Annotated in this window: 96 protein-coding genes and 4 pseudogenes (2 of these 100 only partly in view); 44 read left to right on the top strand and 56 right to left on the bottom strand. The window is 71.5% G+C overall.

What is annotated here, in order from left to right:
- On the bottom strand, nucleotides 1–24 hold the 5' portion of the coding sequence (locus CPH93_RS25350; protein ID WP_096214183.1) for a hypothetical protein. Its footprint begins 1899 nt before the window's first position; only the first 24 of its 1923 coding nucleotides appear in the window; its start codon is at nucleotides 22–24; its stop codon lies beyond the left edge, outside the window.
- A gap of 262 nt (nucleotides 25–286) precedes the next feature.
- Here CPH93_RS25350 and CPH93_RS25345 point away from each other — a divergent pair, with 262 nt between their 5' ends.
- The 3 genes from CPH93_RS25345 to CPH93_RS25335 all read left to right on the top strand — a co-directional run bounded on the left by CPH93_RS25345 (nucleotide 287) and on the right by CPH93_RS25335 (nucleotide 3418).
- Nucleotides 287–805 (top strand): DUF4240 domain-containing protein, encoded by a 519-nt coding sequence (locus CPH93_RS25345; protein ID WP_093482808.1) that lies wholly within the window; start codon nucleotides 287–289, stop codon nucleotides 803–805.
- Between the two features lie 81 nt (nucleotides 806–886).
- Complete coding sequence (locus CPH93_RS25340; RefSeq protein WP_096214182.1) at nucleotides 887–1771, top strand: TIGR01777 family oxidoreductase; 885 nt, start codon at nucleotides 887–889, stop codon at nucleotides 1769–1771.
- Nucleotides 1772–2017: 246 nt separating this feature from the next.
- Nucleotides 2018–3418 carry an NAD(P)/FAD-dependent oxidoreductase gene (locus CPH93_RS25335; protein ID WP_096214181.1) on the top strand — a complete coding sequence of 467 codons (1401 nt, stop codon included), beginning with the start codon at nucleotides 2018–2020 and terminating at the stop codon, nucleotides 3416–3418.
- A gap of 13 nt (nucleotides 3419–3431) precedes the next feature.
- On the opposite strand, the gene CPH93_RS25330 is transcribed toward CPH93_RS25335, so the two are convergent.
- On the bottom strand, nucleotides 3432–4883 hold the full coding sequence (locus CPH93_RS25330; RefSeq protein ID WP_093482811.1) for a regulator: 1452 nt from the start codon (nucleotides 4881–4883) through the stop codon (nucleotides 3432–3434).
- Between the two features lie 279 nt (nucleotides 4884–5162).
- On the opposite strand from CPH93_RS25330, the gene lipB reads away from it, so the two are divergent.
- The 4 genes from lipB to CPH93_RS25310 all read left to right on the top strand — a co-directional run bounded on the left by lipB (nucleotide 5163) and on the right by CPH93_RS25310 (nucleotide 8263).
- Nucleotides 5163–5987, top strand: coding sequence for a lipoyl(octanoyl) transferase LipB (gene lipB / locus CPH93_RS25325; RefSeq protein WP_231976956.1), 825 nt, complete (start codon nucleotides 5163–5165; stop codon nucleotides 5985–5987).
- Nucleotides 5988–6149: 162 nt separating this feature from the next.
- Nucleotides 6150–7100: a lipoyl synthase gene (gene lipA / locus CPH93_RS25320; RefSeq protein ID WP_093482813.1), complete on the top strand. Its 951-nt coding sequence runs from the start codon at nucleotides 6150–6152 to the stop codon at nucleotides 7098–7100.
- Between the two features lie 211 nt (nucleotides 7101–7311).
- Nucleotides 7312–7542: an SCO2195 family GlnR-regulated protein gene (locus tag CPH93_RS25315; protein WP_093482814.1), complete on the top strand. Its 231-nt coding sequence runs from the start codon at nucleotides 7312–7314 to the stop codon at nucleotides 7540–7542.
- Between the two features lie 10 nt (nucleotides 7543–7552).
- Nucleotides 7553–8263: a DUF4191 domain-containing protein gene (locus CPH93_RS25310; protein WP_040899413.1), complete on the top strand. Its 711-nt coding sequence runs from the start codon at nucleotides 7553–7555 to the stop codon at nucleotides 8261–8263.
- 266 nt (nucleotides 8264–8529) lie between these two features.
- Here the strand turns inward: CPH93_RS25310 and CPH93_RS25305 are convergent, their stop codons facing one another.
- Nucleotides 8530–8997, bottom strand: a complete 468-nt coding sequence (locus CPH93_RS25305) for an RDD family protein (protein ID WP_173909882.1) — start codon at nucleotides 8995–8997, stop codon at nucleotides 8530–8532.
- 347 nt (nucleotides 8998–9344) lie between these two features.
- Between CPH93_RS25305 and glnA (CPH93_RS25300) the strand changes: the two genes are divergently transcribed.
- A complete protein-coding gene (glnA, locus tag CPH93_RS25300; protein ID WP_093482816.1) occupies nucleotides 9345–10754 on the top strand; it encodes a type I glutamate--ammonia ligase in 1410 nt (469 codons plus the stop codon).
- A gap of 149 nt (nucleotides 10755–10903) precedes the next feature.
- Here glnA (CPH93_RS25300) and CPH93_RS25295 read toward each other — a convergent pair whose 3' ends face one another.
- The 5 genes from CPH93_RS25295 to CPH93_RS35895 form a co-directional block, all read right to left on the bottom strand.
- A complete protein-coding gene (locus tag CPH93_RS25295; protein ID WP_096214179.1) occupies nucleotides 10904–11704 on the bottom strand; it encodes a hypothetical protein in 801 nt (266 codons plus the stop codon).
- Nucleotides 11701–12000 (bottom strand): hypothetical protein, encoded by a 300-nt coding sequence (locus CPH93_RS25290; protein ID WP_197708713.1) that lies wholly within the window; start codon nucleotides 11998–12000, stop codon nucleotides 11701–11703. Before CPH93_RS25290 ends, CPH93_RS25295 begins: the two co-directional genes overlap by 4 nt.
- A 250-nt stretch (nucleotides 12001–12250) precedes the next feature.
- Nucleotides 12251–16552 (bottom strand): WD40 repeat domain-containing protein, encoded by a 4302-nt coding sequence (locus CPH93_RS25285; RefSeq protein ID WP_231976955.1) that lies wholly within the window; start codon nucleotides 16550–16552, stop codon nucleotides 12251–12253.
- Entirely contained in the window at nucleotides 16549–17418 is an 870-nt protein-coding gene (locus tag CPH93_RS25280) for a hypothetical protein (protein ID WP_173909881.1), read from the bottom strand. The genes CPH93_RS25285 and CPH93_RS25280 overlap by 4 nt, the downstream gene beginning before the upstream one ends.
- Nucleotides 17419–18205: 787 nt before the next feature.
- A complete protein-coding gene (locus CPH93_RS35895) occupies nucleotides 18206–18811 on the bottom strand; it encodes a hypothetical protein (RefSeq protein ID WP_159395054.1) in 606 nt (201 codons plus the stop codon).
- 1102 nt (nucleotides 18812–19913) lie between these two features.
- Here CPH93_RS35895 and CPH93_RS35890 point away from each other — a divergent pair.
- On the top strand, nucleotides 19914–20534 hold the full coding sequence (locus tag CPH93_RS35890; RefSeq protein ID WP_159395053.1) for a hypothetical protein: 621 nt from the start codon (nucleotides 19914–19916) through the stop codon (nucleotides 20532–20534).
- A 511-nt stretch (nucleotides 20535–21045) separates the two neighbouring features.
- Here the strand turns inward: CPH93_RS35890 and CPH93_RS25275 are convergent.
- The 4 genes and pseudogenes from CPH93_RS25275 to CPH93_RS25265 form a co-directional block, all read right to left on the bottom strand.
- On the bottom strand, nucleotides 21046–21357 hold the full coding sequence (locus CPH93_RS25275) for a hypothetical protein (RefSeq protein WP_096214178.1): 312 nt from the start codon (nucleotides 21355–21357) through the stop codon (nucleotides 21046–21048).
- Nucleotides 21354–21752: pseudogene (locus tag CPH93_RS36950) on the bottom strand (sigma-70 family RNA polymerase sigma factor); the annotation flags it as partial. The pseudogene CPH93_RS36950 and the gene CPH93_RS25275, both read right to left, overlap by 4 nt.
- Before the next feature lie 108 nt (nucleotides 21753–21860).
- A pseudogene (locus CPH93_RS36945) lies at nucleotides 21861–22157 on the bottom strand (WhiB family transcriptional regulator); the annotation flags it as partial.
- Complete coding sequence (locus CPH93_RS25265) at nucleotides 22141–22380, bottom strand: hypothetical protein (RefSeq protein WP_093482825.1); 240 nt, start codon at nucleotides 22378–22380, stop codon at nucleotides 22141–22143. The gene CPH93_RS25265 and the pseudogene CPH93_RS36945, both read right to left, overlap by 17 nt.
- Nucleotides 22381–22559: 179 nt before the next feature.
- Here CPH93_RS25265 and CPH93_RS25260 point away from each other — a divergent pair, with 179 nt between their 5' ends.
- Nucleotides 22560–23429, top strand: coding sequence for an Fpg/Nei family DNA glycosylase (locus CPH93_RS25260; RefSeq protein ID WP_096214176.1), 870 nt, complete (start codon nucleotides 22560–22562; stop codon nucleotides 23427–23429).
- 39 nt (nucleotides 23430–23468) lie between these two features.
- On the opposite strand, the gene CPH93_RS25255 is transcribed toward CPH93_RS25260, so the two are convergent.
- The gene (locus CPH93_RS25255; protein ID WP_173909880.1) at nucleotides 23469–25283 is read right to left on the bottom strand and encodes a choline/carnitine O-acyltransferase; all 1815 of its coding nucleotides are present in this window, start codon (nucleotides 25281–25283) and stop codon (nucleotides 23469–23471) included.
- Between the two features lie 236 nt (nucleotides 25284–25519).
- Entirely contained in the window at nucleotides 25520–26389 is an 870-nt protein-coding gene (locus CPH93_RS25250; RefSeq protein WP_093482828.1) for a HalD/BesD family halogenase, read from the bottom strand.
- Between the two features lie 353 nt (nucleotides 26390–26742).
- Between CPH93_RS25250 and CPH93_RS25245 the strand changes: the two genes are divergently transcribed.
- Both CPH93_RS25245 and CPH93_RS25240 read left to right on the top strand, forming a co-directional pair.
- Nucleotides 26743–28758, top strand: coding sequence for an NADPH-dependent 2,4-dienoyl-CoA reductase (locus tag CPH93_RS25245; protein ID WP_096214174.1), 2016 nt, complete (start codon nucleotides 26743–26745; stop codon nucleotides 28756–28758).
- A 64-nt stretch (nucleotides 28759–28822) separates the two neighbouring features.
- Entirely contained in the window at nucleotides 28823–29389 is a 567-nt protein-coding gene (locus CPH93_RS25240; RefSeq protein WP_096214173.1) for a PadR family transcriptional regulator, read from the top strand.
- Nucleotides 29390–29469: 80 nt separating this feature from the next.
- On the opposite strand, the gene CPH93_RS25235 is transcribed toward CPH93_RS25240, so the two are convergent.
- Both CPH93_RS25235 and CPH93_RS25230 read right to left on the bottom strand, forming a co-directional pair.
- Nucleotides 29470–29742 (bottom strand): hypothetical protein, encoded by a 273-nt coding sequence (locus tag CPH93_RS25235; protein WP_096214172.1) that lies wholly within the window; start codon nucleotides 29740–29742, stop codon nucleotides 29470–29472.
- 132 nt (nucleotides 29743–29874) lie between these two features.
- Nucleotides 29875–30783: a Gfo/Idh/MocA family protein gene (locus CPH93_RS25230; protein ID WP_096214171.1), complete on the bottom strand. Its 909-nt coding sequence runs from the start codon at nucleotides 30781–30783 to the stop codon at nucleotides 29875–29877.
- Between the two features lie 251 nt (nucleotides 30784–31034).
- Here CPH93_RS25230 and glnII point away from each other — a divergent pair, with 251 nt between their 5' ends.
- The 4 genes from glnII (at nucleotide 31035) to CPH93_RS25210 (ending at nucleotide 34960) form a co-directional block, all read left to right on the top strand.
- Nucleotides 31035–32057, top strand: coding sequence for a glutamine synthetase (gene glnII, locus CPH93_RS25225; RefSeq protein ID WP_093482833.1), 1023 nt, complete (start codon nucleotides 31035–31037; stop codon nucleotides 32055–32057).
- 177 nt (nucleotides 32058–32234) lie between these two features.
- Nucleotides 32235–33152 carry a DUF6891 domain-containing protein gene (locus CPH93_RS25220; protein ID WP_093482834.1) on the top strand — a complete coding sequence of 306 codons (918 nt, stop codon included), beginning with the start codon at nucleotides 32235–32237 and terminating at the stop codon, nucleotides 33150–33152.
- A 1-nt stretch (nucleotide 33153) separates the two neighbouring features.
- Nucleotides 33154–33846, top strand: coding sequence for a rhomboid-like protein (locus tag CPH93_RS25215; RefSeq protein ID WP_096214170.1), 693 nt, complete (start codon nucleotides 33154–33156; stop codon nucleotides 33844–33846).
- Between the two features lie 484 nt (nucleotides 33847–34330).
- Nucleotides 34331–34960, top strand: coding sequence for a winged helix-turn-helix domain-containing protein (locus tag CPH93_RS25210; RefSeq protein ID WP_173909879.1), 630 nt, complete (start codon nucleotides 34331–34333; stop codon nucleotides 34958–34960).
- Here CPH93_RS25210 and CPH93_RS25205 read toward each other — a convergent pair.
- From CPH93_RS25205 to CPH93_RS25195, 3 genes are read right to left on the bottom strand one after another with little or no spacing between them, the layout of a single operon-like run.
- Nucleotides 34936–35736: a DedA family protein gene (locus CPH93_RS25205; RefSeq protein ID WP_096214169.1), complete on the bottom strand. Its 801-nt coding sequence runs from the start codon at nucleotides 35734–35736 to the stop codon at nucleotides 34936–34938. The genes CPH93_RS25210 and CPH93_RS25205 overlap by 25 nt on opposite strands.
- Entirely contained in the window at nucleotides 35729–36655 is a 927-nt protein-coding gene (locus CPH93_RS25200) for a lysophospholipid acyltransferase family protein (protein WP_096214168.1), read from the bottom strand. The genes CPH93_RS25205 and CPH93_RS25200 overlap by 8 nt, the downstream gene beginning before the upstream one ends.
- Nucleotides 36652–37467 carry a GNAT family N-acetyltransferase gene (locus CPH93_RS25195; RefSeq protein WP_093482838.1) on the bottom strand — a complete coding sequence of 272 codons (816 nt, stop codon included), beginning with the start codon at nucleotides 37465–37467 and terminating at the stop codon, nucleotides 36652–36654. Before CPH93_RS25195 ends, CPH93_RS25200 begins: the two co-directional genes overlap by 4 nt.
- 408 nt (nucleotides 37468–37875) lie before the next feature.
- Between CPH93_RS25195 and CPH93_RS25190 the strand changes: the two genes are divergently transcribed.
- The 5 genes from CPH93_RS25190 (at nucleotide 37876) to CPH93_RS25170 (ending at nucleotide 44961) form a co-directional block, all read left to right on the top strand.
- The gene (locus tag CPH93_RS25190; protein WP_443031404.1) at nucleotides 37876–41022 is read left to right on the top strand and encodes an alpha-N-acetylglucosaminidase; all 3147 of its coding nucleotides are present in this window, start codon (nucleotides 37876–37878) and stop codon (nucleotides 41020–41022) included.
- 35 nt (nucleotides 41023–41057) lie between these two features.
- Nucleotides 41058–41288, top strand: coding sequence for a DUF397 domain-containing protein (locus CPH93_RS25185; RefSeq protein ID WP_093482840.1), 231 nt, complete (start codon nucleotides 41058–41060; stop codon nucleotides 41286–41288).
- Between the two features lie 292 nt (nucleotides 41289–41580).
- The gene (locus CPH93_RS25180; RefSeq protein ID WP_096214166.1) at nucleotides 41581–43551 is read left to right on the top strand and encodes a hypothetical protein; all 1971 of its coding nucleotides are present in this window, start codon (nucleotides 41581–41583) and stop codon (nucleotides 43549–43551) included.
- Between the two features lie 145 nt (nucleotides 43552–43696).
- The gene (locus CPH93_RS25175) at nucleotides 43697–44392 is read left to right on the top strand and encodes a TetR/AcrR family transcriptional regulator (protein WP_093482843.1); all 696 of its coding nucleotides are present in this window, start codon (nucleotides 43697–43699) and stop codon (nucleotides 44390–44392) included.
- A gap of 56 nt (nucleotides 44393–44448) precedes the next feature.
- Complete coding sequence (locus CPH93_RS25170; RefSeq protein WP_096214165.1) at nucleotides 44449–44961, top strand: GNAT family N-acetyltransferase; 513 nt, start codon at nucleotides 44449–44451, stop codon at nucleotides 44959–44961.
- Between the two features lie 133 nt (nucleotides 44962–45094).
- Here CPH93_RS25170 and pulA read toward each other — a convergent pair whose 3' ends face one another.
- Complete coding sequence (pulA, locus tag CPH93_RS25165; protein WP_096214164.1) at nucleotides 45095–47737, bottom strand: pullulanase-type alpha-1,6-glucosidase; 2643 nt, start codon at nucleotides 47735–47737, stop codon at nucleotides 45095–45097.
- Nucleotides 47738–48085: 348 nt separating this feature from the next.
- Here pulA and CPH93_RS25160 point away from each other — a divergent pair, with 348 nt between their 5' ends.
- Both CPH93_RS25160 and CPH93_RS25155 read left to right on the top strand, forming a co-directional pair.
- Nucleotides 48086–48568, top strand: a complete 483-nt coding sequence (locus tag CPH93_RS25160) for a hypothetical protein (protein ID WP_159395052.1) — start codon at nucleotides 48086–48088, stop codon at nucleotides 48566–48568.
- 69 nt (nucleotides 48569–48637) lie between these two features.
- Nucleotides 48638–49423 carry a hypothetical protein gene (locus tag CPH93_RS25155; protein ID WP_159395051.1) on the top strand — a complete coding sequence of 262 codons (786 nt, stop codon included), beginning with the start codon at nucleotides 48638–48640 and terminating at the stop codon, nucleotides 49421–49423.
- Nucleotides 49424–49498: 75 nt separating this feature from the next.
- On the opposite strand, the gene CPH93_RS25150 is transcribed toward CPH93_RS25155, so the two are convergent.
- Entirely contained in the window at nucleotides 49499–49972 is a 474-nt protein-coding gene (locus CPH93_RS25150) for a cupin domain-containing protein (RefSeq protein ID WP_159032213.1), read from the bottom strand.
- Between the two features lie 93 nt (nucleotides 49973–50065).
- Here CPH93_RS25150 and CPH93_RS36940 point away from each other — a divergent pair.
- A pseudogene (locus CPH93_RS36940) lies at nucleotides 50066–50218 on the top strand (DUF1801 domain-containing protein); the annotation flags it as partial.
- A 50-nt stretch (nucleotides 50219–50268) separates the two neighbouring features.
- Here the strand turns inward: CPH93_RS36940 and CPH93_RS25145 are convergent.
- From CPH93_RS25145 to CPH93_RS25135, 3 genes and pseudogenes are all read right to left on the bottom strand, one after another.
- The gene (locus CPH93_RS25145; protein ID WP_096214161.1) at nucleotides 50269–50817 is read right to left on the bottom strand and encodes a DUF1062 domain-containing protein; all 549 of its coding nucleotides are present in this window, start codon (nucleotides 50815–50817) and stop codon (nucleotides 50269–50271) included.
- A 211-nt stretch (nucleotides 50818–51028) separates the two neighbouring features.
- Nucleotides 51029–51908, bottom strand: a pseudogene (locus CPH93_RS25140) (IS5 family transposase).
- A gap of 53 nt (nucleotides 51909–51961) precedes the next feature.
- Nucleotides 51962–52426, bottom strand: a complete 465-nt coding sequence (locus tag CPH93_RS25135) for an ATP-binding protein (RefSeq protein WP_096214160.1) — start codon at nucleotides 52424–52426, stop codon at nucleotides 51962–51964.
- Nucleotides 52427–52565: 139 nt separating this feature from the next.
- Here CPH93_RS25135 and CPH93_RS25130 point away from each other — a divergent pair, with 139 nt between their 5' ends.
- Entirely contained in the window at nucleotides 52566–53411 is an 846-nt protein-coding gene (locus CPH93_RS25130) for a helix-turn-helix domain-containing protein (RefSeq protein WP_096214159.1), read from the top strand.
- Nucleotides 53408–53605 carry a DUF397 domain-containing protein gene (locus tag CPH93_RS25125; protein WP_096214158.1) on the top strand — a complete coding sequence of 66 codons (198 nt, stop codon included), beginning with the start codon at nucleotides 53408–53410 and terminating at the stop codon, nucleotides 53603–53605. The genes CPH93_RS25130 and CPH93_RS25125 overlap by 4 nt, the downstream gene beginning before the upstream one ends.
- Nucleotides 53606–53616: 11 nt before the next feature.
- Here the strand turns inward: CPH93_RS25125 and CPH93_RS25120 are convergent, their stop codons facing one another.
- The 6 genes from CPH93_RS25120 to CPH93_RS25095 form a co-directional block, all read right to left on the bottom strand.
- Nucleotides 53617–54627, bottom strand: a complete 1011-nt coding sequence (locus CPH93_RS25120) for a hypothetical protein (RefSeq protein WP_096214157.1) — start codon at nucleotides 54625–54627, stop codon at nucleotides 53617–53619.
- A 316-nt stretch (nucleotides 54628–54943) separates the two neighbouring features.
- Entirely contained in the window at nucleotides 54944–56014 is a 1071-nt protein-coding gene (locus CPH93_RS25115) for a LacI family DNA-binding transcriptional regulator (protein WP_096215588.1), read from the bottom strand.
- Complete coding sequence (locus CPH93_RS25110; RefSeq protein ID WP_096214156.1) at nucleotides 55999–57588, bottom strand: glycoside hydrolase family 13 protein; 1590 nt, start codon at nucleotides 57586–57588, stop codon at nucleotides 55999–56001. Before CPH93_RS25110 ends, CPH93_RS25115 begins: the two co-directional genes overlap by 16 nt.
- Before the next feature lies 1 nt (nucleotide 57589).
- A complete protein-coding gene (locus tag CPH93_RS25105) occupies nucleotides 57590–58483 on the bottom strand; it encodes a sugar ABC transporter permease (protein ID WP_443031403.1) in 894 nt (297 codons plus the stop codon).
- The gene (locus CPH93_RS25100; protein ID WP_391263662.1) at nucleotides 58480–59358 is read right to left on the bottom strand and encodes a carbohydrate ABC transporter permease; all 879 of its coding nucleotides are present in this window, start codon (nucleotides 59356–59358) and stop codon (nucleotides 58480–58482) included. The genes CPH93_RS25105 and CPH93_RS25100 overlap by 4 nt, the downstream gene beginning before the upstream one ends.
- Nucleotides 59359–59411: 53 nt before the next feature.
- Nucleotides 59412–60689 carry an extracellular solute-binding protein gene (locus CPH93_RS25095; RefSeq protein ID WP_093482855.1) on the bottom strand — a complete coding sequence of 426 codons (1278 nt, stop codon included), beginning with the start codon at nucleotides 60687–60689 and terminating at the stop codon, nucleotides 59412–59414.
- Nucleotides 60690–60911: 222 nt separating this feature from the next.
- On the opposite strand from CPH93_RS25095, the gene CPH93_RS25090 reads away from it, so the two are divergent.
- From CPH93_RS25090 to CPH93_RS25080, 3 genes are all read left to right on the top strand, one after another.
- Complete coding sequence (locus CPH93_RS25090; RefSeq protein ID WP_093482856.1) at nucleotides 60912–62582, top strand: glycoside hydrolase family 13 protein; 1671 nt, start codon at nucleotides 60912–60914, stop codon at nucleotides 62580–62582.
- 24 nt (nucleotides 62583–62606) lie between these two features.
- The gene (locus tag CPH93_RS25085) at nucleotides 62607–63656 is read left to right on the top strand and encodes a LacI family DNA-binding transcriptional regulator (protein WP_006606007.1); all 1050 of its coding nucleotides are present in this window, start codon (nucleotides 62607–62609) and stop codon (nucleotides 63654–63656) included.
- A 118-nt stretch (nucleotides 63657–63774) separates the two neighbouring features.
- Nucleotides 63775–64614, top strand: coding sequence for a phosphatase PAP2 family protein (locus CPH93_RS25080; RefSeq protein WP_231976954.1), 840 nt, complete (start codon nucleotides 63775–63777; stop codon nucleotides 64612–64614).
- 118 nt (nucleotides 64615–64732) lie between these two features.
- On the opposite strand, the gene CPH93_RS25075 is transcribed toward CPH93_RS25080, so the two are convergent.
- From CPH93_RS25075 to CPH93_RS25055, 5 genes are all read right to left on the bottom strand, one after another.
- Nucleotides 64733–65080 (bottom strand): hypothetical protein, encoded by a 348-nt coding sequence (locus tag CPH93_RS25075; protein ID WP_096214153.1) that lies wholly within the window; start codon nucleotides 65078–65080, stop codon nucleotides 64733–64735.
- A 20-nt stretch (nucleotides 65081–65100) separates the two neighbouring features.
- Nucleotides 65101–65436, bottom strand: coding sequence for a hypothetical protein (locus CPH93_RS25070; RefSeq protein ID WP_096214152.1), 336 nt, complete (start codon nucleotides 65434–65436; stop codon nucleotides 65101–65103).
- A 922-nt stretch (nucleotides 65437–66358) separates the two neighbouring features.
- A complete protein-coding gene (locus CPH93_RS25065; RefSeq protein ID WP_096214151.1) occupies nucleotides 66359–69385 on the bottom strand; it encodes a bifunctional [glutamine synthetase] adenylyltransferase/[glutamine synthetase]-adenylyl-L-tyrosine phosphorylase in 3027 nt (1008 codons plus the stop codon).
- A 26-nt stretch (nucleotides 69386–69411) separates the two neighbouring features.
- Nucleotides 69412–70773, bottom strand: a complete 1362-nt coding sequence (gene glnA, locus CPH93_RS25060) for a type I glutamate--ammonia ligase (RefSeq protein ID WP_093482860.1) — start codon at nucleotides 70771–70773, stop codon at nucleotides 69412–69414.
- A gap of 374 nt (nucleotides 70774–71147) precedes the next feature.
- Complete coding sequence (locus CPH93_RS25055; protein ID WP_096215587.1) at nucleotides 71148–72038, bottom strand: alpha/beta fold hydrolase; 891 nt, start codon at nucleotides 72036–72038, stop codon at nucleotides 71148–71150.
- A gap of 572 nt (nucleotides 72039–72610) precedes the next feature.
- On the opposite strand from CPH93_RS25055, the gene CPH93_RS25050 reads away from it, so the two are divergent.
- Nucleotides 72611–74254, top strand: coding sequence for a multicopper oxidase family protein (locus CPH93_RS25050; protein WP_096214150.1), 1644 nt, complete (start codon nucleotides 72611–72613; stop codon nucleotides 74252–74254).
- A gap of 65 nt (nucleotides 74255–74319) precedes the next feature.
- Entirely contained in the window at nucleotides 74320–76074 is a 1755-nt protein-coding gene (locus CPH93_RS25045) for an NAD+ synthase (protein ID WP_096214149.1), read from the top strand.
- 55 nt (nucleotides 76075–76129) lie between these two features.
- On the opposite strand, the gene CPH93_RS25040 is transcribed toward CPH93_RS25045, so the two are convergent.
- The 6 genes from CPH93_RS25040 to CPH93_RS25020 all read right to left on the bottom strand — a co-directional run bounded on the left by CPH93_RS25040 (nucleotide 76130) and on the right by CPH93_RS25020 (nucleotide 82951).
- On the bottom strand, nucleotides 76130–77365 hold the full coding sequence (locus CPH93_RS25040; RefSeq protein WP_096214148.1) for an MFS transporter: 1236 nt from the start codon (nucleotides 77363–77365) through the stop codon (nucleotides 76130–76132).
- Between the two features lie 188 nt (nucleotides 77366–77553).
- Nucleotides 77554–78558 (bottom strand): endonuclease/exonuclease/phosphatase family protein, encoded by a 1005-nt coding sequence (locus tag CPH93_RS25035; RefSeq protein WP_443031473.1) that lies wholly within the window; start codon nucleotides 78556–78558, stop codon nucleotides 77554–77556.
- Between the two features lie 326 nt (nucleotides 78559–78884).
- Nucleotides 78885–79676, bottom strand: a complete 792-nt coding sequence (locus tag CPH93_RS25030; protein WP_096214146.1) for a hypothetical protein — start codon at nucleotides 79674–79676, stop codon at nucleotides 78885–78887.
- A gap of 187 nt (nucleotides 79677–79863) precedes the next feature.
- Nucleotides 79864–80454 carry a hypothetical protein gene (locus CPH93_RS35880; protein ID WP_143048035.1) on the bottom strand — a complete coding sequence of 197 codons (591 nt, stop codon included), beginning with the start codon at nucleotides 80452–80454 and terminating at the stop codon, nucleotides 79864–79866.
- A 221-nt stretch (nucleotides 80455–80675) separates the two neighbouring features.
- Nucleotides 80676–81335, bottom strand: a complete 660-nt coding sequence (locus tag CPH93_RS25025) for a TetR/AcrR family transcriptional regulator (RefSeq protein ID WP_093482866.1) — start codon at nucleotides 81333–81335, stop codon at nucleotides 80676–80678.
- The gene (locus tag CPH93_RS25020) at nucleotides 81332–82951 is read right to left on the bottom strand and encodes an MFS transporter (RefSeq protein WP_096214145.1); all 1620 of its coding nucleotides are present in this window, start codon (nucleotides 82949–82951) and stop codon (nucleotides 81332–81334) included. Before CPH93_RS25020 ends, CPH93_RS25025 begins: the two co-directional genes overlap by 4 nt.
- A 192-nt stretch (nucleotides 82952–83143) precedes the next feature.
- Between CPH93_RS25020 and panB the strand changes: the two genes are divergently transcribed.
- The 3 genes from panB to CPH93_RS25005 all read left to right on the top strand — a co-directional run bounded on the left by panB (nucleotide 83144) and on the right by CPH93_RS25005 (nucleotide 86436).
- Nucleotides 83144–84004, top strand: coding sequence for a 3-methyl-2-oxobutanoate hydroxymethyltransferase (panB, locus tag CPH93_RS25015; protein WP_093482868.1), 861 nt, complete (start codon nucleotides 83144–83146; stop codon nucleotides 84002–84004).
- 576 nt (nucleotides 84005–84580) lie between these two features.
- Nucleotides 84581–85609: an ATP-binding cassette domain-containing protein gene (locus CPH93_RS25010; RefSeq protein WP_096214144.1), complete on the top strand. Its 1029-nt coding sequence runs from the start codon at nucleotides 84581–84583 to the stop codon at nucleotides 85607–85609.
- Entirely contained in the window at nucleotides 85606–86436 is an 831-nt protein-coding gene (locus CPH93_RS25005; protein ID WP_096214143.1) for an ABC transporter permease, read from the top strand. Before CPH93_RS25010 ends, CPH93_RS25005 begins: the two co-directional genes overlap by 4 nt.
- A 244-nt stretch (nucleotides 86437–86680) precedes the next feature.
- Here the strand turns inward: CPH93_RS25005 and CPH93_RS25000 are convergent, their stop codons facing one another.
- Entirely contained in the window at nucleotides 86681–90088 is a 3408-nt protein-coding gene (locus tag CPH93_RS25000; protein ID WP_096215586.1) for an AfsR/SARP family transcriptional regulator, read from the bottom strand.
- Nucleotides 90089–90271: 183 nt separating this feature from the next.
- Here CPH93_RS25000 and CPH93_RS24995 point away from each other — a divergent pair, with 183 nt between their 5' ends.
- Nucleotides 90272–91069, top strand: coding sequence for a site-2 protease family protein (locus CPH93_RS24995; protein WP_096214142.1), 798 nt, complete (start codon nucleotides 90272–90274; stop codon nucleotides 91067–91069).
- A gap of 34 nt (nucleotides 91070–91103) precedes the next feature.
- Here the strand turns inward: CPH93_RS24995 and CPH93_RS24990 are convergent, their stop codons facing one another.
- The 7 genes from CPH93_RS24990 to CPH93_RS24960 all read right to left on the bottom strand — a co-directional run bounded on the left by CPH93_RS24990 (nucleotide 91104) and on the right by CPH93_RS24960 (nucleotide 97564).
- On the bottom strand, nucleotides 91104–91319 hold the full coding sequence (locus CPH93_RS24990) for a hypothetical protein (RefSeq protein WP_096214141.1): 216 nt from the start codon (nucleotides 91317–91319) through the stop codon (nucleotides 91104–91106).
- Between the two features lie 195 nt (nucleotides 91320–91514).
- Entirely contained in the window at nucleotides 91515–92246 is a 732-nt protein-coding gene (gene npdG, locus CPH93_RS24985) for an NADPH-dependent F420 reductase (RefSeq protein ID WP_231976953.1), read from the bottom strand.
- Between the two features lie 70 nt (nucleotides 92247–92316).
- Nucleotides 92317–93165 (bottom strand): carbohydrate ABC transporter permease, encoded by an 849-nt coding sequence (locus tag CPH93_RS24980; RefSeq protein WP_006605988.1) that lies wholly within the window; start codon nucleotides 93163–93165, stop codon nucleotides 92317–92319.
- The gene (locus CPH93_RS24975; protein ID WP_093482875.1) at nucleotides 93162–94148 is read right to left on the bottom strand and encodes a carbohydrate ABC transporter permease; all 987 of its coding nucleotides are present in this window, start codon (nucleotides 94146–94148) and stop codon (nucleotides 93162–93164) included. Before CPH93_RS24975 ends, CPH93_RS24980 begins: the two co-directional genes overlap by 4 nt.
- Nucleotides 94145–95476 carry an ABC transporter substrate-binding protein gene (locus CPH93_RS24970; protein WP_096214140.1) on the bottom strand — a complete coding sequence of 444 codons (1332 nt, stop codon included), beginning with the start codon at nucleotides 95474–95476 and terminating at the stop codon, nucleotides 94145–94147. The genes CPH93_RS24975 and CPH93_RS24970 overlap by 4 nt, the downstream gene beginning before the upstream one ends.
- On the bottom strand, nucleotides 95473–96567 hold the full coding sequence (locus CPH93_RS24965; RefSeq protein WP_096214139.1) for a sialidase family protein: 1095 nt from the start codon (nucleotides 96565–96567) through the stop codon (nucleotides 95473–95475). Before CPH93_RS24965 ends, CPH93_RS24970 begins: the two co-directional genes overlap by 4 nt.
- A 313-nt stretch (nucleotides 96568–96880) precedes the next feature.
- Nucleotides 96881–97564, bottom strand: a complete 684-nt coding sequence (locus tag CPH93_RS24960; protein ID WP_096214138.1) for a FadR/GntR family transcriptional regulator — start codon at nucleotides 97562–97564, stop codon at nucleotides 96881–96883.
- A 162-nt stretch (nucleotides 97565–97726) separates the two neighbouring features.
- Here CPH93_RS24960 and CPH93_RS24955 point away from each other — a divergent pair, with 162 nt between their 5' ends.
- From CPH93_RS24955 to CPH93_RS24945, 3 genes are all read left to right on the top strand, one after another.
- Nucleotides 97727–98692 carry a dihydrodipicolinate synthase family protein gene (locus tag CPH93_RS24955; protein ID WP_096214137.1) on the top strand — a complete coding sequence of 322 codons (966 nt, stop codon included), beginning with the start codon at nucleotides 97727–97729 and terminating at the stop codon, nucleotides 98690–98692.
- A gap of 204 nt (nucleotides 98693–98896) precedes the next feature.
- The gene (locus tag CPH93_RS24950) at nucleotides 98897–99526 is read left to right on the top strand and encodes a hypothetical protein (protein WP_096214136.1); all 630 of its coding nucleotides are present in this window, start codon (nucleotides 98897–98899) and stop codon (nucleotides 99524–99526) included.
- 70 nt (nucleotides 99527–99596) lie between these two features.
- The gene (locus tag CPH93_RS24945) at nucleotides 99597–101003 is read left to right on the top strand and encodes an MFS transporter (RefSeq protein ID WP_231976952.1); all 1407 of its coding nucleotides are present in this window, start codon (nucleotides 99597–99599) and stop codon (nucleotides 101001–101003) included.
- A 117-nt stretch (nucleotides 101004–101120) separates the two neighbouring features.
- Here CPH93_RS24945 and CPH93_RS24940 read toward each other — a convergent pair whose 3' ends face one another.
- The gene (locus CPH93_RS24940; protein WP_093482880.1) at nucleotides 101121–101363 is read right to left on the bottom strand and encodes a hypothetical protein; all 243 of its coding nucleotides are present in this window, start codon (nucleotides 101361–101363) and stop codon (nucleotides 101121–101123) included.
- 66 nt (nucleotides 101364–101429) lie between these two features.
- On the opposite strand from CPH93_RS24940, the gene map reads away from it, so the two are divergent.
- Both map and CPH93_RS24930 read left to right on the top strand, forming a co-directional pair.
- The gene (gene map, locus CPH93_RS24935; RefSeq protein ID WP_093482881.1) at nucleotides 101430–102287 is read left to right on the top strand and encodes a type I methionyl aminopeptidase; all 858 of its coding nucleotides are present in this window, start codon (nucleotides 101430–101432) and stop codon (nucleotides 102285–102287) included.
- 158 nt (nucleotides 102288–102445) lie between these two features.
- On the top strand, nucleotides 102446–103144 hold the full coding sequence (locus CPH93_RS24930) for a biliverdin-producing heme oxygenase (protein ID WP_096214135.1): 699 nt from the start codon (nucleotides 102446–102448) through the stop codon (nucleotides 103142–103144).
- Nucleotides 103145–103185: 41 nt separating this feature from the next.
- On the opposite strand, the gene CPH93_RS24925 is transcribed toward CPH93_RS24930, so the two are convergent.
- Entirely contained in the window at nucleotides 103186–103848 is a 663-nt protein-coding gene (locus tag CPH93_RS24925; RefSeq protein WP_096215584.1) for a PhzF family phenazine biosynthesis protein, read from the bottom strand.
- 319 nt (nucleotides 103849–104167) lie between these two features.
- Here CPH93_RS24925 and efeO point away from each other — a divergent pair, with 319 nt between their 5' ends.
- The 4 genes from efeO to CPH93_RS24905 all read left to right on the top strand — a co-directional run bounded on the left by efeO (nucleotide 104168) and on the right by CPH93_RS24905 (nucleotide 108604).
- Nucleotides 104168–105322, top strand: coding sequence for an iron uptake system protein EfeO (efeO, locus tag CPH93_RS24920; protein ID WP_096214134.1), 1155 nt, complete (start codon nucleotides 104168–104170; stop codon nucleotides 105320–105322).
- Between the two features lie 28 nt (nucleotides 105323–105350).
- Nucleotides 105351–106682 carry an iron uptake transporter deferrochelatase/peroxidase subunit gene (gene efeB / locus CPH93_RS24915; protein WP_093482884.1) on the top strand — a complete coding sequence of 444 codons (1332 nt, stop codon included), beginning with the start codon at nucleotides 105351–105353 and terminating at the stop codon, nucleotides 106680–106682.
- 67 nt (nucleotides 106683–106749) lie between these two features.
- Nucleotides 106750–107742 carry an iron uptake transporter permease EfeU gene (efeU, locus tag CPH93_RS24910; protein ID WP_096214133.1) on the top strand — a complete coding sequence of 331 codons (993 nt, stop codon included), beginning with the start codon at nucleotides 106750–106752 and terminating at the stop codon, nucleotides 107740–107742.
- Nucleotides 107693–108604: a hypothetical protein gene (locus tag CPH93_RS24905; protein ID WP_173909877.1), complete on the top strand. Its 912-nt coding sequence runs from the start codon at nucleotides 107693–107695 to the stop codon at nucleotides 108602–108604. Before efeU ends, CPH93_RS24905 begins: the two co-directional genes overlap by 50 nt.
- Before the next feature lie 148 nt (nucleotides 108605–108752).
- Here the strand turns inward: CPH93_RS24905 and CPH93_RS24900 are convergent, their stop codons facing one another.
- The 5 genes from CPH93_RS24900 to CPH93_RS24880 form a co-directional block, all read right to left on the bottom strand.
- On the bottom strand, nucleotides 108753–109499 hold the full coding sequence (locus tag CPH93_RS24900; protein WP_096214132.1) for a bifunctional DNA primase/polymerase: 747 nt from the start codon (nucleotides 109497–109499) through the stop codon (nucleotides 108753–108755).
- Between the two features lie 161 nt (nucleotides 109500–109660).
- Nucleotides 109661–110260 carry a TetR/AcrR family transcriptional regulator gene (locus tag CPH93_RS24895; protein WP_093482888.1) on the bottom strand — a complete coding sequence of 200 codons (600 nt, stop codon included), beginning with the start codon at nucleotides 110258–110260 and terminating at the stop codon, nucleotides 109661–109663.
- Between the two features lie 411 nt (nucleotides 110261–110671).
- The gene (locus CPH93_RS24890; RefSeq protein ID WP_096214131.1) at nucleotides 110672–111631 is read right to left on the bottom strand and encodes a small ribosomal subunit Rsm22 family protein; all 960 of its coding nucleotides are present in this window, start codon (nucleotides 111629–111631) and stop codon (nucleotides 110672–110674) included.
- 40 nt (nucleotides 111632–111671) lie between these two features.
- Complete coding sequence (locus CPH93_RS24885) at nucleotides 111672–112808, bottom strand: serine hydrolase domain-containing protein (protein WP_096214130.1); 1137 nt, start codon at nucleotides 112806–112808, stop codon at nucleotides 111672–111674.
- Nucleotides 112805–113667: the 3' portion of a multidrug effflux MFS transporter gene (locus tag CPH93_RS24880; protein WP_096215583.1), read on the bottom strand. Its footprint extends 454 nt past the window's final position; 863 of the gene's 1317 nt are visible here — the last part of the coding sequence; its start codon lies beyond the right edge, outside the window; the stop codon is at nucleotides 112805–112807. Before CPH93_RS24880 ends, CPH93_RS24885 begins: the two co-directional genes overlap by 4 nt.

The following is a 113667-nucleotide window of genomic DNA, read 5'->3' as shown; positions in this document are numbered from 1 at the left end:
ATCGGCCCGGGTACGTTCGTCCATGGGCATGGCCTGGAACAGCCCTTCGCAAAATGGCGGATATGCCGTCGTGGGTGGTGCACGCCTTCCAACGAGTGATTCTTGGGGCGGTCACCCGAGGGCACACCGGGCGGCGCGGAGCGGGCGCCGGCCCGAACACTCCGTCACCGATCCGAACATCCCGTCACCGCAGCGGACACCGCGTCACCGATCCGGATAACGACCCCGTCGCATCCGGGGTACTCCGCATGCGGCGGGGCCCGCCAGGGCCGATGCTGGAGCGGTGATGGACGAGACGGAGTTCTGGGAACTGATCGACGGTTCCCGCGAGGCGGCCGAGGGCGACCCCGAAGAGCAGGCCGATGCGCTGGTCGAGCGGCTGCTCGGGCTCGATCCGGACGCCGTCGTGGACTTCGCCCGTCACTTCGAGGCGCGCTACAACCGGGCGTACTCCTGGGACCTGTGGGCCGCGGCCACGATCCTGCTGGGCGGCGCCAGCGACGACGCCTTCGACTACTTCCGCTGCTGGCTGATCGGCCAGGGCCGGGAGGTCTTCGAGGGCGCGCTGCACGACCCGGACCAGCTCGCCGAGCTGCTGGACGACTTCGACGAGGCGGTGGACGGCGACGCCGAGGAGCTGGGCTACGCGGCCGACGAGGCGTACGAGCAGATGACCGGCGGGGTGATGCCCGATCTGGCACTGCCGGCGCCGCCCCGTGAACCGCTCGGCGGCTACCTCGACTTCGACGACGACCAGGGCCTGGCGGAGCGCTTCCCCCTCCTCTGGGACCGTTTCCGGTCCTGACGTCCGAGCGGGCGTCCGCCGACGCGGCGGGGGCGGGCCCCGGATGCCGCCGCGGGCCCGTGGCTGCGGCAGTATGGCCCCATGCGGATCGCGATCACCGGCTCGACCGGACTCATCGGCACGGCGCTCGCCCGGTCCCTGCGCGCGGACGGCCATGACGTCGTCCGGATCGTCCGGCGTGCCCCCGGGGCGGCCGACGAGGTGCGCTGGGACCCCAAGCGCCAGGAGGTGGACACGGCTGGGCTGGCCGGCTGCGAGGCGGTCGTCCATCTGGCCGGTGCCGGGGTCGGCGACCACCGCTGGACGAGCGCCTACAAGCAGGAGATCCGCGACAGCCGGGTGCTGGGCACCCGGACCCTCGCCGCGGCACTCGCCGCCATGGACACCCCGCCGCGGGTCTTCGTGTCCGGCAGCGCGATCGGCTACTACGGCGACACCGGAGACCGGCGTACGGACGAGAGCGCACCGGCCGGCCACGGGTTTCTGCCGGAGGTCTGCGTGGCGTGGGAGGACGCCGCGAAGCCGGCCCGGGAGGCGGGCATCCGCACCGTCTTCGCCCGCACCGGTCTGGTCGTGGCCCGCTCGGGCGGCGCCTGGGGCCGGCTCTTCCCCATCTTCCGGCTCGGCCTCGGCGGCCGGTTCGGGGACGGCAGCCAGTACTGGAGCTTCATCTCCCTGGCGGACCACATCGCGGCGCTGCGCCACCTCATCGACACCGGCGACCTGACCGGGCCGGTCAACCTCACGGCGCCGGAACCGGTCACCAACCGCGAGGCGACCGCCGTGATGGGCCATGTCCTGAACCGCCCCACGCTGTGCACCGTTCCGGCGCCGGTGCTGCGCGCCGCCCTCGGTGAGTTCGCCGGCGATGTGCTGGGCAGTCAGCGGGTCGTCCCGCGACGGCTGCTGGACTCGGGGTTCGTCTTCCGCCACCCGCGGATCATCGACGCGATCCGGGCGGCGTAGGCACGGCCGGGGCGGGGCGGGGCGGGACCGGGGCCGGACGGCCGGTCCGCACGACGGCTGCCTGTCGGACCGCGCACCGCCCGCACCACAAGCCATTCTTCGGCCAAGGCTGCACTGCCCTCCAGCCGCCCCCTGTCGCACGAACCGCCCGGTTCCTACCGTCCTCTCACGCACCTCTGGCATCCCCTGAGGCCACAGTGGGCATGACAACGGTGCCGCCATTGGGACCGACCTCGGGAGGGGCATGTGCTGCGCACCGCATCGGCCGTGGACGTCGTCATTGTGGGAGCCGGCCCGGCCGGACTCGCCGCCGCCCGCCATCTGACCGGCGCCGGGGTGTCGGTCGCCGTCCTGGAAGCCTCACCGGAGATCGGCGGCCGGTCCGTCACCGACCATCTCGACGGTTTCCGGCTGGACCACTGCGGCCGGCCGCTGGCCGTCTCCGCCACCGAGCTGCGCCGCACCCCGGGCCTCGGCGAGCTGACGCCGCGTCCGTTCGCGCCCGGCTTGAGCGTCCACAACGGACAACGGGTGCAGCGCATCAGCGCCCCCCGAAGCACCCGAGGCGCACTGTCGGCGGCCCGCGCCCTGGTGCGGGCCGACCGTCGTACGGAGCGCCGGACGGACCGTCAGGCAGCCCGCCAAACGGGCCGTCTCCCCGACCGGCGGGCCGAACAGGACGCGGACCGCCGCACGGTGCGCCGCCTCGACCGCCGCACCGGCCGCGCAGCGCCCTCGTACGCCACTCCCCCCGCCGCCCCCGCCTCGGGCGTCGACCGCCCCATCCGCGACGCGCTGGCGAGCCGCCCGGCCTTCCCGCCCCGCGCCCATGACGCGTTCCTGCGGCCCCTGCTGGGCGCGCTGCTGTGCGATCCGCAGCTGCGCGGCTCCAGCCGGGGCGCCGCGGCCGCGCTGCGCGGCTATGCGGAGGGGCAGCTGTGGCTGCCGGCCGGCGGCGCCTTCGCCGTCCCCGAACTCCTCGCCGCCGCCCTGCCGCCCGGCACGGTCCGTACCTCCGTGCGGGTCACCGCGGTCTCCACAACGGGCGTGCACACCGCCGAGCACGGCCCCGTCCCCTGCCGGGCGGTACTGGTGGCCACCGGCGCCCGCGCTGCGGCCGAGCTGCTGCCGGGGCTGCGGGTGCCCGCCTTCCACCCGGTGACGGTCCTGCACCACACCGCGGCGACGTGCGGGGGCCGTGGTGCGTCCTCCCGCGACACCGCGCTGATCCTGCCGACGGACGGCCCGGTCGCGTACACCTACGCCGCCGGCGCGATCGACCCGTCCCGTACGCCGCCGGGCCGGGCCCTGCTCACCACGGTCGTGCTCGGCGCCGCGGCGGGGCTGCCGCCGGCCGTCCTCGACCGGGCGGTCCGCCCCCAGCTGGACCGCATCCACGGTGCGCAGTCCCGCGAGCTGCTGACGACCCATCACGATCCGTACGCGGTACCGGCGATGCCCGCCCCGCACGACCCGGAGCGCCCGGTGCGGGTGCTCGCCGGCCTCTACGTATGCGGCGATCACCGCGACACCGGCACCCTCCAGGGCGCCCTCAACTCGGGCCGCCGCGCGGCCCGGGCCATCCTCCAGGACTTCGGCCTGCCGGCCCTCACCACCGAACCGGACACCCTGCCCGCGGCGGCCTGACCGGGGCGGCGCCTCAGCCCAGCGCCGCCACCCGCTCGCGGTACCCACGCACCGCCGCCGCGTCCCGGTACGGCTCCAGGCGGCGCTCGAATTCCCTGACGTACTCATGGGCCCGCACGGACCGCATCTCGGAGGCCTGGAGCGCCGCCTCGGCACCGAGCGTGCAGGCCTGCTCCAGCTCGCCCAGGCCCAGCCGCGCGGTCGCCAGCACCACCCGGCAGAAGAGCCGGCTGCGCGCGAAGCCGGCCGCGCGCAGCTGGAGCGAGCGCTCGGCGTGCTGGGAGGCCGCGCGGTACTGCTGGAGGTCGCGGTGGCAGTGCGCCAGTTCGTCGGCGAGCTGTGCCTCGTCGAAGAAGCGCGCCCAGTACGGGGTCTCGTCACCGGGGCGGACGGTCTCCAGCGCCCGCTCGGCGCGGGCCAGCGCCGCCGTGCAGGCCCGGACCTCGCTCAGGACACCGTGACCGCGCGCCTCCGCGGCGTGCAGCAGCGCCTGCACGGCGGGCGGCGCGCTGCTGCCGATGCCCTGCTGGGCGACCCGGGCCAGCTGGACGGCCTCCCTGCCGTGCCCCAGGTAGACGGCCTGCCGGCTCATCGTCACCAGGACGTAGGAACCGTAGGCCCGGTCGCCGGCGGCCTGGGCCAGCCGCAGGGCCTGGACGAAGTACCGCTGGGCCAGTCCGTGGGCGGCGATGTCGTACGAGGTCCAGCCCGCCAGCCGGGTCAGATCGGCGGCGGCGGCGAACAGCCGGCGGCCGGTGGCCTCCCCGTAGCTGCCGCGCAGCATCGGCTCGGCCTCGTGCTCCAGATAGCGGACCAGGGCCTGCCGGGCGTGCCCGCCGCCGTAGGCGTGGTCCAGCGCCCGGAACAGCTCGCCGACCGAGCGCAGCGCCGCGATGTCGCCGGAGGTGACCCGGGAGCCGTGGGTGCGGTCGACCTGTTCGGTGCGGCGCTGCCGCGGCACCGCGGCCCGGCCCTGCAGGGGCACCCGGGCCGGCCCGTCGGCGGCCTCGCCACGGGCGACCCGTTCGTCGGCGCGGCCGATCAGCCAGTCGCGGCTGGGCACCACGAGCCCGGCCGGCGTGAAGGCGATCTTGCGGAGCTCGGCATGGCTGCCGGAGTCCTTGCGCCACAGGCCGCTGACGATGTCCACCGCCTCGCTGGGGGTCGCGGCGAACTCCAGCCCTGCGTACACCGGCGCGCAGGCGTCCAGGCCCAGGTCCTGGGCGGACAGCCGGCGGCCGAGCCGGCGGGTGAACACCTCCGCGATCAGGGCGGGGGTGGTGCCCCGTGGCTGCTGGCCGCGCAGCCAGCGGGTCACCGACGTCTTGTCGTAGCGGAGGTCGAGGCCATGCTCGATGCCGAGCTGATCAACCCGTCTGGCCAGCCCGGCATTGGAGAATCCCGCCTCGGCGATGAGCGCGGCGAGCTGGCGGTTGGGCGTGTGGTGCGGGGGTCGTTCCGTCATCAGCTTTACCGGTCTCCTGCCTTCCGGGCCGCACTGCCGGGTCCGGCGGACCCTGCTCCGGCATTGCTCATCGCCCTTGTGGAACGGCGTGAATGTAACGGCCTTCGGAACCCTGATCACCGCCTGCGCCACGCGTTCATCCGATCGTGTGAGCAGGGGCGAACGGGCCGGACACCGGCCGCCTGCCGGGTCCGGAACGGGCCGCCGTACAGTGGCATGGGCGCAAAGTGGCATCAACGTTGCGGGAAACTGCGACACAGGTTCGAAGAGGAGCTGCCGGTGACTGCGATCTCTCGGGGGGAGACCCCCGCACCCGAGGGGCTGCGCTTTGTGCATCTGGGCTTCGGCGCCGACGCCGTGGAGTACGAAGCGGCATGGCAGGAGCAGCGCCGGGTGCACGCCGCCCGGTTCGCCGACGAGGTGCCCGACACCTGTCTGCTGCTGGAGCACCAGGCCGTCTACACCGCGGGGCGGCGTACGTCCGACGATGAGCGCCCCCTGGACGGGACCCCGGTCGTCGACGTGGACCGCGGCGGGAAGATCACCTGGCACGGCCCCGGCCAGCTGGTGGGCTACCCCATCCAGAAGCTGCCGCGTCCGGTGGACGTCGTGGCCCATGTCCGCCGCCTCGAAGAGGCGCTGATCCGGGTCTGCGCCGAGTTCGGCGTGGAGGGCACCCGGGTCGAGGGCCGCAGCGGCGTGTGGGTTCTGGGCGACACCGTCGGCGCGGCCGAGCAGCGGGCGGCCCTGGGCGGGCTGAACCTCGACTTCGACCCCCGGGTGACGGACGAGCTCTTCGACCCGCGGCTGAACGGTCCCGAGTACGCGCCGTCCAACGCCGGCCAACGCCGTGAGGACCGCAAGCTCGCCGCGATCGGCATCCGCGTCGCCAAGGGCGTCACGATGCACGGCTTCGCGCTGAACGTGAACCCCGACAACACCTCGTTCGACAAGATCGTGCCGTGCGGCATCCGCGATGCCGGCGTCGCCTCGCTGGCCAACGAGCTGGGCCGCGAGGTCACCATCGCCGAGGTGCTGCCCGTCGTCGAGAAGCATCTGCGGGACGTCCTCGAGGGCGCCGAGCTGCTTCCCCGCGCGGTCTGAGCCGACCGATCGGGCAGGTACCTGTCATGCACTCCGGAGACCTCCGGGAATGCCACCCCGCCATACGGGGTTGCCCCGCACGTAAAGACGTGCGAATCAACGGGCGTACCCTGGTGTACGCCGAAGAAACGAATGCTGCGTAAGCAGGAAGGGGCGCCGGTCGTGTCCGCAGTCGCACCCGACGGACGCAAGATGCTGCGCCTGGAGGTCCGGAACAGCCAGACCCCCATCGAGCGCAAGCCCGAGTGGATCAAGACCCGGGCGAAGATGGGTCCCGAGTACAACCACCTCCAGGGCCTGGTCAAGAGCGAGGGCCTGCACACGGTCTGCCAGGAGGCGGGCTGTCCCAACATCTTCGAATGCTGGGAGGACCGCGAGGCCACCTTCCTCATCGGCGGTGACCAGTGCACCCGCCGCTGCGACTTCTGCCAGATCGACACCGGCAAGCCGCAGGAGCTGGACCGCGACGAGCCCCGCCGGGTCGCCGAATCCGTGCAGACCATGGGCCTGAAGTACGCCACGATCACCGGCGTCGCGCGCGACGACCTGGAGGACGGCGGCGCCTGGCTCTACGCCGAGACGGTCCGGCAGATCCACGCCACGATGCCCGGCACCGGCGTCGAGCTGCTGATCCCCGACTTCAACGCGGTCCCCGAGCAGCTCGCCGAGGTCTTCTCCTCCCGCCCGGAGGTGCTGGCCCACAACGTCGAGACGGTCCCGCGGATCTTCAAGCGGATCCGCCCCGGCTTCCGCTACGAGCGCTCGCTGGAGGTCATCTCCAAGTCCCGCGAGGCCGGTCTGGTGACCAAGTCCAACCTCATCCTGGGCATGGGCGAGACCCGCGAGGAGATCAGCCAGGCGCTGCAGGACCTCTACGACGCGGGCTGCGAGCTGATCACGATCACCCAGTACCTGCGCCCGACCGTGCGCCACCACCCCATCGACCGCTGGGTGAAGCCCGCCGAATTCGTGGAGCTCAAGGAAGAGGCCGACGAGATCGGCTACGCCGGTGTCATGTCCGGCCCGCTGGTCCGCTCCTCCTACCGCGCCGGCCGCCTTTACCAGCAGGCCGTCGAGCGGCGCGAGGTCGAGGCGTCCAGTCAGGCGGTTTGAGTTTCCCGGCGCGCCAACTTGTGAAACGTGGCACATGCTGAGGACGCGGCCCGCACTCCCCCAGGACGGGGGGCGTGGGGGCCGCGTCAACGTTTCATAGGTGTTTGACCGGCAGGTCATCCGTTGGTAACACCATTGCGTGACGATGGATGCACGCACCGCTCCCGCACCTACCCCTGCTTCTCCGAACAGATCAGAGGGAGTCACCACCATGCAGGCCGCGCCGCTCCGCGCCACCCCCGCCGCCAGTCCCGCCCTTCCGCTCCCCACGGTCACCGGCGCCCTGCGTGCCGTCGAGGCCGTCCTCCTGCGCGGCGGACAGCGCACCGCCCGTCGTAACGCCTGGACGTCGGTCCTTGAGGACCGCCGCCGCGCCAAGGACCGCCACGAGGCCGAGTACGTACTGGAGGCCGCGGCGACCCGGCGCCCGCACGCCACGTAAACTTCGCTGTATGGCGAGGAAGGCAAACACAGACGGCGCTGCCGGCGCTGAGAACTCCGGGCGACTGAAGCAGATCGCCCTGACCTACAAGATGACCCGTCGGGTCGACTCCAAGGTCGGTCTTGTCGTCGCTGGTGTAGGCATCGTCGTATTCGGCGTTCTCCTTGCCATCGGCTTCGTGATCGGCCACCCCCTCTATGCGGGAATCCTGGGCTTCGTCCTGGCCTTCCTCGCGATGGCGATCGTCTTCGGACGGCGTGCCGAGCGGGCTGCCTTCGGGCAGATGGAAGGCCAGCCCGGTGCGGCGGCGGCCGTGCTGGACAACGTCGGCCGCGGCTGGACGGTCACCCCCGCGGTGGCCATGAACCGCAGCCAGGACGTGGTCCACCGTGCCGTCGGCAAGGCCGGCATCGTGCTGGTCGGCGAGGGCAACCCCAACCGCCTCCGCGGCCTGCTGGCCGCCGAGAAGAAGCGGATGGCGCGCACCGTCGCCGACGCCCCCGTCCACGACATCGTGGTGGGCGACGGCGAGGACCAGGTGCCGCTGAAGAAGCTCCGTACGACGCTGCTGAAGCTGCCGCGCGTACTCCCCGGTGCCCAGGTCACCGCCGTCAACGACCGGCTCCGTGCACTGGGCGACCTGATGAGCAACATGCCCGTGCCGAAGGGCCCGATGCCGAAGGGCATGCGGATGCCCAAGGGCGGCGGCAAGACGCGCTGACCGCCACGGTCCGGCTCCCGCATCCGGCAGCCGCCGGCCCCGGCCCCGGCCCCCGATCGCACGACAACGCCCCGGAATCTTGATTCCGGGGCGTTTCGTATGCGGTGGGGTGCGTGTGAGAGGGGGTGGCGGCTGGTGACGGGCGCCGCCGCCGCGGGCTCACCGGCGTACGTGCCTGGGCCTCACGGACGGCGGCCGGCGGCGTACGGCCGCGGCGCCGCACCGGCCAGGGGCCTGGGGACCTGAGGGCCTGAGGGCCCCACCCCTCACAGACGGACCTGCACGGCGCGCGAGAGGCGATCGTGCAGCCCGCGCCCGTCCCGGTCCCACACCGCGGCGGGGATGACGACGACGAGCAGCAGCGTGCGGACCACGACCCGCGGGAAGGTGATCCGGCCGCCGCCCTCGGCGACCACCCGCAGGCCCAGGAGCCGCTTACCCGGTGTGAAGCCGACCGTGCCGACCGTCAGCACGCTGAGCACCGCGAAGACCAGCAGCGCCCAGTTGCTCGCCGACTGTGCCCGGCCGCCGCTGAGCAGGCCGTATGCGATGAGCATGCACAGCGCCCAGTCGAGGAAGAGCGCGGCGAACCGCCGGCCGGGGCGCGCGATCGAGCCCGGCCCCTCCTTCGGCAGCCCGAGCTGCTGCCCGCGGTATCCGAACTCGACGCCCATGTCCTCGGCTGCCGCGCGGGGCCCGGAGATCCACGATCCGATTGCATGCCTGTTGTCCACCCGACCACGGTACTGCGACCGCCCGCGGGCGATTCCCGGAGGGCCGCCGTGGGCGGGGCCGGGGGCCGTACGGGCCGGGCGCGGGGGCGGCCCGTAGCTGCCTGGGAGCGGCGAGCCGGCCCGGCGGACGGCCGGGGAAAGCGCCGCTCCGGCCGGTCCGGAATGCCCCTTCATGGCGCACACTGGGGGTTAAGAGCGGCCGCGTGCCGGTTAACCTCGGCGAAACAAATGGGTCATGCTTGGGAAATCCCGCCTGCCTATGGTCGGGCAACGCGCCACCGCACATGGTCGCGTTCCGAGTAGCAATCCCGCGTCCGCCGACCGGTGACCGGGCTAGGAGGAGTTGGATGTTCCAGAACGCCGACGAGGCCAAGAAGTTCATCGCGGACGAGGACGTCAAGTTCGTCGACGTCCGGTTCTGCGACCTGCCCGGTGTGATGCAGCACTTCACGATCCCGGCAGCGGCGTTCGACCCGGCCGAGGAGCTCGCCTTCGACGGCTCGTCGATCCGCGGATTCCAGGCGATCCACGAGTCCGACATGGCGCTGCGCGCGGACCTGTCGACGGCCCGGGTGGACCCCTTCCGCCGGGACAAGACCGTCAACATCAACTTCTTCATCCACGACCCGATCACGGGCGAGCAGTACAGCCGCGACCCGCGCAACATCGCCAAGAAGGCCGAGGCCTACCTCGCCTCCACCGGCATCGCGGACACCGCGTTCTTCGGTCCGGAGGCCGAGTTCTACGTCTTCGACAGCGTCCGCTTCGAGACCTCGTCGAACCAGTCCTTCTACCACATCGACTCCGAGGCCGGCGCCTGGAACACCGGGTCGGAGGAGAACAACCGCGGCTACAAGGTCCGCTACAAGGGCGGCTACTTCCCGGCCCCTCCGGTCGACCACTTCGCCGACCTGCGCGCCGAGATCTCCCTGGAGCTGGACAAGGCCGGCCTGCAGGTCGAGCGCCAGCACCACGAGGTCGGCACCGCCGGCCAGGCCGAGATCAACTACAAGTTCAACACGCTGCTCGCCGCGGCCGACGACCTGATGCTGTTCAAGTACATCGTCAAGAACGTCGCCTGGCGCAACGGCAAGACCGCGACCTTCATGCCCAAGCCGATCTTCGGTGACAACGGCTCCGGCATGCACGTCCACCAGTCGCTGTGGCAGGGCGGCGCGCCGCTCTTCTACGACGAGCAGGGCTACGCGGGCCTCTCGGACACCGCCCGCTACTACATCGGCGGCATCCTCAAGCACGCCCCGTCGCTGCTGGCCTTCACCAACCCGACGGTGAACTCCTACCACCGCCTGGTCCCCGGCTTCGAGGCCCCGGTCAACCTGGTCTACTCGCAGCGCAACCGCTCCGCGGCCATGCGTATCCCGATCACGGGCTCGAACCCCAAGGCCAAGCGCGTCGAGTTCCGCGCCCCGGACCCGTCCTCGAACCCGTACCTCGCGTTCTCCGCCCTCCTCCTCGCGGGCCTGGACGGCGTCAAGAACAAGATCGAGCCGGCCGAGCCGATCGACAAGGACCTCTACGAGCTCGCCCCCGAGGAGCACGCCGGCGTCCCCCAGGTCCCCACGTCCCTCCCGGCCGTCCTCGACGCCCTTGAGGCCGACAACGAGTACCTCCAGCAGGGCGGCGTCTTCACCTCCGACCTGATCGAGACCTGGATCGACTACAAGCGCGCCAACGAAATCGCCCCGATCCAGCTGCGGCCGCACCCGCACGAGTTCGAGCTTTACTTCGACATCTAGAAAGTAAAGCTCGAACTCGGCAGCCGAAGGAAAGGCTCAGAGCGGTTGCCTCCACTCGGGTGGAGGCAACCGCTCGTCGTCTGTCGCGACCCCTCTGTTGGTTACCGACTGTCTTTTGCCGAACCCGGACCGTCAACGCGGCACGGACGCTATCCCACGTCGCGGGCCGGCTCGGTCTCGAACGCCATGAGCGTCATCCCTGCGACGTGGATGACGGCGTTCCACTCGTCCTGGGTCAAGTCCGGGAATTCCTCCAGTACACAGCTGGGGACAGGACAGCCACCAGCGCTCAGCACTACCTTCGCGAAGGCCAAGCCCGAGCGGCTGAGGCACAAGCGCGGCCCTTGCTGGGGCTCCCCGATGTGCAGCACCGCGATGCGCTGAGCGGCGTCCTTGTTGTCGGGTGTCTCCGACGCGAAGTTCAGGAGTGCAGTCCGCAATTGTGCAGTGAGTTCGTCCTGGTGCAGATCAGGGCGTTCCGAAATGGCAGCCAGCGCCTGGCAAAATCGCTCTCTCGCTACCGACCGGGGCGGTCTCGGGGCGACCTGCGGATGTTGGCCGGCGTCGGCGCGCACAGGTTCGGGCTCCGACTGAAGGCCAATGAAGATGAGCTTGGAGACCAGCAGTACGGCCTCCCACTCCTCCTGGCACAGAGTCGGGCAACTCTCCTGCACCTGGGGCGGAAGGTCGCTCTGGTCTGCGTACAGGAGCACGTCCGGCAGCTCTACGTCATAGTCCGCAAGCCGAAGACCGAGGCTTCGTCCCCAGGGGTGGTCCTCAGAGCCAACGGTGACCAGGTCGATGCGCGATTGCTCGCCCAGCGCCTCGGAGGCCAGTTCGCGCAGCGCGGTGGTGACTGCCGCACCGAGGACGGTCTCGTTTACGTCACCCCTTTCGCCGACACACAGCAGGGAATCGCGCAGGCGTCCGCGCGGCGATGACGGATTCATCGTCTCCTCCTCCCGCCCCCGCCTGAGGGGAGCGGCTGGACGGTCGTCTTCTCGACGTACTTGTTGAACTCATCGATCTTGTCCGCCGGTACCGCATAGCGACCTGACTCGTTGGTCGGCTTGATCTCGTACTGTTTCAGGCAGGCCAACACCTCTGGCTTGCAGTGGAATTCCATTTTGTGGGTGTAATTCTTGCCCTTGCCCAGCGTGTTGGGGTCGACCTTGCCGGTCTGGGCGATCCACTTTGGCTGCCGTTCGTGGCCAGGCCTCGGGACAGGGCCCCCGTTCGGCTTCACCGCGGCGCTCGCCTGGTCTTTGGCGATTGGTGGCGATTGGGTGCGAGGTCTTGATCGGGTGTCTTGCGGACTGTGTGCGGGGTGCTGCGCTGTCGGTCGGGTGGGCCGACCTCGGCGTGGTGAGGTGGATCCGCAAGACTGAAGTGAAAGGCGGCACTACTGCCGCAGAATGCTCATGATCTCGCGTGCCTTGGCGATTGCAGCCCGGGGCCCCCATGCGCCGCCATTGCGGAAGAAGAGCGCACCCAAATCAGCGTGGCTCACGCGGCGGACGCCGCCCAAAGACCGCTACATCGGCGCCCATGCTGAGTACGAGATCCCCCTCGGTCGTAAGGGCGACAGCCTGGGGACTGCTCGCCGCCAGGAGCCCGGCGGGCTCGCCTGTACGAAGGTTCCACGCCCGTACCGTCCCATCGAGCTCACCGCCGCTTGAAACCGCGATCGGGGTGCCGTTCAGGACGGTGCACGCCACCGCGCCCACCGGGCCGTTGTGACCGATCAAGGGCTGGTCGAGCGGCTTGCCGGAGAGCAGATCCCAAGCCAGCACCCTCCCGTCACTGCCGCCGGTTACCGCGACCGGCATACCGTCCAGGCTCGTACACGCCACCGCGAACACTCCGCCGTCGTGTCCTTCCAGGGGCGAGCCGATGGGCTTGCCGGAGGGCAGATCCCATAACCGCACCGTCCCGTCGCCCCCGCCGGTCACCGCGACCGGCCTGCCCTGCCAGCTCGCACACGCCACAGCGCGCACCCAGCCCTCGTGACCTTTCATGGGAGGACCGAGGGGCGTACGGGAGGCCAGATCCCAACCTCGCACCGTCCCGTCCTGTCCGCCGCTCACCGCGAGCGGCCTGCCCTGCCAGCTCGCGCACGCCACAGCGCGCACCCAGTCGTCGTGGCCGGTCAAGGGATTGCCGATCGGGGTACCGGAGGCCAGATCCCACACGCGCACCTTGTGGTCCTCGCCGCCGGTCAACGCGACCTGCTTGCCATTCAGGCCCGTGCACGCCACCGCGTATACCGTTCCGTCGTGCCGAGTCATGGGCCTGCCGACAGGGGTACCGGAGGTCAGGTCCCACACCCGTACGGTTGCGTCGCTGCTGCCGGTCACCGCGACCTGTCTGTTGTTCAGGCTTGTGCACGCCACGGCGTACACCCAGTCGTCGTGGCCGGTGCGCGGATTGCCGAGCGGAGTGCCGGCGGTGAGGTCCCATACCCGGACCGTCCCCTTGCCCTCGCCGCCGCCGGTTACTGCTACAGGGGTGTCGTCCAGCCTCGTACAGGCCACCGAATTCACCCAGTCGCCGTGGCCGACCATTGGCTGTCCGATGCGGGTACGAGAGGGCAGATCCCACAGGCGTACAGTCCTGTTGCTGCCGGTCACCGCGACCGAATTGCCCGACCACGCCACTGCTCGCACCCAGTCGTCGTGGCCGGTCAGGGGTTTGCCGAGAGAGGTACCGGAGGCCAGATCCCACACGCGCACCTTGTGGTCCTCGCCGCCGGTCAACGCAACGGGCTTGCCGTTCACGTTCGTGCAAGCCACCGTGTAAACCCTGCCGGCGTGACCGGTCGGGGCACCGAGGCGTCTTAGGGAACCGAGGTGTGTTCCGGAGGGCAGATTCCACGCGCGTACGGTGCCGTCACTGCCGCCGGTCACCGCGATGGGCGCACCCTCCCGGTGCGTACACGCGACCGCCAGCACCTCGCCTCTGTGGCCGGGCAGGGGATCGCCGAGGGGCGTACCGGAGGCCAGGTCCCACACCCTTACCGTGCCGTCACTGCCGCCGGTCACCGCGATGGGCGCGCTCTCCCGGTACGTACACGCGACCGCCAGCACCTTGCCGTCGTGGCCGGTCAGGGGGCGCCCCCGGGCGGTGCCGGAGACCAGGTCCCATACGCGCACCGTTCCATCATCGCCGCCCGTCACGGCGACGGGGGTTTTGGCGAGCTTCGTGCATGCCACCGCGAGCACCTTGCCGTCATGGCCGGTCAGGGGCTGGCCGACAGCCGTACCCGCGGCCAGATCCCACACCCGCACCGTCCCGTCGTCGCCGCCGGTCACCGCGACCGGCCTGCTGCCCAGGCTGGTACACGCCACCGCTCTCACCCTGTCCTCGTGGCCGGTCAGGGTGTCGCGCAACGCCGGGGAAAAGTTGCTTCCCGTGGCCCACCGGGGTGCCCAGTTCCCCTCCGGGATGTGGTCGGCCAACTGCTGCTGCAAGGAGTCGGCGCCTGCCCGCGCGGCGTCCAGGGCGAGTACCTGTCGGCGGACCGCCGCGGTAGCGGTTCCGTGGACGCTGATGGAGGCGCGGTAGACCGCTGCCGTCAGCCGGGCACGCTCGGTGCGGGCGTGGTGCAAGTGTGGGGTGAGGCCGCGGGGGATGGCGTGGACGAGGTATTCGGTGTCGGTGGCGGTCTCGTCGAGGCGTCCGGCTGCGGCCGCGTGGGTGGCAAGGTAGTTGAGGGTGTAGGGGTGTGCGCGGGACCAGTCGCGGGTCGAATCGCCCCGGTAGGGCACGCGGTCGATCAGGACGTCGGTGAATGCCGCGTGCACGGCTTGCGGGTCGATGCCGTCGCGCAGGTGCTCTGCCAGGGCCTGGTGGTAGAGGCGGTAGGCGGAGCGACCGGATTCGGTGGCTTCCACGGCGTAGGAGCCGGCCGTGTCGCGCAGCCACAGGAGGTCGTCGTCGGTGTAGGTACGGGCAGAGATCGCGGAGGCCAGCGGGGCCCAGATGTCTTCCCAAGGCAGACCCTGGCCTTCGGCGAAGGCCAGGGGGCGCAGGAGGTCCGCGGCCCGTTGCGCGTCCGGGCCCAGGCGGTGCATGAGGTCGTCGTGCATGGCCTGTCCGGGCAGGCGGGGCAGGCTGTTCTGCCACTGCCGGTCCGACGGGTCGGCGATGACGTCGTCGGCTGCGGCGAGGGTGCCGGCGGCGATGCGGGCGACGAGGAACGAGGTTCCGGCGGCACCGGCGACCGCTTGGGCGACCGGAGCTGCTGCTTCGGGGTGCCGGCTGTAGGGAGAGGTGCGGTGGGCGTCGAGCAGGTTGTAGACGGTGTAGGCCTGCAGCGCCTCAGGGTCGGCGTAGCGGGGGTCGTCGAGGTCGACGACCTGCTCGCTGGTGGAGTGGTGCTTGGCGGTGATGCCGAGGCGGTCCAGGAGGTGCGGGCGCGTGCCGAGCAGGAGGCGGATGCGGCCGTCCGAGTGGTCGATCAGGGGGCGCAGGATCTGTGAGCACAGGGTGTCGGGTGTGGCGGCCTCGTCCAGGGCGTCGATGAGGACGGTGAACGGCCGCTCGCCCTGTCGTGCGCCCAGGGCTTCGAGCAGTTCGCCGACGGTGTCGGCGTGCACGTGGGCCGCGGCGGCCAGTGCGTGCAGCACGTCGGTGTCGGTGAGGTTCTGGGCGTAGACGGTGACGTCGAGCGCGCCTTCCTCGGGGATCAGTTGGGGGGCGAGGTTGAGGGAGTCGATGGGGACGGTGCGGCGGCGTTCGGGATGGGCCAGGGCGGCGATCAGGCCGAGTACGGCGGTCTTGCCCGAGCCGGGGCCCGCGGTGACGACCCGGCACGTCGATTCGCTGCCGGTGCCGGGCGATCGGAGCCAGGTCGCGAGGTGGTCCAGGGCTGCGTGGCGGCCGCAGAACCACCAGCCCTGGGAGGCGTCGCCGTGGTAACCCATGGCGCGTACCAGCAGGCGGGTGGTGAATTCGGTGTCGCGGCGCCGGGCCTGTTCGTCGAACTCGGCGGCCTGCTGGACGGCCAGGTCCACGTCGGTCAGCCGGGTGCTGTGACGCGGGTTGGGCAAGAAGGCGGGCGGCTCCCCGGTCAGCCCGATCAGGGCCAGGCCGATGCGCTGGTACGTGGGCCGGTCACGGTGGTCGTTCATCTGCTGCACCACGGCGGACACCGACAGCGTATCCGGGCCGTGACCGGCGGTGGCCTGGCTGGCCACCGCCTCGGTGAGCAGGTGGGGGAAGGCGCCGGCCTTGGCCTGCTGGTGCGGCTGGGCGGAGGAGACCACCACCAGCCCCGATCCGGTGGTCTGTCCCCACTTCGCGCCGATGCGTCCCAGGGCGGCCGCGGCCAGTTCGTTGCCGCCCTGCCCGGAGTAACAGGTGTCCAGCAACAACATCAGCCGCCGTACCTTCGTTCCGACCAGCATTTTGCGGGCCAGCTCCACGGCGGGCAACGAGGTACCGGCGATATTGTCCCCGTCGCTCTCCGCGGTCAACAAGACGTACTCGCCGCCCTCGTCGAGGACCTCGCCATGGCAGGCCAGGTAGACCACGATCACGTCGTCCTCGCGACGGTCCGGAGACGTGCAGAACGCGTTCAACTGGCCGGTCAGCTGGGTGCCGGTGGGGTCCAGCCCGAGGCCGGTGTAGTGCTGGTAGCCCAGCTCGCCCGTGAACAGTTCGATGACGCGCTCACGGGCGTCGACCAGCTCCCGCCGGTCCAACTCAGGGGAATTGGGGTACCGGGAGACGGCGGTGGCGATCAGGAACCGGCGCGCCTCCTCCGTACCCGCACCGTTGCTGTGCAGAGCGGTCATGCCAGCCCTTCCACGATCGCGCGCCCGCACAACTCATTGGTCAGATACGCGGTCGCATCATGCGCGTGGGAACCGTTGTGCACCCGCGCCGAACGCAGGCCCTCACCGAAAGCCGGGCGCAGATCCTTCACCAGCGCGACCACATCGCCCTTATCAGCGATGTTCGTCCACACCAGGTCCCGCCCACCCGGCCACACCCCCTGCGCTGCGCGGCCCAACCCGACCGGCCGGGGCTCCAGCCGATGGAAAATCAAGTTCGGGATGCCCAGCGGAGACCCCAGGGTCACCAAGGCCCGCACCCGATGGCCGGGCAGGGCGCACAGCGCCTCATAGGCGACCACCGAGCCCAGGGAGTGCGCCACCACCACCCGGGTGTCCTCCCCGATGGCACCGATCACCCGTGTACGAGCCCGGGTCCGCAACTCGGCGTCGAGGAGATAGCGGTGGACCTGTTTCAAGTCGAAGACCATGGAGCGCAGGGCGAGCCCGGCGAAGAACCGCGACCCCGAGAGGGCCCGCAACGCGGCCTGCACCGAGCGCGGCGTCGCAATGAGAGTGTCCGCACCAGGAGGCACCACGCCGGGGTCGCTCTCGGCCGCCGCACGCCACCAGGCCCGCAGCAGCTCCTGCTCGAAACCCTCGCCCACATCGGCGGCCGTGAAGCGAGGATCCCCGACCGCGAGATACTGCCCGGCCGGTCGGAACAAGTCCCCATAGAACGCCATCGCCACATCCGACTCGGACACGGCATCGCCGACCCCCGCGCGACGCAACCCATCGGCCAGAGCAGGCTGCCACTCCTTCAACAGCGTGCTTTCGCCTAACAGTTGCTTGCCGATCCCGTGCACCCCCACCACACGCGGCATCAAGAACCCCCGGAACTCTCTCAGCTGTAAGAAGCACTGTAGGCACACCCACCGACCACCATGCCAGCAGCGGCTGGATCCGGCGCGTGATCTACACAAGGAGGCGGTGATTCGACACCACCATGGCGGCCAGGCATACGCGTCCTACCACTGACCGTTGGATTGCGGCTGCGCGCTCCCAGTCCGACATCACCGAAGTCTCAAGGAAGGCGGCGGACCCGCCTGACGCTTCCCCAGTGCACCAGTTGTGCACCGATCGACCCACCATACGCATATCTGTGCAGGTCTGAGCATTCCTCCACCTCTACTTCGACATTTAAGAACGTCGCAGGTCGGGGCGGTTCGCCGTTCCGGCCTGGGACGTCTGTGGGCCGTCGGCCGTGCACTTCCACTCCCGGAAGGCACGACCGACGGCCTTTTCTGTCCATCTGCGCGATGGCTGAACGCACGGCCGTGCGGGACACGCCGAACCGCTCGCAGATCTGCAAGTACGTACCGCGCGGACTGGCTTGTGGCACCGGCCCTCCATTTCCTACAGTTCGGCGCCAGGCCTCGGGGCGCGGCGGTGCAAGGTCAAACTTCGCATGCCACCAGAATCTGTCGAAAAGCAACTTCACTACGGATTCAAGGCGGCCTCTGCTCACCGCACGCAAGCCCGGCCCCGGCCGGGCCTGCGCTCCTGCCTCCGCCCCCTCCATCCCAACCAGCGCCCGCACCGCGCGCACAGCAATCGGCCACCTGATGCCAGAGAAGCGGTACTTCGCGATATAGCCCCCGAATCTAGGCACTATGATCCGGGGGTGCTCGCACGGCGCCCCCTCTGAGTGCGCCGCCTGGCCAACTGTTCGTCGATGTCATTGATGAAGAGAGCCAGGAGGTCCCCCTCTTGCACTTGTCTACCACTGTGCCCAAAGTCTCGGCGAATTGCGGACAAGAGCTGCTCAAAGCTAAATACCGTATCCTCAGATACGAGAACTTGCGCTTCTCGCTTGAATTTGGACCAGGCGAGCAGAACGTCGTCAGAAGCCCACGTAATTAGATCTGGCGTGATTTCCCGCAGAAACTGCGCCACGTCATTTTCATTCGAAGACTCAGGGTTCATGACCGTCCTCATTAGGCCGCTTACAAGCCTAGTGTAAACGGGTATTTTACTGCCCCGAATCTCTGCTTCAACTGCTTTCCGGCGTTCGACGTAGCGCCCGATTACCAACGTGGCAACGGTTACGAGAACCGTTGCCATCGCGGTTACCGCTGCGGCGGCGACCGTGGGGTTTACGCCATGAAAGACTTGATGCCCCACGTACCTCGCCAGAAATGCTACGACCTCCACCACACCGAACAGCAAAGTGGCAAGGAGTGCGAGGCTACCGATGCCCTTGATGAATGCACGCATGGGTGCACTGTGGCACGAAGTTCGGTGCCGACGAGACGAATCCTCAGAAGTAAGGCAACAGTCGGCTACGGAACGAGGCTTCGTAGTGTGGGGGAACGGGTGCCCGTCCACCGACCTGCATCCGCTCCGCAGCCAGATTCACGCCAAGTGCCGCTTCGCCAGTCCGCGCGCGATCACGATGGCTGACCTGCCGGATGCTACGGAGCTGTACCAGTCGGCATGTCTGGTGGGGCTGGGCCGAACGGCCAGACAAGCCTTGCGAGGCTTGCCCGATACCGGAGCTGTTCCGCTGACCTCAATGATCACGAACGGTGGCGACAGCCATCAGCCATGTGTGTAGCCGACGCCCGAGGCAGGCCTCGACCACGCCGAGGGGGGCGAACTTACATACCGGTGCTCGATCAGGGAGGTCACGGCCCCTCAGGGCAAAACCGCGGTTTACGGGCAGCTTGTTGGGCGTCGTTCGGCGCCGCATCACACGCTTCTCCACAGACTCAGGGCACTTCCTCTGGGCCGTCTCTGGGCCGTCGAAGGAGACCCGAGGACGGATGGCAACGACCCATGACACCCCCTCCCCCGCTGATCAGCGCCACAGCCAAGCACGGCGCCCGAGGTGAGCGATGCGGGACATCAGTTCTTCCCGAGTATGTAGCGTCGTTGCCGCGGGAGTCGCCGTTGCACGGCAAGTACGGGCAGCCACCGGAGCACAGTGTGCGCAGTTGTTGTTGCCGGCCGGGGCATTCGCGGTGGAGGTGATGGCGCTGGTTGGCGGCGGTTGATGCGGGGCTCCTGCTAGTGGCGGGTGGCCTCGGTCTGGGTGTGTGGCTGTGGAGGAAGCCGTCGGCGACGGAGGCCCGGGCACGGTGGGCGCGGTCGTTGATCTGTCGGCAGTGCCCAGCCGTGTTTCCGCGGAAGGATGCGGTCGCGGTATGACTGTCGCGCAAGGATGAAGCTCGTTGGGGGACCGATGTCTGGGAACCGGATGGACCGAAGGACGCGTTTACGACTGGTGCAGGGGAAGTGGCCACACCCTCGGCGGGTGCGGAGGCTCCGACGGAACCCTGGGACAGCTCGAAAGAATGGGTTTCGAATTGATTGGAATATGCTTGCCGGTCTCATAGCTGCTGGCGGCCTCGTATTCACCGGTGTTAGCACTTACTACGGCGCCAAGGTCGCTCAGGATCAGCTCGATCAGTCACGCAAGACCGCAGATGAGAAGAGCCGCACTCAAGCCTCTCGCATTTCCATATGGTCTGAGCCATCAAAGAATTACACATACGCCACCAACGGTGTTTTCGCGAACCGCTCCCTCGACACCATAACAATCGCAAGCCTTGTATTCACCACCTTCGGAGTCGATAACAAAACGACAAATCCCTTCGATGAGCTGCACTCTGTTACCATTCCCCACCCTGTCCAACCTTGCTCAATGTTCACTATTACACCTCAAGATGTAATCCGGGGCGACGGAGAGCGATACTCGCCGAAGAACACCTACGTGAATGTGCTGTTGATCCAGTTCCGCGATACAAACGGCAAAGAATGGGTTCGAACTGCAGGTGGGGAACTCTCGCCTGTAGAAGGGACTTTTGAGGGTATCGCCGACTTCAGGAAAGCACTCGGCCACAGAATCGACGCATACAAGCGGGTGAATGGTGTCGAGCAACCCGGCGTCATGAATCTCAAGGCAAAACCACTCGAAGACTGCGCGGCTAGCAGCTAGGCGTCAGGATGATCTGCCGGGCAGTGCCGGACCGTATTTGGCCGCGTTTTCGCAGGAGGACACTATGGCCGCCTAATTCCGAGGTGAGGGGCTTCGTTGGTGCGACGGTCCTCCCTCGGCAGGCTCGTCGTCGACGTGCTTGAGTGCGATGCGCGCTACGAGGCCGGGTCCGCTGATGCTGCCCCGGCGTGGGTGAGTGTGCACCTCGCCAATGAGGGCAAGGAGCAGGCGCCAACTCATCGCGAAGGACCCCGCCCACTGGGCCGTCTCTGGGCCGTCAACGGGTGATTAACGACGACCGATGACGATCACTCTCCCGCAGGTCAGACGGACCTGGTGATTTAGCATCCGAGATGGCAGCTGCGCGACATCAGTTCTTCGACATTTAAGAACGTAGCAGGCCGGAGCGGTTTTCCGCTCGGCTGGGACGTCTTCGGGCCGTCGGCCGCGTCCTTCCCTCGTCGGGAAGGACGCGGCCGGCGGCCGTTTTGCGGTGAGCGGGGTCCGTTGGTCAGGCGATGTGGTGCACACCGGGGAAGTCGCTGCTCCTGGCGGACGCCTGGAAGAGGGTCGAGGTGAGGTGCTGCTCGATGTCGGTCGAGCGGGCGAGGGTGTCGCGTAGTTCGGTTTCGCCGTTGTGCAGGGCTCTGTTGAGTCTGGAGGACGGGCCCGGTGTGTCCTGGGTGGCGGGGCTCGGCGGGGTGAGGGCGGCGGAGAGGCGGGTGTTGAGGTCGGTCGAGGCGTGGAGGGTGGTCTCCAGTTCTTCGGTTCCGGCGCGGAGGAAGCGCTGCAGACGCGAGCGGTCGGAGGGGGTGGTGTTCATCGCTGGCCTCCCTCGTCCTCGTCCAGCAGGCGTTCGAGTCGTGCACGTGCCCGGCGTAGGTTCTGGCGGACATTGGCCGCCGGGACGTCCAGCGCCTCGGCCGTCTCGGACGGGGTGCAGCCGTCGATGTCGAAGGCCATCACCGTGCGCTGTAGTGGGGGCAGCCGGCGGAGCAGCTGTACCAGGACCAGCTTCTGCGTCACGTCGTCGCCGTGGTCGCGCTCGGCGCGTTCCGGGATCTGGTCGGTGAGCTCGTCGGGGCGGATACGGTGCACCAGCTTCAGCCACATGCGGAAGGCCGTCTTGCGCAGCCACGGGTTCGAGTGGTCGACGTCCCGCCAGGACTTGGCCAGTTGCACGAAGGCGTTCTGGGCGGAGTCCTCGGCGTCCTGGCGGGCAGCGCCTGCCTTGATGAGGAGACCCACGAGCGGCACGAACCGTTCGCGGAAGACGGTGGCGAAGGCGGCCTCCTCCTCGCTGCTCAGCCAGGACAAGGGCGCCGCCAGGTCGAGCACCTCGCCGGATGCCTCGTACTCCGTCCGGGCCGTCTCCAGGAGCCGGCGCCACGAGACGACGGCGGGGCGCCGGAGCAGCAGGGCGCGGCGCTCGCGTTCGGTCAGGCCGCCCCACACGCCGAACTCCACCCGGTTGTCCAGAGCATCGGCCAGGCACTCCGTACGCACCTCGCAGCCGGTGCACACCGTCTTCGACCTGTTCTGGGCGGCCCCCTGGACGAACATCTCGTCCGGGTCGGCCGGCCGGCAGGCCGCGCGCCCCGACCAGTCAGCCACCCAGGCCACGGCGGCCCCCTTCGTACGGCCTGCCCTGCCCGACCTCGATGGTGACGTGGTCGGAACGGTCGACGAACCGGCTGCCCCTCGGGAGCTCACGCACCATGTCGCGGCGCACCGCCCCCCGCGCCTTTTCCAGCTGCACCATGCCTCGGGCGCGTATCCAGGTGCGCAGCACGACTGCCAGGTACCCCGCCACCGTGACTCCTGCCGCCATCACATACTCCGGCATCGCCGTATGCTCCGTTCGCTTCTGCACGAATGCACGAAAGCCGTCGTCAGGGAGTGCCGGCCGGGGGGCTGCGGCGTGACGTCGCGCGGCGACTTTTTTTGTGTATGCCTGGGCCAGGCGGTCGGAAAGCCCGGCCCGAGCAGCGCCCCCTCCCGCCCCCTTCGAGGCAGACTGGCCATATGCCTGAATTGCCGGAAGTTGAATCGCTTGCTCGGTTGTTGGACGAGCGGCTGGCGGGGCGGTCCGTGGGCCGGGTGTATGTGGTCGCCGTTCATGCGCTCAAGACCTATGACCCGTCGGTGAGCGCGCTCGAAGGGCGGGCGTTCGGTGGGGTGCGCCGGCATGGGAAGTTTCTGGATCTGGGCGTCGGGGAGCTGCATCTGGTCTTGCACCTCGGGCGGGCGGGGTGGGTGCGGTGGAGCGAGAAGCTGCCGGAGGTGCCGCCGCGGCCGGGGAAGGGGCCGCTGGCGTTGCGGGTGCGGCTCGGGGAACCCGATGACGGGGCGGGGTTCGAGGTGACCGAGGCCGGGAGTCAGAAGCATCTGGCGGTGTATGTGGTGCGGGATCCGCAGGAGGTGGCGGGGGTGGCGCGGCTCGGGCCGGATCCGCTGGCGGAGGGGTTCACCCTGGAGGTCTTCGGTGGGCTGCTGGAGGGGGAGCGTCGGCAGATCAAGGGGGTGCTGCGCGACCAGAGCGTGCTGGCCGGGATCGGGAACGCCTACTCGGACGAGATCCTGCATGCGGCCCGGATGTCGCCGTTCAGGCTGGCGGGCACGCTCGGTGCGGACGAGGTGGGCCGGCTGTACGAGGCGGTCGGAGCGACGCTCGGCGAGGCGGTTGAGCGGGCCCGTGGCACGGCGCTCAAGGACCTCAAGGCGGAGAAGAAGAGTGGGCTGCGGGTGCACGGGCGGAAGGGGGAGGCGTGTCCGGTGTGCGGGGACACCATCCGCGAGGTGTCGTTCAGTGATTCGTCGCTGCAGTACTGCCCGACGTGCCAGACCGGGGGCAAGATCCTGGCGGACCGGCGGCTGTCCCGGCTGTTGAAGTAGAAGGAGAAGACAGTGGGGCGCCGCCGGTCCGGGAGGGGGTCAGTTCGCGGAGGGGGCGGCGGACAGCAGTTCGCGCAGTTCGGTCAGCGCCTCGCGGAGCCGGTCGGCGAATGTGTGCATCTGGTCGGCCACCGGCAGCGGGGTGCTCAGGTAGAGGTGGAAGCGGCCGGGCAGCAGGACGTACGCGACGCCGATGCAGCGGCTGCTGGTGGAGCCGAAGCCGAAGTACTGGATGTGGACGGACGGCGCGGAGCTGGTGCTCAGGTAGTCGTCGCGCATCGTCAGCCAGCCCGGCGTGCGGTAGAGGGCGGGCTGTTCGGTCACGCCCAGTTCCGCCCCGCGCCGTCGCTGGATCAGCTCCAGCTCCCAGAGGTGCTGCTCGGGGGCCTGGCCGGTCTGGCACTCCTTGGCGCGGGTCACGTGCTGGGCGGCCGCGGCGTGGAAGGCGGCCCGGCGGGTGTCCGCGGAGGCCGCCGGGTCCTCCATGGCCGCGACGAACTCCTGGATCTCCGGGGTGACCACCCGCATCGCCTCGGTCCGGCCGTAGCGGTACTGCCGGGTGGCGATCGACTCGTAGGTGGCGCCCAGGTGGCCCTTGGCGCGCTGGTGGGCCAGTTGGTAGGCGAGCTGGACGAAGGCGTCGGGTGAGGCGCCCAGTGCCTTGGCGGTGGTGCTGCCGAAGTCGTCGAAGGAGACGGTCCGGGTGGCGGTGGCCGCGCCGTACGCGGCGAAGGCGTCCGCGGCGGAGCGCACCTGGGCCCGGAGCGCGTCGTCCAGCTCGAAGACGAGCGGCTCCACGGCCGGGAGTCCCTGGGAGCGGGCGCCGGAGCGGCGGGAGTGTTCCTCGGCAGGGGTGCTGAGCAGGGCGTCGGTGAAGCCGAGGATGGTGGTCCCGTCGAGTTCGCAGTGCTCCACGTTGATGCCCGCCCGGCCGTCGGCGAAGACGATCAGGGACACCGCCTTGTCGAACCAGCGGTTGCCGCGGTCGCCGCACAGCAGCTGGTCGCAGGCGTCCTGGACGTCCGCGGGGGCGAAGTCCTCCAGGCAGACGCAGAACAGTGCGGTCTCGATGTCCTCCAGGGCGGCCGCGTTGCCGGGGTGGCGGGTGCGCAGGGACTCGCGGGCGGCGGCCCATTCGGCGCGGGCCATGGTGGTGAGGTGGCCCACCGAGGTGTCCGGGGCGGGGGGCTGCGCGCCGGCCTTCAATACGGCGTGCAGCCCGGCTTCGAGGTCGTCGAGGCTGTGCGGGTCACCGTCCGCGCCGAGCACCTCCATCCGGAACATGGCGCCGCGGTGGAACACCACGATGTGCCGGGCTTCGGACGGGCCGGGCCACTCGTCGCTGTAGGGGCTGCGGACGGTGTCCTGCTGCGCCCCGGGGATGCGGGTGGTGGAGAAGAGGTAGGCGTTCTGGACCATCGACTGGGCCTGGCCGCGCTGGACGACGGGCGGAATGAGGTCCTGGTCGAGTTGGCGCTTGTAGCCGAGGGCGCCGGCGATCAGCCCGGCCGCCCGCGCCACCTGGGAGCGCGGCTCGCCGGGCGCGGCGTCCTGGAACAGGAAGAAGAAGTTGGCGTTGAGGGCGATGCGGTCCCGGCGGCCGAGGTAGCGGCAGGGCCAGAAGGTGTCGAGCCAGCTGTGGACGCCCGGCGTGGCGTCGTACTCCTCCAGCGCCGCGTGCAGCACCCGGCCGGGGCCGCCGGGCCGGAGGAAGGCGGCCACCTCCGCCTCGGTCGCCGCCCGCTCTTCGGCGGTCAGCAGCGGCGCGCACCAGGCGAGGAACCGCTCACAGCTCGCCTCCAGTGTGGGCAGCGGCACCCGCGGCAGGGTCTCCTCCCGGGCGAAGGTCGTCATGGCTGCGCTTTCCTGAGGGGCTGACGTATTCAATTCGGCTCTCTCGATTCAGACGGTTCAGATCGTGGCATCTGCGGTCTTGGTTGCTGTGACATCGCATCGTCACCCGCCCGGTGTGCTCCGTCGTGGAGCGCCGGGCGGGGGACGGGTTGTGGCGGCGGCTGCATCCCGGACGTCCGCCGGGACGCAGCCGCCTCGGGGCGTCGCCTCCCCGGGGCTGTCCGGTGAGCGGGCCCCTAATCCAGCAGCCGGTCGCCGCGGACCGCCCGGCCCTCGGCGGCCAGATGGGCGGGCAGCACCCGGCCGAAGAGCTGCCGGGTGCGGGCCACGCTCCCGATGACGCCGGGCCGGCGGCTGTAGGCGAAGATCGCGGAGTGCCGCGCGGTCTCGCCCTGCACGGGGCTCACCCGGTGCAGGGAGTAGCGGCCCTTGAAGAGCTGCAGATCACCGATGTGCAGCGGGAGGCGCCGGATCAGCCGCTCGCCCCGGCCGTCGAGGACGTCGAGGACCTCGCCGAAGTTCTCGTCGTCGGCGGAGCGGATGTTCGGGCAGTACTCGAAGACGCCGCCGGTGGACGCCTGCTGGGTGAGCATGCTGACGGTGAACTCGTTGGTGTCGAAGTGCCAGGGGTGTTCCATGCCCGGTTCGACGACATTGAGGACGAGGCCGGAGAGCGGGTCCGCCAGTTCGTGCAGCTCGGGCAGGCCGAAGCAGCGGGCGATGAAGTCCTGGAAGGCCCGGTGGGAGTAGAGCCGGCTGAGGAGGGACGCCTCGGGGATGCGGTCCCGCGCGACGAAGGCGTTGCCGCGGCGGAAGGTGCGCCGTCCGGGGTGGCCCTCGGGCAGCCGGCTGTCCACCGCGATGTTGTAGACGTTGACCGTCTCGGTCTCGAAGTGCGCCTGGGGGGCGAGGGCCGCGCACTCCTGCCGCAGGACCTCGCGGAGCGAGGGGCGGATGAAGTCCGGCAGCACCGTGCAGCCGAGGGTTTGGAGTTCCCGCCGGGCACGGGACATCACTGCCTGCCCCTCGGCACCGTCGAGATCCGACAGGGGGTACCGGGCGGTGTCGACCACCTGGTCCAGCGTGATGGCTTGCAGAGTGCTCATTCGATCCTCTCCACGTGCGGGCAGACCGTCCCGAGCCGGATGCTCCCCGCCGGCCCGCGGTTTCATCCCGGGCGCCCCCCACAAGGCGGCCGAGGCGGTCCACGCGCCGACCGGTCCACACCCGGACTCGTCGGTAACTCCACTGAGGAGCACCTCAGTTGAAGCTCCCACAGCGTCGCGATGTTGTCTGTGACACGCCACACTGCACCGGGCGTGATCAGCGGCGCACCGGGGCGGAAGGGGGCGCGGCCGGCCGGACGGCGTCGCCTGCGTCACTGTTTTATGCAACTTGTTGCATAAGGCTGGCGGCTGGTCTACAACTGCTGTCACGACCACCGCGCCAGGAGGCCCCCATGAGCCCGTACCCGCACCTGATGAGCCCGCTCGACCTCGGGTTCACCACCCTGCCCAACCGGGTGCTGATGGGGTCGATGCACATCGGCCTGGAGGAGGCGGAGAACGGGTTCGCGCGGATGGCCGCCTTCTATGCCGCCCGTGCGCGCGGCGGCGTCGGCCTGATGGTGACCGGCGGGATCGCGCCGAACGACGCGGGACGGCCGTACGAGGGCGGGGCCAAGCTCACCACCGAGGCGGAGGCGGCGCAGCATCGGACCGTGACCGACGCGGTGCATGCCGCGGGCGGGCGGATCGCGATGCAGATCCTGCACTTCGGGCGGTACGCGTACCACGCCGATCTGGTCGCGCCGAGCGCGCTCCAGGCGCCCATCAGCCCCTTCGTGCCGAATGCGCTCACCGACAACGAGGTCGAGCAGACCGTCGAGGACTACGTACGGGCGGCGGAGCTGGCCAAGGCCGCCGGGTACGACGGGGTCGAGATCATGGGCTCCGAAGGCTATTTGATCAACGAGTTCATCGTCGGCGCGACCAACCAGCGCACCGACCGGTGGGGCGGCTCGTACGAGAACCGGATGCGCTTCCCGCTGGAGATCGTCCGGCGTACCCGGGAGCGGGTCGGCACGGACTTCATCCTGATCTACCGGCTCTCGATGCTGGACCTCGTCCCGGGCGGCTCCACTCTCGACGAGGTGATCACCCTCGCCCGGGAGATCGAGGCCGCCGGTGCCACGATCATCAACACCGGCGTCGGCTGGCACGAGGCCCGGATCCCCACCATCGTGACCTCGGTGCCGCGCGGTGCCTACACCTGGGTGACCAAGCGGCTGATGGGCTCGGTCGGCATCCCCCTGGTGACCAGCAACCGCATCAACACCCCCGAGGTGGCCGAGGAGCTGCTCGCCGACGGGCGGGCCGACATGGTGTCCCTGGCCCGGCCCTTCCTCGCCGACCCGGACTTCGTCGCCAAGGCGCGGGACGGCCGGTCCGAGGCGATCAACACCTGCATCGGATGCAACCAGGCCTGCCTCGACCACACCTTCAGCGGGAAGATCACGTCCTGTCTGGTCAATCCGCGGGCCTGCCACGAGACCGAGCTGGTCCTGGCCCCCACCCGGCTGCGCAAGCGGCTCGCGGTGGTCGGCGCCGGTCCCGCCGGGCTCGCCTGTGCCGTCTCCGCCGCCGAACGCGGCCACGAGGTCACCCTGTTCGACGCCGCGGCCGAGATCGGCGGGCAGCTGAACATCGCCAAGCGGATCCCGGGCAAGGAGGAGTTCGACGAGACCCTGCGCTACTTCCGTACGCAGCTGGCGCAGCACGGCGTGGAGGTGCGGCTGAACACCGCCGTCGCGGCCGGGGATCTCGGCGGCTACGACGAGATCGTGGTCGCCACCGGGGTCACCCCGCGGACGCCGGAGATCGAGGGGATCGACCACCCGAGCGTGGTCAGCTACCTCGATGTGCTGCGGGACGGGGCGCCGGTCGGCGACCGGGTGGCCGTGATCGGGGCGGGCGGTATCGGCTTCGATGTCGCCGAGTTCCTGACCGATGCCGGCGACGCGGCGAGCCAGGACCCGGAGGCCTACTTCCGGGCGTGGGGTGTGGACACGGCGTACGAGGAGCGCGGCGGGCTGCGGGCGCCCGAGCGCCCCAAGGCGCCGCGCCAGGTGCATCTGCTCCAGCGCAAGACCTCCAAGGTCGGCGCCGGCCTCGGCAAGACCACCGGCTGGATCCACCGGACCGAGCTGCGGCACCGCGGGGTGACGATGGTCGCCGGGGCGTCGTACGAGCGGATCGACGACGAGGGGCTGCACCTCACGGTCGACGGCACGGCCACCACGCTCCCCGTGGACACCGTCGTGCTGTGCACCGGGCAGGAGCCGCGCCGGGATCTGTACGAGGAACTGCGGGCGGAGGGGCGCGCCGTGCACCTGATCGGTGGGGCGGACGTCGCCGCGGAACTGGACGCCAAGCGGGCCATCGCCCAGGGTACGGAGCTGGCCGCGGCGCTCTGACCTGGCCGCCTCCCGGGGGCGGGACGCCACCGTCTGCGCTGCGGACCCGCCCTAGGATTCCCCCATGTCACTCCCGCACGCGATCCTCACCGCCCTGCTCGAAAAGCCGTCGTCGGGGCTGGAGCTGACCCGGAGGTTCGACCGGTCGATCGGCTACTTCTGGTCGGCCACGCATCAGCAGATCTATCGCGAGCTGGGAAAGCTGGAGCTGGCCGGATACATCCGGGCGCTGCCCGCCGAGCAGCCGTCCCGCGGGCAGAAGAAGCAGTTCGCGGTGCTGCCCGCGGGACGCACCGAGCTGACCCGGTGGGCGTCCGGCGAGCAGGAGTCCAAGCCCATCCGGGACGCGCTGCTGCTGCGGCTGCGGGCGTCTGCGGTGGTGGGGCGGGCCGGGCTCGACGAGGAGCTGCGGCGGCATCTGGCGCAGCACCGGCAGCAGTTGGCGGAGTACCAGGAGATCGAGGACCGTGACTTCGGGGCCGCGGCGGATCCCGAGGACCGGCTGCGGCGGCTGGTGCTGCGGGCCGGGATCGGCCTGGAGATGTTCTGGGTGGACTGGCTGACGGAGGCGCTGGCGGAGGTGGTGGACATGGATGCCGCCGAGGCCCCGGAGGAGCGGCCGGGCGGGTGAGCCTCCGGGGGGCGTGGGTGTGGGGCGGCCGGCCCCGGGGGAAGTCCCGGGGCCGGCCGCCCTGTTGGTGCGCGGACGGGTCAGCAGTGGTCGTAGAGGAGCGCGCGCACCAGGCGGCACGTGGTGTCGGACGGGGTGTGCACCCCGATGTCGGCCGCGGTGCGGCGGATCGTGCGGTTCGGGGCCTGCTCGGGGCGGTAGACGCCGGTGTCGAGCAGGGCTATGGCCAGCCGCATGGCCTTCAGGCGACGGTTGTGCGATTCGTACCGCTCGCGCGGCCATCCGGCGGGCAGCGGCTTCTTGGGCAGTGGGTGGGCCGGGAGAGGCTTCGTGATGAGTGTGGCAGCGGTCATCGGCGACCTCCTGGAGCGTGGATGAACCCTCACTGACTGGTTCCCATTCTACTGGCCACCACTGACAAAAGGCCCTGGCCAGGGGGGATTTGAGGGGTGAAGGAGGGGTCGCCGCAGGGCCCCGGGCGAGGCTCAGTCGCCGGGCCGTACGAGAGGGGGCAGCGTCGCTTCGGCCGCCGCCAGGATTTCCGTGACCCGGAGGCCGAAGTGGAGGTCGCAGGCGTTGGGCAGACCGGTTCCGGCGGCGGCGAGCAGGGCGTCGACGGCGCGGTGGTAGGCCGCTTCGGGACCGTGCAGGCGGCGGGGCAGGCAGGTGGTGCCCGCGGTGCCGCGGAGGGTGATCTCGACCCCGGCCGCCGCGGCGGGGGCGGTCAGGGCGACCGTCGCGGTGCTGGCCGCGCCGCTGCTGTGCCGCATGGTCAGCAGCACCGCATCGGCCGGGCCCCGGGTCGCGGTGACCGTTTCCACGTCGCCGAGGACCGCGAGGAGCACGGACAGCGCATGCGGGCCGACGTCCCACAGGCCGCCCTTCTCCCGGCGCCAGGGCGAGTGCGCATACGGGCTGGCGCTGTCCTCGGCGAAGACCGAGCCGAGCCAGTCGGCGTGCGCGGTGAACCAGCCGCCGACCGCGGCCTGGGTGGCGATCCACTCCCCCTCCTGCTCCCCGAAGCGCGCGGTGAAGAAGACCACCGAGGCGATCCCCGCGCGCTCGGCGGCCGCGGCCAGTGCGCGGGCCTCGGGCACGGCGGTGGCGACCGGTTTGTCCAGGAGCAGATGGCAGCCGGCCCCGGCCGCACGGATCGCCAACGGGGCCTGCACGGAGGGCGGCAGGGCGACGGCGAGCGCGTCACAGGCCGCGAACAGCTCGTCGGGGCTGTCGTACGGGCGGGAGCCGTGGACCTGGGCCAGTGCGGCGGCGGCCTCCGGCCTGCGGCCCCAGATGCCGGTGAGCTCGACGCCGGGGTGGGCGGCGAGGGCGGGAGCGTGGACGGTCCGCGCCCAGGGCCCGGTACCGAGGAGTCCGATGCGCAGGGTCGCCATACGGGCCAGTGTCTCGCGGGGTGCGGGCCGGGGGCCGGTTGCACCGCGCCCGCGGCCAGGCCTGAGCGGACCCCTCAAGCGGCAGAATCCCAGGCATTCGATCGATGGGACCTTAGGAATGCCGGGATGTCCGGCTCAGTAACCTGCGGTTCACAATTGAGCAACGGGCGGGAAATGGCGCGTTGCGAGAGTGCGGCGGTACACCCGCACAGGTACCCGCACCCGCACCTACCGGCAGTAAGAGGAACCCCGTGAGTATCAAGGCCGAATACATCTGGATCGACGGCACCCAGCCGACCGCCAAGCTCCGCTCCAAGACCAAGATCATTGCGGACGGTGGCAGCCTGCCCCGTTGGGGCTTCGACGGATCCAGCACCAACCAGGCCGAAGGCCACTCCTCGGACCTCGTACTGGAGCCGGTCTTCAGCTGCCCGGACCCGATCCGCGGCGGCGACCACCTGCTGGTGCTCTGCGAGGTCCTGCACACCGACCTGACCCCGCACCCCTCCAACACGCGGGCGCTGCTGCGCCCGGTGGCGGAGAAGTTCGCCGGCCAGGAGCCGATCTTCGGCATCGAGCAGGAGTACACCTTCCTCAAGGGCGAGCGGCCGCTCGGCTTCCCCGAGGGCGGCGGCTTCCCGGCCCCGCAGGGCGGGTACTACTGCGGGGTGGGCGCCGGCGAGATCTTCGGCCGGGAGATCGTCGAGAAGCACCTCGACCTGTGCCTCGCGGCCGGCCTGGGCCTGTCCGGGATCAACGCCGAGGTCATGCCCGGCCAGTGGGAGTTCCAGGTGGGCGCGCTGCCGCCGCTGGAGGTCTCGGACCACATGTGGGTGGCGCGCTGGCTGCTGCACCGGGTCGCGGAGGAGTACGGCGTCACCGCGTCGCTGGACGCCAAGCCGGCCAAGGGCGACTGGAACGGCGCCGGTGCGCACACCAACTTCTCCACCCGCGCGATGCGGGAGGGCTACGACGCGATCATCACCGCCTGCGAGGCGCTGGGTGAGGGCGACAAGCCGCTGGAGCACGTCCGCCAGTACGGCACCGGCATCGAGGACCGGCTGACCGGCGCGCACGAGACCGCCCCCTGGGACGCGTACTCCTACGGCGCCTCGGACCGCGGCGCCTCGGTGCGGATCCCCTGGCAGGTGGAGGTCGAGAAGAAGGGGTACATCGAGGACCGGCGGCCGAACGCCAATGTCGACCCGTATGTGGTCACCCGTCTGATGGTGGACACCTGCTGCACCGAACTGGCGCGGCGCGAGCAGATCTGACGACCTCGTCGCAGATCTGACGTCGTCGTCGCGGCGGCGTGGGAGCGGGGCCGGGCCGGTGGGGCCCGGCCCCTTCTCGCATGCCGGGCGGCCGGGTCGCTTGCACGTGGCGGCCGGGGCCGATTGCCAGGCGCGGGCCGGGGGTCGGTTGTCAGTGGCGGGTGGCACGCTGGGGGCATGCTTGCGATCAACGTCAGGACCGAGACCGGGGCGGAGCGCGCCCATCCGGCCGAAGCCGAACTCGCCGGACTGCTGCGGCGGATCGGCGCCGCCGACGACCATTTCGTGGTCGTCGAGCGCGTCCCCGACCAGCAGCAGGTCTTCGTGCAGACCTGGCGGGAGGGCACGGGGCCGTTCGCGGTGGAGTACCGCGACGGCGCCCCCGAGCGGCACTTCAGCGCGGAGTGCGACGATGCCGAGCAGGTCGTGGCGGTCTTCCTGGACTGGGCGCGCGGCGGGGACGCCTGGCGCAGGGCGCTCGACTGGCGGCCGGCGGACCTCTTCGCCACGCCCGGCCTGCACCCGCGCACCCGCGCGGCCGCCGAGGAGCAGGCCCGCAAGGACATGCGCTCCGGTTTCCGCAAGGCCCACGAGGTCGCGCAGAGCGTGTGCGACGCCCTCGATCCGGAGGACTCCCCGCTCACCCTCGACGAGGCGCGGCGGATCGTGGCGGGCCTGTGGGAGGAACAGCTCGCCGAGCAGGAGCGATGGCCCGAGGTGACCGGTGCCGACCGGGTCGCGCGGGCCTTCGCCGCCCTGGATTCCCAGGGGCTGACCGCCCGGATGCACTTCACCTGTTGCAGCAACTGCGCGCTCGGCGAGATAGCGGCCGAACGCGCCGAGGGCGACCGGGGGTTCGTCTTCTTCCACTACCAGGACACCGAGGCCGCCGCGGACGGCTATGGGCTCTCGGTCCGCTACGGCGCGTACGCGGACACCGGGGAGGCGGCCGGCGAGGCGCGTGCCGAGGTCGGGCGGACGGTGGCGGCGGCGCTCACGGCTGCGGGACTGCCGGTGGAGTGGGACGGCGACCCGGACCGCGTCATCGAGGTCACCCCGCTGGACTGGCGCAAGCGGCTGCCGACGGGGGCCTGAGATGCCGAAGGCCGCCTCCCGGTTCCTGCGCAGGGACGTACTGCCGGGTGCCGTTTCGCGGGTCCGGCCGGCCGCCGCCGTGCCCTGGCTCGCGCCACTCTACGTCGGTGCCGTCCAGCTCGGTGCGTATGCCACCGCACGGCTGCCCGACCGGCGGCGTACGGAGCTGCTGCGCGCCCACTCCACCAACGTCGTCAATCTGCGGGCCGGCCGGTGGCGGACGCTGGCCACCAGCGCCCTCCTCGTCGAGCAGCCGCTGTCGCTCCCGTACGCCGCCGCGCTGCTCACCGTCCTCGGTACGGCCGAGGCGCGCTGGGGCGCCCGGCGCGCGGCAGCGGTGTTCGCGGCCGGCCACACCGGCGCCTGTCTGCTGGTGTACGCGGGCCTGCGTGGCCGGGTGCGCACGGATCCGCCGGACGCGACCGCCCAGGCCGTCGACGTCGGGGCGAGCTACGGCTTCCATGCCACGCTCGGCGCCCTGGCCGCGGCCGTCCCGCACCGCGGCGCGCGGACCGCGGCGACGGCCGGCCTGCTGGCGCTGGGGACCTGGCCCGTGCTGCGCCGGGCACGGACGTTCACCGATGCCGGGCATCTGACGGCGACGGCGCTCGGGGTGATGTGTGGGGCGGGGATACGGAGGAGGGCCGGGCAGACGGAGAACGTCCGGGGCCCGGGAAGGGGCCACCCGGCATAGCGGGTGCGGCGCCGCGTACGGGTGGGGGGCCACGTACGGGGGGGGCGCCACGTACGGGGGACGCCGCGGCCGGGGGGGACGCCGCGTAACGGATTCCAGCCAGGGGCCCAATCGCCTCCCGTGGGACCGCCCGTCCGCCAACTCCGGCGCGCCACCGCCGAGTCGGGACCGGATCTTCCCCATCCCCGGCGCCTGCCCGACCACGGCTCAGCGGATTCGCGTCACACCGCGGGCCGCGCCGGGGACAGAACACCGGCCGTCTGGTTCAATGGGGCCATGGCCAGCCTCAATGACACCGCGACGGGTCGCAGCGACCTTGAGCCGTTCTGGCCGTCCCGGCAGGCGCACGCCTTCGACCTCCTGTGTTGCCGCGCGCACTGAGCGCGGGCCCGCACCTCTCTCACCGACGCCGCTGACCGGCGCCGCACGCCCTGCCCGCGCGCACGACGTCCCCCGACGCCCCTTCGCGCGAAAGCTGACCGTGATGACGAACGTCCGTACCCTGACCGCCCCTTCCCCGACGGCCGCCACTCCCGCCCCGCACGCCCACCGCCACCGGCTGCGCGCCGTGGCCCCCGACGAGGCCCTCCCGTCGCCCGCCACCGCCCCGGGTGGCGGCGCGTCGCGCCACGGCGCCCCCTCGGTCGCCGAGCTGCTGCACTCCGGCGCCACCTGGCTTCCGGCGCCCCAGCACAACCTGCCCGCCCTGCCCGGACAGCCACCGATGGTCGGCTATCTGGTGCTCGTACCGGCCGAGCAGGCCGCCGCCCCACAGCAGACCGCCGCACCCGGGCCGCCCGCACCCCCGCCCACCGCGCCGACCGGCGACGAGATCGTACGGATCGACCCCGAGCGGCGCACCGCCCAGGTCCAGGGCCGGCCGCTGGATCTGACGTACCTCGAATTCGAGCTGCTGGCCCACCTGGTGGCGCATCCGCACCGGGTGCACACCCGCGACCAGCTGGTGACCACGGTGTGGGGGTACGGGCATGTCGGCGACGGCCGCACCGTCGATGTCCATGTCGCCCGGCTGCGCCGCAAGTTGGGCGCCGCGCACCGGTCGTCGATCGTGACGGTGCGGCGGGTGGGCTACAAGTACGTGCCGGGCATCTGAGGCTCAGGCCCGGGGTCACACGCCCTTCGGCTCCTCCTGCCGGGGGTGCGGCCGGGCGGGATCCGCTCCCCCGCCCGGCCGGGTGCCGCTCCCCCGCCCCGACCGCGCCGCTTCTGCCGGCCCGGCGGACGTTCCTCCGACGTGCCCGGCGGGCGTTCCTCCGGTACGCCGACGCCCCTCCGGTGCAGATACCCCACACAGCCCGCCACCAGGAGGCCGGCCCCGGAGGCCAGCAGCATGCCCACGGCCGGGGAATCGGTGAACGCCGTACCGCCGAAGCCGCCGAGCGCCGCGCTGCACACCGCCCAGATGCCCGCGCCCGCCGCGTCCAGCAGGACGAAGCGGCGCAGCGGAAAGCGGACACTGCCGGTGGACAGCGAGGCGACCACCCGGCCGCCGGGCACGAAGCGGCCGGCGATGACGAGCAGGGCGGCGTGCCGTTCGACCATGGCGCGGGCCCTGGTGTGCCGGGCCCGGCCGCGTTCGCCACGCAGCAGCCGGCCGATCGCGCGCGGGCCCGCGTACCGTCCCACCGCATAGCCCAGACAGTCACCGGCCAGTGCCCCGGTCGCCGCGACGCCCGCCAGCAGGGCGAGCAGCGGCAGATCGGGGCCGATGAGCACGGCGACCAGGACGACGGTGGTCTCGCTCGGCATGAACGGCAGCAGGGCGTCGAGGCCGGACACCAGCAGGATGATCAGCCACAGCCAGGGCGAGCCCAGCATGCCCTGCACCGGCTCGGTGAGCTGATCGAGCTGGTCGAGTTGGTCAAACATGAGCCGGGGTGTCCCGCAGGGGCGTATCCGGCAGTCGGGAGTGGGCCGGTACGGAGGCGGCCGGTACGGACGGGACGGGTACGGACGGCATGAGCGCGGCCGCTGTGGACGCACGACGTACCGGCTCTGCCGCTGCCGGACGGCCGCCGCGGACCGCCCGCTCCGCCAGCGCCGCCAGCTCCCGCCGGTCCAGGTCTCCGTCGGCCGCCGTCAGCGCCGGGTGTGCCGTGACGCGGATGGTCAGACCACGGGCGGCGAGCACCCGGCGCAGCGAGCCGGCGAAGGTGTCCTCGCCGCAGAACGCGGCCACCGTGCTGGGCAGGCCCTGCTGGGTGTAGTCGAGAGTCACCGGGCGGACCGGCGCCCCCGCGTCGAGCGCGGCCTGGAAGGTCGCCCGGCGGAAGGCGCCCTGTTCGGCGGTGCACCAGGTGGTGGCCTGCGGGAAGACCGCCACCGACCGTCCGGAGCCGAGCAGTTCGGTCACCTGGCGCACGGAGTCGGGCAGCCGCCGGGGGTTCGTCCGGTCGATGAAGTGCGTACCGGCCCGGCGGGCCAGCCCGCCGACCACCGGCCAGCCGCCGACCTCGCGCTTGGCGAGCAGGGTGACCGGTTCGACGGCGAGCAGGGCGAGGATATCGAGCCAGGAGATGTGGTTGGCGACGACGAGGGTGCCGGGGCCGTCCCCGGCACAGAGCGCGGCGGCGCCCTCGATACGGATGCCGAGCGCATCGAGCAGCGCCGCGGCATGCCCCCGCAGCCGTACCGGGTCGGCCAGCCGCGTGCCGTCGGTCAGCGCCCGCCGCACGGTGTGGGCGAATACGGCGCCGCGGCGGGCGACGACCCTCGCCGGGACGCGCGGTACCGCGTGCGCGGCGCAGTCCGGGGTGCAGTCGGAGGAGACGTCCCAGGGGCCGTTCACCGCTGCTCGCCCAGGAAGTAGCGCCGGTAGCGGTCGTCCAGCCGTTCCATGTCCAGCACGACGAAGAAGTCGGCGACGTCGAACTCGGGGTCATGGGCGGGTGCGCCGCAGATGACGGCGCCGATGCGCAGATAGCCGCGGAGCAGCGGCGGCAGCTGGGCGAGGCTGGGGCGGCCGGGGAGCGGGGTGGTGGCCTGCCAGGGGTGGTGCGGGGTGACCTGGAGCCCGGACGGGGCGGCGTAGCGGGTGCGGCCCAGTTCCCAGGCGTGGGTGGCGGCGGTGCCGCCGTCGGCGAGCGGGACGGAGGCACAGCCGGCCAGGTAGCGGTGGCCAGAGAGCAGGGTGTAGCGGGCGAGCGCGGCCCACATCTGGGTCATCACGGCGCCGTTGCGGTGGTCGGGGTGCACACAGGAGCGGCCCGCCTCGATGAGGGAGGGGCGCAGCCCGTCCAGGGCGCCGAGGTCGAACTCGCCGTCGGAGTACAGCCGCGCGCTGCGGCCGGGCGGCAGCAGACGGTAGGTGCCGACGACCTCGCCGGTGGCGGTGTGGGTGACGACGAGGTGATCGGCGAGTGGATCCACGTCGTCGATGTCGTGGCCGGCGAGCGGCGAGTGCAGGGTGGCACCCATCTCCTCGGCGAAGACCCGGTGGCGCAGTCGCTGTGCGGCGCGGATCTGCGCCCGGGTGTCGGCGATCTCCGCGGTGTAGCCGGGGTCGGCGGCCGGGGCGGGGGCGGCGTTCGCAGGGACGGGAGTGGAGACGGAGGTGGGGACGGGGGTGGGGACGGCGGACGCGGTCGATGCCACGCTCATGAGAGCCCTCCATGGGGAGTGGGGAGGCTGTGCGAGTCGACGGGCGGGGAGCGGCGGGGCCGGCCGAAGTGCGGTGCCGGGAAGACGCCGAGTGCGGGCGCAACCCGGTGACCTGGCCCTTCTCTACGCGGCAGACTGTTCCCGGGCCCGCCGGCCGAGCGCGTGAAGCCCAGGAAGCGAAGGGATGAGGGTCCGCGGAACACTGGTCGCCGCCGCCCGCGGCGGCCGACGGCCACCGGGCCCCGGGGACAGGGCGAGGCCAGGGGCGGGGCCAGGCCCGAGGCCGGCCCCGGCGCCAGGGGCGTACTTGGACCGCGGCTGACTGCCCGTTAGCGTGCCCCCCACACACGCGACTGTTGTTACCACCGAGCAGTGGGGGCACACGTGAGCCGACCGTCACGACGCGCAGTGCTGGGAACCGCCGGAGCGATCGGTGCGGGGGTGGCGCTCGGCGGGGCCTCCCCCGCCCCCGGGCGGGACGGCCGCCGCCAGGAGCGGGCACCGGCGTACGACACCGCACCGGCACGGGCCGCGCTGACCCGGCTGCTGCCCCGGCACGCCGACCAGTTCCAGCTGGTGGCGCTCGCCCCGGACGGCACCGGCGACCGCTTCCGCGTCGACGGCCGGGCGGGCCGGATCACGGTCGCCGGGACCACGCCCGCGGTGCTGCTGACCGGCGTCCACTGGTACCTCAAATGCACCTGCCGGGCCCATCTGTCGTGGGCCGGCGACCAGGTGGAGCTGCCCGGCCGGCTGCCCGCCCCGGCCTCCCCCGTCGAGCGCGGCACCGCGCTGCCGCACCGGTTCGCCCTTAACGACACCCACGACGGTTACACCGCCCCGTACGCGGACTGGCCGCGCTGGGAGCGGATGATCGACGTCCTGGCGCTGCACGGGGTGAACGAGGTGCTGGTCACCCCGGGCGCCGAGGCGGTCTACCACCGGCTGCTGACCGGCTTCGGCTACTCCGACGCCGAGGCCCGCGCCTGGATCCCGGCGCCCTCGCACCAGCCGTGGTGGCTGCTGCAGAACATGAGCGGCTACGGCGGCCCCACCAGCAGTGAACTGATCGCCAAACGGGCCGAGTTGGGCCGACGGATCACCGGCCGGCTGCGCGAGCTGGGCATACGCCCCGTACTGCCGGGCTACTTCGGCACCGTCCCGGGCGGTTTCGCCGCCCGCAACCCCGGCGCCCGTACCGTGCCGCAGGGCACCTGGTCGGGACTGGCGCGCCCCGACTGGCTCGATCCGCGCACCGAGGTCTTCGCCAGGACGGCCGCCGCCTTCTACCGCCACCAGGAGCAACTGCTCGGCCCCGCCGACCACTTCAAGATGGATCTGCTGCACGAGGGCGGCGACCCCGGCGACGTCCCGGTGCCGGACGCCGCCCGCGCCGTCGAGAAGGCGCTGCGCACCGCCCGCCCCGGCGCGACCTGGGTGATCCTGGGCTGGCAGAACAACCCGCGGCGCGATCTGCTGGGCGCCGTCGACCACGACCGGATGCTGATCGTGGACGGCCTCAGCGACCTGGAGACGGTCACCGACCGGGAGCGGGACTGGGGCGGGGTGCCGTACGCGTTCGGCAGCATCCCCAACTTCGGCGGCCGGACCACCATCGGCGCCAAGACACATGTCTGGGCCGAGCGCTTTCCGGCCTGGCGCGACAAGCCGGGCAGCCGGCTCGCCGGGACCGCGTACATGCCGGAGGCCGCCGAACGCGACCCGGCCGCCTTCGAGCTGTTCAGCGAACTCGCCTGGCGGGAGCGCCCGGTGGACCGCGCCGCATGGTTCGACGGCTATGCCGACCTGCGCTACGGCGCACGCGACAAGGGGGCCCGTGCCGCGTTCGCCGCCCTGGGCACCAGCGCGTACGAGATCTCCAGCAAGGACGGCCGCCCGCACGACTCGGTCTTCGCCGCCCGCCCCGACCTGGCCGCCCGCTCCGGCACCGTCTACGCCACCCACACCCCCGCCTTCGACCCGGCGGCCTTCGACACCGCGTTCGCGGCGCTGCTGACCGTCCGCCCCGCACTGCGCGGCTCCGACGCCTACCGCCGCGATCTGACCGACACCGCCCGGCAGGCGCTGGCCAACCGGTCCTGGCAGCTGATCGGGCAGCTCCAGGACGCCTACCGGCGCAAGGACCGGGCCACGTTCCGTGCGCTGTCCGGGCTGTGGCTGCAGCTGATGCGGCTCAGCGAGGACGTCACCGGCGCCCACCGGCAGTTCCTGCTGGGACCGTGGCTGGCGGACGCCCGGGCCATGGCGTCCGGCCCCGAGGAGGCGGCACGCCTGGAACACAGCGCCCGGGCGCTGCTCACCACCTGGGCGGACCGGCCCACCGCCGACGGCGGCTCGCTCGCCAACTACGCCAACCGCGACTGGCACGGCCTGATCGGCGAGGTCCATCTCCCGCAGTGGCAGGCCTACTTGGCCGAACTCGCGGACGCGCTGGCCGCGGACCGGCCGCCCAAGCCCTTCGACTGGTACGCCAGGGAAGAGCCCTGGACCCATGAGCGCACCACCCATCCGCTGCACCCCACGACCGAGGCGTACCGCACGGCGCAGCGGGTCCACGACACCCTCGCCAAGGCTCCCTACCAGGGCACCGTCACGGTCACCGCGAGCCCGTCCGCGCTGCCGCCGGGCGGCGCCGCCACCGTCACCGCGGCACTGCGCAACGTCAACGGGCTGCGGCCGACCGGCCGGGTCGACTTCGCGCTGACCGGCGTCGAAGCCACCGCGCAGGGCCCGGTGTCGCTGCCGTCGCTCCCGCCCGGCGGCACCGGCCGGGCCCGCTGGCGGGTCACCGCACCCGCCGGCCCGCTCACCGAGCCGCTGAAGGAGCTGCCGTACGGCCTCACCGCCGACTACGGGCCGAAGGGCGAGCCACGGGTCCGCGCCACCCACCACGGCGCCCTGTTCGTGGCGGGGCCGCTGGACCGGGAGTTGCGCACGGTCACCACCAATGCGGCGGTCTTCGGCCAGCTCGGCGACCGGCTCGCGGTCAACGGCGGAGGCGCGGACCTGTGGAAGGCCACCGCCGAATTCGGCGCGGTCTACCGGCCGGACGCGCTCGCCCCGGGCGGCTCGGTGACGGTCGAGGTGAGCGCGCAGGACCCGACCGGCCCCTGGGCCCGCGCCGGCCTCGTCGTCCGCAACCGCCTCGCCACCCCGGCCCCCGGCTCCCCGGACGCCGTCGGCTTCCTCAACCTGTCCGTGACGCCCGCCAACGGCGTCGTGCTGTCCTACGACGCCACCGGCGACGGCACCCTGGACACCTACCGGCGGCTCACCGGCGTCACCGCGCCCGTCCTGCTGCGGCTGACCCGCGGCCCGGACGCGGGGGGCTCCGGTACGTACACCGGCGCCTGCTCCACCGACGGCGGCGCCGGCTGGCGCGAGATCGCCACCGTCCGCGTCCCCGGAGCCGCCGCCCGGCAGGACACCGGAGTGCACCAGTCGGCCGCCAACTCCGCGACCGGGGACCGCGGTACGGCAACCTTCCGTCGCTGGACGGTCACTGGAAGCGCATCCGGCCACCGCGTACGCTGACCACAACGCACCACGAGCGAGGGGAAAAACACGGTATGAGTGCCGCAGCGGAGAAAGAGTGGCTCTACGCCCTGGACATCTCCGACGCCACCTGGCAGCGCGCCCCGGGCGACGCGGAAGAAGCGGTGGAGATCGCCTTCCTGGAGCGCGGCGCGGTGGCCATGCGCAATTCCACGGACCCCGATGTGGTACTCCGCTACACCGAGGCGGAGTGGCGGGCGTTCGTCCTCGGCGCGCGCGACGGGGAGTTCGACCTGAAGCGCTGACGCCTAGGGGGTGTCGTTCGGATCAGGGCGGATCAGGGAGCGGGGTCTGGTGCGTGCGGTCGCAAGGCGGAGGAGGGAGTCGACGCGGAGCGTCGGCGAGTGACGACAACGCGGCGAGCGTGCGTGCCAGACCCCGCGAGCCCGCCCTGATCCGAACGACACCCCCTAGGTCCGGGCAGCGGTCAGGCGGCCATCGCGGTGGGCACACCGCGGTGGCCGCAGCCGTGTCCGGCGACCCGCCGGAGCGCCCGGGGGCCGGTGACCATCACAGGAATCACTCGTTTCACCGAACGTGAAGCAGCAGCAGAAACAGCAGCAGGCGACACCCCGGCACGTGGACCGCGTCTCCCCCGCCGGCGGCGAGGAGGCCGGCGACGTCATCGACGTCGAGCAGGCCGAGGCAGCGCTGGTGGAGCACTATCCCCGGCTGGTCCGGCTGGCGTACCTCGTGCTGCCGCCCGGCCAGAGCCGCAGCCGCCGGGTGCTGGCCGCCCACGGCGTGGTGCAGCGGGCCCTGCCGCGCCAGCGCAGCTCCACCCGCGGCCTCGGGCTGCCCGCCCAGCGCGCCGGCACGGACGCCGCGATCGACCCCGGCTACGCCTTCGTACGGCTGCGGGTCCTGCGGGCCGCCCTGTCCGGCCGCCGCGCCGTCCGCCGGCCTCCGTTGTTCCCGCAGGTGTGGGGCCTGCGGCTGTTCCCGCGGTCCGGCGGCGCGGATGAACTCGCGCTGGACCAGGCGCTGTCGGCGCTGTCCGGCCCGGCCCGGGCGGCGTTCGTGCTGCGCGATCTGGAGCGGCTGAGCACGCCCGAGGCGCGCCGGGTGCTGGAGGCGGCCGGGGTGGCGCACGCCCGGGAGGCGCTGGACGAGGCGGAGCGGGCCGCGACGCCGGCCGGCAGCCGGGACCGGTCGCTGCTGGAGTCGCCGGAGTTCGACCCCTGTGCGCTGCAGGCCCGGCCGACGGATCTGATCCGGCGGCGGCAGCACGGCCGGGCGGTGCTGGCGGCGGGTGCGGCGGTGCTGGTGTCCGGGGCGCTGCTGGGCATGCCGGGTGACGGCTGGGGCCCGGACGGCGCCGCCGCCCCGCCGTATGCGCGCAACGCCGCCGCCGAAGCGGCCCTGGACCCCGGAAAGCTGACGGTGACCTCCGCGACCGCCTGGAAGCACGCCGCCCGGCAGGACTTCGCCGCCTGGCCCGCCCGCGGCGACCGGATCCACGACAGGGCGCTGCTGCGGCGGGCGCTGGCCGTATGGGCCAGGCCGGGGGCCGGGGTGCAGGTCTCGGCGACGCCCGGGACCGCACCGGGTCCGGCGGCGGGCCCGGCCCAGCTGCTGTTCGCGGGGGTGGTGGACCACGCCGTGGTGGTGCTGCTGCACGACGGGCTGCGGGTGGTGCGGTACGCGGAGGCGGCGGACGGCTCGGGGCAGAGCGACGGCACCGGAGCCGCGCTGGACTTCGCCCGGGTGGACGGCGCGGCCGGCGATGCGGCGAGCGCGCTGGTGGCAAGCCGTACGCAGGGCAATGTGCGCTATCTGACCGCCCCGTGGGTGAAGTCGACGCGGCTGGTCGATCTGGTCAAGCCGGACGCGGCGGGCCAGCCGGTGGCCATCGGGTCGGACGGCGTCACCAGCCCGGTGCCCACCGCGCAGCCCGCGGAGAAGTGCACGACCTGGCCGGCGCTGCAGGCCGGCGGCCGGCTGCTGACCGATCTCGGTGAGCTGGCCCCGGCCCGTCTGACGTACGGCAGGCCGCGCCGGCCGGGCGAGGTGACCGGCCGGCCGGCCAAGGCGGCCTGGGCGCGTACCGCCTGCCAGCTGGCCGCGCTCCGCGGGCAGGGCGTACGCACGGTGAACGCCTGGGAGTTCGCCCGGCAGCCGCTGCCCACGGGCGCCGGCCTCGCGGCCTGGCTGTGCACCCGCGCCGAGACCTGGCGCGGTGCGGGCAGTTGGACGATGGCGCAGATCCAGACTCCGGCGCCGAAGGGCGCGCCCTATGCGACGGGCACGGTCACGGCGCGCGCCGAGGGCGGTACGGCCTGCGGGCCGCGGAATCCACGGGCACTGGCCGGGGTTCTGTGGAAGTCCCCGGCCGGCACATGGTGGCTGCTGGCCGCCGGCAGCGGACAGGTCACCTCGATCACCGCCCGGAGCGGCCTGCACGCCCAGGCCGCGGGCCACTTCCTGGCGGCCCCCGCCAAGGCGGGCGACCATGCGGAGCTGACCGGCCGGCTGGCGACGGGCGGAAAAATCGAGGCGCTGCACTGAGCGTCCGCGGGCCGGCGCATCCGCCGGCCGGCCCGCGGGGGACCACCACTTCCGGCCAATGCGCCGCCAAAACCCCTGGTCCGTGCCCGATCCATGATCCCGAACGCGATTCCGCGCCGGGCTCCGGATCGTTAGGGTGGTCCGCATGACGACCGTCGCGCGCCGCAGGATGGGCGTCGAGGAGCGGCGTGAGCAGTTGATCGCCGTCGCCCTCGACCTCTTCAGTCACCGTTCGCCCGAGGACGTGTCGATCGACGAGGTCGCCGAGGCCGCCGGGATCTCCCGGCCGCTGGTGTACCACTACTTCCCGGGCAAGCAGCAGTTGTACGAGGCGGCGCTGCGCTGGGCCGCCGAGGAACTCACGGCACGCTTCGCGGAGCCGCACGAAGGCCCGCTCGGCGCCCGGCTGTTGCGCGTCATGGAGCGCTTCTTCGACTTCGTCGCCGAGCACGGCCGGGGTTTCTCGGCGCTGATGCGCGGCGGCCCGGCGATCGGTTCGGGCCGTACGGGCGCGATGGTCGACGGCGTCCGGCAAGCCGCCTTCACGCAGATCCTCGCCCATCTCGACGTCTCCCGGCCCTTCCCCCGCCTGGAGATGGTGGTCCGCTCGTGGATCTCGCTGGCCGAGACCACCGCACTGCTGTGGCTGGACGGCCGACGGGTGCCGCGTACCGAGCTGGAGCGGCAGTTGGTGCACGACTTCGCGGCGCTGGCGGCGGTGAGCGCGGCGTACGACGCGCGGATGGCGCAGGTGGTCCGCCGGATACTCGCCGACGAACCGGAGAACGGGATCTTCGCGGATCTGGTGGGGCGGCTGATGGAGCTCCCGGAACCGGCCTGAGCCGGGGCGGGTGCCCCGGCCGGGAAAGCCCGCTGCGGGTGCGGAACAATCCCGGCATGGAGCTCACCTTCCGGCTCGCCGACGACGGCCCCGATCTGCCCGCCCTGGTCGCCCTGTACGACGCCGCGGCCCGCTGGATGCAGAAGAACGGCATCGCGCAGTGGAGGCCCGGCGAGAAGGACGCGGAGCACTTCCGCCGCCGGCGGTCGGACGGCGAGGTCTGGCTGGCTCAGGCCGCCGAACACCTGGTGGGCGCCTTCGAACTCTGGTGGCAGGACGAGCCCGCGTGGGGCCCGCAGCCCCCGGAGGCGGGCTACGTACACCGGCTGATGGTGAACCGCGACCGGGCCCCGGCCGGCACGGGCCGGGCGATGCTGGCCCACGCCGAGCAGCGCATAGCCGAGGCGGGCCGGGCCTGGTCCCGCCTGGACTGTGTCTCCTCCAACCCGCGCCTGCGCACGTACTACGAGGCCGCCGGCTACACCGTCGTCGGCGAACAGCCCTTCAAGGAGGGGACGGGCGGCAGCAAGTATGCGGTCACGCTCCTTGAAAAGCGGCTGGCAGGCTGACGTTGGACTCGTCAGGGTGCGGGACTGACCGCTGACTGCCCTCTTCCCGTACAAATCTGAGCAGTTGATTGAGCAGTTGAAGAAGCCCCGCCGGAATGTCATCCGGCGGGGCTTCTCGGGGCTCCGGCCCCGTTCAGCCGCGCCGGAAGACCGCGACCGTCCGGGCCGGGACGGTGAAGGTGCCCGAGGAGGGTGCGTAGGACGCGGTGGCGGTGGTGCGGTCGGTGCCGTGGGCCTGGAGGGGGTGCAGGGTGTAAGGCTCGCCCGTTAGGCCGTGGATGGTTTGGTGCTGCTGGTGCGGGGTGGCGTTGAAGATGACGACGAGGTTGTCGAGGCGCATGGTGAGGACGCCTGGGGTCTCGTCCTTCCCGGAGAGGGGGAAGGAGAGCGCGTTTTGTACCGCGGCGATGGTGGGCAGGCCGAAGGCCGGTTCGGTGGCGTGGATACGGAGCAGATCGCGGTAGGCGGCGGAGGTGTGGTGGATCGCGTCGCAGCTGGGGCGTAGCGCGGGGTCGGCCAGTAGGGGGCGGGCGTAGGGCCACTTGTCCTTGTTGTCGGCGGCCGGGGGCAGGCCGCGGCCGAAGCCGTTGCCGTCGGCGCAGTTCCAGTGCAGGGCGTTGAACCAGTCGCCGCTGTCGAAGGGGTTGCGGTCCAGGGACTTGGAGCGCAGCAGGTCGGAGCCCGCTTGGGAGAGCGCCGGGCCCTGGGAGAGGGCGGCGGTGGCGAGGGCGAGCACCTGCATACGGGAGCGGTCGGCGGCGCCGGTGCGCTGCGGGAGCTTGTAGGCGAGCGCGTCGTAGAGGGTCTCGTTGTCGTGGGCGTCGGCGTAGGCGAGCGCGTCACCGGGGGCGGCGGCGTAACCGGCCGGGGCGCCGTTGTAGTCGACGCCGGAGCCCTTGACCCGGTGGCCGGTGCTGTCGGTGAAGGTGTAGTCGGCGAGGTTGCCGGTGAGGCCGACCTTCAGGAGGTCTTGGTAGTGGAGCAGCCGCGTGCGCTGTTCGGCGAGGCTCCCGTTGGCGGGTGAGGAGTTGGGGTCGGTGTACAGGCCGGAGGCGAAGCCCTGGACGCGGGGGTCGGCGTCGAAGGGGCCGCCGCCGCGTACGGCGTCGCGGGCGCGGTCCGAGAAGGTCGCGATCCCGGTCCCCGCCATGTTCTTCTGGGTGGCCTGGACGAAGCGCGCGTCGTTGGCGGCTTCGCCGAAGTTCCAGCCCTCGCCGTAGAGGATGACCGACTTGCCGTCCACCCCGTCCTTGGCCGGGGTCAGTGCGTCCAGCGCCTTGCGGACGGCCAGGATGTTGGCCTTGGGCTGGTGCCCCATGAGGTCGAAGCGGAAGCCGTCGACCTTGTACTCCTTGGCCCAGGTGACGACGGAGTCGACGACGAGCTTGCCCATCATGGTGTGTTCGGTCGCGGTCCCGGAACAGCAGGTGGAGGTGGCCACGCTGCCGTCGTCCAGCAGCCGCTGGTAGTAGCCGGGGACGATCCGGTCCAGTACGGAGTGCGGGTCCTGGCCGCTCGCGGTGGTGTGGTTGTAGACCACGTCCATGACGGTGCGCAGCCCGGCGCCGTTGAGGCCCTGCACCATGCGCCGGAATTCGACGGTCCGGGCGGTGCCGTCCGGGTCGGAGGCGTACGAGCCCTCCGGGACGGTGTAGTGCAGCGGGTCGTAGCCCCAGTTGTAGGCGTCGCGGGCGGCCGTCTTGGTGACGCAGTCCTGCTGACGGTCGGAGTCGGGGGCGTAGGAGGCGAGATCGCAGTCGGGGCGGGCCTGGTCGGCGCGCTTCTCCGGGACGGTTGCGCTGTCGAAAGCCGGCAGCAGATGGACGTAGGACGTGCCGGCGCGGGCGAGGGAGCGCAGGTGGCGCATGCCGTCGGAGCGTGGGTCGGTGAACGCCAGGTACTGGCCGGGGTGGCGAGAGGTGCGGTCCTCTACGGAGAAGTCGCGGACGTGCAGCTCCTGGATGCGGGCCCGGCGCAGCGGGACCGCGGCGGGCTTGTGCAGCTGTGTCCAGCCGGCCGGAGCGAGCTGCGGATCGGCGAGGTCGACGACCAGGCTGCGTGCCGAGTCCGCGGTCAGTGCGGTGGAGTAGGGGTCGGTGACTTCGTTGGTGACGGTCTTGCCGACGGACGGCGCCCATACGGTGACGCGGTAGCGGTACGGCTTTCCGGCCCAGTCGCGCGCCCCTCGGACGCGCCACACGCCGCTGGTGTCGTCCCGGCGCATCGGGACCGTACGGCCGTCGAGTTCGAGGGCGACGGTGCGGGCGGTGGGAGCCCAGACGGCGAGGGTGGGACGGCCGTCGCGCGCGAAGACGGGCCCCAAGGCCGCGTGTTGGGCGCGGGCGCCGTACAGGTCGTCGAGGACGCCGGGTATCTGGACGCCGGTGGTGGTGCGCCGCCCGTCGGAGGTGCGCTGGGTGGCGTGCAGCGCGTCACGGAGGGCGGTACGGGCCAGGCCGCGGTCGCGGGGGTCGACGGTGAAGGCCGGGTAGTGCGTCAGATGCGGATAGGCGAGGCGTTCGGACGGGCTGAGGCTGCCCGGGACAAGCCGGAGGTGTGCGCCCTCGGTGCCGAACTCCAGGAGGGCGGGGGCGTGTTCGGCGCCCTTCCAGACGACGGTGTCGCGGTCGATCCACTGCGCCAGGGCCTGTTCCTGGCCGGACGGGGCGGCCGCGGCCGGCTGCGGCGGGGGCGAGACGAGCAGGGCCGTGGCGCCGAGAACCAGGGCGAGGGCGGCGGCCGGGCGCCGACGGGACCGGCGGGTGGTGGAGGACATGGGTCATGGTTCTAGCCGCGCCGAAAGCGCGGTGCAAGACCTTACGCAAGACATTGCAAGGGTGTTACGTTCCTTCCCGTAACAGCCGGTCCGGCCGGCCGGAGACCCGTCTCAACGGGCCCTACGCGCCCGGCCGCCCGGACCGGCACCCAACACGGAAGCCTGGACCGCCCCCGCACCGGGGCTGGCAAGGGACACCCAGAGACCCCCGCCCACGCCCAGCTCACCCAGCTCACCCAACTCACCACATCCGCACACACCTTGACATTCAAAATAATTGTGCGGAGTGGGGTGCCATGGTTGGATTCGTCGCGGCGCGACATGTACGCGACCAACCTAGGGGGAATCATGATGAAGATCCGTATTGGCGGAGCATCGGCCGTGCTGGCCGTTCTGCTGGCCGCTGCTTCGACCATGCCGGCCCATGCCGACGACCACCACAGCAAGCCTGCGAACAGCTACCAGGCGGTCGACGCCCAAGGCGCGCACGGCTTCCTGACCAAGGGCGACTACGCCCACTTCTCACACACCGTGCGGAACACGGTCAACGCGCACGGCTGGTGGAAGAAGATCGACGGCCCGGCGACACACGCCAAGATCACCATCTGGTTGCAGGTCAAGTCCGGCTCCGGGTGGAAGACTCTCGACAAGGGCGTCAAGACCGTTCCGCCGGGCGGCGGCAGCAACAAGCGGGCGGTCGCCAACTGGAAGTGCACCAACCTGATCGCGAAGAACCACTTCCGTACGGTGGTTGACGCAGACATCGTCGGCTATCCGGACAGCCCCGAGAAGCTCGTGACCAAGACGCAGACGCTGTACTGCGGCATTTAGCACCCGGCCGCTCGGATACCGGTCCGGTACAGAAAGGCCCTTGGCGTGTACTACGAGACGCTTGTTGCCTTGCACGGGGTACTCGACCGGTATCCGTGGACGTCGCACCTCACCTGCGGGGACACCGGAAGCGAGCTGTACGACCTCGCCATGCGCAGGTCGGAGGCCTACGGCTGGTACTCCACCGGCGGCTGGACCTACAAGTACGAGGGATGGGGCGAGCCCCGTATCGTCCAGGACCCGGGACGCTGGGCCGACTGCCTGGCCGGTGGGGACTGGACGCAGGACGGGCAGGTCCGGGAGCTGGCCTGGATGTCGGCGGACATCCCGGACGACGTCCGGGAGCCGCGGCTCCCGGTCCTTCACGTGGCGCGCATCCTCTCGGACGCGATGAACCGGCTCGGGCGCGTCCGGTTCACCGGGCTGCATGCCGTCCTCCCGCTGCATGAGCTCGTCGGTGATGCCTCCGACGACTTGGAGGCGATGCGGAAGTGGTTCGCGCTCGCCGACCCGTCCGCGTCGGTGCCGGTGAGCGTCACCGCCGCTACCGGCCCCGCGGGGTGGGGCAAGGAGACGGCCGTGTGCGACGCCGTCCGAGAGCGACTCGGTGACCTCGCGGACGTCGACGTCGCCGGTGGGCAGCTCGACCTGTCCGGCATGGCGGACGTGGACGGCGAGCACGGCTACAACAAGGGCCGTGAGCGGGGCGTGCTGCGGTTCGTGTGCCGCGCCCCGGAGTGGTCGGTGGATGCCGCCGTCTGGCTGGTGGAGGTGGTGGGTGACGCGCTGCGGGCGACCGAGTGCGCGGAGCAGGTCGTGGTGACCGCCTCCCTGACGTCCCGCCCGACGCCCTAACAGGGTCGTGACGCAGCACCAGCCGAGGAGCCCGGGGAAGCGGGCGTCGGGCTCCTCGCGGAGCAGCCGGTTTGCCTAGGCCAGATGCATGGGCCTCATGTCGATGTCGTACCGCCGGCCGATCGCCACCAGACGATCGAGGTCCGGCGGCGTGGCCGACGGCGGTGGCAGCTCGCGTCGCTGAGCCGGTTCGCCGGCCTCGGCGAAGAACTTCTCGATACCGCCCGGCGTATAGGTGATCACCATACGGACCGTGCTCGTAGGCTCGAATCGCTCCAGCGTCCCCGCGGGGATGTGGAAGAACGATCCGGGGCCGCCTTCGAACGTCTCGTTGCCGATGTGGTAGCGCAGCGTCCCCTCGACGACGTAGACACTCTCGGTTCCGTTGTGGATGTGCGGCGGTGGGCCCCCTCCCTCCGGGATGGTCATCTCCATGACCGTCATCTCGCCGTTGGTTTCCTCACCGGACGCCTTGACCTCGTAGAGGCCGTTCAGCAGCCAGAATGCGTCGCCGTCACCCGGCCGGCGTACGACGGAGTTCTTCGCCATACCGTTGCTCCTTATCCTCGTAGCTTCCGCACGTATTCCCTGGGGAGATCCGGCGGAGGGCCGCCATCCGGGTAGATCGGCCGGCTGCTGCATGAGAAGTTCAAGGCGCGTTACGCGACGCCCGGCTTCAGCGACCAGGCGAACCTGGCCGAGGGCACGACGTGGGCGGCCGGTTTCGCCCTGACCGAGGTGACGGCCGAGGTGGAGGCACGGATCGGTGCGCTCGTGAAGCGAGCGGTGGCCTAGGGCCTGTCCGGCGGATCATGCAGGACAGGCCCCTGGTCCCCGGGGAGGGCTCAGCGCTTGAGCGTGAAGGTGAAGTCGCCGGTGAGCTTGCCGCTCAGCCGGACTGCCGAAACGAGTTTCCCCTCCGCGATCAGCCTCTCGACCTCGGCCCGTGAAAGACCGCAACCTTCAGCGATCAGTCGCACCGGCCGGACAGGGATCCGCGCCACGAAGTGGACCAAGACGTCGATCACCTCGCGGTCCAGGTGATCCGATCCGCCGGTGTCGAGGCGCCAGGCGTTGTCCCAGTCGAGGGCGATGCGATTTCGGCGCCGTAGGACCGGATCCTGGAGCAACTCGGCCGCCAGGCCAGGGTCGTTGCCATGCATCCGGTCCAGCAGCTCAGGTCGTACGGAGCGCACGTTCATCCGCTCCAGGACCGTGAGCTTCACCGTGTCACCGCAAGCGGTACAGAGCACGAGGAGCCAGGCGTCGATGAGCTTATGGTTCGCGTTGACGCGAAATTTGCCGTTTGCCCGGAAGCGTTCGGACGCGCACGCGTAGCAACGGCGGCGAACGAGAGGCAGGCAGGTGGGCATGACCACCCAGTTATTGAGCACAGAAGTACACCGGTTTCAGTGAGAAGTCCGCAGCAAAATGAAGCGCGGCGCACATGCGCGACGCGCGACGAATCAGCACTCGGGAGGTCTCACAGGGTGTACAACGGGGCGTCCTTGCCTAGACAACTTGGTTCGGCAGCACGGTAATGGCGCACAGCGGCGCTGATCCACTGGTTTTCGAGCGCCTCACCGCCAGGTTCCACCCGGCGGATCATGGGCGGAGCCAGAGCCGGATCGAGGCGAGGGTGATGGTGCCGTGGAAGATGTAGGCCCTCTTGTCGTATCTCGTGGCCACGGCCCGGGAGTTCTTGAGGGCGTTGATCGTCCGCTCGACTTCGTTTCTGCGCTTGTAGATCGTCTTGTCGAAGCCGGCGGGTCGGCCGCCCTTGCTGCCGCGGCGTCGACGGTTGGCCCGCTGGTTCTTCGGCTCGGGGATCGTGTGCTTGATCTGCCGTCTGCGCAGGTAACGGCGGTTACGCCAAGAGGAATAGGCCTTGTCGCCGCCGAGGTGGTCAGGCCGGGTGCGAGGACGACCGCCGCCGAGTCGGCCGACACGAATTCGTTCCATGACGGGGATGAGCTGCGGGGCGTCGCCCCACTGGCCCGGGGTGATCAGCAGGGCCAGTGGGCGGCGGTTCCCTTCCCGGCGAGGTGAACCTTGCAGGTGAGGCCGCCCCGGGAGCGTCCGAGTCCCTCATCGGGGCGGTGCTCCCGGGGCGTGCGTCTTTTCCCGGCACCCGCGGTGGTTTCTTGCGCGCTCCGGCGGCGTGCTGGTGGGCCCGGCAGGTGGTGGAGTCCACGCTCACCATGGACCAGTCGATGCGGCCCTCAGCATCCGCGTCGGCCAGGACGGTCGCGAAGATTCTGTCCCACGTACCGTCCGCCGACCAGCGTCTGTGCCTCTCGTACACGGTCTTCCACTTGCCGAACCGCGTAGGCAGATCCCGCCACGGCACCCCGGTCCGGTTCCGGTACAGGATCCCGTTGATGATCCTGCGGTGGCTGGCCCAACGCCCACCACGCTGCCCGGACTTGGGTAGATACGTCTTCAGCCGGGCCCATTCCTCGTTCGCGAGATCTCCACGCCCCATGGACATGCCAACGGGCCGGAGCGCGAGAAGTCACATGATCCGCCGGACAGGTCCTAGAGGTCCAGTTCGGCGTGGATGGTCTTGCCGACGGGGTGCCGGTCGAGGACGCCCCAACGGGTCGCGAGCGCGGTCACGAGGACCAGCCCACGGCCGGCCTCGGAGTCCGGCGGTGGCGGCGCGATGGCGCCGAGGCTCGGCGGCCGCTTCTCCGTGCGGGTGTCGGCGACCTCGATGCGGAGGGTGCCCGGGCGGGCGGAGCCGGGCAGTTCCATCAAGCGCAGTTCGAAGTCACGGCCGGGTACGCGGCCATGGGTCGCGGCGTTGGCGGCGAGTTCGCCGACGATCAGGGCGACGGAGTCGGAAACCTCGCCGCCGTAGGGGAAGCCCCAGGCGTCGAGTTGCTGCACGGCGAGCCGGCGGGCGAGTCGGGCACCGCGGCGGGTGGCGCTGAAGCGCTGGGTGAACACACGTACGGTGACCGTGAGATGGTCCGCCGGAGGGGAGACGTGGACTGGCATACCCCTACGGTGCCGCCCGTTTCTGCCGCATGACCAGGACTCTGACCCGTACGGAGGGTCAGCGTACGGGCACAGGGGGTGGACAGTACGCGTAACGGAGAGTAATCATGGGTGAGTTGGGCGAAGGCCGGACGAGCACATGGAGGTGCAGGACATGACCGGCGGTACGGGCAGCGGCGAACCGGAAGCCACGGACAGCCTCAAGACATTCGGGGCCGTGGTCAAGGTCTTCCGGGAGCGGGCGGGGCTCACGCAGGAGGGCCTGGCCCTGCTGGTGCGGTTCTCCGCGCAGACCGTGGCCTCGATCGAGCAGGGGCGACGTTTGCCCCCACCCGATTTCATCGAGCGGGCGGAGGAGGCGCTGGATGCGTTCGGGGTGTTACGGGCGGCGGCCATCCATCTGGCGCGAAAGCCGGGGATTGCGGCGTGGTTCCGGCAGTGGGCGGCGTTGGAGGAGCAGGCGATCAGTCTTTACACGTACGAATGCCGGTTGATTCCAGGGCTGTTGCAGACCGAGACATACGCGCGCGAGCTGTTCGAGCACCGCATCCCGCTACTGACCGACGAAGAAGCCGAGATTCAGGTGACCGCCCGTTTGGATCGACAGAGGCTGTTGCAAGACAGGCCGAACACGGCATTCAGCTTCATCTTCGACGAACACGTCTTCCTGCGCCGGACCGGCGGCGTGGACACCACCCGAGAACTCCTCGACCACGTACTGGAATGCACAGAGCTTCGTAACGTCGAGCTGCAGATCATGCCGTTGTCGCGGGGAGTTCACGCCGGGATGGACGGACCACTGCGACTACTGGAGACCCCGACCAACCGGTGGTACGCCTACTGCGAGGGTCAGGAGAGCGGCCTGCTCATCTCTGACTCAAAGACGATCAGCACGCTCCATATGCGCTATGCAAAACTGCGTTCGCAGGCCCTCACCCCCGAGGACTCCACGAGCCTGCTAAAGCAGATGCGAGGAGCGCTATGAACACCACCGATCTGGACTGGTTCAAGAGCAGCTACAGCGGCAGCTCTGGCGACGACTGCATAGAGATAGCCCCCACCCCCACCACCATCCACATCCGCGACTCCAAGGACAAGGCCGGCCCCCAGCTCGCCGTACCGGCCCCTGCCTGGGCGGCGTTCGTTGCGTACGCCGCCCAGGCAGGGGGTGCTCGCTAACCCGGTCACTCCTACTCCTGGTACTTGAAGTAGGTGACGGAGGTGCTGGACTGGGGGGACTGGACGTAGACCCGGGCGGGAATAGCGATCAGATGCTCCTGTCCTATGTTGTCCTCGGGTAGGGCATTGGTCTTGCGGACGACGATGTAGCCGACGTAGTAAGCGCCGTCGCGCCGACCTTGCAGGCTCCCCTTCTTGTCGCTCGGGAACGTGACCTTGGTTTCATCCTGCTGCTTGGTGCTCACCTTGTTGGTGGTGGTGGAGGAGTAGCTGTAGGTAAAGCTGGCCTCAGCGCCGAGCTCTCCCCCCGCGCCGCCCTTGTCTCCCGCCGGGGTGAGGGCGACCTTGGGTGTGAACTTGCCGCCCACCGCCCAGCCTTCCGTCGAGCTTTTCTCCTCCGTGGTCTCTCCCGCGACTGTGTACGTCTTCTCGCCGCCGCCTGCCATACCGCTACTGCCACCCACCTTGGGGTACTTGGAACCGTCCTTCTTGTCGAGCTTGCCGACGAAGACGCACGGATTCGCTTTGGCAGCATTCTGATCCACCCTGCCGCCCGGGGCGGGGGCATGCTTGCCCGCGCAGTACATCTCGGTGTGTTCCGCCCCGAGTTCGGGGCCGCCCCTCCCGAAGAGCGCGTCGTCGTTGGTGTCCCCACGGACCTCGGGATCGGTGAGGGTCGAATCCGCCAGCAGTTTGGCGGTCTCCCGCAACGGCTGGGGGTTGTTGATCTTGTCCTCGTAGTACTTCTTCGCCGCCGCCTTGGCGTCCACGACCGCCTGCTTGGCGTCGTACTGGGCCTGCACATCGTCCTTGTAGACGGGCATGACCTTGTTGTCCTTGTCCCGGTCCAGGCCCTTGGGGTAGCCCATCACGCTCTCGGAATCCGCGACCGGCGCCCACCCCTTCTTCTCAGCCGTCCCCGCCATCTTCGCGATGATGTCGGCCTCCGACGAGTAAATCGTTTCCTTGTCCTTGATCGGCTTCTGCTCGTCGGCAGCCGCGGCCGGTGACGCGGTACCCATCAGAGGCGCCGCGACAAGCACTGCCGCAGCCAGCACCGTGGCATTTCTGGCCCTTCCGCTGACCGCCCTCCGCAGGGCGGAGGCTGAATTCGTCATGGCGTGACTCCCTTTTTCCCGAACACCGCTTATGCCCGGCTTGCGCCGCCGGTTTCAGCCATTCGAAGCACGGCAGGGCCCGGTGTCCACGTCCCGACCACAACTCTTCGGTCGGGCCCGCGCACCCACGGGGAGCCACAAGGCCGCACCCGCCCCTACCACGAAACGTGCGGGGGCAGACCACGGTTTTAAGCAGGTCAGAGCCGCCGTGGGCCGGAGGTCAGGTCCCGACCGGGCCCGTCGATCCCCGTACGACGAGCTCCGGCTGGAAGACGAACTCGGTGCGCCGGGGCGAGGCCTGGCGACCCTGCCCGCGCTCGTGGATCTCCTCGATGAGGGCGCCGACCGCGGCGGTCGCCATCGCCTGGACCGGTTGGCGGACGGTGGTCAGCGGCGGGTCGGTGAAGGCGATCAGCTGGGAGTCGTCGAAGCCGACGACCGAGACATCGCCGGGGACGTCCAGACCCCGCTGGCGGGCCGCACGGACGACACCCAGCGCCATCAGGTCGCTGCCGCAGACGATGCCGGTGCAGCCCTGGTCGTCGAGGAGTGCGGTGGCGGCCGCATGGCCGCCCTCGACGCTGAACAGGGTGTGCTGGATGCGTCGTTCGGCCTGCCCCCTCGACAGGCCGAACGACTCCGCCAGCGCCGCCGCGAAGCCCTCGGCCTTGCGGCGGGAGGGCACATAGCGGGCCGGGCCGACGGCGAGCCCGATCCGCTCGTGTCCCAGCTCGGCCAGGTGACGTACCGCCATCCGGGCCGCCGCGCCGTCATCGGGTGAAACGAACGGGGCGTCGATGCGGTCGTTGTAGCCGTTGATGAGGACGAACGGGACGCCGCGGGAGGCCAGCCGGGCGTAGCGGGTGGGGTCGGCGCGGGTGTCGGCGTGCAGGCCGGAGAGGAAGACGATGCCGGTGACGCCGCGCTCCTCCAGTTGCTCGACGAGTTCGTCCTCGGTGGCCCCGCCCGGCATCTGGGTGCACAGCACCGGGGTGTAGCCGTGGCCGGCCAGCGACTGCTCGATGATCTGGGCGAAGGCCGGGAAGATCGGGTTGGTCAGCTCCGGGATGACCAGACCGACCAGGCCGGCGCTGCGCCGCCGCAGCCGTACGGGACGCTCGTAGCCGAGCACGTCCAGCGCGGCGAGCACCCGCTGCCGGGTGCTCGCCGCCACGCCCGCCCTGCCGTTCAGCACCCGGCTGACGGTGGCCTCGCTGACCTGCGCCTGTCCGGCGATGTCGGAGAGCCGGGGTGTGGCATGGGTATCGGGCAGGGTCACACCTCCCACCAGATGGTGGTATCGGCGGGCAGAACGAAGTCCCCCTGAGACGCTGCCAGTTGGCGGGAGGAGAGCAGCACGCGGCCCGGGACGGAGAGGCGGACCGGAGCCTCCGTCGTGTTGACCGTGCAGACCAGGCCGCCGGGGCGGCGGAAGGCCAGGATGCCGGCGGGGGCGTCCAGCCACTCGACCGAGTCGCCCGCGCCCAGGGCGGGGTGCGTGCGCCGCAGGGACATGGCGGTGCGGTACAGCTCCAGGGTCGAGTCGGGGTCGCCGGTCTGGGCCTCGACGGTGAGGGCGGCCCAGTCGACGGGCTGCGGGAGCCAGCTGCCGCCGGTGCCGAAGCCGTACGGGGCCGCGTCGCCGCTCCACGGGATCGGCACCCGGCAGCCGTCGCGCAGGCCCTCCTGGCCGGCGGCCCGGAAGAAGGAGGGGTCCTGGCGGACCTCGTCGGGCAGGTCGATGACCTCGGGCAGGCCCAACTCCTCGCCCTGGTAGAGGTAGGCGGAGCCCGGCAGTGCCAGCATCAGCAGGGTGGCGGCGCGGGCCCGGTCCAGGCCGCCGCCGAGGCGGGTGCGGTGGCGTACGACGTCGTGGTTGGACAGCACCCAGGTGGTGGGGGCGGACACCGGGCGCATGGCATCGAGGGAGGTGTCTATCGCCTCGCGGAGCGCTGCCGCGTCCCAACCGGTGTTCAAGTAATGGAAGTTGAAGGCCTGGTGGAGTTCGTCGGGGCGCAGGTAGAGGGCGGTGCGTTCGACGGTGGGGGTCCAGGCCTCGGCTACCGCGATCCGCTCGCCCGCGTACTCGTCGAGGACGGTGCGCCAGGAGCGGTAGATGTCGTGCACCCCGTCCTGGTCGAAGAACGGCAGGACCTGGTTGCCGAGCAGCTTGAGCTGTTCGCCGTGGCCCATGTCGGGCAGGCCGGGGGCCTTGACCAGGCCGTGCGCCACGTCCACCCGGAAGCCGTCGACGCCCAGGTCGAGCCAGAAGCGCAGGACGGAGCGGAACTCGTCCCGGACGGCGGGGTGGTCCCAGTTGAAGTCGGGCTGCTCGGGGGCGAAGAGGTGGAGGTACCACTCGCCGTCGGACACCCGGGTCCAGGCGGGGCCGCCGAAGAGGGACTCCCAGTCGTTGGGCGGCAGCTCGCCGTTCTCGCCGCGTCCCTTGCGGAAGTGGAAGCGCTCGCGGATCGTCGAGCCGGGGCCCTCGGCGAGCCCGCGGCGGAACCATTCGTGCTGGTCGGAGCAGTGGTTGGGGACGAGGTCGACGATGATGCGCAGGCCGAGGGCGTGTGCGTCACGGATGACGGCCTCGGCGTCGGGCAGGGTGCCGAACATCGGGTCGATGGCGCGGTAGTCGGCGACGTCGTAGCCGGCGTCGGCCTGCGGGGAGGCGTAGAAGGGGCTGAGCCAGACGGCGTCCACGCCCAGGTCGCGCAGGTACGGCAGCCGGCTGCGGATGCCCGCCAGGTCCCCCATGCCGTCGCCGTTGCCGTCGGCGAAGCTGCGCGGATAGACCTGGTAGATCACCGCTTCGCGCCACCAGTCGGTGGCAGGAGTGACGTTGTTGTGCTGTGGGGTCATGTCATCCCTTGGTGGTGCCGGCGGTCAGTCCGGCGACGAGGTGGCGCTGGGCGAAGGCGAAGACGAGCGCGGCCGGGACGGCGATGATCACGGCGGCGGCGGTCATCGAACCCCAGTCGTTGGTGTACTGGTTGACGAAGGTCTGCAGCCCGCCGGCGAGCGTCAGGTTCTCCTCGCCGGTCATGAACGCGGAGGCGTAGGCGACCTCGGCCCAGGCGGTGACGAAGGTGTAGAAGCCGGTGACGGCGAGGCCCGGGCGGGCGAGCGGCAGGACGAGCCGCCAGAAGGTGCCGAAGGGGTTGAGACCGTCGACCCGGCCCGCTTCGTCGATCTCCACCGGGATGGTGTCGAAGAAGCCCTTCATCATCCAGGCGCAGAACGGGACGGCGATGGTGAGGTACGTGATGACCAGGCCCGCGGGCTGGTTGAGCAGGCCGAGGCTCGCCAGCAGGTTGTAGAGCGGCACGATCAGCACGGCGACCGGGAACATCTGGGTGATCAGCAGCAGCCACATCAGCGGACGCATTCCGGGGAAGCGGAAGCGGCTGACGGCGTAGCCGGTGGTGGCGGCGAGGAAGACACCGAGGACGGTGGTCACCCCGACGATCAGCACGGAGTTCTTGAACCAGGTCAGGAACTCGGTATCGGCCACCACGTGGGTGTAGTTGGCGAGCGTGAAGTGGGTGACGAGGCTGGTGGAGAAGGCGTCGTTGCGGGGTTTGAAGGACGTCACCAGCAGCCACAGGGGCGGGAACACCGCGATCACGGCCGCGACGGCCAGGGTGAGGTGCAGTCCGGCGGAGGCGACCCGGGAGCGCTCGGAGCGCTTGCGGGGTGTGCCGGTGCGGGCCGACGGTGTGCCGGTGCGGGCAGGCGGTGTGCGGGTCATGGTCACCACACCTCTCCCTGCTTGCGCAGTGCCCTGCGGTAGACGACCGCGACGGCCGAGAGCAGGACGAGGATCAGGACGCCCCAGGCCGCGGACTCGGAGAAGTTGCGGGGGCTGTCGACGAAGGAGAGCCGGTAGGCGTAGGTCACCAGGATCTCGGTGGCGTCGCCGGGGCCGCCCCGGGTCAGCAGGAAGATCACCGGGAACATGTTGAAGGTCCAGATGGTGGAGAGCAGGATGACGGTGCTGCTGACGGCCCGCAGTCCGGGGATCGTGATGTGGCGGAAGCGCTGCCAGGCGCTCGCGCCGTCCATCTCGGCGGCCTCGTAGAGCTCGCCGGGTATGGACTGGAGCCCGCCGAGGAGCGCGACGAGCATGAAGGGCACGCCCAGCCAGACGTTGACGGCGATGACCGAGAGCTTCGCCCAGGTGGGGTCGTTGAGCCACGGGACGGCGTCGATGCCGCCACCGGCCAGCAGCTTGTTGAGGATGCCGTTCTTCTCGTTGTAGAGCATCCGCCAGGTGAAGACGGAGATGAAGGCGGGGATGGCCCACGGCAGGATCAGCGCCAGGCGGTAGAAGGTGCGGCCGCGCAGCGAGCGGTTGAGCATGTTCGCCAGGGCGAGGCCGGTCAGGAAGGTGATCGAGACGCAGGCGACGGTCCAGGTCACGGTCCAGCCGAGGCGGTCCCAGAAGACGCCGTCGGTGAGCACCGCCTTGTAGTTGTCCAGGCCGGTGAACTTGTAGGTGGCGGGGAGGTGGTTGACGCCGATGTTCCGCTCGACGTTGGCCTCGTTGGCGTCGGTGAGCGAGAGGAAGACGCCGCGCACCAGCGGGTAGCCGATGATCACCCCGATGACGAGTACCACCGGGGCGACCATCGTCCATGCGTACCAGTGGGTGCCCAGCGCGCGGCGCACCCGTACAGCAACGGTCACTTGTAGTCCTTGAGCAGCTTCCGGTAGGCGTCGCCGGTCGCCTTGGCGGCCTGCTCGGGCGTGGCGGAGCCGGTGAGCACCTTGTTCATCTGGACCTTGATCGGCTCGAAGAGGGAGTTGCCCTCGGCGATCCAGGGGCGCTGGACGGCGCCGTCCACGGCGGGCTTGAAGAACTTGACCATCTCGTTGTTCTTGACGGCCGGCACGTCGTAGACGGACTTGCGGGTGGGCAGCAGGCTGAGCTTGTCGGTGGTCTGCTGCTGGACCTTGGCCGAGCTCATGTACTTCACGAAGGCGTAGGAGGCCTGGAGGTTCTTGCTGCCCGCGTAGACAGAGAGGTTCCAGCCGCCCTGCGGGGAGCCCTGGGCCTTGGAGCCGGCGGGTACGGGGGCGACGCCGAGGTTCTCCTTGTCCTTGAAGGCCTTGCCGGCGCGGGCGCCTTCGATGTCCCAGGGGCCGTCGACGGCCATCGCGACGGTGCCGTCCTTGAGGGCCTTGAGCTGGTTCTCCTGGCCGTCGGTGGCGTCGGTGACGGCGGCCTTGGAGTCGACCAGGTCCTTGATCGTCTTGAAGGCCTTGACGCCGGCGCCGTCGTCGATCTGCACGATCTTGTCGCGGGCGTCGACCATGTTGCCGCCCTCGCCGTAGAGGTAGGGCAGGAACCAGTAGGGGTCGTCGCCGCGCAGGTAGAGGGCGGTGGCGCCGGTCTTGGCCTTGATCTTCTTGGCGGCGGTGGTCAGTTCGGCGAAGGTCTTGGGCACCCCGACGCCGGCGTCCTTGAGGATCTTCTTGTTGTAGAAGAGGCCGAGGGTGTCGATGACTTGGGGTGCCGCGTAGGTCTTGCCCTTGAACTTGGTGGAGCCGACGGCCTGCGGGAGGTAGTCGTCGGTCTTGTCGAGGGCGGGGGTGCCGTCGAGCGGGGCGAGGTAGCCGAGGTTGGCGAAGTCGGCGGTCCAGGCGACCTCGGTGCGCATCACGTCGGGGGCGCCGGAGTTGCCGCCCGCAGCGTTCTTGAATTTGGCGTTGGCCTCACCGAACGGGACGTTCACGTACTGAACGTGGACCTTCGGGTGCTCCTTCTGGAAACCTTCGGCAAGCTTGCGGTACGTCGCCTTCTCGGCGTCGTTGGAGGTGTCCCAGAAGGTAACGGTTCCGGACAGTTCGCTCCCGCTGCTGCCGCCGCTGCCGCCGTCACCCCCGCCGCACGCCGTCGCCGCCAGTGCCAGGCCCGCGACCAGCGCGGTGGCCGTTACGCCCCGTATGCCACACCGCATGTGAACTCCTTAGGGAAATGCCTCAGATGGCGGTCAGGAACGTAACAGCGCCGCAAACAAACCGAAAGACCTTGCGGCAAATTTCTGCAAGACCACTGGAACGAATTGCAACGAGATGGCTGGAACGGGACCCTCCGGGCGCTCCCGGCACCGTCACCCCGCGCCCGCCCGAGCGTTGATTGCGTGACGGCATGCACGCCTCTCGACCGACAGGGACGGCAGATGACCCAGGAGCTCACTTCCCCCGGCCCCGCCCCCCGGGCCCCCGAGACCGGCCGGGATTCCCGGTGGTGGCGCGACGCCGTCATCTACCAGGTCTACGTGCGCTCGTTCGCCGACAGCGACGGCGACGGCATCGGCGATCTGCGCGGGGTCCGTGAGCGGCTGCCGTACCTGAAGGACCTGGGGGTGGACGCCGTCTGGCTCACCCCGTTCTACGCCTCACCGCAGGCCGACGGCGGCTACGACGTCGCCGACTACCGCGCCGTCGACCCGCTCTTCGGCACCCTCCAGGACGCCGACGATCTCCTGCGCACCGCCCATGACCTGGGCCTGCGGGTGATCGTCGACATCGTGCCCAACCACACCTCCGACCGGCACCCGTGGTTCCAGGACCCCGAACTGGCCCGGGAGCGCTATGTCTTCCGTCCGGGCAAGGGGCCCCGCGGCGAACTCCCGCCCAACGACTGGGAGTCGGTCTTCGGCGGCCCGGCCTGGACGCGTACCGACCGCGGCGACTGGTACCTCCACCTCTTCGCGCCCGAGCAGCCCGATCTGAACTGGGACAACCCGGAGGTGCACGCCGAGTTCGAGGCCATCATGCGCTTCTGGCTCGACCTGGGCGTGGACGGCTTCCGGATCGATGTCGCGCACGGCATGATCAAGGCGCCCGGTCTGCCGGACATCGGCCACGGCCGGCAGGCCCAGCTGATCGGCACCCAGGTCCTGCCGTTCTTCGACCAGGACGGGGTGCATGCCATCCACCGCACCTGGCGGCGGCTGCTGGACGGTTACGGCGACGCCCACGGCACGCAGGTGATCGGCGTCGCCGAGGCCTGGGCGCCCACCCCCGAACGCCTCGCCCTCTACGTCCGCCCCGACGAACTCCACCAGGCCTTCAACTTCCAGTTCCTGAACGCCCCTTGGCAGGCCGGGGCGCTGCGCGCGGTCATCGACGCCTCGATCGCCGCCACCGCCTCGGTCGGCGCCCCCACCACCTGGGTGCTGTCCAACCACGACGTGGTCCGCCACACCACCCGCCTCGGCGGCGGCCTGGCCCGCGCCCGCGCCGCCACCCTGCTGATGCTGGCGCTGCCCGGCTCCGCCTACCTCTACCAGGGCGAGGAGTTGGGCCTGCCCGAGGTCACCGACCTGCCCGACGAGGTCCGCCAGGACCCGGCGTTCTTCCGCGGCCGCCGCCCGGGCACGGCAGTCGGTGCCGCGGCCGCCGACGTCCCGGCTGCGGACGGTGGGGACACCAGCGGCCAGGACGGCTTCCGCGACGGCTGCCGGGTCCCGCTCCCCTGGTCCGGCGAGCAGCCGCCGTACGGCTTCGGGCCCGGCGGCAGCTGGCTGCCGCAGCCGGCCGACTGGCGCGCGCTGACCGTCGCCGCACAGACCGGCGACCCCGCCTCCACCCTGGAGCTCTACCGCACCGCGCTGTCCCTGCGGCGCCGGCTGCCGGGGCTGGGCGACGGGCCGATGAGCTGGGTGTCCGCGCCCGACGGGGTGCTCGCCTTCCGCCGCCCCGGCGTGCTGTGCACCGTCAACACCCTGGGCCGCGACCTCGCCTTCCCGGCGCCCGGGACCCCGCTGCTGGCCAGCACGCCGGTGATCGTCAACGACGGCAGCGCGGTGCTGCCCGGTGACAGCTGCATCTGGTGGGCAATCTGACAGCAGAACGGTACAGTCCTGCTCATGACCGCCCGGCTGGCCGATATCGCAGCACAGGCGGGTGTCAGCGAGGCCACCGTCAGCCGGGTTCTCAACGGGAAGCCCGGTGTCTCCGCCACCACCCGCCAGTCCGTGCTTGCCGCCCTCGATGTGCTGGGCTACGAACGTCCGGTGCGGCTGCGGCAGCGCAGCGCGGGGCTGGTCGGACTGATCACCCCGGAGCTGGAGAACCCGATCTTCCCGGCGTTCGCGCAGGTCATCGGGCAGGCACTGACCCGCCAGGGCTATACGCCGGTCCTCGCGACCCAGACTCCGGGCGGCTCCACGGAGGACGAGCTGACCGAGATGCTGGTCGACCGCGGGGTGGCCGGCATCATCTTCGTCTCCGGGCTGCACGCCGACACCTCCGCCGATATGCAGCGCTATGAACAGCTGCGCGGCCAGGGCGTGCCGTTCGTCCTCATCAACGGCTTCTCCGACAAGGTGCAGGCCCCGTTCGTCTCCCCCGACGACCGGGCCGCGGTGGATCTGGCGATCACCCATCTCGGTGCGCTGGGCCACCGGCGGATCGGGCTGGCGCTCGGGCCCAAGCGGTTCGTGCCCGTACAGCGCAAGATCGAGGGCTTCGTCCGCAGCATGCAGGAGCGGCTGCAGACCGGCCCGGCCGAGGCGGAGCCGTTCATCCAGCACTCCCTCTACACCTTGGAGGGCGGGCAGGCCGCGGCCGGCGCGCTGATCGAGCGGGGCGCGACGGCCATCGTCTGCGCCAGCGACATGATGGCGCTCGGTGCGATCCGCGCGGCCCGCCAGCGCGGGCTGGACGTCCCGCGGGACGTCTCCGTGGTCGGCTTCGACGACTCCCCGCTGATCGCCTTCACCGACCCGCCGCTGACCACGATCCGGCAGCCGGTCACGGCCATGGGGCAGGCGGCGGTGCGTGCGCTGCTGGAGGAGATCGGCGGCACCCCGGCCCCGCACAGCGAGTTCGTCTTCCACCCCGAACTCGTCGTCCGCGGCTCGACCGCCTCGGCCCCGAAAACGGCCCGGATCCCGAAGCCGCTGCGGGCTCTTTGACGTTCGCACCCCCGAGAACGACGGGGGTCCGATGTCCCCCTCAAGACCGATATGCGGCTTCGAATACCCGACCGAAGGATGATCGGCGACACGCCCCTTTCTGGCAGACTGTCTGCCTATGGGTGATGCGAATACGAGGACTCTGGACGGCCTGCCGACCACCCCGACACCCACCGGGGAACCCGCGGACCGTCCGGCGAACGAGGGCCGGTTGGCCCGGCTGAGGTCCCCGCGCACCCCCCGGCTCTGGTTCGAGGTCCTGCTGATCGCGGTCAGCTACTGGACGTACTCGATGATTCGCAACGCCGTTCCGGAGCAGAAGGCCAAGGCGCTCAAGAACGCCGACTGGATCTGGCAGGCGGAGCACTCCCTGGGCATCGCCGTCGAGCGCACCGTCAACCACGCGGTCGACTCCGTGACGTGGCTGATCGTGTCGATGAACTACTACTACGCGACACTGCACTTCATCGTGACGATCGGGGTGCTGGTCTGGCTCTACCGCTGGCACCCGGGCCGCTATGCCGCGGCGCGGCTGGCCCTCTTCGCCACCACCGGCGTCGCCCTGATCGGCTATTACTTCTTCCCGCTGGCGCCGCCCCGGCTGATGACGGGCGGCGGCTTCGTCGACACCCTCGTCGACCACGGAACCTGGGGCTCGATGGCGTCCGGCAACCTCGCCTCGATGTCCAACCAGTACGCCGCGATGCCGTCGATGCACATCGGCTGGTCGCTGTGGTGCGGCATCACGATCGCCCTGTTGGCCAAGCCGCTGTGGGCGAGGGTCCTCGGGCTGCTCTACCCCACCGTCACCCTCCTGGTCATCGTCTCCACCGCCAACCACTTCTGGCTGGACGCGTTGGGCGGGGTCGCGTGCCTGAGCGTGGGCTTCGCGGTGGCGTCTGTCTGGTACGGGTCGTTGCCGCACAGGATGGCCCGGGCGTTGCCGGCTGCGGCGTGAGCCAGGGCCTCATGCGGCCCCGCGCCCTCCCCCGAGAAGGGGCGAGCGCAGCGGAGCCCGCATGAGGCCCTGGCCGTACCGCGGAGCCGGACAGCTTTCGCACCGCGTGGCCACCGGGTCAGCCGCGGACGACGCCATCGGCAGTGGGGGGCCGCCTTTTGGCCTCCGTGTGATACCACTCGATGAGGTGCGTGCGGAAGAGCATGGCAGCGAATGCGGGGTCCCAGTCCGTACTCAACTCGGGCACCACATTTTCCTGCCATTCAAAGGCCACCCCGGGACGACTCGCCATGGAGAAGGTGGCAGTGATCCAGATACCCTGCTCTCTCCGGTCGACAAGCATTTCCCGCAGGGAACCCTGATCCTCTTCCGAGGCCAAACTCTTCGGCAGGGAACGTTCCAGGGACCGCTGAAATTGCGCGAGCCACTCGTCCCTCTCCATGCCGCCACGCGGCGTGTGGTCCACGGCCTCTCCTCTCGCTCCCGTCATTCAAGGAACGCCGTAATGATGCCGACCGGTCGACCGTCCTTGGAGGCTTCGTCTTCGCGCTCCGAGAACACCACCCGGAACATCTGCCCGGTGGCCGTCCGGTTCCGCACCACCGTCGACCCCTCATCTTCCTGGTATTTTCCGTCTTCGAGGGTATCGTCGATCCAGCCGATCAAGGAAGTGTCATCTTCCGGGTGCTTGTCCTGAATGTGCTTGTAGCCGAACTTCAGATCCCCCTGCCGCAGGGGCACGTCTTCGCCGTTCTTCCCGAAGAACGAGTTGCGTATGTGCCACTTTCCGACCGCCGATTTCTGAGCCGCCGGCGCGGCCATACGCACATGCGAAACCGTGGCAGCCTGCGCGGGCCCGGCAGAGACTCCTAGAAATCCGGCCCAGGCGACGGATGCCGACAGAATCCCTGCCAGGATCCTCTGCTTACTCCGCATCATCATTCCTTTGCGTTGGAGTTGGTCAACGCATGAAATGCAATCAGAAATCGATCAAGGGGACGAGGGGCGGAACAAGCCCCGCCGCACCCGGCGATAAATCGAAAAATGTCCACCGTTCACCTTTCCCGGCCACCGCGGGAATCACCGGCGCACGCCACCGTTCCTCGCCATGGGCCGGGCCGCAGCAGCCGGGTTCCCGTCGCCCGGACCGGAAACTGGTTGGCTGAATCGTGCCGCTCACGGCAGCGGGCGCAACGGCTGTGCGGGCAACGGCCGGAGCGGGTACCCCGCCCCTACGCGCCGCACGTTGTCGACTTTCCCGCCCCTCCGCTGCGCTTTGCGGCGCGCCGTACGTTGTCGACTTTCCTGCCGTGGTTGCTTCTCGCCGTTGCGCCTGCGGCGGGCCGAGTGGGTGTCGGGTGCGGTGACGGACCTCCGGGGTCGGTGTGTGGGACTGCTTCGCTTTACGTCCCACACACCGACCCCTCCGGCCCGTCCCCTCCCGTGGGTGGAGTGAGTGACGGTGAGTGGGGGCGCGCCACGGTAGCCAGCTCACTGCGACCGACTAGGCACACCGGACCACCTACAAACACCCCCACCGGCCTGATTCCTCCCCCACCACGGGAGGGGCCGAGCCGCAGGACGAAGTCCGGAGGAGCGGCACCGCACCCAACAACCCACGCCCGCCGCAGGCGCAACGGCGAGACGAAACACGGCGGGAAAGACAAAAACGTGCGCCGCGCCGCAAAGCGCAACGGCGAACAACCACCACGGCGGGCCAGCCAAAAACGTGGGAAGAACAGAACTACGCCCCGTAGAAGATCTCCTCGACGACCGCCCGCGCCCTGCGGGTCACGCGTCGGTAGTCGTCGAGCATCTCGCCCGTCTGGCCCTCCTCGTAGCCGAGGTAGCGGCCTACGGCCGCCAGTTCGCGGCCGTCGACGGGGAACGTGTCGCCGGGGCGGCCTCGGACGACCATCACGGCGTTGCGTACGCGGGCGGCCAGTACCCACGCCTCGTCCAGGGTCTGGGCGTCCTCGGTGCCGATCAGTTCGGCGGCGTGTGCGGCGGCGAGTGCCTCGCGGGTGCGGGTGGTGCGCAGGCCGGGGATCTCCCAGCCGTGCTGCATCTGGAGCAGTTGGACGGTCCACTCGACGTCGCTCAGGCCGCCGCGGCCCAGCTTGGCGTGGGTGGTCGGGTCCGCGCCGCGGGGCAGCCGTTCGGCCTCCATGCGGGCCTTGAGCTTGCGGATCTCGCGGACCGCCTCGTCGCCCAGGCCCTCGGCGGGGTAGCGCAGCGGGTCGATCAGTTCGATGAACCGCCGGCCCAGCTCCGCGTCGCCGGCGACCGGTTCGGCGCGCAGCAGGGCCTGCGACTCCCAGACCAGCGACCAGCGCCGGTAGTAGGCAGCGTAGGAGGCGAGCGTCCGTACCAGCGGGCCGGACCTGCCCTCCGGGCGGAGGTCCGCGTCGATGGGCAACGGCGGGTCGGAGGAGGGGAGTTCGAGCAGTCGGCGCATCTCGTTGGCGACGGCGTGCGCGGCCTGGGCGGCCTCCTGCTCGTCGGCGCCCTCGCGCGGTTCGTGGACGAACAGGACGTCGGCGTCCGAGCCGTAGCTCAGCTCGCGGCCGCCGAAGCGGCCCATGCCGATCACCGCGAAGCGGGTGGGCAGGGTGTCGCCCCACTGGGCGCGGACCGCGGCACGCAGGGCGCCGGCCAGGGTGGCGGCGTTGAGGTCGGAGACCGCCGAGCCGACCGCGTCGACGGAGCGGCCGTGGTCGGTGTGCGCGGGGCTGTACTCGGTGCCGTACGCGCCGATCACATCCGCCGCGGCGGTACGGAACAGCTCCCGGCGGCGCACCCCGCGGGCCGCGGCGACCGCCGCCTCCGCACCGTCCGCGCGGCCGACCGCGGCCAGCACCTCCTGCTCCAGCGCGGCCCGGCTGCGCGCCTGGAGGCCGTCGGCGGCGCCGAGCAGGGCGACCGCCTCGGGGGCGCGCAGCAGCAGATCGGGGGCGAGCCGGCCGGCGGAGAGCACCCGGGCGAGGTTCTCGGCGGCCGCGCCCTCGTCGCGCAGCAGCCGCAGGTACCAGGGCGTCTTGCCGAGGGCGTCGGAGACCTTGCGGAAGTTGAGCAGTCCGGCGTCCGGGTCGGCGGAGTCCGCGAACCAGGCCAGCAGTACGGGCAGCAGGGTGCGCTGGATGGCGGCCTTGCGCGTGACCCCGGAGGCCAGCGCCTCCAGATGCCGCAGTGCGGCCACCGGGTCGGCATAGCCCAGCGCTTCGAGGCGGTGGCCGGCGGCCCTGGCGGACAGCCGGGTCTCGCCGGTCTCCAGGGTGGCGACGGCGTCGAGCAGCGGACGGTAGAAGAGCTTCTCGTGCAGCCGGCGCACTTCCCTGGCGTGCCACTTCCACTCCTTGCGGAGGGTGTCGACGGGCTCGGTGCGCAGCCCCAACGAGCGGGCCAGGCGCCGCAGTTCGCCCTCGTCCTCGGGCATCAGATGGGTACGGCGCATCCGGAAGAGCTGGATGCGGTGCTCCAGGGTGCGCAGGAAGCGGTAGGCGGCGTCCAGGGCCGCGGCGTCCTGGCGTCCGACATAGCCGCCGGCCGCCAGCGCCGCCAGGGCGTCGAGAGTGGTGGCGCTGCGCAGGGTGGCATCGCTGCGGCCGTGCACCAACTGGAGCAGCTGGACGGCGAATTCGACGTCGCGCAGCCCGCCGGGGCCGAGCTTGAGCTCCCGTTCGACCTGGGCGGCGGGGATGTTCTCGACGACCCGGCGGCGCATCTGGCGCACATCGGCGACGAAGTTCTCCCGCTCGGCGACCTCCCACACCATCGGCGCCAGCGCATCGATGTACTCCTCGCCCAGCCCGAGGTCACCGGCCATCGGGCGGGCCTTGAGCAGCGCCTGGAACTCCCAGGTCTTGGCCCACCGCTGGTAGTAGGCGAGATGGCTGCTGAGCGTGCGCACCAGCGGGCCGTTGCGGCCCTCGGGGCGCAGATTGGCGTCCACCGGCCAGATGGTGCCCTCGACGGTGTTGTCCGAGCACAGCCGCATCATGCGGGCCGCGATCCGGGTCGCGGCCTGCAGCGCCTTGGCCTCGTCGACGCCTTCCTTGGCCTCGGCCACGAAGATGACATCGACGTCCGAGACGTAGTTCAGCTCCCGGCCGCCGCATTTGCCCATGCCGATGACGGCCAGCCGGCACACCGCGGCGTCGCCGGGCGCCTCTTCGTAGCTGATCTCCAGGGCGGCCCGGATCGTGGCGGTGGCCAGGTCGGCGAGCTCGGCCGCGGCCTCGGCGACATCGGTCGTCCCGCACACGTCGCGGGCGGCGATCCCCAGCAGCGCGCGGCGGTAGGCGGTGCGCAGGGCGTCCGCGCGCGGCCGGACGGCGCCCTGTTCGCCCCAGATGCCCTCGGCCAGCGCCAGCTCGAACTCGGGGGTGGTGGGGTGCAGATCGACCGACTCGTAGGTGACCAGCGACTGCCAGTCCTGCGGATGGCGGACGAGGTGATCGGCGAGCGCCTCGGACGCGCCGAGCACCCCCAGCAGCCGGTCGCGCAGCGGTTTCGCCGCGACGACCGTGCTGAGCAGCGTCTGCTGGGCGTCCGGCCCGCCCTGCCGCTCCACCAGCCGGGCCAGGCCGCGCAGCGCGAGATCCGGGTCCGCGGTGGCACCGAGCGCTTCGAGCAGCACCGAATCGTCGCGTACGGGGGCGAGGCCGGGGGAATCGAGCAGCTCCCCGGCCGCCGAGGGGTCGGTGAAACCGTGCCTCAGCAGCCGGGTGAAGGTACTGCTCCGCCGTCCCTGCGGAGCGGGTAGTGCCATGGTCAGCCTCTCGGTGGCGCGGTGGCTCAGAGCACGGGCAGCATCTTGCGCAGCTCGAAGGCGGTGACCTCGGAGCGGTACTCCTCCCACTCCTGCTTCTTGTTGCGGAGGAAGAAGTCGAAGACGTGCTCGCCGAGGGTCTCGGCGACGAGTTCGCTGCGCTCCATCAGATCGATGGCCTCGCCGAGGTTCTGCGGCAGCGGCTCGATGCCCATCGCCCTGCGCTCGGAGTCGGACAGCGCCCAGACGTCGTCATCGGCGCCGGCCGGCAGCTCGTAGCCCTCCTCGATGCCCTTGAGACCGGCCGCGAGCAGCACCGCATACGTCAGATACGGGTTGGCGCCGGAGTCGATCGAGCGGACCTCGACCCGGGTCGAGCCCATCTTGCCGGGCTTGTACATCGGCACGCGGATCAGCGCGGAGCGGTTGTTGTGGCCCCAGCAGATGTAGGAGGGGGCCTCGCCGCCGGCGCCCGCGGTGCGGTTGGCGCCGCCCCAGATGCGCTTGTAGGAGTTGACCCACTGGTTGGTGACGGCGGAGATCTCGCCCGCGTGCCTGAGCAGACCGGCGATGAACGAGCGCCCCACCTTGGAGAGTTGGTACTCCGAGCCGGACTCGTGGAAGGCGTTGCGGTCGCCCTCGAAGAGCGAGAGGTGGGTGTGCATCCCCGAGCCCGGGTACTCCGAGAACGGCTTGGGCATGAACGTCGCCTGCACGCCCTGCTCCAGCGCCACCTGCTTCATGACCAGCCGGAACGTCATGATGTTGTCGGCCGTCGAGAGGGCGTCGGCGTAGCGCAGATCGATCTCCTGCTGGCCGGGGGCGCCCTCGTGGTGGCTGAACTCCACCGAGATGCCCATCGACTCCAGCATGGTGATCGCCTGTCGGCGGAAGTCCATGCCGACGTTCTGCGGGGTGTGGTCGAAGTAGCCGGAGGAGTCGCCGGGGGTGGGCCGCCGGCCGTCCACGGGCTTGTCCTTGAGCAGGAAGAACTCGATCTCCGGGTGGGTGTAGAAGGTGAACCCGAGGTCGGAGGTCTTGGCCAGGATGCGCTTGAGGACGTAGCGCGGGTCGGCGTAGGAGGGGGAGCCGTCCGGCATCAGGATGTCGCAGAACATCCGGGCGGTGCCGGGGGCCTCCGCGCGCCAGGGAAGGATCTGGAAGGTGCCGGGGTCCGGCTTGGCGATCATGTCCGATTCGTACACCCGGGCGAATCCCTCGATGGCCGAGCCGTCGAAGCCGATGCCCTCGTCGAAGGCCTGCTCCAGCTCCGCCGGCGCCACCGCCACGGACTTCAGGAACCCGAGCACATCGGTGAACCACAGTCGTACGAAGCGGATGTCGCGCTCCTCCAGCGTCCGGAGCACAAACTCCTGCTGCTTGTCCATGGGTCACCAATCCTTGCAGGTCAATCGGCCTGTCGAGCCACATCGGGCAACGTGGTTCGGCACACCAGTATCACGTGAGGGGGTTACCGTCACATTACGCACCCTTGGCCTGAATCAGAACCGGCGTCCCGTAACCCTCAGCCCCATCCTTCCCGCAGCAGACAGGCTCAGCGCTGCGGGCGGCGGCAATCGGGCGGCTTGGCCCAGTCTTGGACCCGTACTGAGGGCATGTTGACCAGGCGTTGACGGCTCCGTTCCGCGGAATTCACGCGGCGGATGCGGGCGGGTACGGGGGGGGTTCGAAGCGGGCGGTCCAGGGCTGCAAAGGAGGGCCTACGGCCGCTCCGGGGGCGCCGTGGGACGACCCGAGGTGTTTACGGCCGTTCCGGCACCGCCGCGTCCCGCCCCGTCCCCGACAGGTCCAGCACCGCCCGCGCCACCGACGCCGGCGCATCGGCCATCAGCAGGTGTCCCGCGGGCGCGGCGAGGGCGAACCGGCCGCCCAGCTCCGCAGCGAGCCCGCGCTGCCGCTCCAGCCAGCGCAGTTGCCGCGGCGTCTCGCTGCCGTCGTACGCCGCGAGGACGGTGACCGGGGCCGCGGGCAGCGGGCGGGCCGGGCGCAGCGCGGCGAGCTCCGCGGCCTGGTAGCCGTAGGTCGCGTTCTCCAGGACGCAGGCCCGCAGGACCCGGCTGGTGCGGTAGGTGTGCTCCCACGGGTGCGGCGGATGGCTGCCGACCGTCGTGGCGCGGTCGATCAGCCGGCGGGTGGCCGGGCCCAGGGCACGCGGCAGTCCGGCGGCGGACACCGCAGCGGCCACGCTGCCCGCCACGGCGGTCCGCACCGCGCGCGGCAGCCGGGGCCGGGGCGCGTCCTCGATGCTGCCGTCGGCCAGCACGAGCCCGGCGCAGCGCGCGGGGTGCAGCCGGGCGAACGCCTCGGCGTGGAAGCCGGCGAGCGAGTGGCCGACGACGGTGGCCGGGCCGAAGTGGCCGAGCGCGTCGAGGAGGTGGGCGATCCGGTCGGCCTCGGCGGCGAGGGTGGGCGGCCCTGAGGCCGGGGCACTCAGGCCGAGCCCGGGGCGGTCGAAGCGGACGACGGTGCGGTACGGGGCGAGCAGCGCGGCGACGGCGTCCCAGTCGTACCAGGCCATGCCGAGACCGCCGCTGAGGACGCAGACCGGCCCGCGCCCCTCGGTCAGCACATGCAGCGGCACCCCGCCGACCCGCAGGAACCGGCCGGGGACGGGGAGAGGGAGGGGGCTCATCGGGGTCACGGACATCCAGGTGATCGGGTGGGCCCGGCCGGACGCACGGGCGGGCAGGCACGCGGAGGGCTCAGAAAAGTCAAGAATAGGCAGCCGGTGGACGGTGCAGCGGCGATACCGGCGCGGACGACCACAGGCGGCCGGTCCGGCGGTGCGGACGGGCCGGATCCGGCGGCCGGGCCGGGCGGTGGTCCCCCGTTCGGCGGCGGATACCCGGAGGGCCATACCCCTAGGGGGTAGGGTGCGAAGAATGGGTCTCCCCGGCCGCCGCCGGTTTGTCGTTCCGTCGAGAGGGACGCGATGAGCGAACAGGGCAAGGCCGCCGCACGGCGCGGCCGGCTTCCGCTGTTCGCGGCACCGCGCGCCGGGATCGCCCCGAGGCACCCGTCGCCTGCGCCCGGACACCCGCCGCTGCGGCCGATACCCCTGCCGCCGCGCCGCCCTCCCCTCGCCCGACTGCCGGTGCTGCGCTTGCAGGAGCACGGCTGCCGCCGGCACCCACCGCAGTCCGCGGCAGCGCCCGTCCTCCCCCACCCCCACCTCACCACCGACACCCTCACGAGGTGCTCCCCATGCGTACGCCCTCCCGCCGCGCCCTGCTCGGCGCGGGTATCGCCGTCGCCGGCAGCGGTCTGCTGCCCGCCGGTGCCACCCGCGCGTCCGGCTCCGTCCGCACCGGCACGCACGACACGACGCCCGCGCACCACATGACACGCAGGCTCGACAAGAACGGCATGGACGTCTCGCACGGCCCTGGTGACGACACCCCGCCCGGCTATGTCACCCCCGACGGCCCGGAGGTCGCCGAGGCCGAGCGCAAGCGCGGCTCGGGGCCCGTGCGCAGCGCCGCACTGACCGCCGCCGAGACCGAGCTGGACCTGGGCGGTCACACCGTCCGGACCTGGGCGTACGACGGCCGGCTGCCCGGCAGGGAGATCCGGGTCACGGCGGGCGACCGGCTCGCGCTGACCCTCGCCAACCACCTTCCGCAGTCCACAACCCTGCACTGGCACGGGCTGGCGGTGCGCAACGACATGGACGGCGTCCCCGGCCTGACCCAGCGGTCCCTCCAGCCCGGTGCCGCCTTCGACTACCACTTCGCGATCACCGAGCCCGGCACCCACTGGGTCCATCCGCACTCGGGGACACAGCTGGACCGCGGGCTGTATGCGCCGCTGATCGTCGACGACCCCAAGGAGCCGCTCTCGTACGACAGGGAGTGGATCGTCATGATCGACGACTGGCTCGACGGGGTCGAGGGCAGCGAACCGGATGCGGTGCTGACCGAGCTGAGCGGGGGCAGGATCCGCGGCGGGATGGGCCATGACGACATGAACATGGGCGGCGACGGCGGGAAGACGGGCGCCGCGGGCACCTCGAACGGCCCGTCACGGATGCTGACCGGCGCCCGGAGCAGACTGCTCGGCGGCGACGCGGGCGATGTGGACCACCCGTTCCACCTCATCAACGGCCGGAGCACCAAGGACCCGGAGACCTTCCGGGCCAGGCCCGGCGACCGGATCCGGATCCGCTTCATCAACGCGGGCGCCGACACCGCCTACCGTGTGGCGCTCGGCGGCCACCGGATGACCGTGACCCACACCGACGGCTGGCCCGTCGAGCACACCGAGACCGATGCGCTGCTGCTAGGGATGGCCGAGCGCTATGACGTCCTGGTCACGGCCGGGGACGGGGTCTTCCCGCTCACCGCGCTCGCCGAGGGCAAGAAGCGCTCCGCGCTGGCCGTGCTGCGCACCGGCGACGGCGAGGCGCCCGGCGAGTCCGCCCGGCCCCGGGAACTGCGCGGCGAGGTGCTGACCGCGGACCGGCTCCGGGCCGCGGAGTCGGTCCGGCTCAGCTCGCGGCAGCCTGACCGCACCCTGGAGATGACCGCCACCGGCACCATGCGGAAGTGGGACTGGGCGATCAATTCGAAGCCGTACACCGCGTCCCAGCGGTACCCCGTCGAGGCCGGCGAACGGGTCCGGATCCGCTTCCGCAACCACACCCGGATGTGGCACCCGATGCATCTGCACGGCCACACCTTCGCGCTGCCCGACGACGGGCCCCGCAAGGACACCCTGAGCCTGCTGCCCGGCCACTCCCTGAACGTCGACTTCGACGCCGACAACCCCGGGCTGTGGATGGTCCACTGCCACAACGTCTATCACTCGGAGTCGGGGATGATGACGGTCGTCGGCTATCGGAAGAAGTAGCCGGCCACCGGAAGAGAGCCGCTCCTCAACCCCCATTGCGTCAGAAAGACGATTAGACTGGCGGGGTGCCTCAACTTCGCCTCGCCCTCAATCAGATCGATTCGTGTGTCGGCGATCTCGCCCGGAACGCCGAGACGATCCTGCACTGGACCCGGCACGCCGCCGACCAGGGCGCCCACCTCGTCGCCTTCCCCGAGATGGCACTGACCGGCTATCCCGTCGAGGACCTCGCGCTGCGCCCCTCGTTCGTCGAGGCGAGCCGCGATGCGCTGCGGACGCTGGCCGGCCGGCTGGCCGAGCAGGGCCTGGGCGACCTCGCGGTGATCGTCGGCTATCTCGACCGCGGGGAGCAGGACAAGCCCCGCTACGGCAAGCCCGCGGGCGCCCCCCAGAACGCCGCCGCCGTGCTCCATCACGGCGAGATCGCCCTCACCTTCTCCAAACACCACCTTCCCAACTACGGGGTCTTCGACGAGTTCCGCTACTTCGTCCCCGGCGACACCCTGCCCGTCGTCCGGGTGCACGGGGTGGATGTGGCGCTCGCCATCTGCGAGGACCTGTGGCAGGACGGCGGCCGGGTGCCGGCGACGCGCAGCGCGGGCGCCGGGCTGCTGGTGTCGGTCAACGCCTCGCCGTACGAGCGGGACAAGGACGACACCCGGCTGGAGCTGGTCCGCAGGCGGGCCAAGGAGGCCGGCTGCACCACCGCCTATCTGGCGATGATCGGCGGGCAGGACGAGCTGGTCTTCGACGGTGACTCGATCGTGGTCGACAAGGACGGCACGGTGATCGCACGGGCACCGCAGTTCGCGGAGGGCTGTGTGCTGGTCGACCTGGACCTGCCGGCCGCGGCTCCCCAGCCGCCCTCGGGCGTCCTGGACGACGGGCTGCGCGTCGACCACCGCGTCCTCACCGCCGACCCGCTGCCGCACTATGCGCCCGAGACCCCCGGGGGCGAGGCCGAACGCCTCACCGACCTCGAAGAGATCTACACCGCGCTGGTCGTCGGGCTGCGCGCCTACGTCGCCAAGAACGGCTTCCGCAGTGTGGTGCTCGGCCTCTCCGGCGGGATCGACTCGGCGCTGGTCGCCGCCCTCGCCTGTGATGCGGTGGGCGCGGGCCAGGTCCACGCGGTGGCGATGCCCTCCCGCTACTCGTCGGAGCACTCGCTGACCGACGCCGCCGAACTCGCCCGCCGTACGGGCCTGTCCTTCCGTACGGTGCCGATCGGCCCGATGTTCGACGCCTATATGCAGGCGCTGCCGCTGACCGGTCTGGCCGAGGAGAATCTGCAGTCGCGGCTGCGGGGCACCACCCTGATGGCCATTTCCAACCAGGAGGGCCATCTGGTCCTCGCCCCCGGCAACAAGTCCGAGCTGGCGTGCGGCTATTCGACCCTGTACGGCGATTCGGTCGGCGGCTACGGCCCCATCAAGGACGTCTACAAGTCCGTCGTCTATCAGCTGGCCCGCTGGCGTAACCAGGCCGCCGCCGAGCGCGGCCAGACCCCGCCGATCCCGGAGCACACCCTCACCAAGCCCCCGAGCGCCGAACTCCGCCCCGGCCAGGTCGACACCGACTCACTCCCCGACTACGACGTCCTGGACCGCATCCTGGAGCTCTACGTCGACCGTGACCAGGGCCGCGAGGAGATCGTCGGCCGGGGCTTCGACGACGGGCTGGTGACGCGGGTGCTGCGGATGGTCGACCGCGCCGAATACAAGCGCCGCCAGTACCCACCGGGCCCCAAGATCTCATCGAAGGGCTTCGGCAAGGACCGGCGGCTGCCGATCACCAACCATTGGCGGGAGGGCGACTGATCTGCTGGGGGGGGAGGCGGCTGCTCAGTCGCGTACGCGCCGCAGCCCGTACGCCTCAGCCCCGGCGGTCCCCGGCCGGCAGCTCCGCGCCGGCGGCCGGTTCCGCGTCCGGCGCGCCGCTGCGGGCCACGATCCGGGAGGCGTCGTGCGCGCCGCGGTCCAGGAAGCCGGCCAGGACGGCGACGGCCAGGCCCAGGGCGGCCAGGACCGCGCCGACCAGGGGCGGGGCGGTCCAGCCCCAACCGGCCGACAGGGCCAGGCCGCCCACCCAGGCGCCGCCGGCGTTGGCGAGGTTGAAGGCGGACTGGTTGGAGGCGGCGGCCAGGGTCGGGGCCTGCCGGGCCTGGTGCATGACCAGCATCTGGAGCGGGGTGGTGGTCAGGAAGCCGACGGCGCCGATGAGGACGACCGTCACCAGCGCCGCCCCCTTTATGTCGGCGGTGAAGTGAAAGGCCGTCAGGACGAGGGCCAGGGCCGCCAGTGAGCCGTAGAGGGTGGGGCGCAGCGCCCGGTCGGTGAGCGGGCCCGCCGCCAGGGCGCCGAGGGTCATCCCGATGCCGAAGAGGGCGAGCACCAACGGGACCGAGCCTGCGGCGAAGCCGGTGACCTCGGTCATCATCGACGCCAGGTAGCTGTAGACGGCGAAGACCCCGGCGAAGCCGAAGACGGTGGTGAGCAGGCCGAGCAGCACCTGGCGGTGGCCCAGCGCGCGCAGTTCGCGGCCCAGGCCGGTGCGTTCGCCGGCCGGCAGCGGCGGCAGCAGCCGGACCAGCGCGGCCATCGCGACCAGGCCGATGGCTGCCACGACCAGGAAGGTGGCGCGCCAGCCGAGCTGCTGGCCCAGGAGGGTCGCGGCGGGGACGCCGATGATGTTGGCGATGGTCAGGCCGAGGAACATCGTGGCGACCGCGCGGGCCTGCCGGCCCTCGCGCACCAGCCGGGCGGCGACCACCGCGCCGACGCCGAAGAACGCCCCGTGCGGCAGGCCGGCCAGCAGCCGGCCGGCGATCAGCAGGCCGAAGGTGGGCGCCAGGGCGGAGGCGAGGTTGCCGACCGTGAAGACCGCCATCAGCGCCACCAGCATCCGCCGGCGCGGCATGCGCGAGCCGAGGGCGGTCAGGAGCGGGGCGCCGATGACGACGCCGAGGGCGTAGGCGGAGACGAGGTAGCCGGCGGTGGGCACCGAGGTGCCCAGATCGTCCGCGACATCGGGCAGCAGGCCCATCATCACGAATTCGGTGGTGCCGATACCGAAGGCCGAGATCGCGAGCGCGAGCAGAGCCAAGGGCATGAAAGACCTTCCAGGGGTGTGCGTGCGGACGGGCACGCGGGCAACGGACCGTAAGCGCTAAGTTCTCTTACGGAACAAAGTCTCTCAGGCCAGGTATTCCGGCAGGGGAACGGGGCGTGACGGCCCCGTTTCCGCTCTCCGTCGGCACGGCCGCGCGCCCCGCCATCGGCCGCGCGCCCCGCCGTCCGTCAGATCTTCACCGAGGCTGCGATCGGCAGGTGGTCGCTGCCGGTCGACGGCATCACCCAGGCCTTGACCGGGGACATCCCCTTCATCATGATCTGGTCGATCCGGGCCATCGGGAACGACGCCGGCCAGGTGAAGCCGAAGCCGTCGCCCGCCGCGCCCTGCGCGGAGCGCATCTGGGAGGTGACCGGGGCCAGCGACCGGTCGTTCATGGTGCCGTTGAGGTCGCCGAGCAGCACGACCTTCTTCACCGGGTCCGCGGCGATCGCCTCACCCAGCGCCTTGGCGCTGGCGTCGCGCGGGTTGGCGGTGAAGCCCTTCTGGGGGTTGACCCGTACCGACGGCAGATGGGCGACGTAGACGGCGAACTGCTGCCCGTCGGCGGCGGTGACGGTGGCCCGCAGCGCGCGGTTCCACCCCATCTTGGTGTCCACCGGCCGGGTGTCGGTCAGCGGGCGCTTGCTCCACAGGCCGACCGTGCCCTCGATCGTGTGGTAAGGATACGCCTTCGCCAGCCCCTGACGGTAGGTCGACAGCGCGTCCCCGGACAGCTCCTCCAGGGCCACCACCTCGGCGCCGGACGCCACGAGATCCTTGGCGGTGCCCGCCGGGTCGGGGTTGTCGACGCTGACGTTGTGGGTGACGACGGTGAGGTTGCCGCCCTCGCCGGCCTTGTCGGTGACCTGGCTCCCGAAGAGGTTGACCCACACGAAGGCCGGCAGCAGCAGGGCGACCAGCGCGGTCGCCGAGCGGCGCAGCACCGCGGCGAGAAGCAGCAACGGGATGCCCAGCCCCACCCACGGCAGGAAGGTCTCCAGCAGACTGCCCAGGTTTCCCGGGGTGTTGGGGACCCTCGCGTGCAGGATCATCAGCAGCCCGAGCACGACGGCGAGTACCGCGAGGACCAGGCCGCGCCGCCACATGCCCTCGGGACGCCACCAGTTCCGCAGGCGTTCGGCCCGGGAACCGGCCTGCCCGGGGTGGTGCCCCTGTCCCGGTTCCGTCATATATGCCTGCGCCATGTAGCCGTCCTCACTGCCTTGCTCGCTGCGCCTCACCTGTGGTCTCCGACCCTAGGCGATGGCCCGTAATGTGCTTTCTTAGAAGTGAGGACGGCGCGCTGGCAGGGCTGGGTTCCGGCCTCGGGACGTGTGACAACGGCTGTGACAGAACGGGCATGGTCCGGTCATGAGGCAACACGGTTTGTGTCGATGGTCCCGGATGTTCGCCGTGCGCGGCAATCGTGCCTGCACACTTCGAATCCGCTGGTCAGCGCTTCACGAGCGGGACGGGGGCGGGATGCGGGCGAAGGTATCCGCATCCCGTGGGCTCCTCACCTGCGCTGTGTGCCGGGCAGCAGTTCCACCCGGATGCCCTCGCCGTCCTGGATGACGTAGGTGGGGCCGGTCCGGGCGTTCCAGCCGACGGGCAGCAGGTAGTACCGGCCGTTGCGTTCGATGAGCCGGCGCAGGCCGGTGTAGCGGTAGCGGTAGCGCGCCGCGGATCCCATGTCCTCCACCGTCAGCCCCGGACCCGCCAGGCTGAGCCGGGCGGTGCTCAGCAGCACGACGGCGGTGCGGCGCGGGAGGTTCGCGGCGGTCTCGCGGGCCTCGTCCTCCGCGAGTTGGCCGGTGGCGAGGCTGAGCGCCCACATCACCAGAAGGCCGGCCGTGAAGACGGGTACCGCCTTGCTCCACACTCCCGGCGGGGCGACCGCGTCGGGAGCCCGCCCGCGCTGGCCCAGGAGCACCCCGATCCCCAGCAGCGCCGGGCCGGTCCACTCATACGGCCGGATGTACGGCCACAGGAGCAGCAGGGCGACGCCGGCCCCCACGACGTACAGGTGTGCCCGTGCCGCGGCCCGTATGCCCCGGTCCACCGCCTGCACCACCCGGCCCTGGCCGAGAGCCGGTTCCCCGGTGGCGAGGTGACGTGCCGTCAGGACCGCGGCGGTCAGGACGATAGCGGCGGACACGGTCAGGAGGTTCAGGCTCTGCATCGCCAGCTCGGCGAAGCCGAAGCCGAGGCTGAAGGCGTCCACGCGGAAGTACTGGTAGTAGGCCGTCAGATAGACCGCACCGAGGAAGTACATGACCGCCACGAGGAAGGAGGCCTGCGCCGTCACCGTCCCGAGCAGCCCGGCGGCCGTACGCTCCGCCGGCTCCGGCCCCGGGGGCGCGGATGCCGGTGCTGCCGCCCGTACTCGCGCCGGGCGGCCGGGCCGGGCGGCTGTAGGGGAACGGCGGGTGGGAGCGCTCCTCCGGTTGCTCCGGCGGGACAACGGCGCCTCCTTCTCCTCGTCGGTCCGAGGCTCACGTACCGGACGGGGAGGGGCAGGTTTCCGCCGGTGAAGGATCGGAACTGGGCGAGTCCGACGGGAGGGCTGAGCTGGTCGCTTCGGGCGAGTCGCTCGGCGACGGGGATTCCCCGGAGGGTGGGCAGGTCCCGCCGCCCTGCTCGCCCCCGCCGATGGTCTGACCACCCACGTCGCTGCCGCCCACGTCGCCGCCGCCGCCGTCACCACCGCCGCTCGGGTCCACACCGCCGCCGTGCACCGGCGGCACGCTCTGGTCGACGGGCGGTGACTTCACCGGCGGAACGGGGTCACCCCCGTAGCCGGATGCCTCTCCGGTGGGAGCGCCCTGCGCCCCACCGGCCGCCGCGCCGCCGACCGCCGTCCCGCCCCCTTCCTGACGCTCGGAAGCCGACCCCCCATGGCCCGCGGACGAAGGCTTCGCCGCCCCGGGCTCGGAGGGGGCCTCCGTGACGACGCCCGGTGCCGGGTGCCCGCCGTCGGCACCCCCGTCCGGCACTCCGCCGCTGCCGTGGGCACACCCCGCCGTCGTGATCAGCGCCACGGCGAGCGCGGCGATACGGCGTGGGCGCTTGATGTGGTGTCCCATACAGCTTCCCCCTCGCTGCTTTCTGCCATCCGGGGCCGACACCAGCGACCCCGTATTCACCCTCGTGGTGGGCGAGTTCGGCCGCCTTGGCCCCGCCGTCCGTGCCCACACAGGGCATATACCCAGTCACGTTCAGCAGCCGCGCGTGGTTCCGGAAGTGAGCGGACGCGGTCCGGTCGGGGGTGTTCCGCTGGCCCAACTCGGTGTGCTCAGCGCGGAGTTCAGCCCGCGGCCCGTGCCGTGGGCCGTACGCCCTCCAGGACGAGGTCGACGATGTCCGCCGGGAGTGCGTCGGGCAGCTCCGTACGGTCATGGAGGAGGGCGCGGGCCAGCATCGGGCCGACGAAGAGGTCGGCGAGGGTGTCCAGGTCGTGGTCGGCGCGGATCTCACCGTTCGCCACGCCGCGCCGGAGCACCCCGAGCAGTGCCTCATGACGGGCCCGGACGACCGTGGCGTGGTACTCCGCCCACAGCTCGGGCTGCGCCTGGACGTGGCTGACGACGGTGCGCAACAGCGCGGAGCTGCGCTTGGCGAGCCCGCGGCGGCGCAGGAATTCCAGCAGCGAGACCAGGTCGTCGCGGACCGAGAGGCCGGCCGGCGGCGGGCTCGGGACGTCCAGCGACCGCATGACGTCGAGCATCAGGGCGCTCTTGCCGGGCCAGCGGCGGTAGACGGTGGCCTTGCCGACGCCTGCCTCGCGGGCGATGCGTTCCATGGACAGCTCACCTATGGAGACGCCGTCCTCGATCAGGCGCAGCACGGCCTCGATGATGGCGGAGTCGGCCGCGGCGCTGCGCGGCCGGCCGCGGCGCCCGGGGGTCGCCGGGCCCGGCCGCCCCCCGTCCGCCGCGACCTCGGAGTCCTCCGCCGCCCGGTTCATCGCTGCACGCCCGCCTTCTGCTCGTCATGGGGCTCCGCCGGCTGCGGCGCCGAGACCATTTTGCCTGGCAGGAACGCCGCGGCCACCACGGTGCCGAGCAGCGCGACGACCGCCGAACCGAGCGCGGTGATGTGCATGGCGTGGATGAAGGCGTCGTCGGCGGCGGTGGTCAGCGGCCGGCCGGCCGGGCCGATCCGGGCCGCGAGAGAGAGGGTCGCCTCGATGGACTCGCCGGCCGCGTGCCGGACGGCGGCCGGGACGGCGGGCAGGGCGTCGAGCGTGCCCTGGATGTGGTCGCGGTAGCTGGTCGACAGCAGCGAGCCGAGGACGGCGACGCCGAGGGTGCCGCCGACCTGCCGGAAGACGTTGTTGAGCGCCGAGCCGGAGCCGGCCTTCTCCCGCGGCAGCGCCTGCATGACCGCGACCGTGGCCGGCGGCATGATGTGCGCCATGGCGGAGCCCTGGATGAAGAACAGCGCCTCCATGAGCCACAGCGGGGTGGCGGTGTCCAGCAACAGCAGGCCCACCATGGTGTTGGCCACCACGAACATGCTGAAGGTGCACACCGCGCGGGCCCCGTAGTGGTCCACGGCGAGCCGGGCCCGCGGCGCGAAGATCAGCTGGGCCGCGGCCAGCGGCAGGATCAGCATGCCGGCCTGCAGCGGGGAGTAGCCGCGCACGCTCTGGACGTAGAAGACGATGAAGAAGGTCACGCCCGTGAGCGCGAAGAAGACCAGCGCGATGGCGGTGATGGCGGCCGAGAAGGCGCGGTTGCGGAAGTAGCCGATGTCGATCGACGGATGGTCGCTGCGCTTCTGGTGCACCACGAAGACGGCCAGCACCAGCAGCCCGCCGGCGATCGGCCCGACCACCTCGGGTTCGGTGAAGTCGGCGAGCTGGCCGCCCTTGATGATGCCGTAGACCAGCAGCACGAGCCCGACGATGGACAGCAGCACCCCGATCGGGTCCAGCCGGCCGGGGCGGGGGTCCTTGGAGTCGGGCACCAGGATCAGCATCGCGATGAGCGAGATCACCACGATCGGGGCGTTGATCATGAAGACCGAGCCCCACCAGAAGTGGTCGAGCAGCAGCCCGCCGGCGATCGGGCCGACCGCGATGGCCACGCCCACCCCGCCGGCCCAGATGCCGATCGCCTTGGGCTGCTCCTCCCGCTCGAAGACGTTCATCAGGATGGCGAGGTTGGAGGGCATCACGAAGGCGCCGCCCACGCCCATCAGCGCGCGGAAGGTGATCAGCTCGGTGGGCGATCCGGACACCCCGGCGAGCACCGACCCGGCACCGAAGACGGCCAGGCCGAAGAGCAGCGTCTTCTTGCGGCCCAGACGGTCGCCCAGCAGTCCCGCGGTGAACAGCAGCCCGGCGAAGACCAGGGTGTAGGAGTTGATCGCCCACTCCAGCTCGCTCTGGGTGGCGCCCAGGCCGACGGGGGCGGGGGTGGCGATCGTCTTCATGGCGACGTTGAGGATCGAGTTGTCCAGCACCACGATCAGCAGGCTGAGCATGAGGAGGGTCAGGATCGCCCAGCGGCGGCGGTGGATACGGTCCGGGATGTGGCGGGCGGGGGGCGCGTCCGGGGCGGGGGGTGAGGTGGCCATGGCGGCACCTTATGCACCTTCCGATACGGCCCCGTTCCGTATTGGAGGGAATCGCGGGCGGGTACGGCCACCCGGGTGAAGGATCCGGGCCCGGCGGCTCCCCTTTTCCTTTGCGGGCGACCCGTGCCAGCATGGACGGGAGTCCGGGGACACCGTCAGGGTGCCTCGAGATCAGGAACAGGAGCCGTCACCATGACGCAGCTTTCGCCTGCCCAGAAGCCGGTCGCCAAGTCTCTGTACGGGGGATCCGGCTCGCGCCGGATCACCGTCCGGGACATCGCCGCCGCCAAGGAGCGCGGTGAGAAGTGGCCGATGCTCACCGCCTATGACGCGATGACCGCCTCCGTCTTCGACGAGGCCGGCATCCCCGTACTGCTCGTCGGCGACTCGATGGGCAACTGCCACCTCGGCTACGAATCCACCGTGCCGGTCACCCTGGACGAGACCGTCATGCTGTCCGCGGCGGTCGTCCGGGGCACCACGCGCGCCCTCGTCGTCGGCGACCTGCCGTTCGGCACGTACCAGGAAGGGCCGGTGCAGGCGCTGCGCAGCGCCACCCGGCTGGTGAAGGAAGCCGGTGTGGGCGCCGTCAAGCTGGAGGGCGGTGAGCGCTCCGCCGACCAGGTCGAGCTGCTGGTGTCGTCCGGCATCCCGGTGATGGCCCATGTCGGCCTGACCCCGCAGTCGGTCAACGCCTTCGGCGGCTACCCCGTCCAGGGACGCGGCGAGGAGGCGGCCCAGCAGCTGCTGCGGGACGCGAAGGCGGTGCAGGACGCCGGTGCGTTCGCGGTCGTCCTGGAGGCCGTACCCGCCGAGCTGGCCGCCGAGGTCACGAGGTCGCTCGCGATCCCGACCGTCGGCATCGGCGCGGGGTCGGACTGCGACGCCCAGGTGCTGGTCTGGACCGACATGGCCGGCATGACGGCCGGCCGCCTGCCGAAGTTCGTCAAGCAGTATCTCCAGATGCGGGAGTTGCTCGGCGGGGCGGCGAAGGCCTTCGCGGAGGAGGTCGTCGGGGGAACGTTCCCCGCCGAGGCGCACACGTTCCACTAGGCCTCCCACGTTGTCGGCTGACCCGCCGTGGGTGTTACTCGCCGTTGCGCTTTGCGGCGCGCCGTACGTTTTCGGCTTTCCCGCCGTGGTTGCTTCTCGCCGTTGCGCCTGCGGCGGGCCGAGTGGGTGTCGGGTGCGGTGACGGACCTCCGGGGTCGGTGTGTGGGACTGCTTCGCTTTACGTCCCACACACCGACCCCTCCGGCCCGTCCCCTCCCGTGGGTGGAGTGAGTGACGGTGAGTGGGGGCGCGCCACGGTAGCCAGCTCACTGCGACCGACTAGGCACACCGGACCACCTACAAACACCCCCACCGGCCTGATTCCTCCCCCACCACGGGAGGGGCCGAGCCGCAGGACGAAGTCCGGAGGAGCGGCACCGCACCCAACAACCCACGCCCGCCGCAGGCGCAACGGCGAGACGAAACACGGCGGGACAGCCGACAACGTGCGGTCGCGCCGCAAAGCGCAACGGCGACAAACCACCACGGCGGCACAGCCAAAAACGTGGGAAGCCGAAAAGCGCCTTGTAGGCGGACTGTCGGCACGTTGTCGGCGCCAGCTGACACCGTGTTGGTATGACGCGACAGACGATATCCACCAAGGGCGGCAACGCCGTGGAGGTGCGCGGTCTGGTCAAGCACTTCGGCACGGTCAAGGCCGTCGACGGAGTGGACCTGGACGTGAAGGAAGGCACCGTGCTCGGGGTACTCGGCCCCAACGGCGCCGGCAAGACGACGCTCGTACGCTGCCTGTCGACCCTCCTGGTGCCGGACGCCGGCCGGGCCGTGGTGGCCGGCTACGACGTGGTGCGCCAGCCCCGCGCGCTGCGCCGCACGATCGGTCTGACCGGGCAGTACGCCTCGGTCGACGAAAAGCTCTCCGGCTGGGAGAACCTCTACATGATCGGGCGGCTGCTCGATCTGTCCCGCAAGGACGCCCGGCGCCGCGCGGACGGGATGCTGGAGCGGTTCTCGCTGACCGAGGCCGCCAAGCGGCCCGCGGCCAAATACTCCGGCGGGATGCGCCGCCGGCTGGACCTCGCCGCCTCGATGATCGGCCGTCCGACCGTGCTGTATCTGGACGAGCCGACGACGGGCCTGGACCCCCGCACCCGCAACGAGGTGTGGAAGGAGGTCCAGCGCATGGTGCGCGACGGCGTGACGGTGCTGCTGACGACGCAATACATGGCAGAGGCGGAGCAGTTGGCCAACGAGCTGACGGTCATCGACCGCGGCCGGGTGATCGCCACCGGCCGGGTCGACGAGCTGAAGGCCAAGGTCGGCGGGCGGACGCTGCAGATCCGGCCGGCGGACCGGGGCGCACTGGACGGGATGGTGGGCGCCATCGCCCAGGCCGGTCTGGACGGCGTCACGGGTGCCACCGCCGACCACGACGAAGGTGTGGTCAACGTACCGATCATCAGCGACGAGCAACTGACCGCGGTGGTCGGGGTGCTGGGCCAGCGGGGCTTCGCCCTCGCCGGCATCAGCACCCATCTGCCCAGCCTGGACGAGGCGTTCCTGGCCATCACCGGCCACAAGACCTCCGAGGCCGGCGCATCCGAGGACGACAGGGACCAGCCGTACGCGGAGGTGTCGGCATGAGTGCCGCAACGATGGCGGCACCGCCGCTGAAGGCCGGAGCCGACGAGGGCCGGATCGGCGTCCGCGCCAATCTGCGGCACATCGGGGCGCTGGTGCGGCGCAACGCCCTGCAGATCAAGCAGGCCCCGGAGTCGATGTTCGACGCCCTGCTGATGCCCGTCATCTTCATCCTGCTGTTCGTCTACGTCTTCGGCGGCGCGATCGCCGGCAAGGGCAGACAGGACGACTACGTCCAGTACTTGGTGCCCGGCATGATGGGCATGATGGCCATGAACATCGCCACGGCGGTCGGCACGGGCGTCAACGAGGACTTCCGCACGGGCGTCATGGACCGCTTCCGGACGATGCCCATTGCGCGGTCCTCGGTCCTGATCGCCAAGATCGTGGTCGAGCTCGGCCGGATGCTGATCGCCACCACGATCCTGCTCGCGATGGGCTTTCTGCTGGGCCTGGAGATCAAGGGCGGCACCCTGCCCTTCCTCGCCTCGGTCGCGCTGTCGGTGCTCTTCTGCGCCGGCCTGATGTGGATCTTCATCCTGCTCGGGCTGGCGATGAAGACCCCGCAGGCGGTGCAGGGCACGGCGATGCTGATCCTGATGCCGCTGCAGTTCGGCTCGTCCGTCTTCACCGCGCCGACCTCGATGCCCGGCTGGCTGGAGGCCTTCACCAAGGTCAATCCCCTCTCGACCCTGGCGGACGCGTCCCGTGCCCTGATCGACGGCCGGGGCGCGGTGCTGCACCCGACACTGATCACCCTCGGCTGGGTGGTCGGCCTCACGGCCGTCACCATGCCGCTCGCGGTGGCGAAGTTCCGTAAGAGGACCTGACGTGCGTCCCGCAGGGGACCTCCTTGCGGGACGGCCCTTAGGGCGTGTCTTTCGGATCACCCCGGGGCCGCGACGCTCCCCCAGCTACCGCTGGGAGGTGCCCCCAGGCACGGCACCTCGCGGCGTTGTCGCCTCACCCGAGTACGCCCAGTACGCGGGTGAGGCTCCGCCTTGCGAGGCACCGCACCAGACGCCGCGGCCTGATCCGGGCTGATCCAAAAGACACGCCCTAGCCCGGCTCGCGTCAGATGAGGGCGGTGGCCTCCGCCAAGGAGAGGCCGCCGCCTTCGGCGTGCGCCCGGTCGTAGGCCGGATCGCCCAGCAGCGCCCGCGCCGCCGCCGCGGCCCGGGCCCGTTCCTCGCGGATGACCCGCCGCGGGACATGGCTGCTCGACGACAGCGCGTCGTACGCGCCCACCAGCCGGGCCGCGTCCCGCCCGGCCGCCGCGCCCCGCAGGGCCATCAGCACCCGGGCCCCGGTGAGGAGCTGTACCACCGGCAGCTCCGGCGCCACCATCTCCGTCATGGAGTCCTTCATCAGCCGCAGCGCCTCCCGGAACCTCGGCAGCAGCCCCTCCAGGCGCCCCTCGTCCAGATCCAGCGAGACCAGCAGCGCCTGCAGCATCCCGGCGAACATCTCCGGCGGGTGCGGGGTGAACAGGTTCGCCACCCGCTCCAGTTGCGCCCGCGCCTCCGCCGGACGCCCGGTCATCGCCAGCCGCATCGCGAGGGTGATCCGGGCGAACGGCTCGGTGTCCCGGCCGCTGTTGCCCTTCGCGGCCTCGGCCAGCACCTCGCGCAGCAGCCGCTCGCCGGCCTCCCCCTGGCCGTCCTCGATCAGCGCGCCGCCCAGCCGGCAGCGCAGCAACAGGGTCTGGCCGTGCGCTCCGAGTTCCTCGGCGTGCACCATCGCCGCCCGGTAGTCGCGGGCCGCGAGCGCGTACTCGCCGCGCTGTTCATGGGTTTCGCCGCGCCCCGCCAGCGCCTCGGCCGCGCCCCACGCGTCGCCCAGCTCCTGGAAGATCCGCAGCGCCTCGTCGGCATCGCGGGCCGCCTGTCTCAGCCCGTCGGGGCGTTCGTTGAGGACCTTGGCGCGCAGTTGCAGGACGAAGGCCAGCTCCCAGGCGTAGCCGAAGGCGCGGCAGGCCCGTACGGCGCTGTCGACGAGCTCCGTCAGCTGCTCGAAGCGCCCGGAGATCATCACCGCGTAGTGCCACATCACGCCGGGGACCTTGCAGGTCTGCGGCATGCCGGTGCGGTAGGCGGCGAGGATCCCGGCCAACTCCTCCTGCATCTCGGGCTCGCGCAGCTCCCGGATGTCGCTGTCCCGGCTGGCGAGCGCGACCAGCCGGACCTCCCGGCGGGCCTCGACGAGCTGGTCGGGGGCCATCGGCGGCGGGCTGTCGATGGGGCTCTCGGGCAGGTCGGGGGCCGGTTCGACGGGCGGGGCGAAGGGGTTGGGGCCGATCGCGGCGGCCGCCGACGACCAGTGGCGGGCGTCGCCGCGGTGGTCGCGCAGCGACCAGAACCACTGGAGGGACAGCACCAGGCACAGTGCCTCGTGCTCGTCACGGGCGGCGACGGCGCGGCGCAGCGCGGTGCGCAGGTTGTCGTGCTCCAGCTCCAGCCGCTCCATGGCCGCGCGCTGGCCGGGACCGCGCAGTAACGGGTCGGTGGTACGCGCCAGTTCGCGGTAGGCGACGAGATGGCGGCGCTCGGCACCGGCCCGCTCCCCCGCCTCGTCCAGCCGCTCGCCGGCGTACTCCCCCACCGTCTCCAGCAGCTGGTAGCGCATCTGTCCCCCGGCACCGGGGCGGCCGTCGCCCTCCCCCTTGCCGGCGGGGGCCGCCACCACCAGCGACTTGTCGATCAGCGAGCCGAGCAGCGCGGCCACCTCGCGCCGGTCGACGCCGCCGCCCGCGCACACCTCTTCGGCGGCGGCCAGGTCGCAGCCGCCGGAGAAGACGGACAGCCGGCGCAGCACGGCCCGTTCGGGTTCGCCGGTCAGGTCCCAGGACCAGTCCACGACCGCGCGCAGCGTCTGCTGCCGGGGCAGCACGGTCCGGCTGCCGCTGGTCAGCAGCCGGAAGCGGTCGTCGAGCCGGTCGGCGAGCTGGCGCGGGGAGAGCAACCGCAGCCGGGCCGCGGCGAGTTCGACGGCGAGCGGCAGCCCGTCCAGCCGCCGGCAGATCTCGGTGCAGGCCGCCGGATCGTCCTCGATACGGAAGCCGCTGCGGGCGGCGGCCCCGCGGTCGGCGAGCAGCCGCAGCGCGACCGCATCGGGCAGCGGCTCGACCGGCCGCAGCACCTCGCCCGGGACGGCCAGCGGCTCCCGGCTGGTGGCCAGCACCGTCACCCCGGGGCAGTGGGCCAGCAGCCGCTCGGCGAGTTCGGCGGCGGCACCAATCACATGCTCGCAGTTGTCGAGCACCAGCAGCATCCGGCGGCCCGCGCAGTGTTCGGCGAGCCGGGCGAGCGGGTCCAGGGCGGTGGCGTCGGTGGCGGCGCGCAGCCCCTCCGCGGTGCTGCTGCGCACCACGGTCTCTCGGGCGCCGAGCGCGGTCAGCACCGCCTCGGGCACGGTCTGCGGATCGTCCACCGGTGCCAGCTCGGCCAGCCAGACGCCGTGCGGCCAGGCGTCCGGCAGCGCGGCCGCGGCGCTCTCCGCGCCCTCCTGGGACAGCCGGGTCTTGCCGGCGCCGCCGGGCCCCAGCAGCGTCACCAGCCGGTGCTCGGCCAGATCGGACCGGAGCGCCGCCAGATCGGCGTCCCGGCCGACGAAGGAGGTGAGCCGGGCGCGGAGGTTGCCCCGGCGGGGGTGGGCGGAGCCGGGAGCGGGGGCGGTGGCATCGTCGGCCGGGGAGCCGGTGCCGTACGGCGTGCCGGGCGCGGCGGCGGTCTCCGGGAGCGGGGACGAGGGTCTTGTGGCGGGCTGCGGGCGCAGCAGTTCCGCGTGCAGGGCGCGCAGTTCGGGGCCCGGGTCGGTGCCGAGGCGGTCGGCGAGGCCGGTGCGGATCTCCTCGTAGGCCGCCAGCGCTTCCGCCGGGCGGCCCGCGGCGCGCAGGGCGCGCAGCCGCAGGGCCTGGAGCGGCTCGTCGAGCGGATGCTCCTGGCACAGCGCATGGAGCTGCGGCAGCGCCCGGTCGGCCCGGCCCAGGGCGAGTTCGGCGGCGAGGCGGGTGCGCTGGGCGTCCAGCCGGCGGCGCTCGGCGCCCGCCGCCCAGGAGCCCGCGTCCGGAAGATCGGCGAGGGCCGGGCCGCGCCACAGCGCCAGGGCGTCGTCGAGCAGCGCGGCGGCGCGGGCCGGGTCGGCCTCGCCGAGCGCCCGGCCGCCCTCCGCCACCAGCCGTTCGAAGCGGTGCAGATCGATCGCGTCGGGCTCGGCGCACAGCCGGTAGCCGCCGTCGGCCGAGGCGACCGCGGCGTGCCCCAGGGCGCGGCGCAGCCGGCCGACCAGCGCCTGGAGCGCACCGGAGGCGTCGCCGGGCGGGTCCGCGCCCCAGATGTCGGCGATCAGCACCTCGGGCGGCAGCGCCCGGCCGGGGCGCAGCGCGAGGGCGGTGAGCAGCGCACGCAGACGTGCGCCGCCGAGAGCGACGGGGGTGCCGTCGGCCCGGCCGGCCTGGGTGGTGCCGAGAATTCCGTAGCGCACCGGCCCATTGTCGTGCACGGCGGATCCCGCCAGGCATCGAGCATCCCTTTCCGGGGCAGGGGCCTCGGGACGGCGCCCGGGGAAGGTGCCCTGGGCACGCGCTCGTTCAGGGGGCCCGTGCGCCGCCCGCCGTGCCGCGGATACGGTCGGGGCTGTCCCTCACCGACTTCGGGAGCCCGCACCATGGCCACAGCATTCCGCCGCGCGGACCGTCGCGTCAGCCCGGTCTTCCTTGCGCTCGTCGCCGTGATGGCGGTGTCCGGCTGGGCCGTGTGGAGCGAGCAGCTCGCGGAGAACACCGGTGGCGCGGTGTTCGTGTTCGTGGTGTCCGGCTGGGTGGTGTCGCTGTGCCTGCACGAGTACGCCCATGCCCGCACCGCGCTGCACAGCGGCGACCTCTCGGTGGCGGACAAGGGCTATCTGACGCTGAACCCGCTGAAGTACACCCATGTGCTGCTCAGCATCGTGCTGCCGGTGATCTTCTTGCTCATGGGCGGGATCGGGCTGCCGGGCGGCGCGGTGTTCATCGAGCGCGGCCGGATCCGCGGCCGCTTGCGGCACAGTCTGATCTCCGCGGCCGGGCCGCTGACGAACGTGCTGTTCGCCGTGGTGTGCACGGCGCCGTTCTGGCTGCACGGGCTGGACGGGGTGCCGGTCCCGTTCCGGTGTGCGCTGGCGTTCCTGGCGCTGTTGCAGGTGACCGCCGCGATCTTGAACCTGCTGCCGGTGCCCGGGCTGGACGGCTACGGCGTGATCGAGCCGTGGCTGTCGCACTCGCTGCGGCGGCAGGTGGAGCCGATCGCCCCGTTCGGGCTGCTGCTGATCTTCGGCCTGCTCTGGGTTCCGGAGCTCAACCAGGCGTTCTTCGACCTGGTCCACACGGTCCTGGGCGCGCTGGGCGTCTCGGAGCTGTACAGCTATCTGGGCCAGGAGTTCTTCCGCTTCTGGCAGGGCGCACCGCAGATCGGCGGAGTCTCCTAGGGCGCCCGTCCGGCGGCGCGGGGCCGGGTCCGGGTCAGCCGGCCGCCCCGGCCTGCTGCGCCTCCTGCTTGGACTTGCGCACGTAGAACCACGCCATGTTGCTGGAGATGCCCGCCAGCAGGATCCAGACGATGCCGACGAAGCTGCCTTCGACGAAGGCGACGACGGCCGCGGCGACGGACAGGACGCACACGGCGAGGGCCATCAGGGCGAGCCGCCGGGTCGGGCCGGGCGCGGGCAGGAAGGACATGGGGGCTCCTGTCGGGAGTGGTGCGGTCCGTCCCAGTGTCCCCCATGCCCGGCGGGCGCCGTCCGGCGGTCCGGCGGCTCGACGGCCGCCGGACCGGACCGGGCGCCGGCGGCGGGCGGTCGGCGCCGGGCGTCCGGCGGGCGACGTCGAGCGGGCCGACGTCCAGCGGGCCGGCGTCCGCCTCAGACATCCCGCTCAGACGTCGGTGATCCGCAGACCCGCATGCGCCTTGTAGCGCCGGTTGACCGAGATCAGGTTGGCGACCAGCGACTCGACCTGGTGGGCGTTGCGCAGCCGGCCGGCGAAGACGCCGCGCATGCCGGGGATGCGGGCGGCCAGCGCCTGCACCAGATCGGTGTCCGCGCGGGACTCCCCGAGCACCATCACATCGGTGTCGATCTGCTCGGTCCCGGGGTCCTGCAGCAGCACGGCGGACAGATGGTGGAAGGCGGCGGTGACCCGGGACTCCGGCAGCAGGGCGGCGGCCTGCTCGGCGGCGCTGCCCTCCTCGGGCTTGAGCGCAAAGGCGCCCTTCTTGTCGAAGCCGAGCGGGTTGACGCAGTCGATGACCAGCTTGCCGGCCAGCTCCTCGCGCAGCGCCTGGAGGGTCTTGGCATGCCCCTCCCAGGGCACGGCGACGATCACGACATCGCTGCGGCGGGCACAAGCGGCGTTCTCCGCGCCCTCGATGCCCAGGCCCAGCTCGTCGGCGGCGGTCTGTGCGCGCTCCAGGGCGCGGGAGCCGATGATCACCTTCTGGCCGGCCCGGGCGAGCCGGTAGGCCAGGCCGCGGCCCTGGTCGCCGGTGCCGCCCAGGACGCCGACCACCAGGCCGGAGACGTCCGGGAGGTCCCAGGGGTCACGCTTGAGGGCGGCCTTCACGCGGGTCGCGACGTTCTCGGACCGGGCATCGTCAGGAGTAGTCATGACAGTGATGGTGTCACGCGCCGACGGCGAGCCGGGCAGGCCCTCGACGGCGGTCAGGACCGTCACGCCGTCAGGCCTTCACGCTGCCCTCGGTCAGGCCCGTGCGCCAGTACCGCTGGAGCACCGTCATCAGCACCATCAGCGGCACCACGGACAACAGGGCACCGCCCACCGTGTACTGGTAGAGCACCGGCTGCCGGTCGGCGTAGCCGGTCCAGGAGGTCAGGCCCAGCTGGACCGGATAGAGGTCGGAGTCCGAGAGCATCACCAGCGGCAGGAAGTAGTTGTTCCAGATGTGGACGAACTGGAACAGGAAGACGGTGACCAGCGCCGGGGTCATCAGCCGCAGCCCGAGCCCGCCGAAGATCCGGGCCTCGCCCGCGCCGTCGATCCGGGCCGCCTCCAGCAGCGAGTCGGGGACCGCGGCGGCCGCGTAGATCCGGCAGAGGTAGACGCCGAACGGGCTGACCATGCTCGGGATCAGCACCGCCCCGTAGGTGTTGGACAGGCCCATCGCGCTGAAGAGGAAGTAGAGCGGCAGGGCGAGTGCGGTGCCGGGGATCAGCACCCCGGCTAGCACCACGTTGAAGACCGCCTCCCGCCCCCGGAAGGGGAATTTGGCCAGCGCATAGCCGGCCGCGGCGGACAGCAGGGTGGCGCAGACCGCCCCGGTCCCGGCGTAGAAGAGGGAGTTGGCGAACCAGCGGGCGTAGATGCCGTGGTCGTAGGTGAGGACGTCGACGAGGTAGTCGACGGGGTGCGGATGGTCGGAGAACCAGAAGCCGAAGGTGCCGAAGAGGTCGGCGCTGTTCTTGGTGGCGGAGACGGCCAGCCAGTAGACGGGCACCAGGAAGTAGAGCGCGGCGACGGTCAGCAGCGAGGCGGTGATGATCCGGTGGCGGACCGGGGGCCGGGTCATCGGCGCTCCGTCCCGCGCCCGCCGACCAGCCGCAGGAAACCGAACGACAGCACACACGCCACCAGCGCGAGCAGCACCGCCTCGGCGGCCGCCACATGCTGGTTGTTGCCGACGAACGCCTCGCTGTAGGCGTGGAGGTTGGGGGTGAAGCCGGAGTCGATGGCGGAGGCCAGCGGGCGCAGCACCATGGGTTCGGCGAACAGCTGGAGGGTGCCGATGATGCTGAAGACGCAGGTGAGCACGAGCGCCGGCCGGATCAGCGGAAGCTTGATGTGCCGGGCGACCTGCCAGGCGGAGGCCCCGTCGATCCGCGCGGCCTCGTACAACTCCCCCGGTACGGCCTTGAGCTGGGCGATCAGCACCAGCATGTTGTAGCCGGTGAACTGCCAGGTGACGATGTTGGCGATGGACCACAGCACGGTGCCGCGGGAGAGGAAGTCGACGTCCCAGCCCAGCGTGCCGGCGATCTTCACCAGCGGGCTGATGCCCGGCACGTACAGGAAGCCCCACAGGATCGAGGCGATCACGCCGGGCACCCCGTACGGCAGGAAGAAGGCGGTGCGGAAGAAGGTGACCCCGCGGGCGCTCGCGCTCTCCAGCAGCAGCGCCAGCGCGGTGGCGAGCACGATCATCAGCGGGATCTGGACGGCGCCGAAGAGCAGCACCCGGCCGAAGCCGGTCAGGAACCGGTCGTCGGAGAGCGCATGGGCGTAGTTGGCGAAGCCGGCGAAGACGTCGCGCTCGTGGCCGCCGAGCCCGAGCGGGCCGGTGCGTTCGGTGGTGAACAGGCTCTGGTGGAGCGCGTAGCCGATCGGGGCGAGGAAGCACAGGGCGAAGAGGGCGAGGAAGGGCAGCAGGAACCCGGCCGCGGCGCGGGCGTGGCGGGCCCCGGTTCGGGAGGCGGGGCGCCGGCGGCCGCGCGGGGCCGGGCCGGGCCGCTTGCCGACCGCCGGCTCCGGCCGGTCCAGCGTGTCCCGGCTCACCCGCCGCTCGCCACCTTCAGGCCCTTGCCCTTGAGGTCGGCGACGGTCTGCCCCTGGACCTTCGTCAGGACGGAGCGGAAGGAACTGCCGTCGGCGAGCGCATCGGTGAAGGCGTCGCCGAGCCGCTGGTAGAGGGTGTCCACCCCCGGCCCCCACCGCCAGCTGGTGTCGACGTGTGCCCCGGCGTCCGCGAAGACCTTGCTGTACGCCTGGCCGCCGAAGAAGCTCTTGTTCGCGTCGAGGTCGGCGGTGGTGTAGCCCGTCTTGGCGCTGGGGAAGCCGTAGCCGCCGTCGATCAGCAGGGCGATCGACTCGGGGTCGGTGTTGAGCCAGACGGCGAAGTCCAGGGCGTCCTTGGGGTAGTGCGCGGCGGCGAAGACGGCGGTGGTCGAGCCGCCCCAGTTGGCGAAGGCCTGCTCGCCCGCCTTCCACTGCGGCAGCGGCGCGGCCCGCCACCTCCCCTTGGTGCCCGGTGCGTTGCCGACCAGCAGGGCGTCGCCCCAACTGGCGCCCACCCAGGCCGGGATGGTGCCGGTCTGCAGGTCCTTGTACCAGGCGTTCTGCCGGTCGGGGATGGTCTTGACGAGCTTTCGCCGGACGAGGGACTCCCAGTAGTCGGCGACCCTGCGGGTGGGTTCGTCGTCGAGGTGCACGATCCAGGTGTCGCCGTGCGTGGTGTACCACGTGGCGCCGGCCTGCCAGGCGAGGCCGGCGAAGCGGTTGCCGTTGGTGGGGGCGAAGGTCTCGATCCAGGCGCCCTTCTTGCGGATGGCCTTGGCTGCGGTCTCGTACTCGTCCCAGGTCCGCGGCGTGGGCACCTCCCACTTGTCGAAGAGGTCCTGCCGGAGGAACAGCCCCATCGGCCCGGACGCCTGCGGGATGGCGTAGATGCCCTTGCCGAAGACGGACTGCTGCCACTGCCAGCCGAAGAACTTGTCCTGGTAGCGGGAGGCGCCGAGCGGGGCGAGGTCGAGCAGCGCGTCGTCGAGGAGGAAGCTGGGCACGACGGGGAATTCGATCTGGCCGAGGTCGGGCGGGTTGCCGGCCTTCACGGCGGCGTGCATCTTCGCGTACTGCTCGCCGTTGACCGCCGAGACCTTTTCGAGCTTGACCTGCACCTCGGGGTTCTTGCGGTTCCACAGGTCGACCGGCTTGTCGATGCCGGGTACCCAGGACCAGAAGGACAGCTGGATCCGCTGTCCCTTCTTGCGTTCCCGGGGCGCCTTGTCGTCGTCCCCGCCGGCGCCGCAGCCGGCGAGCGCGAAGCCGGCGGCGAGGGCGGCCGCCCCGCCCAGGACCGTTCTGCGGGGCATCGGGTTGCTGGTCATACGAGGTCCTCCACGGGGATGCGGCGGAAGGTGAGCGTCGAGTACGCGCTGAAGTCGCCCGTCTCGTAGAGCAGTCCGAGGGTGTCGCGGTCGAGCCGGACGAGGTCCGAGTAGCCGGCCGGGAGTCCGGCGACGGGGTATGCGCCGCACCAGGTCAGGCCGTTGTCGCGGCTGGTGCGGACGGTCATCAGGGCGCGGGCGGCCGGGTGCGCGGGGCCGGAGAAGAGCAGTGCGTCGTGGTCGCCGAGGTGCAGTGCGCTGCCCTGGACGGCCGGCCCGGCAAGGGCGGCCTGCGGCCGGAAGGGCCGCACGAGGTGGGCACCGCCGTCGGCCGAGACGGCGTCGACGCGCCGCCAGGGGGCGGCCTTCGCTTCGTTGCGGGCGTTCAGATAGACGCGTCCGCCGGGGAGTTCGGCGGCGGTGGTCTCGTTGGGGGCGACGGAGGGGTCGGTGGCGCCGTCGATGGCGCCGATCCGCCAGGTGGCGCCGCCGTCGTCGCTGAGCAGGACGTGGCTGCCGTTGTAGCGGGGCTCGGTGCCGGTGTCCCCGGGGGCGGTGGGCGGGGTGGAGTGGTTGGCGGGGACGAGCAACCGCCCGGCGTACGGGCCGTGGCGCAGCCGTAACGCATGGCCGGGGCCGGTGGCGTACCACCGCCACTGCGGGAGTTTGGCCTGGTCGGTGAGTTCGCGGGGCGCGCTCCAGCCGGCGCCCTCGTCGTCGCTGTGCTGGAGCCACACCCGGCGGCCGTCGGCGGGCGGGACCTCGCCGCGGCGGATGCGGTCCTCGGTGGCGTCGGCGGCGTTGTGGACCTGGAGGAGCAGCACCCGGCCGCCGGCGAGCACGACCGGGGCGGGATTGCCCGCGGTGCCCGTGCCGTTGCGGGCGACGACCTGGAGCGGGCCCCAGGTGCGGCCGCCGTCCGCGGACCGTTTGAGGACGAGGTCGATATCGCCCCAGTCGGCCGCCGAGGAGACCCGGCCCTCGGCGAAGGCGAGGACGGTCCCGGAGCGGGCCCGGACCACGGCAGGGATCCGGAAGCTGGTGTACCCCTCGGTCCCGGCCCGGTACGGCACCGAGCTCTCGTACGCCATGGGTCACCCCCAATGGGCAAGGACGTAGGACGTCCCCTGTCCTGCGGCGACGATAGGGAGTGCCCAACTGACCGTCAAGGCGGCCCACATGACGCCGTGCGTGTCGGCAACGGCACCGCCTACAGCGGGTGACTTCCGGGTGAACGGGGGCGATGCCGACATCTCGGCGGCTTTGCCCGGCCTCGCCCGTGGCCCCGCGGCATCACCGCTGCCCGTTCTTACGGCACCCCGGCGCCCCGTTTTTGCGGCGTCGCTCGGTGCCCTGTTTCTACGGCATCGCTCGGCCCCCCGGCATCTCCGGGGCCCGGTGCCGCTACTCCGCCAGCCGCCGCCGGATCCCGTCGAAGTGCCGGTGTATCGCCTCCACGGCGCGGTCGCTGTCGCCCGCCTCCAGCGCGTCGACGATCTCCCGGTGCTGACGGTAGGTCACCTCCGGGTCGGGCCGGTCGTCGGAGAGGTCCTCGCGCACCCGGCGCAGCGCCGCCCAGAACGCGTCCAGCACCTCGCTCAGCAGGTGGTTGCCCAGCGAGCGGTACAGGGCGAGGTGGAAGGCCCGGTCGGTGGCGCTCTGCACCTCTCCGCCGCGCGCCTCCTCCGCCATCCGCTGTACCAGCCCCTTGAGGACGGCGAGGTCCTCGGCGGGCAGGTCGCGGGCGACGGCGCCGATCAGCCCGGCCTCCAGTGCCTCGCGGACCTCCATCAGCTCGTAGAGGCTCGCCTCGCCCTGGTGGTGGCGGACGGCGGCACGGAAGGCGACCCCCTCCACGAACGGCTCCAGGGTGAGTGGGCCGACGTAGGTGCCGAAGCCGTGCCGGATCTCCACGATGCGCATGGCCTGCAGCGCCTTGAGCGCCTCGCGCACCGAGTTGCGGCTGACGTCGAGCAGGCCGACCAGGTCGGCCTCGGTGGGCAGCGGATCACCCGGCGTCAGTCCGCGCTGCAGGATCAACTGCTTGATCTGCGCCTGCACATCCTCGGACATCGTCCCTCGCGCCATGGAAACTCCTTCTCCCGCTCCCGCGTCTGCCGTGCCGCCGACCCGTCCGCCACCCGCCCCGACGGGGCCGCGGATCCTTGACCGACCGCCTGTGAACAGGTCTATTGTGCTCGACATAGGACATCCCATGTCCTGTGTCGGACCTGGAGACCCGGAGCCCTCATGGCACTGCCCGCCCCCCTGCACGGCGTCATCCCCCCGGTCTGCACCCCGCTCGACCCGCACGGTGAGGTCGACACCGCGTCCCTGACCCGCCTGGTGCAGCACCTCCTCGACGGCGGCGTCCACGGGCTGTTCGCCCTCGGCTCCACCAGCGAGGTCGCCTACCTCACCGACGCCCAGCGCGACCTCGCACTGGAAACCGTCCGCAAGGCCGCCGACGGCCGGGTCCCCGTGCTCGCCGGGGTCATCGACACCACCACCCCGCGGGTGCTCGACCACGCCCGGCGGGCCGCCGACCTCGGCGCCGACGCCCTGGTCGCCACCGCGCCCTTCTACACCCGCACCCACCCCCGGGAGATCGCCGCCCACTTCCGCCATCTGCGGGCGGCCGTGGCTCTGCCCCTCGTCGCCTACGACATCCCCGTCGCCGTCCACAGCAAGCTGGCCCCGGAGCTGGTGCGGGAGCTGGCCGAGGACGGCACCCTCGCCGGGCTCAAGGACAGCAGCGGCGACGACGGCGCACTGCGCCGCCTGCTCACCGCCCTCGGCGGCCGCACCGGCCGGCACCGCGGCCCGGCCCCCGGCTTCGCCGTCCTCACCGGCTCCGAACTGACCGTGGACGCGGCCCTGTTGGCGGGTGCGGACGGCGTCGTCCCCGGCCTCGGCAACGTCGACCCGGCCGGCTACGTACGCCTCTACGACGCCGCCCGGGCGGGCCACTGGGAGCGGGCGGCCGCCGAACAGGAGCGCCTGGTCACCCTGTTCTCCATGGTCGACGCCGGCCCCGAGGCCGAGATGGGCCGCAGCTCCGCCGCCCTGGGCGCGTTCAAGGCGGCCCTGAGCCTCCTCGGCGTGACCGAGCGGGGCGCCACCGCCTTTCCCCAGCGCCCGCTGAACGAGCAGGCCGTGGCGGAGGTGGCACGCCACCTCAGGGCGGCCGGTCTGCTGCCGGCACGGCAGGACTGAGGGCCGGTCCGCAGCTGGGCAGCGCCATCGCCGCCGCGGTCACGGCAAGACTGAGGGCTGTTCCGCTGCCGGCACGGCACGACCGACGGGGCCGCGGGGGGGGAAGCGCCTACCGGAGCCACGACAGGGCGCGCAAGTCCCTTACGAGTGACACCGGTTGAATTCGCAACCGTAGCGCGCCGTGGTGCGGCAGGATGCGGGGCCATGGATGCCGTACGAGTCGCCTTGCTCCGTGAGGTCCTCGCCGGAACCGAGTGGGTGCAGTCCACCCGCCGCTTCGCGGGGGCGCTGCGGTCCTCCGTCGGCCCGCACCGCGGCGGGCTGCTGCTGGTCGGCACCGCCGCGTACGAGCCCTGGCACCTGGCCGCCCACCTCGACGACGAGGCCGCCTGGTCGGGCCTGCCGGAGCTGTCCCCGACCCTGGTGCGCCACCGTGTCCCCGGCGGGGCACCGGCCCATCTGGCGGTGGGGCTGGGCCGGTTGGAGGCGGCCGGGCGGGGCGAGACGCTGCTGGTCGTCGCGCCGGGGCAGCCGGGCGCCGGGCTGCTGGAGCGGGTGCACGACGCCCGCCGCAACGGCACGACGGTGCTCGCCCTGGACGGCGGCAACCGCGATCTGCACGCCCTGGCCCATGACGCCCTCGCCGCTCCCCCGGCCCCGCCCGCCGACGCAGCCGAGGCCGCACCGAACCTCGACTTCGACACCGTCCAGCACCTGGTGAGCGCCGCCGCCGGAGAGAACAGCCTGCCCCCGCCCCGCCGCCACCGCCGCTTCCGGGACCGGCTGGGCCGCCTCGCCGACCAGCTGACCGCCCCGCCGCCACCACGCTGGTAGCTGTCCGCTCCACCCGCGGACCGGAAATAACCCTTTGCACCGTTCCGTACGCACGGGCGAAGGTGCACCGGTGACTTCGGACGGCCCCCCACTTCCTTCCGCCTCGCCCGGTGCCCGGCGACGCCTTGCCGCACTGCTGCCGGACCTGGCGCCCTGGCGCACCTCCCGCGACTTCCGGCTGCTGTGGTGCGCGGGAGCGATCACGGTCTTCGGCACCTTCCTGACCGTCGTGGCGCTGCCGCTCCAGCTGAAGGAGCTGACCGGCTCCACCCTCGCGGTCGGTGCGCTGGGCGCGGTGGAGCTGGTCCCGCTGCTGGTCTTCGGACTCTACGGCGGTGCGCTCGCGGACTTCGTGGACCGCCGCCGGCTAATCGTCGTCAGCGAGCTGGCACTCGGGCTGATCTCCGCGTTGCTGCTGCTCAACAGCCTGCTGCCGCACCCGCAGGTGTGGCCGCTCTATGCGGCGGCCGCGCTGTCCAGCGCGCTGACCGGGCTGCAGCGGCCGGCCCTGGACGCGATCGTGCCGCGGATCGTGCGGCACGACCAGCTCGCCGCGGCCGCCGCCCTCAACTCACTGCGCTGGCAGATCGGCGCCATCGCCGGACCGGCGCTGGCCGGCGGGCTGCTCGCCGCCGCCGGGCTGCGCTGGGCGTACGCCCTCGACGCGGTCACCTACGTGCTGTCGATGCTGCTGACCCGGAAGCTGGCACCGTCGCCCGCCTCGCACGACGCCGAGAAGCCGTCCCTGCGCGGGATCGCCGAGGGCGCGCGGTACGCCTGGAGCCGCAAGGAGCTGCTCGGCACCTACGCCGTCGATGTGCTCGCGATGCTCTTCGCCTTCCCGCTGGCGATCTTCCCGTTCCTGGCCGATGAGCTCGACGCGCCCTGGTCGCTGGGCATGATGTACGCGGCGCTGCCCGCGGGGGCGCTGGTGGTGAGCCTGACCAGCGGCTGGACCGCGCGGGTCCACCGGCAGGGCCGGGCGATCGTGCTGGCGGCCGTCGGCTGGGGACTGGCGATCGCCGCCGCCGGGCAGCTGCGCCAGGTCTGGCTGGTGCTTCTGCTGCTGGCCCTGGCCGGCGCCTGCGACATGATCAGCGGCATCTTCCGCTCGGCGCTGTGGAACCGGACCATCCCCGATGAACTGCGCGGCCGGCTGGCCGGCATCGAGCTGCTTTCGTACGCGACGGGCCCGCAGCTGGGCCAGGTCCGGGTCGGGGGGATGGCGGCCCTGATGGGCGTGCGGGCCTCGGTGTCGGCGGGCGGTCTGCTGTGCTTCGCGGGGGTCGGGCTGCTGGCGCTCGGGCTGCCGAAGCTGAGGGCGTACGACTCCCGGACGGATGAGCACGCCCGGCGGATGCGGGAACGCCGGGCCGCCGGGGCGGACAATCGGGCGTACGACCGGGCCGGCGCCGACGGCCGCGCCGGGGCCGGCACCCAGGACACGGACCCGAACCCGGACCCGGCGCCGGTCTGAGGAGGGGCCGGGTGGCGAGCGGAGTGACGGGCCGGCTGACGGCGTGGGTCGGCGGGTCAGCGGGTCAGCGGGTCAGGAGGCCCCTGCCGCCCGCCCCGCTACTCGTCCCGGCGCCCCCTACTCGTCTTCCCCGCCGCCCGTCCCCCGCCCCGCGCCCTTGTCGTGCCACTTCGGGTCGGTGTCCCACTCCAGATTCCGCTCCTGGGCGGTCTGCATGGCGTGCGAGGCCTCCTCGCGGGTGGCGTACGGGCCGAAGCGGTCGGCGGCGCGGCACTCAGGTCCCTCTTCGACCTTCTGGTGGTTGAGGCAGTAGTACCACTCGCCCGGCTTGCCGACCGTACGCCTCTTGAACAGCGCCATTGCCGCCTCCTGTGGATGTTTTTGTGCCACCATCCTGCCCGACGGCCCGCGGATACACTCGCTGACATGTCTGGCCAGTCGCTCCTTGTCCCGGGGAAGATCTCCCCCACCCGCCCCGTCCCCGCCTCGATCCCGCGCCCCGAGTACGTCGGGAAGGACGCGCCCACCCCTTACACGGGGCCCGAGGTGCAGGACGCCGAAACGATCGAGAAGATGCGGATCGCCGGCCGGATCGCCGCGCAGGCGATGGCGGAGGCCGCCAAGCTCATCGCGCCGGGCGTGACGACCGATGAACTGGACCGGGTCGCCCATGAGTTCATGTGCGACCACGGCGCCTACCCGTCCACCCTCGGCTACCGCGGCTTCCCCAAGTCCCTGTGCTCCTCGCTCAACGAGGTCATCTGCCACGGCATCCCGGACTCGACCGTCCTCAAGGACGGCGACATCGTGAACCTGGACGTCACCGCGTACATCAACGGTGTGCACGGCGACAACAACGCCACCTACCTGTGCGGCGACGTGGACGAGGAGTCCACGCTGCTGGTCGAGCGCACCCGCGAGGCGCTCAACCGCGCGATCAAGGCCGTCAAGCCGGGCCGGCAGATCAACATCATCGGCCGGGTCATCGAGTCCTACGCCAAGCGCTTCGGCTACGGAGTGGTGCGTGACTTCACCGGCCACGGCATCAACTCCTCCTTCCACTCCGGCTTGATCGTTCCGCACTACGACAGCCCGCACCACACCACCGACATCAGGCCCGGCATGACCTTCACGATCGAGCCGATGCTGACGCTGGGGTCCTACGACTACGACATGTGGGAGGACGGCTGGACGGTGGTGACCAAGGACCGCAAGCGGACCGCGCAGTTCGAGCACACGCTGGTGGTGACGGACACCGGGGCCGAGATCCTCACGCTGCCCTGACGGGAGCGGGGACACCTTTTACCGACAAGGTGTCGGGAACGGGCGTAGGCTGGGTATCGACAGGACGTCGGGAACGGGTCGGCTCAGGTGAGCCTCGGCAGTGGGGAGACTCCGCGCCGGCCCGCTCCCGTCCGCCCCTCGGTCCCCGGAGGCCCGCCTTGGAAGCGTCCAGCCCGCATCCGTCCGTACCGGCCGTTCCGTCCACCCCGTCCACCCCGTTCTCCACGGTTATCCGCACCGCGTCCCACGAGCAGCACACCGAGGCCGAGAACTCCTCCTTCATGAGCGATCTCCTCGGCGGCGGGCTCGGCATCCCCGCCTACCGGCGCTACACCGAGCAACTGTGGTTCGTCTACCGGGCCCTGGAGGACGTCTCCGACGCCCTCGCCGCCGACCCGGTCGCGGGCCCCTTCCTCCGTCCGGAGCTGGCCCGCACCCCCGAGCTGGAGCGCGACCTCGCCCATCTCGGCGGGCCCCGCTGGCGCACCGGCCTCGACCCGCTGCCGGCCACCGCCGCCTACGCGGACCGGGTGGCGGCCTGCGCCCGCACCTGGCCGGCCGGTTTCGTCGCCCACCACTACACCCGCTATCTCGGCGATCTCTCCGGTGGCCAGATCATCCGCGGCACCGCCGAGAAGACCTGGGGCTTCGCCCGCAAGGGAGACGGCGTGCGGTTCTACGTCTTCGAGGACATCCCCAACCCGGCCGCCTTCAAGCGCGAGTACCGGGCGCTGCTGGACGCCCTGCCGGTCGACGACCTGGAAAAGCAGCGCGTCGTCGACGAGTGCAAGCACGCGTTCCGCCTGAACAGCGCGGTCTTCCGCGAGCTGGGCGAGCAGTTCCCGCTGAGCGCGTAGTAACCGCCGGGCCCCCTCACCCTTCGCTGGCCGTACGGGCGCTACGGCGTCCGGCGGCGCACCCGCCCCCCGACGGCGATGCTGCCGTCCGGATGGACACGGGTGAGGATCTGTGAGCCGGCGCCCTGGCGGATGTCGAGCGGGCGCCCCAGCTCGTGGGTCAGCAGCATGGCCGCGGCGCCGGTCGCCTCGTCCTCGGCGACGTCGCCGCGCCGCGGAAAGCCCCGGGCCCGGACCACGCCGGCGGCCTCGTCCTGCCAGGCCCAGGCGTAGAGCCAGCCCTCGCCAGGCGGCGGCGCGGGCAGCGCGTCGACCTCGGCGGCCGAGGCATGGCGCCGGGTGGTGCGGGCCGGCACCCACGCGGCGCGCCCGCGCACCCAGGTGAGGTCCCCCTCGAAGCCGACCTCGACCGCCCCGGCCGGCGGGCGCAGGGTGCGCGGCGGCCGCCCCAGGCTCCGCAACAGCCAGGCCAGGCCGACCAGCGGATGCCCGGCGAACGGGAGCCGGGAGCTCGGGGTGTGGATGTCGACGGTGCCGCGGGCCTCGTCGTCGAGGAAGACGGTTTCGCTGAAGCCGAGTTCGGCCGCGAGCGCGGCGCGCCCCGCGGCGTCGGGGACGGCAGCCCCGTCGCGGACGACGCCCAGCGGATTGCCCCCGCCCCCGTCCGGACCGCAGAAGACCCGGAGCACATCGAGTTCGATCATCCGGACAGTGAAGCGCACGGCCGGCCGGGGCGCCCGGCCCCCGGCGCACACCGGACCGCCGGGGCTCGCGGGCCCTCCTACGCCCGTCACACCCCGCCCGCAGGCCCGGCCCTTACCTTGACCGGCGCATGGTTATCCCGTGACCCGGTCCATGTCAATCCGTAATCAGGCCGTTGTCCATGAGAGCGGGATCACGGGATTCGGTGGGCAGGAATAGGTAAGCCTCACGTAAGTTAGGGCTGCCTTAGTGGCGACCCTAGTGACCCTCTATCGTTCCCGTACGTCGAACCCGTACATCCGAGCCCGCTTGGAGCCCCGTATGCGAGCCCTTCGCACCTCCGCCGTTGCCGCCATAGCCGTGGCGACGGCCGTCACCGCCGTCTCCGGCTGCGCCGCGAAGAACGACGGCAAAGGCGGTGGCGGAAAGGGCACGGTCGAGGTGACCGCCACGGACAGCAGCTGTGAGCTCTCCGCCAAGGAGTTCCCCGCCGGACATGTCCGCTTCGCGGTGCAGAACAAGGGCTCCAAGGTCACCGAGGTGTATCTCTACGCCCCCGGCGACCGGATCGTCACCGAGCGGGAGAACATCGGGCCCGGCACCAGCGCGGAGATCACCGCCGAGGTCAAGGCCGGCTCGTACGAGATCGCCTGCAAGCCCGGCATGAAGGGCAACGGCATCCGCCAGAAGGTGACCGTCAGCGGTAAGAGCGCGAGCGCCAAGCGCGACCCCAAGCTGGACGCCGCGGTCTCCGCCTACCGCACGTACGTGCAGGAGCAGGCCGACCAGACCCTGCCGAAGGCGCAGAAGTTCGCCGACGCGGTCAAGGCCGGCGACGTCGAGGCCGCGAAGAAGGCCTACGCCGTCTCGCGGGTCGGCTGGGAGCGCACCGAGCCGGTCGCCGAGTCGTTCGGTGACATCGACCCCAAGGTCGATGTGCGCGCCGACGGTGTGGAGAAGGGCCAGAAGTGGACCGGCTGGCACAAGCTGGAGCAGTCCCTGTGGGAGAAGAAGAAGATCTCCGGGGACGACAAGAAGCTCGCCGACCAGCTCATCACCGACCTGAAGGACTGGCAGAAGCGGGTCGGCAAGGCCGAGATCACCCCGACCAGCATGGCCAACGGCGCCAAGGAGCTGCTCGACGAGGTGGCCACCGGCAAGGTCACCGGTGAGGAAGAGCGCTACAGCCACACCGACCTGGTCGACTTCCAGGGCAACGTCGAGGGCGCCCAGAAGGCGTTCGAGCTGCTCAAGCCGGTCGTCGCCAAGAACGACCCGGCGCTCGCCAAGGAGCTGGACAAGCAGTTCACGGCGATCGGCAAGCTGCTCGACGACCACCGCGACAGCAAGTCCGCCGACGGCTTCGTCTCGTACGACACGATCGACAAGGGCGAGCGCAAGAAGCTCTCCGACGGTGTCAACGCGCTGGCCGAGCCGCTGTCCAAGCTGGCCGCCGCCGTGGCCACCACCAAGTAACCGTCCGCCGCCAGGCCAGGGGGTCACCATGACGCACGACAACGGCACGACGACGCACGACGGCACCGGGGCCGGGGACGGGAAGGCCGCGCAGAGCGGCAACGGGCGTGCGCCCTCCCGGCGTTCGCTGCTCGGCTGGGGCGGTGCGGGCCTGGCGCTCGGTGCGGTCGCGGCCGGCGGCACGGCGGCGGCGCTGCGCACCGGCGGCGACGCCCAGCCGGCCGGCGCGGATGCGACCGCGGGCTCCGCGGTCGCCTTCCACGGCAAGCACCAGGCCGGGATCGCCACCGCCGTCCAGGACCGGCTGCACTTCGCCTCGTTCGACGTCACCACCGACGACCGCGACGAGCTGATCGCGCTGCTCAAGGAGTGGACGAAGGCGGCGGCGCGGATGACGGCCGGGGACGCGGTCGGCGACGGCGCGGTCGGCGGTCTGGCGGAGGCGCCGCCGGACGACACCGGCGAGGCGCTCGGCCTGCCGCCCTCCCGGCTCACCCTCACCTTCGGCATCGGCCCGACGCTGTTCGAGAAGGACGGCAAGGACCGCTTCGGCATCAAGGCCCGGCGGCCCGAGGCGCTGATCGATCTGCCGCAGTTCCCCGGCGACAACCTCGACAAGACGCGCAGCGGCGGCGATCTGTGCGTCCAGGCCTGTGCGGACGACCCGCAGGTGGCGGTGCACGCGATCCGCAACCTGGCCCGGATCGGCTTCGGCAAGGTCGCCATCCGCTGGTCCCAGCTGGGCTTCGGCAAGACGTCCTCGACGACGCCGGAGGCGCAGACCCCGCGCAACATGTTCGGCTTCAAGGACGGCACCCACAACCTCGCGAGCACCGACACCGCCGCGCTCGACAAGCACGTCTGGGTCGCGGACGGCGCGGCGAAGGGCAAGGAGAGCTGGATGGCCGGCGGCTCCTACCTCGTCGCCCGCCGCATCCGGATGCACATCGAGACCTGGGACCGCACCTCCCGCAAGGAGCAGGAGGACATCTTCGGCCGGGACAAGGGCGAGGGTGCACCGGTCGGCAAGAAGAACGAGCGGGACACCCCGCATCTGAAGTCGATGCTGCCGACCGCGCACGTCCGGCTCGCGCACCCGGACTCCAACGGCGGGATACGGATCCTGCGCCGCGGCTACTCCTTCACGGACGGCACGGACGGCCTGGGCCGGCTGGACGCGGGGCTGTTCTTCCTCGCCTACCAGCACGATGTGCGCCAGGGCTTCGTCCCGCTCCAGAAGCGGCTGGCCGCCAACGACGCGCTCAACGAGTACATCCAGCACGTGGGTTCCGCGGTCTTCGCGGTGCCGCCGGGCGTCCGTCACGCGGACGACTGGTGGGGCCGGGAGCTGTTCGCCTGACACCGCCGGCGCCGGAAACGGCCACCGCCGCCCCCATGAACTGCACGAAGGAAGGGAAGGAACCGACGTGTTCGGCAACTACCTGATCGGTCTGCGCGAGGGACTGGAAGCCAGCCTCGTCGTCTGCATTCTCATCGCCTATCTGGTCAAGACCGGCCGGCGGGAGGCGCTGCGCCCGGTCTGGATCGGCATCACGCTCGCCGTGGTCCTGTCGTTCGCGTTCGGCGCGGCCCTGCAATTCGGGTCCGAGACGCTGACGTTCAAGGCGCAGGAGGCGCTCGGCGGCTCGCTGTCGATCATCGCGGTGGGCCTGGTGACGTGGATGGTCTTCTGGATGCGGCGCACCGCGCGGCATCTGAAGAAGGAACTGCACGGCAAACTGGACGCGGCGCTGCAGATGGGCACCGTGGCGCTGGTGGTCACCGCGTTCCTGTCGGTGGGCCGGGAGGGCCTGGAGACCGCGCTGTTCATCTGGACCGCAGCCCAGTCCGCCAACGACGGGGTACGGCCGCTGGTCGGGGCGCTGCTGGGCCTGCTGACGTCGGTGGCGCTGGGCTGGCTGTTCTACCGCGGTGCGGTGCGGATCAACCTGGCGAAGTTCTTCACCTGGACCGGCGGCATGCTGGTGGTGGTCGCGGCGGGCGTGCTGGCGTACGGCTTCCACGACCTTCAGGAGGCGGACGTGCTGCCGGGGCTGACCGCCCAGGCGTTCGACATCAGCGCGCAGATCCCGGCCGACAGCTGGTACGGCACCCTGCTCAAGGGCATCTTCAACTTCCAGCCGGACCCGACCGTTCTTCAGGTCACGGTGTGGGCGCTGTATCTGATCCCCACGCTCGTGTTCTTCTTCGCCCCCGGTAGGGTGTCGCCGAATCGTGCCACCCCGGCGGTCACCCCGTCCGCCCAGGTCGCCCCGAAGGAGCCCGAGCCCCATGACACGCAGGTCGCCGTTCCGGGTGCCCGCAACACTGACGTCGGCAGCGGCGGCGCTGGTGATACTCAGCGGGTGCATGACGGTGCACGGCGAGCGGGAGATGCTGCCGGCGGTGTCGAAGGCTGAGGGCGCCAAGGCGCTCCAGCAGTTCACCGACGGCTTCAACAAGGCCAACCGTCAGCTGGCCCCCCAGCTCAATCCCTCCTTCGAGGGGGGCGCGCTGCTCGCCATCGACCAGGCCGGGATAAAGGCGGCGCACGCCCTCCGGCCGCAGGGCAACCCGGGCTTCACGGCACTGGAGTTCAAGGACGCGCACTTCACCGTGCCCCAGCAGAAGGGCTGGCCGAAGTACTTCGTCGCGGACGCGGCCAGCAACCGCAAGAACGCCGCCGGCCAGTACACCCGCTGGTTCCTGGTGTTCAGCCGCAACGCCATCGATGAGAAGTGGCGCGCGGTGTATCTGGCGACGTTCCCCGGCAACAAGGCGCCGGAGCTGAAGACGGACCAGGACGGCTACGCGGAGGCGGTGCCGGCCGGTGCGGACTCCGGTCTGACGGTCGACCCCGGCAAGCTGAGCCGCAGCTACGCGGACTACCTCAACACCGGCAAGGGCAGCACCTTCGCCTCCGGCCGGGACACCGACGGCTGGCGGGCCCGGCGGGCGAAGGACGCCAACCGGCCCGGCGTCCGCATCATGTGGGAGGACACCGCCGCGAACTATCCGCCGGTGGCGCTGCGGACGAAGGACGGCGGCGCGCTGGTGTTCTTCTCGACCGTCTACCACCAGCAGAAGACGGTGTTCGCCGGCGCGACGATCACGGTGTCGGGGGCGTTGAAGGGCCTCCTGGAGGGCCCGCCGAAGAAGACCAACCGGATGGCCTTCACCACCGTCTCCGGCCAGACGGTCACGGTGCCGGCCAAGAGCGCCGGCGGGAAGGTCGCGGTGCTGAACCGGATCGAGGCGAAGACGTCGGTCCGGCCGCTGTAGCCGCCGGCCGCGGAACTGCCCGGGAGAACTGCTGAGAACTGCTCGGTGCGGAAGGGGCCGTCGGGGTGATCCCGGCGGCCCTTCGGTGTAGGGAGCGGACGGGAGGGCCTGGGCGGCGGTGCGTGGACAGCCGGGGCGGGCGGTCCGCTCAGCGGCTGATCGGCCAGGCCGCTGCCTCGTGGTGGTGCGGCTCGCGGTCGTTGAACTCGGCGCAGGCGTCGGTGAGCGACTCCAGCAGCGTCAGCGGGTCGGGCAGCGGCAGCTCGGGGCCGCGCAGCCAGGTCACCGCGGGCTGCTCGCCGGGCAGGGTCGAGGGCGGCAGCAGCACATAGCTGCCGCGGCAGTGCCAGCGCATCCCCGGATGCTCGTCCATGGTCTCGGGGTGGCAGTCCAGCTCACAGGGCCACCACTCGTCCTCGTCGTCCGGGGTGCCGCGGGTGGCGGTGAAGAAGAGCATCCGGCCGTCGCCGAAGCCGCCGCCGCTGAGGGTGATCGGCCCGACGTCGACACCCGCCGCGTCCAGCCGCCCCAGGGCGCTGCGGCCCGCCTCGACGGGGACGTCCAGGACGTCATGGGTGATGCCGGTGGCGGTGATGAAGTTGGCCTGCGGGAGGGTGCGGACCCAGGCGGCGACCTTGTCGCGGTCGGTGGTGGCGACGGTCTGCCAGCCGAAGGAGATGGGGTGGCGGCCGGGGGTGGGACAGCCGATGCGCTCGCAGGAACAGCCGTAGCCGGAGGGGTGCGCCGCCGGGGCCACCGGGAAGCCCGCGTCGGCCGCCGCCAGCAGCAGGTCCTCGCGGCCGCGCGCAGCCGCTGATCCCGTGTCCGTATCGACGCCGTCCGATCCGCTCTTCGGCCGGCGCAGCCACTGGGAGAACCTGCTCTTGCGTTCCATCTATCCCCTCACTTCGAGCGGTGGTCTGGGATCAATGCTGCCACCATCCTGCTCCCCGGGTGACCGGTGTGGAGATCCGGGGTGAACGAATGGGAGGCCAATACCGGCAATTCGGGTCATCGGCGACGGACCACCGCCGTCGGCACCGGCCGGACGCGCGCTCAGTCACGTGGCCGCAGACCACACAGCACCTGGTCGACAAGGGTGTCGACGTACTCGTGGGTCAATTCGCCGGTGCGCATCAGCCAGCGCTGTGAGAAGGGACTCAGCAGCATCTCGACGGCCACCCGTACGTCGATACCGGCGGCCACCTCGCCGGTTTCCTGCGCCGCCCGCAGCCGTTCGACGTAGACGCGGGTGCCGGGCTCCAGCAGCCGGTCGACGAAGGAGCGGGAGAGCTCCTCGTCGTTCGCGCCGGCCGCCGCGAGGGCGCGGTAGGGGGCCTGGAACACCGGGTCGTTGAACTCGTCGGCGGTCGCCCGCAGCACGAACTTCAGGTCCGCGGCCAGATCGCCGGTGTCCGGCAGGCCCTTGGCGTAGTCCTCGTCGACACCGGCGGTGAACGCGTCCAGCAGCACGGCGGCCTTGGAGGGCCACCAGCGGTAGATCGTCTGCTTGCCCACGCCGGCCCGGGCGGCGATGCCCTCGATCGTGAGCTTGTCGTAGCCGACCTCGCCGACGAGCGCGAGGGCGGCATCGAAGATCGCGCGGCGGGAGCGTTCGCTGCGGCGGGAGGGGTCGGGGGCTGCTTTGTCGGCCATGGGGCCGAGTTTAGCCAGTGGGAGGCGAGACGTATCGTCTCTTCGAGACGGGGCGTTTCGGGGTGGGTCGCGCCGTTGGCGGCGTGGCGTGCGTTGCCGGGTGCGGCGCCGTTGTTGCGCGGGGCGCGGGCCGGGTGTGGTGCCGTTGGATTTCGCCTTCGGCGGGTTGGGGGTTGGGCTGTGGCCCTCGGTGTGTGGGGCGGGGCGGTGCCGGGGGCTCCGGGGTGGGTTGCCGGACTGCTTCGCTTTACGTCCGGCAACCCACCCCTCCGCCCCCGGCACCTCGCGTTGCTTGGTGGGCCACAGCCCGGTGGGGGCGGGGACGGTTCCGCCGTGGGTGTGCGGGGGTCGTTCGGGGTGCGGGGCGGTGGGGGTGGACGGACGAGGTCGCCGTGGTGGTGCGGGGACGTGTCAGGAGTCCGAGGGCCAGGTGTCGCCCCAGTTGGTGTTGCGGGCGTCGCGGTATGCGGTGCCTTGGCGTTTGGTGATCGTGGTGCGTTGGAGGCCATCGGCCGTGGTGCACAGGTCCAGGAGGACCTGGCCCTTGCGGAGTTGGGGCTTGCGGGTGACGCGGGCGGGGGCGGGGGTGGCGTCGAGGGTGGTGGCGGCGACGTAGCTGAACTTTTCGTCCTCGTACGGGAGGGAGCCGCCCTTGACCTGGCGGTGGAGGGACGAGCGGCTGACCCGGGCGGAGAAGTGGCACCAGTCCTCCCCGGGGACGATGGGGCAGGTGTCGCTGTGCGGGCAGGGGGCGACGATGCGCAGGCCCGCTTCGGTGAGCTGGGTGCGCGCCTCGCGGATGCGGAGGTAGCCGTCGGGGGTGCCGGGTTCGATGAGGACGACGGCGCGGGCGGTGGCCGCGGCGGCGACGACGGCGCGGCGGTCCTCGGGGCGGAGTTCGCCCAGGACGTAGGAGACGGTGACCAGGTCCGTGCCGGGCGGGACGGTGAGGCCTTCGCCGATGGTCCGGCGCTGCCACCGGGTGTCGGGCAGGACACCGTCGGCCAGTTCGCGGCCGAGGTCGAGGGCGGGCTGGGCCCAGTCCAGGACGGTGCTGTGCGGGCCGTCCCAGGTGGCGGCGGTGGCCCAGGTCGCGGCGCCGGTGCCGCCGCCGATGTCCAGGTGGGTGGCCGGGGACCAGTCGGGGACCCGGGCGGCGAAGGCGGCCAGGGCGGCGCGGACGGCTTCGAAGGTGGCCGGCATGCGGTAGGCGGCGTACGCGGCGACATCGGCGCGGTCCCGCAGGACCGGGGCGTCGGTGGGGGTGCGGCCCCGGTAGTTGCTGATCAGACGGTCGACTGCCTGCGCGGCCTGCGTGGGCGGCAGGCCGTCGAGCAGGCCCGCCAGCGCGGCGCGCAGTTCCTCGTGCATGGCAGAAATTCTACGGTGCGCCCCCGTCTGCCCCGGCCGGTCAGGCGCCGCAGGCCACTGCGCGGGCCAGGCGGGTGGCGGCCGCGGCGCGCGGTGCGCTGCCGCCGTTGCGGCGGCGGGGGTGGACGGTGTTGGCGAGGAGGATCAGGAAGGTGTCGGTGGCGCGGTCGAGGACGAGGCTGGTGCCGGTGAAGCCGGTGTGGCCGGCCGCGCCGCGGCCCGCCAACTCGCCCATGAAATACGGCTGGTCGATGCCGAAGCCGAGGCCGGGCGGGTCGAGCAGGGCGGCGACCGCGTCCGGGCCGAGGATCCGGGTGGTGCCGTAGACGCCACCGTTGAGCAGGGTGCGGCACAGCACGGCCAGGTCCTGGGCGGTGGCGAAGAGGCCCGCGTGGCCGGCCACGCCGCCCAGGGCCCAGGCGTTCTCGTCGTGCACCTCGCCGCGGACCATCCCGCGGTCCGCCTTGGCCCAGGGCCGGCGCTGGTCCTCGGTGGCCGCCACGCCCTGCGGCGCCAGCGGGCCGTAGGAGGTGCTGGACATGCCCAGCGGGCCGGTGATGCCGTCGTGGACCAGGGCGTCCAGCCGCTGCCCGGTGCGGTGCTCCAGGACGAGCTGGAGGGCGATGAGGTTGAGGTCGGAGTAGCGGGGGCCGCCGGCGGGGCGGCCGCTGGGGGCCGCCGCCTCCGCCCACAGGAGCGCCAGTTGGGCGGCGCGGTCCCGGTGGTCGTAAAACGGCAGCTCGGGGGCGAGTCCCGAGGTGTGGGTCAGGAGCTGCCGGACGGTGATGCCGGGGGCGAAGGCGGGCAGATCGGCCCGTACCTCGTCGTCCAGGGCCAGCCGGCCGCGTTCGATCTGCTGGACCGCGGCGACGGCGGTGAAGAGCTTGCTGACCGAGGCCAGGTCGAAGACGGTGCCGACGCGCATCGGCTCCCACCGGTCGCGCGGCAGATCGAGGCCGCGGTCCCGCTCGGGGTCGTAGGCCCGGTAGCGCAGCGCCCAGCCCGCGGCGGCCTCGGCGACGACGACCGGGCCGCGGCCGGCCAGCACCACCACTCCGGGGCACCAGGGCGGGCGGCCCTCGGGCAGCGCCCGCACGCCGCGGACCAGCCGTTCGACCCAGGCGGTGTCGAGCCCCGCCCGGGCGGGTGTGCCGTAGGTGAGTCTCGGTGCGTTCAGAGCCTGGTCCTCTCGCCGGACGCGGTGCGCTCCCCCCTACGCTGCCACGGGCGGCACAGTCCCAGGAAGCTGACGAGCGCCAATACGGCGCAGGAAAGCTGGACGAGCGCCATCGGTACGGCCGTCCGCTCCCCCGCGATGCCCACCAGCGGGGAGGCCACCGAGCCGAGGAGGAAGGTGGAGGTGCCCAGCAGGGCGGAGGCGGAGCCGGCCGCGTGCGGGGTGCGCAGCAGCGCCAGGGTGTTGGTGCTCGGCATCACCAGGCCCATCGCGGACATGAGCACGAAGAGGCCGGCGGCCATCGGGACCAGGCCGACGTGGCCGAAAACGCCCGAGGACATCGCGAGCAGCGCACCCGCGGCGAGCGCGATCACGGCCAGCCCGGTGCCCAGCACCGTGTCGAGACCGACCCGGCCGACCAGGAGCTTGCCGTTGATCTGGCCGACCGCCACCAGGCCGACGGAGTTGAGGCCGAAGAGCAGGCTGAAGGTCTGCGGGGAGGCGCCGTAGATCTCCTGGACGACGAACGGCGAGGCGGAGATGTAGGCGAAGAGCGCGGCGAAGGCGAAGGCGCCGACCAGGAGGTAGCCGGAGAAGACCCGGTCGGCGAGCAGATCGCGCATGGTGCGCAGGGCCGCGCCGAGGCCGCCGGGGTGCCGGCGCTCCGGCGGGAGGGTCTCCTTCAGCGTGCGCCAGACGAGGAGGGTGAGCGCCACCCCGACGACGGTGAGGACGACGAAGACGCCGCGCCAGTCGGTGATCCGGAGGATCTGGCCGCCGATGAGCGGCGCGACGACCGGTGCCACGCCGGAGATCAGCATCAGGGTGGAGAAGAAGCGGGCCATCGCCACGCCGTCGT

The sequence above is a fragment of the Streptomyces sp. 2323.1 genome (genome assembly GCF_900221035.1).
In the GTDB taxonomy this organism is placed as follows: domain Bacteria; phylum Actinomycetota; class Actinomycetes; order Streptomycetales; family Streptomycetaceae; genus Streptomyces; species Streptomyces sioyaensis.
The sequence above is the reverse complement of the archived record's forward strand: the minus strand, read 5'-3'. Positions and strand labels throughout refer to the sequence as shown.

Coding starts and splice junctions, on each gene's coding strand:
- CPH93_RS25195 (WP_093482838.1), bottom strand. CDS start 37,467: ATGAGCGTGGCATCGACCGCGTCCGCCGTCCCCACCCCCGTCCCCACC.
- CPH93_RS25215 (WP_096214170.1), top strand. CDS start 33,154: ATGCCGAAGGCCGCCTCCCGGTTCCTGCGCAGGGACGTACTGCCGGGT.
- CPH93_RS25020 (WP_096214145.1), bottom strand. CDS start 82,951: ATGGCCACCTCACCCCCCGCCCCGGACGCGCCCCCCGCCCGCCACATC.
- CPH93_RS35890 (WP_159395053.1), top strand. CDS start 19,914: ATGCTTGCCGGTCTCATAGCTGCTGGCGGCCTCGTATTCACCGGTGTT.
- efeB (WP_093482884.1), top strand. CDS start 105,351: ATGACGCACGACAACGGCACGACGACGCACGACGGCACCGGGGCCGGG.
- CPH93_RS25085 (WP_006606007.1), top strand. CDS start 62,607: ATGACCGCCCGGCTGGCCGATATCGCAGCACAGGCGGGTGTCAGCGAG.
- CPH93_RS25230 (WP_096214171.1), bottom strand. CDS start 30,783: ATGGCGACCCTGCGCATCGGACTCCTCGGTACCGGGCCCTGGGCGCGG.
- CPH93_RS25265 (WP_093482825.1), bottom strand. CDS start 22,380: ATGCCGGAGTATGTGATGGCGGCAGGAGTCACGGTGGCGGGGTACCTG.
- CPH93_RS25005 (WP_096214143.1), top strand. CDS start 85,606: ATGAGTGCCGCAACGATGGCGGCACCGCCGCTGAAGGCCGGAGCCGAC.
- pulA (WP_096214164.1), bottom strand. CDS start 47,737: ATGTCCTCCACCACCCGCCGGTCCCGTCGGCGCCCGGCCGCCGCCCTC.
- CPH93_RS25135 (WP_096214160.1), bottom strand. CDS start 52,426: ATGCCAGTCCACGTCTCCCCTCCGGCGGACCATCTCACGGTCACCGTA.
- CPH93_RS25245 (WP_096214174.1), top strand. CDS start 26,743: ATGAGCCCGTACCCGCACCTGATGAGCCCGCTCGACCTCGGGTTCACC.
- CPH93_RS25040 (WP_096214148.1), bottom strand. CDS start 77,365: ATGCCCTTGGCTCTGCTCGCGCTCGCGATCTCGGCCTTCGGTATCGGC.
- CPH93_RS24895 (WP_093482888.1), bottom strand. CDS start 110,260: ATGGCCGACAAAGCAGCCCCCGACCCCTCCCGCCGCAGCGAACGCTCC.
- CPH93_RS25220 (WP_093482834.1), top strand. CDS start 32,235: ATGCTTGCGATCAACGTCAGGACCGAGACCGGGGCGGAGCGCGCCCAT.
- CPH93_RS25210 (WP_173909879.1), top strand. CDS start 34,331: ATGACGAACGTCCGTACCCTGACCGCCCCTTCCCCGACGGCCGCCACT.
- CPH93_RS25010 (WP_096214144.1), top strand. CDS start 84,581: ATGACGCGACAGACGATATCCACCAAGGGCGGCAACGCCGTGGAGGTG.
- CPH93_RS25345 (WP_093482808.1), top strand. CDS start 287: ATGGACGAGACGGAGTTCTGGGAACTGATCGACGGTTCCCGCGAGGCG.
- CPH93_RS24905 (WP_173909877.1), top strand. CDS start 107,693: ATGACGGTGCACGGCGAGCGGGAGATGCTGCCGGCGGTGTCGAAGGCT.
- CPH93_RS25185 (WP_093482840.1), top strand. CDS start 41,058: ATGAGTGCCGCAGCGGAGAAAGAGTGGCTCTACGCCCTGGACATCTCC.
- efeO (WP_096214134.1), top strand. CDS start 104,168: ATGCGAGCCCTTCGCACCTCCGCCGTTGCCGCCATAGCCGTGGCGACG.
- CPH93_RS25240 (WP_096214173.1), top strand. CDS start 28,823: ATGTCACTCCCGCACGCGATCCTCACCGCCCTGCTCGAAAAGCCGTCG.
- CPH93_RS25035 (WP_443031473.1), bottom strand. CDS start 78,558: ATGACGGAACCGGGACAGGGGCACCACCCCGGGCAGGCCGGTTCCCGG.
- CPH93_RS25080 (WP_231976954.1), top strand. CDS start 63,775: ATGGGTGATGCGAATACGAGGACTCTGGACGGCCTGCCGACCACCCCG.
- CPH93_RS24940 (WP_093482880.1), bottom strand. CDS start 101,363: ATGGCGCTGTTCAAGAGGCGTACGGTCGGCAAGCCGGGCGAGTGGTAC.
- CPH93_RS25025 (WP_093482866.1), bottom strand. CDS start 81,335: ATGAACCGGGCGGCGGAGGACTCCGAGGTCGCGGCGGACGGGGGGCGG.
- CPH93_RS25175 (WP_093482843.1), top strand. CDS start 43,697: ATGACGACCGTCGCGCGCCGCAGGATGGGCGTCGAGGAGCGGCGTGAG.
- CPH93_RS25275 (WP_096214178.1), bottom strand. CDS start 21,357: ATGAACACCACCCCCTCCGACCGCTCGCGTCTGCAGCGCTTCCTCCGC.
- CPH93_RS25285 (WP_231976955.1), bottom strand. CDS start 16,552: ATGACCGCTCTGCACAGCAACGGTGCGGGTACGGAGGAGGCGCGCCGG.
- CPH93_RS25055 (WP_096215587.1), bottom strand. CDS start 72,038: ATGAGCCCCCTCCCTCTCCCCGTCCCCGGCCGGTTCCTGCGGGTCGGC.
- CPH93_RS24970 (WP_096214140.1), bottom strand. CDS start 95,476: ATGACCAGCAACCCGATGCCCCGCAGAACGGTCCTGGGCGGGGCGGCC.
- CPH93_RS25170 (WP_096214165.1), top strand. CDS start 44,449: ATGGAGCTCACCTTCCGGCTCGCCGACGACGGCCCCGATCTGCCCGCC.
- map (WP_093482881.1), top strand. CDS start 101,430: ATGTCTGGCCAGTCGCTCCTTGTCCCGGGGAAGATCTCCCCCACCCGC.
- CPH93_RS25095 (WP_093482855.1), bottom strand. CDS start 60,689: ATGCGGTGTGGCATACGGGGCGTAACGGCCACCGCGCTGGTCGCGGGC.
- CPH93_RS25050 (WP_096214150.1), top strand. CDS start 72,611: ATGCGTACGCCCTCCCGCCGCGCCCTGCTCGGCGCGGGTATCGCCGTC.
- panB (WP_093482868.1), top strand. CDS start 83,144: ATGACGCAGCTTTCGCCTGCCCAGAAGCCGGTCGCCAAGTCTCTGTAC.
- CPH93_RS25090 (WP_093482856.1), top strand. CDS start 60,912: ATGACCCAGGAGCTCACTTCCCCCGGCCCCGCCCCCCGGGCCCCCGAG.
- CPH93_RS25160 (WP_159395052.1), top strand. CDS start 48,086: ATGATGAAGATCCGTATTGGCGGAGCATCGGCCGTGCTGGCCGTTCTG.
- CPH93_RS25280 (WP_173909881.1), bottom strand. CDS start 17,418: ATGCCGCGTGTGGTGGGGGTGCACGGGATCGGCAAGCAACTGTTAGGC.
- CPH93_RS24995 (WP_096214142.1), top strand. CDS start 90,272: ATGGCCACAGCATTCCGCCGCGCGGACCGTCGCGTCAGCCCGGTCTTC.
- CPH93_RS25330 (WP_093482811.1), bottom strand. CDS start 4,883: ATGACGGAACGACCCCCGCACCACACGCCCAACCGCCAGCTCGCCGCG.
- CPH93_RS25065 (WP_096214151.1), bottom strand. CDS start 69,385: ATGGCACTACCCGCTCCGCAGGGACGGCGGAGCAGTACCTTCACCCGG.
- CPH93_RS25205 (WP_096214169.1), bottom strand. CDS start 35,736: ATGTTTGACCAACTCGACCAGCTCGATCAGCTCACCGAGCCGGTGCAG.
- CPH93_RS25235 (WP_096214172.1), bottom strand. CDS start 29,742: ATGACCGCTGCCACACTCATCACGAAGCCTCTCCCGGCCCACCCACTG.
- CPH93_RS25150 (WP_159032213.1), bottom strand. CDS start 49,972: ATGGCGAAGAACTCCGTCGTACGCCGGCCGGGTGACGGCGACGCATTC.
- CPH93_RS25125 (WP_096214158.1), top strand. CDS start 53,408: ATGAACACCACCGATCTGGACTGGTTCAAGAGCAGCTACAGCGGCAGC.
- CPH93_RS25100 (WP_391263662.1), bottom strand. CDS start 59,358: ATGGTCGCCCCGGTGGTACTCGTCATCGGGGTGATCATCGGCTACCCG.
- CPH93_RS24965 (WP_096214139.1), bottom strand. CDS start 96,567: ATGGCGTACGAGAGCTCGGTGCCGTACCGGGCCGGGACCGAGGGGTAC.
- glnA (WP_093482860.1), bottom strand. CDS start 70,773: ATGGACAAGCAGCAGGAGTTTGTGCTCCGGACGCTGGAGGAGCGCGAC.
- CPH93_RS25130 (WP_096214159.1), top strand. CDS start 52,566: ATGGAGGTGCAGGACATGACCGGCGGTACGGGCAGCGGCGAACCGGAA.
- CPH93_RS25120 (WP_096214157.1), bottom strand. CDS start 54,627: ATGGGTACCGCGTCACCGGCCGCGGCTGCCGACGAGCAGAAGCCGATC.
- CPH93_RS25260 (WP_096214176.1), top strand. CDS start 22,560: ATGCCTGAATTGCCGGAAGTTGAATCGCTTGCTCGGTTGTTGGACGAG.
- npdG (WP_231976953.1), bottom strand. CDS start 92,246: ATGACTACTCCTGACGATGCCCGGTCCGAGAACGTCGCGACCCGCGTG.
- CPH93_RS24955 (WP_096214137.1), top strand. CDS start 97,727: ATGGCACTGCCCGCCCCCCTGCACGGCGTCATCCCCCCGGTCTGCACC.
- CPH93_RS25255 (WP_173909880.1), bottom strand. CDS start 25,283: ATGACGACCTTCGCCCGGGAGGAGACCCTGCCGCGGGTGCCGCTGCCC.
- CPH93_RS25340 (WP_096214182.1), top strand. CDS start 887: ATGCGGATCGCGATCACCGGCTCGACCGGACTCATCGGCACGGCGCTC.
- CPH93_RS25250 (WP_093482828.1), bottom strand. CDS start 26,389: ATGAGCACTCTGCAAGCCATCACGCTGGACCAGGTGGTCGACACCGCC.
- CPH93_RS25070 (WP_096214152.1), bottom strand. CDS start 65,436: ATGGCCGCGCCGGCGGCTCAGAAATCGGCGGTCGGAAAGTGGCACATA.
- CPH93_RS24900 (WP_096214132.1), bottom strand. CDS start 109,499: ATGGAACGCAAGAGCAGGTTCTCCCAGTGGCTGCGCCGGCCGAAGAGC.
- CPH93_RS35880 (WP_143048035.1), bottom strand. CDS start 80,454: ATGGGACACCACATCAAGCGCCCACGCCGTATCGCCGCGCTCGCCGTG.
- CPH93_RS25110 (WP_096214156.1), bottom strand. CDS start 57,588: ATGACCCCACAGCACAACAACGTCACTCCTGCCACCGACTGGTGGCGC.
- CPH93_RS24960 (WP_096214138.1), bottom strand. CDS start 97,564: ATGGCGCGAGGGACGATGTCCGAGGATGTGCAGGCGCAGATCAAGCAG.
- CPH93_RS35895 (WP_159395054.1), bottom strand. CDS start 18,811: ATGCGTGCATTCATCAAGGGCATCGGTAGCCTCGCACTCCTTGCCACT.
- CPH93_RS24980 (WP_006605988.1), bottom strand. CDS start 93,165: ATGACCCGGCCCCCGGTCCGCCACCGGATCATCACCGCCTCGCTGCTG.
- CPH93_RS25310 (WP_040899413.1), top strand. CDS start 7,553: ATGGCGAGGAAGGCAAACACAGACGGCGCTGCCGGCGCTGAGAACTCC.
- CPH93_RS24950 (WP_096214136.1), top strand. CDS start 98,897: ATGGATGCCGTACGAGTCGCCTTGCTCCGTGAGGTCCTCGCCGGAACC.
- CPH93_RS24990 (WP_096214141.1), bottom strand. CDS start 91,319: ATGTCCTTCCTGCCCGCGCCCGGCCCGACCCGGCGGCTCGCCCTGATG.
- glnA (WP_093482816.1), top strand. CDS start 9,345: ATGTTCCAGAACGCCGACGAGGCCAAGAAGTTCATCGCGGACGAGGAC.
- CPH93_RS24925 (WP_096215584.1), bottom strand. CDS start 103,848: ATGATCGAACTCGATGTGCTCCGGGTCTTCTGCGGTCCGGACGGGGGC.
- CPH93_RS24890 (WP_096214131.1), bottom strand. CDS start 111,631: ATGCACGAGGAACTGCGCGCCGCGCTGGCGGGCCTGCTCGACGGCCTG.
- CPH93_RS25295 (WP_096214179.1), bottom strand. CDS start 11,704: ATGAATCCGTCATCGCCGCGCGGACGCCTGCGCGATTCCCTGCTGTGT.
- CPH93_RS25315 (WP_093482814.1), top strand. CDS start 7,312: ATGCAGGCCGCGCCGCTCCGCGCCACCCCCGCCGCCAGTCCCGCCCTT.